The sequence below is a fragment of the Paenibacillus tritici genome, from assembly GCF_018207515.1.
In the GTDB taxonomy this organism is placed as follows: domain Bacteria; phylum Bacillota; class Bacilli; order Paenibacillales; family Paenibacillaceae; genus Paenibacillus_AQ; species Paenibacillus_AQ tritici.
Map to the genome: position 1 here is coordinate 5,876,626 of NZ_CP073365.1, position 115,343 is coordinate 5,991,968.

General features: G+C 53.1%; 89 protein-coding genes (1 of these 89 running past the window's edge). 17 read left to right on the plus strand and 72 right to left on the minus strand.

What is annotated here, in order from left to right:
• The 12 genes from KDC22_RS25260 to KDC22_RS25315 all read right to left on the minus strand — a co-directional run.
• Positions 1-1,590, minus strand: the 5' portion of a protein-coding gene (locus KDC22_RS25260) for a hypothetical protein (protein ID WP_246552969.1). 618 nt of this gene lie to the left of the window's left edge; the window shows 1,590 of its 2,208 coding nt (coding positions 1-1,590); it begins with the start codon at positions 1,588-1,590; its stop codon lies beyond the left edge, outside the window.
• Positions 1,591-1,875: 285 nt separating this feature from the next.
• Positions 1,876-3,228: a tRNA (N(6)-L-threonylcarbamoyladenosine(37)-C(2))-methylthiotransferase MtaB gene (mtaB, locus tag KDC22_RS25265; RefSeq protein ID WP_211720769.1), complete on the minus strand. Its 1,353-nt coding sequence runs from the start codon at positions 3,226-3,228 to the stop codon at positions 1,876-1,878.
• 3 nt (positions 3,229-3,231) lie between these two features.
• Positions 3,232-3,996, minus strand: coding sequence for an RsmE family RNA methyltransferase (locus KDC22_RS25270; protein WP_211720770.1), 765 nt, complete (start codon positions 3,994-3,996; stop codon positions 3,232-3,234).
• A 165-nt stretch (positions 3,997-4,161) separates the two neighbouring features.
• Complete coding sequence (locus tag KDC22_RS25275) at positions 4,162-4,845, minus strand: site-2 protease family protein (protein ID WP_173128403.1); 684 nt, start codon at positions 4,843-4,845, stop codon at positions 4,162-4,164.
• 2 nt (positions 4,846-4,847) lie between these two features.
• The gene (gene prmA, locus KDC22_RS25280; RefSeq protein ID WP_211720771.1) at positions 4,848-5,903 is read right to left on the minus strand and encodes a 50S ribosomal protein L11 methyltransferase; all 1,056 of its coding nucleotides are present in this window, start codon (positions 5,901-5,903) and stop codon (positions 4,848-4,850) included.
• An 89-nt stretch (positions 5,904-5,992) separates the two neighbouring features.
• Positions 5,993-6,574, minus strand: a complete 582-nt coding sequence (locus tag KDC22_RS25285; protein ID WP_211720772.1) for a DNA-3-methyladenine glycosylase I — start codon at positions 6,572-6,574, stop codon at positions 5,993-5,995.
• 109 nt (positions 6,575-6,683) lie between these two features.
• Positions 6,684-8,345, minus strand: coding sequence for a DUF4179 domain-containing protein (locus KDC22_RS25290; RefSeq protein ID WP_211720773.1), 1,662 nt, complete (start codon positions 8,343-8,345; stop codon positions 6,684-6,686).
• Complete coding sequence (locus KDC22_RS25295) at positions 8,305-8,862, minus strand: RNA polymerase sigma factor (RefSeq protein ID WP_343221793.1); 558 nt, start codon at positions 8,860-8,862, stop codon at positions 8,305-8,307. The genes KDC22_RS25290 and KDC22_RS25295 overlap by 41 nt, the downstream gene beginning before the upstream one ends.
• A 148-nt stretch (positions 8,863-9,010) precedes the next feature.
• Positions 9,011-9,922 carry a methyl-accepting chemotaxis protein gene (locus KDC22_RS25300; protein ID WP_211720775.1) on the minus strand — a complete coding sequence of 304 codons (912 nt, stop codon included), beginning with the start codon at positions 9,920-9,922 and terminating at the stop codon, positions 9,011-9,013.
• A gap of 129 nt (positions 9,923-10,051) precedes the next feature.
• The gene (locus KDC22_RS25305; protein ID WP_211720776.1) at positions 10,052-10,426 is read right to left on the minus strand and encodes a hypothetical protein; all 375 of its coding nucleotides are present in this window, start codon (positions 10,424-10,426) and stop codon (positions 10,052-10,054) included.
• Positions 10,427-10,551: 125 nt separating this feature from the next.
• The gene (locus KDC22_RS25310) at positions 10,552-10,740 is read right to left on the minus strand and encodes a YfhD family protein (RefSeq protein ID WP_425516969.1); all 189 of its coding nucleotides are present in this window, start codon (positions 10,738-10,740) and stop codon (positions 10,552-10,554) included.
• A 26-nt stretch (positions 10,741-10,766) separates the two neighbouring features.
• Positions 10,767-11,126: a hypothetical protein gene (locus KDC22_RS25315; RefSeq protein ID WP_211720777.1), complete on the minus strand. Its 360-nt coding sequence runs from the start codon at positions 11,124-11,126 to the stop codon at positions 10,767-10,769.
• Between the two features lie 472 nt (positions 11,127-11,598).
• Between KDC22_RS25315 and KDC22_RS33820 the strand changes: the two genes are divergently transcribed.
• Positions 11,599-15,735 (plus strand): S8 family serine peptidase, encoded by a 4,137-nt coding sequence (locus tag KDC22_RS33820; protein ID WP_281424936.1) that lies wholly within the window; start codon positions 11,599-11,601, stop codon positions 15,733-15,735.
• Between the two features lie 99 nt (positions 15,736-15,834).
• Here the strand turns inward: KDC22_RS33820 and KDC22_RS25325 are convergent, their stop codons facing one another.
• The 5 genes from KDC22_RS25325 to hrcA all read right to left on the minus strand — a co-directional run bounded on the left by KDC22_RS25325 (position 15,835) and on the right by hrcA (position 21,212).
• A complete protein-coding gene (locus KDC22_RS25325) occupies positions 15,835-16,296 on the minus strand; it encodes a hypothetical protein (RefSeq protein WP_211720779.1) in 462 nt (153 codons plus the stop codon).
• Positions 16,297-16,342: 46 nt separating this feature from the next.
• A complete protein-coding gene (gene dnaJ / locus KDC22_RS25330; RefSeq protein ID WP_211720780.1) occupies positions 16,343-17,467 on the minus strand; it encodes a molecular chaperone DnaJ in 1,125 nt (374 codons plus the stop codon).
• Between the two features lie 119 nt (positions 17,468-17,586).
• On the minus strand, positions 17,587-19,434 hold the full coding sequence (dnaK, locus tag KDC22_RS25335) for a molecular chaperone DnaK (protein ID WP_173128436.1): 1,848 nt from the start codon (positions 19,432-19,434) through the stop codon (positions 17,587-17,589).
• Positions 19,435-19,543: 109 nt separating this feature from the next.
• On the minus strand, positions 19,544-20,131 hold the full coding sequence (grpE, locus tag KDC22_RS25340; RefSeq protein WP_246552972.1) for a nucleotide exchange factor GrpE: 588 nt from the start codon (positions 20,129-20,131) through the stop codon (positions 19,544-19,546).
• Between the two features lie 49 nt (positions 20,132-20,180).
• Complete coding sequence (gene hrcA / locus KDC22_RS25345; RefSeq protein WP_173128439.1) at positions 20,181-21,212, minus strand: heat-inducible transcriptional repressor HrcA; 1,032 nt, start codon at positions 21,210-21,212, stop codon at positions 20,181-20,183.
• Positions 21,213-21,473: 261 nt separating this feature from the next.
• Between hrcA and KDC22_RS25350 the strand changes: the two genes are divergently transcribed.
• Entirely contained in the window at positions 21,474-22,139 is a 666-nt protein-coding gene (locus KDC22_RS25350) for a hypothetical protein (RefSeq protein WP_211720781.1), read from the plus strand.
• A 100-nt stretch (positions 22,140-22,239) separates the two neighbouring features.
• Here the strand turns inward: KDC22_RS25350 and KDC22_RS25355 are convergent, their stop codons facing one another.
• The 6 genes from KDC22_RS25355 to gpr all read right to left on the minus strand — a co-directional run bounded on the left by KDC22_RS25355 (position 22,240) and on the right by gpr (position 29,203).
• Positions 22,240-22,749, minus strand: a complete 510-nt coding sequence (locus KDC22_RS25355) for an N-acetyltransferase (protein ID WP_173128446.1) — start codon at positions 22,747-22,749, stop codon at positions 22,240-22,242.
• Positions 22,750-22,823: 74 nt separating this feature from the next.
• A complete protein-coding gene (hemW, locus tag KDC22_RS25360; RefSeq protein WP_211720782.1) occupies positions 22,824-23,996 on the minus strand; it encodes a radical SAM family heme chaperone HemW in 1,173 nt (390 codons plus the stop codon).
• A 172-nt stretch (positions 23,997-24,168) separates the two neighbouring features.
• Positions 24,169-25,980, minus strand: a complete 1,812-nt coding sequence (gene lepA / locus KDC22_RS25365) for a translation elongation factor 4 (protein WP_173128452.1) — start codon at positions 25,978-25,980, stop codon at positions 24,169-24,171.
• A 128-nt stretch (positions 25,981-26,108) separates the two neighbouring features.
• A complete protein-coding gene (locus KDC22_RS25370; protein WP_211720783.1) occupies positions 26,109-26,621 on the minus strand; it encodes a hypothetical protein in 513 nt (170 codons plus the stop codon).
• Positions 26,622-26,655: 34 nt separating this feature from the next.
• Entirely contained in the window at positions 26,656-28,023 is a 1,368-nt protein-coding gene (locus KDC22_RS25375) for a stage II sporulation protein P (protein ID WP_211720784.1), read from the minus strand.
• A 169-nt stretch (positions 28,024-28,192) separates the two neighbouring features.
• Positions 28,193-29,203, minus strand: a complete 1,011-nt coding sequence (gene gpr, locus KDC22_RS25380) for a GPR endopeptidase (protein ID WP_173128461.1) — start codon at positions 29,201-29,203, stop codon at positions 28,193-28,195.
• A 180-nt stretch (positions 29,204-29,383) separates the two neighbouring features.
• Here gpr and rpsT point away from each other — a divergent pair, with 180 nt between their 5' ends.
• Positions 29,384-29,656 (plus strand): 30S ribosomal protein S20, encoded by a 273-nt coding sequence (rpsT, locus tag KDC22_RS25385; RefSeq protein WP_039309591.1) that lies wholly within the window; start codon positions 29,384-29,386, stop codon positions 29,654-29,656.
• 181 nt (positions 29,657-29,837) lie between these two features.
• Here rpsT and holA read toward each other — a convergent pair whose 3' ends face one another.
• The 5 genes from holA to KDC22_RS25410 form a co-directional block, all read right to left on the minus strand.
• On the minus strand, positions 29,838-30,857 hold the full coding sequence (gene holA, locus KDC22_RS25390; protein WP_173128464.1) for a DNA polymerase III subunit delta: 1,020 nt from the start codon (positions 30,855-30,857) through the stop codon (positions 29,838-29,840).
• 286 nt (positions 30,858-31,143) lie between these two features.
• On the minus strand, positions 31,144-32,394 hold the full coding sequence (locus tag KDC22_RS25395; RefSeq protein WP_211720785.1) for an anti-sigma factor family protein: 1,251 nt from the start codon (positions 32,392-32,394) through the stop codon (positions 31,144-31,146).
• Positions 32,391-32,942 (minus strand): RNA polymerase sigma factor, encoded by a 552-nt coding sequence (locus KDC22_RS25400; protein WP_068724820.1) that lies wholly within the window; start codon positions 32,940-32,942, stop codon positions 32,391-32,393. Before KDC22_RS25400 ends, KDC22_RS25395 begins: the two co-directional genes overlap by 4 nt.
• A 191-nt stretch (positions 32,943-33,133) precedes the next feature.
• Positions 33,134-33,394, minus strand: a complete 261-nt coding sequence (locus KDC22_RS25405) for a hypothetical protein (protein WP_211720786.1) — start codon at positions 33,392-33,394, stop codon at positions 33,134-33,136.
• Between the two features lie 548 nt (positions 33,395-33,942).
• Positions 33,943-34,584 carry a bifunctional 2-keto-4-hydroxyglutarate aldolase/2-keto-3-deoxy-6-phosphogluconate aldolase gene (locus tag KDC22_RS25410; RefSeq protein WP_173128473.1) on the minus strand — a complete coding sequence of 214 codons (642 nt, stop codon included), beginning with the start codon at positions 34,582-34,584 and terminating at the stop codon, positions 33,943-33,945.
• Between the two features lie 341 nt (positions 34,585-34,925).
• Between KDC22_RS25410 and KDC22_RS25415 the strand changes: the two genes are divergently transcribed.
• Complete coding sequence (locus KDC22_RS25415) at positions 34,926-35,879, plus strand: sugar kinase (protein ID WP_211720787.1); 954 nt, start codon at positions 34,926-34,928, stop codon at positions 35,877-35,879.
• Between the two features lie 159 nt (positions 35,880-36,038).
• Here the strand turns inward: KDC22_RS25415 and KDC22_RS25420 are convergent, their stop codons facing one another.
• The 3 genes from KDC22_RS25420 to KDC22_RS25430 all read right to left on the minus strand — a co-directional run bounded on the left by KDC22_RS25420 (position 36,039) and on the right by KDC22_RS25430 (position 38,938).
• Positions 36,039-37,064 carry a LacI family DNA-binding transcriptional regulator gene (locus KDC22_RS25420; RefSeq protein WP_211720788.1) on the minus strand — a complete coding sequence of 342 codons (1,026 nt, stop codon included), beginning with the start codon at positions 37,062-37,064 and terminating at the stop codon, positions 36,039-36,041.
• Positions 37,065-37,256: 192 nt separating this feature from the next.
• Entirely contained in the window at positions 37,257-38,402 is a 1,146-nt protein-coding gene (locus KDC22_RS25425; RefSeq protein ID WP_211720789.1) for a hypothetical protein, read from the minus strand.
• A complete protein-coding gene (locus KDC22_RS25430; RefSeq protein ID WP_211720790.1) occupies positions 38,399-38,938 on the minus strand; it encodes an RNA polymerase sigma factor in 540 nt (179 codons plus the stop codon). The genes KDC22_RS25425 and KDC22_RS25430 overlap by 4 nt, the downstream gene beginning before the upstream one ends.
• Before the next feature lie 593 nt (positions 38,939-39,531).
• On the opposite strand from KDC22_RS25430, the gene nrdI reads away from it, so the two are divergent.
• The 4 genes from nrdI to KDC22_RS25450 all read left to right on the plus strand — a co-directional run bounded on the left by nrdI (position 39,532) and on the right by KDC22_RS25450 (position 44,211).
• Positions 39,532-39,891, plus strand: coding sequence for a class Ib ribonucleoside-diphosphate reductase assembly flavoprotein NrdI (nrdI, locus tag KDC22_RS25435; protein ID WP_039309577.1), 360 nt, complete (start codon positions 39,532-39,534; stop codon positions 39,889-39,891).
• Positions 39,878-41,962: a class 1b ribonucleoside-diphosphate reductase subunit alpha gene (gene nrdE, locus KDC22_RS25440; protein ID WP_173128488.1), complete on the plus strand. Its 2,085-nt coding sequence runs from the start codon at positions 39,878-39,880 to the stop codon at positions 41,960-41,962. Before nrdI ends, nrdE begins: the two co-directional genes overlap by 14 nt.
• Positions 41,963-41,999: 37 nt before the next feature.
• Positions 42,000-42,959, plus strand: a complete 960-nt coding sequence (gene nrdF, locus KDC22_RS25445; RefSeq protein WP_173128491.1) for a class 1b ribonucleoside-diphosphate reductase subunit beta — start codon at positions 42,000-42,002, stop codon at positions 42,957-42,959.
• 451 nt (positions 42,960-43,410) lie between these two features.
• The gene (locus KDC22_RS25450) at positions 43,411-44,211 is read left to right on the plus strand and encodes an alpha/beta fold hydrolase (protein WP_173128494.1); all 801 of its coding nucleotides are present in this window, start codon (positions 43,411-43,413) and stop codon (positions 44,209-44,211) included.
• A gap of 3 nt (positions 44,212-44,214) precedes the next feature.
• Here KDC22_RS25450 and KDC22_RS25455 read toward each other — a convergent pair whose 3' ends face one another.
• The 7 genes from KDC22_RS25455 to KDC22_RS25485 form a co-directional block, all read right to left on the minus strand.
• On the minus strand, positions 44,215-44,985 hold the full coding sequence (locus KDC22_RS25455; RefSeq protein ID WP_211720791.1) for an ABC transporter permease: 771 nt from the start codon (positions 44,983-44,985) through the stop codon (positions 44,215-44,217).
• Complete coding sequence (locus KDC22_RS25460) at positions 44,969-45,895, minus strand: ABC transporter ATP-binding protein (protein WP_173128500.1); 927 nt, start codon at positions 45,893-45,895, stop codon at positions 44,969-44,971. Before KDC22_RS25460 ends, KDC22_RS25455 begins: the two co-directional genes overlap by 17 nt.
• A gap of 82 nt (positions 45,896-45,977) precedes the next feature.
• Positions 45,978-46,691, minus strand: coding sequence for a response regulator transcription factor (locus KDC22_RS25465; protein WP_173128503.1), 714 nt, complete (start codon positions 46,689-46,691; stop codon positions 45,978-45,980).
• Complete coding sequence (locus tag KDC22_RS25470) at positions 46,681-47,574, minus strand: sensor histidine kinase (protein ID WP_173128506.1); 894 nt, start codon at positions 47,572-47,574, stop codon at positions 46,681-46,683. Before KDC22_RS25470 ends, KDC22_RS25465 begins: the two co-directional genes overlap by 11 nt.
• Positions 47,575-47,641: 67 nt before the next feature.
• Positions 47,642-50,533, minus strand: coding sequence for a ComEC/Rec2 family competence protein (locus tag KDC22_RS25475; RefSeq protein WP_246552976.1), 2,892 nt, complete (start codon positions 50,531-50,533; stop codon positions 47,642-47,644).
• 210 nt (positions 50,534-50,743) lie between these two features.
• On the minus strand, positions 50,744-51,262 hold the full coding sequence (locus KDC22_RS25480) for a deoxycytidylate deaminase (protein ID WP_173128512.1): 519 nt from the start codon (positions 51,260-51,262) through the stop codon (positions 50,744-50,746).
• Positions 51,263-51,965: 703 nt separating this feature from the next.
• A complete protein-coding gene (locus KDC22_RS25485) occupies positions 51,966-52,667 on the minus strand; it encodes a ComEA family DNA-binding protein (RefSeq protein WP_246552978.1) in 702 nt (233 codons plus the stop codon).
• Between the two features lie 146 nt (positions 52,668-52,813).
• On the opposite strand from KDC22_RS25485, the gene comER reads away from it, so the two are divergent.
• Positions 52,814-53,665 (plus strand): late competence protein ComER, encoded by an 852-nt coding sequence (gene comER, locus KDC22_RS25490; protein ID WP_211720792.1) that lies wholly within the window; start codon positions 52,814-52,816, stop codon positions 53,663-53,665.
• 225 nt (positions 53,666-53,890) lie between these two features.
• Here the strand turns inward: comER and leuS are convergent, their stop codons facing one another.
• From leuS to KDC22_RS25505, 3 genes are all read right to left on the minus strand, one after another.
• Complete coding sequence (gene leuS / locus KDC22_RS25495; RefSeq protein ID WP_211720793.1) at positions 53,891-56,323, minus strand: leucine--tRNA ligase; 2,433 nt, start codon at positions 56,321-56,323, stop codon at positions 53,891-53,893.
• A gap of 139 nt (positions 56,324-56,462) precedes the next feature.
• Positions 56,463-56,735, minus strand: a complete 273-nt coding sequence (locus KDC22_RS25500) for a hypothetical protein (RefSeq protein WP_211720794.1) — start codon at positions 56,733-56,735, stop codon at positions 56,463-56,465.
• A 464-nt stretch (positions 56,736-57,199) separates the two neighbouring features.
• Positions 57,200-58,267, minus strand: coding sequence for an AI-2E family transporter (locus KDC22_RS25505; RefSeq protein ID WP_211720795.1), 1,068 nt, complete (start codon positions 58,265-58,267; stop codon positions 57,200-57,202).
• 229 nt (positions 58,268-58,496) lie between these two features.
• On the opposite strand from KDC22_RS25505, the gene bglS reads away from it, so the two are divergent.
• Positions 58,497-59,186: a beta-glucanase gene (gene bglS / locus KDC22_RS25510; protein WP_425517075.1), complete on the plus strand. Its 690-nt coding sequence runs from the start codon at positions 58,497-58,499 to the stop codon at positions 59,184-59,186.
• A gap of 275 nt (positions 59,187-59,461) precedes the next feature.
• Here bglS and KDC22_RS25515 read toward each other — a convergent pair whose 3' ends face one another.
• Positions 59,462-61,042, minus strand: coding sequence for an extracellular solute-binding protein (locus KDC22_RS25515; protein WP_211720796.1), 1,581 nt, complete (start codon positions 61,040-61,042; stop codon positions 59,462-59,464).
• Between the two features lie 117 nt (positions 61,043-61,159).
• Here KDC22_RS25515 and KDC22_RS25520 point away from each other — a divergent pair, with 117 nt between their 5' ends.
• The gene (locus KDC22_RS25520) at positions 61,160-62,908 is read left to right on the plus strand and encodes a sensor histidine kinase (RefSeq protein ID WP_173128535.1); all 1,749 of its coding nucleotides are present in this window, start codon (positions 61,160-61,162) and stop codon (positions 62,906-62,908) included.
• Positions 62,886-64,502 carry a response regulator gene (locus KDC22_RS25525; RefSeq protein WP_211720797.1) on the plus strand — a complete coding sequence of 539 codons (1,617 nt, stop codon included), beginning with the start codon at positions 62,886-62,888 and terminating at the stop codon, positions 64,500-64,502. Before KDC22_RS25520 ends, KDC22_RS25525 begins: the two co-directional genes overlap by 23 nt.
• On the opposite strand, the gene KDC22_RS25530 is transcribed toward KDC22_RS25525, so the two are convergent.
• The 7 genes from KDC22_RS25530 to KDC22_RS25555 all read right to left on the minus strand — a co-directional run bounded on the left by KDC22_RS25530 (position 64,499) and on the right by KDC22_RS25555 (position 75,529).
• Positions 64,499-67,474, minus strand: coding sequence for a GH36-type glycosyl hydrolase domain-containing protein (locus KDC22_RS25530; protein ID WP_211720798.1), 2,976 nt, complete (start codon positions 67,472-67,474; stop codon positions 64,499-64,501). The two genes, KDC22_RS25525 and KDC22_RS25530, sit on opposite strands and share 4 nt — an antisense overlap.
• Positions 67,428-67,559 (minus strand): hypothetical protein, encoded by a 132-nt coding sequence (locus tag KDC22_RS33825; protein ID WP_281424937.1) that lies wholly within the window; start codon positions 67,557-67,559, stop codon positions 67,428-67,430. Before KDC22_RS33825 ends, KDC22_RS25530 begins: the two co-directional genes overlap by 47 nt.
• A gap of 192 nt (positions 67,560-67,751) precedes the next feature.
• Positions 67,752-72,296, minus strand: coding sequence for a carbohydrate binding domain-containing protein (locus tag KDC22_RS25535; protein WP_211720799.1), 4,545 nt, complete (start codon positions 72,294-72,296; stop codon positions 67,752-67,754).
• A gap of 651 nt (positions 72,297-72,947) precedes the next feature.
• Positions 72,948-73,157, minus strand: coding sequence for a hypothetical protein (locus KDC22_RS25540; RefSeq protein ID WP_036690502.1), 210 nt, complete (start codon positions 73,155-73,157; stop codon positions 72,948-72,950).
• A 14-nt stretch (positions 73,158-73,171) separates the two neighbouring features.
• Positions 73,172-73,693, minus strand: coding sequence for a PRC-barrel domain-containing protein (locus KDC22_RS25545; protein WP_173128544.1), 522 nt, complete (start codon positions 73,691-73,693; stop codon positions 73,172-73,174).
• 89 nt (positions 73,694-73,782) lie between these two features.
• Complete coding sequence (locus KDC22_RS25550) at positions 73,783-74,934, minus strand: cysteine desulfurase family protein (protein ID WP_211724192.1); 1,152 nt, start codon at positions 74,932-74,934, stop codon at positions 73,783-73,785.
• 124 nt (positions 74,935-75,058) lie between these two features.
• Positions 75,059-75,529 (minus strand): 2-thiouracil desulfurase family protein, encoded by a 471-nt coding sequence (locus KDC22_RS25555; protein WP_211720800.1) that lies wholly within the window; start codon positions 75,527-75,529, stop codon positions 75,059-75,061.
• A gap of 101 nt (positions 75,530-75,630) precedes the next feature.
• Between KDC22_RS25555 and KDC22_RS25560 the strand changes: the two genes are divergently transcribed.
• Positions 75,631-76,329: an SOS response-associated peptidase gene (locus tag KDC22_RS25560; RefSeq protein ID WP_211720801.1), complete on the plus strand. Its 699-nt coding sequence runs from the start codon at positions 75,631-75,633 to the stop codon at positions 76,327-76,329.
• Between the two features lie 123 nt (positions 76,330-76,452).
• Positions 76,453-78,252 carry an alpha-glycosidase gene (locus tag KDC22_RS25565; RefSeq protein WP_246552981.1) on the plus strand — a complete coding sequence of 600 codons (1,800 nt, stop codon included), beginning with the start codon at positions 76,453-76,455 and terminating at the stop codon, positions 78,250-78,252.
• Positions 78,253-78,354: 102 nt separating this feature from the next.
• Here KDC22_RS25565 and KDC22_RS25570 read toward each other — a convergent pair whose 3' ends face one another.
• The 16 genes from KDC22_RS25570 to KDC22_RS25645 all read right to left on the minus strand — a co-directional run bounded on the left by KDC22_RS25570 (position 78,355) and on the right by KDC22_RS25645 (position 95,995).
• Entirely contained in the window at positions 78,355-78,534 is a 180-nt protein-coding gene (locus KDC22_RS25570; protein WP_173128556.1) for a hypothetical protein, read from the minus strand.
• Between the two features lie 100 nt (positions 78,535-78,634).
• Complete coding sequence (locus tag KDC22_RS25575; protein WP_211720802.1) at positions 78,635-79,474, minus strand: carbohydrate ABC transporter permease; 840 nt, start codon at positions 79,472-79,474, stop codon at positions 78,635-78,637.
• 23 nt (positions 79,475-79,497) lie between these two features.
• Positions 79,498-80,433 carry a carbohydrate ABC transporter permease gene (locus KDC22_RS25580; RefSeq protein ID WP_211720803.1) on the minus strand — a complete coding sequence of 312 codons (936 nt, stop codon included), beginning with the start codon at positions 80,431-80,433 and terminating at the stop codon, positions 79,498-79,500.
• 17 nt (positions 80,434-80,450) lie between these two features.
• Positions 80,451-82,361, minus strand: coding sequence for a GH32 C-terminal domain-containing protein (locus tag KDC22_RS25585; protein ID WP_246552984.1), 1,911 nt, complete (start codon positions 82,359-82,361; stop codon positions 80,451-80,453).
• A 95-nt stretch (positions 82,362-82,456) separates the two neighbouring features.
• On the minus strand, positions 82,457-84,076 hold the full coding sequence (locus tag KDC22_RS25590) for a response regulator transcription factor (RefSeq protein ID WP_211720804.1): 1,620 nt from the start codon (positions 84,074-84,076) through the stop codon (positions 82,457-82,459).
• A gap of 5 nt (positions 84,077-84,081) precedes the next feature.
• Positions 84,082-85,863, minus strand: coding sequence for a sensor histidine kinase (locus KDC22_RS25595; RefSeq protein WP_211720805.1), 1,782 nt, complete (start codon positions 85,861-85,863; stop codon positions 84,082-84,084).
• 90 nt (positions 85,864-85,953) lie between these two features.
• Positions 85,954-87,282, minus strand: a complete 1,329-nt coding sequence (locus KDC22_RS25600) for an ABC transporter substrate-binding protein (RefSeq protein ID WP_211720806.1) — start codon at positions 87,280-87,282, stop codon at positions 85,954-85,956.
• Between the two features lie 128 nt (positions 87,283-87,410).
• Positions 87,411-87,887, minus strand: a complete 477-nt coding sequence (locus tag KDC22_RS25605) for a YhjD family protein (protein WP_173128591.1) — start codon at positions 87,885-87,887, stop codon at positions 87,411-87,413.
• Complete coding sequence (locus KDC22_RS25610; RefSeq protein WP_211720807.1) at positions 87,884-89,149, minus strand: DNA polymerase IV; 1,266 nt, start codon at positions 89,147-89,149, stop codon at positions 87,884-87,886. The genes KDC22_RS25605 and KDC22_RS25610 overlap by 4 nt, the downstream gene beginning before the upstream one ends.
• Entirely contained in the window at positions 89,142-89,339 is a 198-nt protein-coding gene (locus KDC22_RS25615; protein ID WP_173128597.1) for a hypothetical protein, read from the minus strand. The genes KDC22_RS25610 and KDC22_RS25615 overlap by 8 nt, the downstream gene beginning before the upstream one ends.
• Positions 89,340-89,558: 219 nt before the next feature.
• Positions 89,559-90,047: a DUF4358 domain-containing protein gene (locus KDC22_RS25620; protein ID WP_246552988.1), complete on the minus strand. Its 489-nt coding sequence runs from the start codon at positions 90,045-90,047 to the stop codon at positions 89,559-89,561.
• Positions 90,048-90,069: 22 nt separating this feature from the next.
• Positions 90,070-91,218, minus strand: coding sequence for a DHHW family protein (locus KDC22_RS25625; RefSeq protein ID WP_246552991.1), 1,149 nt, complete (start codon positions 91,216-91,218; stop codon positions 90,070-90,072).
• Positions 91,219-91,233: 15 nt separating this feature from the next.
• Positions 91,234-92,640 (minus strand): MBOAT family O-acyltransferase, encoded by a 1,407-nt coding sequence (locus tag KDC22_RS25630; protein ID WP_211720808.1) that lies wholly within the window; start codon positions 92,638-92,640, stop codon positions 91,234-91,236.
• 35 nt (positions 92,641-92,675) lie between these two features.
• Entirely contained in the window at positions 92,676-93,368 is a 693-nt protein-coding gene (locus tag KDC22_RS25635) for a GDSL-type esterase/lipase family protein (protein WP_246552993.1), read from the minus strand.
• 135 nt (positions 93,369-93,503) lie between these two features.
• Positions 93,504-95,321: a sensor histidine kinase gene (locus tag KDC22_RS25640; protein WP_211720810.1), complete on the minus strand. Its 1,818-nt coding sequence runs from the start codon at positions 95,319-95,321 to the stop codon at positions 93,504-93,506.
• On the minus strand, positions 95,318-95,995 hold the full coding sequence (locus KDC22_RS25645) for a response regulator transcription factor (protein ID WP_211720811.1): 678 nt from the start codon (positions 95,993-95,995) through the stop codon (positions 95,318-95,320). Before KDC22_RS25645 ends, KDC22_RS25640 begins: the two co-directional genes overlap by 4 nt.
• Positions 95,996-96,285: 290 nt before the next feature.
• Between KDC22_RS25645 and KDC22_RS25650 the strand changes: the two genes are divergently transcribed.
• Positions 96,286-97,287 carry a VanZ family protein gene (locus KDC22_RS25650; protein ID WP_211720812.1) on the plus strand — a complete coding sequence of 334 codons (1,002 nt, stop codon included), beginning with the start codon at positions 96,286-96,288 and terminating at the stop codon, positions 97,285-97,287.
• Between the two features lie 131 nt (positions 97,288-97,418).
• Here the strand turns inward: KDC22_RS25650 and cymR are convergent, their stop codons facing one another.
• The gene (gene cymR, locus KDC22_RS25655) at positions 97,419-97,838 is read right to left on the minus strand and encodes a cysteine metabolism transcriptional regulator CymR (protein WP_173128615.1); all 420 of its coding nucleotides are present in this window, start codon (positions 97,836-97,838) and stop codon (positions 97,419-97,421) included.
• A 318-nt stretch (positions 97,839-98,156) separates the two neighbouring features.
• On the opposite strand from cymR, the gene mnmA reads away from it, so the two are divergent.
• Complete coding sequence (gene mnmA / locus KDC22_RS25660) at positions 98,157-99,278, plus strand: tRNA 2-thiouridine(34) synthase MnmA (RefSeq protein WP_211720813.1); 1,122 nt, start codon at positions 98,157-98,159, stop codon at positions 99,276-99,278.
• Positions 99,279-99,486: 208 nt separating this feature from the next.
• On the opposite strand, the gene KDC22_RS25665 is transcribed toward mnmA, so the two are convergent.
• The 4 genes from KDC22_RS25665 to KDC22_RS25680 all read right to left on the minus strand — a co-directional run bounded on the left by KDC22_RS25665 (position 99,487) and on the right by KDC22_RS25680 (position 107,686).
• Positions 99,487-102,375 carry a glycoside hydrolase family 48 protein gene (locus KDC22_RS25665; RefSeq protein WP_211724197.1) on the minus strand — a complete coding sequence of 963 codons (2,889 nt, stop codon included), beginning with the start codon at positions 102,373-102,375 and terminating at the stop codon, positions 99,487-99,489.
• Between the two features lie 30 nt (positions 102,376-102,405).
• Complete coding sequence (locus KDC22_RS25670) at positions 102,406-105,144, minus strand: glycoside hydrolase family 9 protein (RefSeq protein ID WP_211720814.1); 2,739 nt, start codon at positions 105,142-105,144, stop codon at positions 102,406-102,408.
• Positions 105,145-105,914: 770 nt separating this feature from the next.
• Entirely contained in the window at positions 105,915-107,225 is a 1,311-nt protein-coding gene (locus KDC22_RS25675; RefSeq protein ID WP_173128624.1) for a replication-associated recombination protein A, read from the minus strand.
• A 179-nt stretch (positions 107,226-107,404) separates the two neighbouring features.
• Positions 107,405-107,686 (minus strand): CD3324 family protein, encoded by a 282-nt coding sequence (locus tag KDC22_RS25680; protein WP_211720815.1) that lies wholly within the window; start codon positions 107,684-107,686, stop codon positions 107,405-107,407.
• A gap of 599 nt (positions 107,687-108,285) precedes the next feature.
• On the opposite strand from KDC22_RS25680, the gene KDC22_RS25685 reads away from it, so the two are divergent.
• Positions 108,286-110,301, plus strand: coding sequence for a methyl-accepting chemotaxis protein (locus KDC22_RS25685; protein ID WP_211720816.1), 2,016 nt, complete (start codon positions 108,286-108,288; stop codon positions 110,299-110,301).
• 1,239 nt (positions 110,302-111,540) lie between these two features.
• On the opposite strand, the gene KDC22_RS25690 is transcribed toward KDC22_RS25685, so the two are convergent.
• A complete protein-coding gene (locus KDC22_RS25690) occupies positions 111,541-113,745 on the minus strand; it encodes a HelD family protein (RefSeq protein WP_211720817.1) in 2,205 nt (734 codons plus the stop codon).
• A 202-nt stretch (positions 113,746-113,947) separates the two neighbouring features.
• Entirely contained in the window at positions 113,948-115,249 is a 1,302-nt protein-coding gene (locus KDC22_RS25695; protein WP_173128640.1) for an NCS2 family permease, read from the minus strand.
• Positions 115,250-115,343: the final 94 nt, after the last annotated feature.

Genomic DNA, 115,343 nt, shown 5'->3' on the forward strand with positions numbered 1-115,343 from the left:
AACCGCATTGCTGCCGCTCAGCTCCCATTTGATGCTTCCCGATACATCCAGCTCGTCGCCATTCTCCAGCACAGCCTGGACAGCAGGCAGCGGCAATTCTTCACCGATTACTACTCCCAGAGCAGCATCGGGTCCAATCAGGACAAGCACTTTATTCTGAACCGTTACAGTAAACTGAACGCTCTTGGAGCGGATGGCTGCAGCGGAGGCAGAATTCACTTCGCCAGCCTTGAGCTTCCCGGTCAGGATAGCTGTGCCTGCCTTGCCGCCGACCAGCTTCCCGTCCTTGATGGAGACAATCTCTTCATTTGCAGAGGTCCACTCCATCTCATCGCTGATATCCAGCTTGCTTCCATCATACTTGGTTCCGTTCACCTTCGGCAGGCTTACAGCATCCGCCGTGTATATTTCCTGTTCCGTCTTCTCCAGACTGAGCTCCGTCAGGGTTGGAAGGACGGTGATTTTGAAGGTTTTGCTGATGCCCAGATAACTCGCCTTAATGATCGAGGTCCCTACCGCTTTACCTGTAACCGTGGCAAAAGCGTTGGCCGCATCCGCCGTATTGGCAGTCACCGTAGCGTTCATCAGGTTGTCAGAGGTCCAGACTGCGGATGCCGTTTCGTTCGAGGTCGAATTGACCGCATTGCGCATCATTGCCGTTACATTCAGACTCTCTCCCAGGAAAAGCGACTGGTCGCCGGAAGGCTTCAGCACAAGCGCTTCATAAGGTGCACGCACATAGACATCCACCGACTGGGTGACACCCAGATAGCTTGCGGTAATGACAGTCTTGCCCACGCCGAGAATGGTAATCTCGCCGTCTTTTACTGTTGCTACACTTTCGCTGGAGCTGCTCCACTCTGCCTCTTTGTCGATCGTGAGCTCTGGACTCACCGCTGTGGCTTTGGTCACCGCAGTCACATGCACCGGATTATCCCCGACCAGCATTTCGAGTTCTTTGACAACAGTGCCGCTCTTGTCTTTGAGCATAATGGCGGCATAAGGAAGCTCCACCACCGCTTTGATCGTCTCGGTTAATCCTTTGTACTTGGCGGTAATCGTAGCCTTACCTTCACCTACCAGCGTAATTTTACCTGCTGCAATGGTCAGCACGCCAGTATTCGAGCTGCTCCATTCAACGTCCTTCGTTACATCCTTCTGCGCCGTGGCTGAAGTTCCGCCGATGGCGGTTGCCGTAACGGACAGCAATTCCTCTTTGTCGCCTAATTTATAGCTGCCCTCTGTACTGCGGGTCAATTTCAGTTCCTTGAAGGAATGGGAGACCGACACCTCTACCGAAGCTATCGCATTATTGTAGGTTGCTGTAATCATTGCCGTTCCGGCATCCACCGGCTTAAGCTGGCCGTTCAGTACCGTTACGACTTCCTGCTTCGAGGAGGTCCATGTGGCGGCTGCCGTTACATCCCGTTTGGAAGCGGAGCCCTCTACATTGGCATATACCTTAAGCTGCTTCGGCGACTGGCCAACGGTAAGCTCTACCTTGGCGGAGCTGTCGAATTCAATAGAGATAGTGTCTCCAGCAGCGGCAAAGACGGTTACCGGAAAAGCTGCAGCAACGAGCAATATCATAATGAGGAGCGTTTTTGTCATTTTCCTGTACACGGTCATCTGTTCTCTCCTTAGACGGTCTTATTATCGGTGGACTTTTACCACACTCTTCCACTATATCGACAAATAAGGCCCAAGTCTTTACCCTATTTTCAGTTTTTTTCAAATCCCGGGCAAATTCAGGTCTTTGTAACTATATAGCTCCTACAGTTCCGAAATTCCCTTCCGCCCTTACCAGCTAACAAAAAAGGATGTCTAGTCGCCATCAGGGCTAAATAGACATCCTTTCATTGGTAAGTCTCTGTCCTAACGGACACTTCCGCCCAGCCCGGCTGCTGCCGGCTGGCTCACACTGACAAGCTCGCCCCGGCATTCATTCACGCCGGCTTCCGTTACCTTCACCTGGCACAGCTCACCCTGCAGCGAATCATCGCCCGGGAACAGAATCTGGAGATAATTGTCGCTGAAGCCATGCTGTATGCTGCGTCCTGCCGAGCCTTTGGCAGCACGCTCCGGGATAACGGACAACGTCTTGCCGACGAAGCTCCGGGCATAGGCCAGCTGCATCTCTTCGGAGAGATCAATCAATTCCTGCACACGCGCATTTTTGATCTCTTCATCGACCTGATTCAGCATCCGTGCCGCCGGAGTTCCGGTCCGTTTGGAATACGGGAATACATGCATCTCGGAATAGTTGACCGCCTTCATGAAGTCATAGCCAGCCCGGAACATCTCGTCCGTCTCGCCCGGGAAGCCGACGATGACATCGGTTGTAATCCCCACATCCGGCATGGCCTGGCGGATCAGCTGCATTTTGGCAAAATACTCTTCCGTAGTATACTTCCGGCGCATCGCCTTCAGTACCTCGTTATGGCCCGCTTGGAGCGGAATATGCAGATGACGGCACATCTTCGTGCTGCGGTTCAGTACCTCCAGCAGCTTCTCGTCAATCTGGCTCGCCTCAATGGAGCTGATCCGCACCCGCTCCAGCCCGTCCACCTTATCCAGCTCCCAGAGCAGATCCGCGAGACGGTAGTTATCCAGATCATCGCCGTACCCTCCGGTATGAATGCCCGTCAGCACGAACTCCTTGTAACCGGCCTCCACCAGCTGGTGCGCCTGGGCCACAATGGATTTCGGATCACGGCTGCGCGACAGGCCGCGCGACCAGGGAATGATACAGAACGTGCAGAAGTTGTTGCAGCCATCCTGAATCTTCATGAACGCCCGCGTCCGGTCGGCGAATCCGGGCACATCCATCTCCTCGAATTCCCGTGTCTTCATAATATTGCGGACCGCATTCACCGGCTGGCGTGATTCCTGAATATTCTTCACATGGGTCATAATCTGTTCACGGTCCTGGTTGCCGATGACCAGATCGACTCCGGGGATGTCCAGAATCTCTCCGGGCGAGGTCTGCGCATAGCAGCCGGTTACCGCTACAATAGCGTCCGGGTTGCGGCGCACGGCCCGGCGGATCATCTGCCGGCTTTTTTTGTCGCCCGTATTGGTTACCGTACAGGTGTTAATCAGATAGACATCGGCGGTACCCTCGAAATCTACCTGCTCGTATCCATCATTCTTAAATAGCTGCCAGATGGCCTCAGTATCATAGAAATTGACTTTGCATCCCAACGTATAAAAAGCTACGGATGGCATTGTTTAAGCTCCCCCCATTTCTCCGGATTCATATAAAATGCAGGCGGCGGCAACCATACCTGCGGTTTCACAGCGCAGAATACGCGGACCCAGGCCGACAGAGACGGCTCCGGCTTCTTCCGCCTGGCGGCACTCCTCCGGGCTGAAGCCGCCCTCCGGCCCAACCACAATCATCACCTTGGCGGCAGCATCCTGCGGAAGCGATGCCAGCCACGGCGCGGCTGCGCTGCGGAGCTGCAGCCCCTCTTCCTTCTCATAACAGAAGTACACGGCATCATACCCGCTGAAGCTGCTCAGCAGCAGCTTCCAGCTGAGCGGCGAACGCACTTCCGGGACGATGTTGCGGTGGGCCTGCTCAGCGGCCTCCTTGCAGATTTTGCGCCAGCGTTCTACCCGCTTGCTCTCCTTGCGCTCATCGTATTGCACAATGGTCCGCTCCGAGAGAAAAGGCGTGAAGGCCACCGCACCAATCTCGGTGCATTTCTGGATAACCGTCTCCAGCTTGTCCCCTTTGGGCAGGCTCTGGGCAACGGTAATCTGGATACGCGCCTCATGAGTCATGGCCAGAGGCTCCAGTATACTCACGGTAACCAGGCCAATCTCTATTTCAGCGATCTCGGCCAGTGCCTCGCGGGACACACCGTCGCTGACGATCAGCTTGTCCCCGGCCTTGCCGCGCATCACCTTGGCAATATGGCGGGCGTCTTCGCCGTCAATGCTAACCCTGTCTTGTCCGAACTGTGCCGGAGTTACGAAATAACGCTGCATCTCTCATCCTCATCCTGTCCGTTATTCAGCGTAAAAGCGGCGTAGTCCCCGTCATCACAGGTTCCGGCCGCCGCTTCACACACATCATTAATACTCGTAAAATAATCACATTATATTCTACAACGTTTGTCCTGGACTGAACAGCCCCTGTCCGTACTGCCGTACTCAGACCCCGAACATCTTTAGGAACAGCCGGAGGAAATCATTGCCGGTCTGGGTCGCCCAATAACTAAGCGGTTCTATCGTGTACGCACGCAGACCCGGAATGAAGATAATCAGCAGGAAAATAAAGACCGTCCACTGCTCATACTGCTGCAGTCTTCCCCGGATCGGACGCGGTGCGATATCCTCCACGATCCGGTAACCGTCCAGCGGCGGCAGCGGAATCAGGTTGAACACGAAGAGGAAGAAGTTGAAGTGGATGAACATCCCGAAGAACCAGATCAGCGCGCGGAGCACCTGCTCGTTCTTGATCGAATCCATCGTGCCGGTTCCCAGCAGGATCGCATAGATCAGCGCCCCCAGAATACCGAGCAGCAAATTGCTGATGGGTCCGGCAGCAGATACAATCACGCCCATCAGACGGGGACGGCGGAAATTATCCCGGTTCACCGGAACCGGACGCGCCCAGCCGAAGCCGGCGATCAGCAGCAGAATAATTCCGAAGAGATCAAAATGCACCGCCGGGTTCAGGGTCATGCGGCCCAGCAGGCGTGCTGTCGGGTCGCCGAATTTATTGGCAAAATAGGCGTGTGCGAATTCATGTACCGTAAAAGCAATCACAATCGTAATCAGAAAAAACGGAAGCTGCTGCAAGGGATATACTAAAAATTGATCCAGGGAACCCATCTCTACCTCTTTCCGGCTGTAAACGCCACCCAGTCTTCTTCGCGGGTTACTTCTATAATCTCGAAACCGGAAGACTTCAGCGCCTGCGCCACAAGCTCTTCCTTATCCTTATAAATACCGGAGGTGATATAGATACCATCCGGCTGGAGCGCGCGGTACACATCATCCGTGAACAATACAATAATCTCGGCCAGAATATTGGCTACTACCACCCGTACCGGCAGGGTAACGCCCAGTCCGCCTTTAGCCGGAGCAGCAGGCATGGCATCCGGCTCAATGGAATGGCCGGGTCTGGCTGACGGCCACATGCCGCCTGCTGCGGTATCCGACGCTCCCTCACCGCCAAGCAGCGAGAGCAGGTCGCTCTCCTTCACTGTGACAGCCGCCTCCAGCCGGTTCAGCTCCACGTTCTCGCGGGCGCTGACCACCGCCACCGGGTCCAGATCCAGCGCCAGAACCGATGAAGCCCCCAGCAGCACTGCCCCCACGGCCAGAATACCGGAGCCTGTGCCGACATCAATCACTTCATCACCGCTGACAATGTGCTTCTCCAGAGCGCGGAGGCAGAGTGCCGTCGTCGGATGAGTCCCGGTTCCGAAGGCCATGCCGGGATCAATTTCAATAATTTTCTCAGCCGCAGAGGCCGGGGTGTACTCTTCCCATGTTGGCTTAATAGTCAGCCGTTCCGAGACGCGCAGCGGCTTGAAGTACTGCTTCCAGGCATGGGCCCATTCCTCTTCATCCACCGTCTTCCAGGAGATCTGCGCCAGGCCCGGATCAATGCCGAACGCTCTAAGCTCCTCCACCCTTGGAGTCAGCTCAGCCACAATCTCATCCATAGCTTCGGATTCAGCATAATAGCCTTTAATGACCGCCTCCCCTTCAGGGATATCATTCAGCGGTTCATCGTATAATTCACCATAACGTGTATCCCGTATTTTATTCAGTGTCCCGGATTCTTCAATGGAAACTCCGCCCGCTCCGGCCTCGACCAGCAGATTGGATATCATCTCCTGGGCTTCCTCCGTGGTATGTACCGTCAGTTCGTGCCATAGCATGTTAATAAATCCTCCTAAAAGTTTTGCGAGCATTACTGCTTATCTACGATAGTATAGCATTTCTTACCCGTGCAGTGCCAAACTGCGGGTTAACCCTCGGCTTGAGCCTTGTTGCTACGGCAAAAACAATCCATCATGTGGTCATCCACCATACCCGAAGCTTGCATAAAGGCATAACAAATCGTTGACCCGACAAATTTCATCCCTTTGCGCTTCAGCGCCTTACTCATCTGATCGGACTGGGGAGTGGTCGCGGGGACCTCGGCTCTAGTATTCCAGTGATTCACCACCGGCGCCCCGCCGACGAAGCTCCACAGATAACCGGCAAAGCCTCCCTCTTCCTCGCGGCAGATCTGCAAATATATCTCCGCATTGGTGATTATAGACTTAATCTTCAGGCGGTTGCGGATAATCCCCTCATTGTTCATCAGCTCAGCAATTTTGTCCTCCCCGTACAGTACAATTTTCTGCGGATCAAATCCGTCAAAGGCAACGCGGAAGCTCTCCCGCTTCTTCAGTACGGTATACCAGCTCAGTCCGGCCTGCATGCCCTCCAGCATCAGCAGCTCGAACAGCTTCAGGTCGTCAACCAGCGGCTTGCCCCATTCCTCATCATGATAAGCTATATATACCGGGTCCGCATTCACCCAGTCACAGCGCGTCAGTTCCATACGTCCTCTCCCTTTTCCCTGTGTTCCTACAGCTTTTCATAGCCGTATCTTCTAACTGTATACGAAAAAAAGAGAAGAACACAAGGTTCTTCCCGTTAAAATAATGTCACTATTGTCCCTGCAGCTGCACCCGCGTCTCCTTGTCAGGCTCGTTGGTGGTGTAGAAGAACATGTATATAGAAGCTTCTGTTCCCTTGAAGTTCTCATATACATCAATGCTCCGGTTATTTCCGTCTCCGCGGAATTTCGTTGAAACGATCTTACTTACGATCCGGTCCTTACCGGTACCGATATGAGTCTGGTTCACGCCGCCAAACTTCGGATCATCGCTCCTCGTCTCCACATAGAGATCCGCACCCTGCATATAGTAGGTCCACTGTACCGGATAACCGCCGGTCTCCCGGATCACCGTCTGCTTCTCGCTGGAGATGTTAGTTAATTGAAGCGGCTTCTTGTCACCCCTATGCCGGGTAACCTTATAATTACCTACAAGCGTCATTGGCGTGTCTTTGGTAATCTCCAGGTCCGACGGCCGCTCGAAGCGCACTGCAATCAGCTCTTTGTCCTCAGACATGGAATACCATAATCCGCCTTCCAGCGTCCGGCCGCCCACCTCGAGAGAATAATTGACATACGGCAATTCAGAGAACGGCTTAGCTGTGCTGCGAACCGACACACGGACCTGCGTAGGTGTCACAACCATCTGCTCAATACGATTATCTGTATTTCCTGCTTCCAGGGGCAGATCCAGCGCAGTTTTGATTGTCGCGCCCGCCATCTTCTTCTTGCTCAGTTCAAAATCAAACGCCCAAGGACCGTCGATGTTCCGTTCAAGCTTCGTGTAATCCAGCTTATAGACAGTTTCATCCTTCGGCACATCGGCAGGTTTGTAATACTGAACCGAGGTGTATTCTCCGTTATCTCCCGGCTTGCCCATTGCTCCTGCCCGGGAGTTCTTTACAAGCTGCCCTCCCCGGTAAGCAGTGATTTGCGGAAAGGCCCAGTTCTTGGCTTCCGGATCATCGAAGATGGCGGCAGTGGAGAGCATCAGATGGTCAGTACCTTCCTTAAAGGGCTGTACGCTGAAGGATTCCAGTCCATCCCGGTTCACAGGAAAGCTCTGCCGCTCCGGCGAGTCCGTATCCAGCTTCAAGTCTACCTCCTGCTGCGAGTATAATTGAATCCGATCAGCCGTCAGACTTACCTTGGCCGTCTCTTGATCCGGCGTCCAGTCCGTCTCGAAATAACCGTTGTACCGCTTGTTCTTCTCGTCCCACTGCTGATTGTTGAATTCCTGGTTTCTGCGTCCCGAGCCATCCTTGAGGGCCATTCCATTGATGCTCCACAGCTTGCCGTCGCCCCCGTCCGGACCCACATCCAGGCTGTACAGAATCACCGTCCGGTTCTCGTCGGTGAGCGCTGTATGTAGCGTCAGGGTTACTCCATCCCTAGTAATCGTCTGGCCAAGCGGCTGGCCCATATTCTGCGCCAATGCGGTCTGTACACCCCCCTTATCCTTAAGCAGGCTGCCCCAGTCATATTGGACAGCGGCATATACAGGGACTGCCATCAAAAGTGCACTGAGAGAAGCAGCGACGGTGATCTTGCGCCAGTTGCGGTGGCGGCTTGGAGCCGCAGCTTCTGCACGGCTTCTGCCTTGAGAGGAAGCATATCCGGCCTGATCCATCCGTTCCCACATCTGATCAAAGTCAGGATAAGTTACCTCCTCCTCATTTAGTCGACGCTTTAGCTGTGTTTCTGTTCTGTCCATAGGGTTCTTCCTCCTTAGATAAGGTCTGTACTCCTGCATCTTCAAGAATCTTCTTCATCAGGCGCAGCCCTTTGTGCTGCCTGGACTTGACCGTTCCCAGCGGAATATCCAGCATATTGCGGATTTCTTCCAGACTGAAATCATGCATATAACGCAGAGTCAGCACTGCTCTGAACTTCGCCGGGAGACGGGACATATAGGTTGCCCACTCCAGCTTCGTTTCCTTTTGCTCAACCAGCCTGTCCACCGGGGGTTCCGGATTCTCCCTCAATATATGGAGGCTTGCCGTCAGCTTCTGCTGCAGACTGCTTCTGCGTTTCAAATGATTCAGGCAGGTGTTGACGGTAACCTTCATAATCCAGGCCTTCAGATATTCAATGCTCTGCCATTCGCTGCGGAAGAGGGTGATGAACACCTCCTGGCACAGATCCTCGGCATCGGCAGCATCGTGCACCATATAGTAGCAGGTCCGGTATACCTCCTTGCTGTAGGTCTGGAACAATTCCTTGTTGCCCACTTGAGTATGTCCTCCTTTCTTGTTTGAACTACCTCTTATAACAATCCCCGGCTGCAAAAGGTTCATTTTCTCTACTCACTCTTGAAATTAAAAAAAGCATGTCCTCCCGCAATGAACGGGATACATGCTGTATATGGAAATATAAGTCTCAGATAATGTTCATGACCTCGCGCGCCTGATTATCCAGCTCCTGGGCAGAGGTGGCGATCAGCGTGAATTCATTCAGCGCCACTTGAATCTGCTGCTGGCTTAGCTCCACATTATCCTGCACCAGATTTAATCCGGTCGATATTCTGCCTACCTCTTCGGTAATGGCCTGAACACTGTCCCGTACCTCGGTGATCTGATCCTGAACCATGGCGGAGAGCTTCCTTACTTCCTTGGCTACCACATCGAATCCCCGGCCGAACTCTCCGGCATGGGCTGCCTCAATGGCCGCGTTCAGCGCAAGCAGATGAGTCTGGGAGGCAATATCACGGATCGTCTGCACCACACCGCGGATCGCAGCCGCCTGCTTCTGGAGACTCAGCAGCGTTTCGGTATTCTCACTCGACACCTCTGCAATCTTATCAATGCTCAGCAGCAGCTCCTGACTCCGCTCAATCCCTTTGTCGGCACGCTGATTCAGACTGTCCGCCATTCCCTGCATCAGCTCCACTACATGGCTCATGTTATTCTGTCTGTCCGTAATGTTGGTGGCTACCTTCGATACGCCAATGACATGGGTACCCGTCTCATCGAACACCGGCATATAGGTGGCCTCCAGCCAGACCGAATTCCCCTCTGCGTCCATCCGTTCAATCTTGTCCTGAAAGCTCCGGCCCGCAAACAGATTCTGCCAGAACAACTCATATTCAGGGCTGTTTACGAACGAAGGGAAGCAGAGCTGCTTGTGCTGCATACCGTACATATCCTCTACCCTGTATTTTACCGATTGGGCAAAGATCTCATTCACATAGGCGACACGGCGGTCAAGATCGAACCGGATCATGGCGAGATTCTTTTCCAAGGCTTTGACAACCAATTCGTCTGTAACTACCGGGTCTGCTGGATTTTCCATGTTGACTACTCCCTATATAACTCAATTTTTATCAAGATTCCGGACGGGTACCCTCATGATTCCTATATTCATATTAACGGATGCCCGAAGCATTTGGATGATATTAATCTCACAAAAAAGTGTGCCGAACTACTTCCTGGGGCCGTAATCCCCCATTTTAATTCCCCACACACTATCCTTCTGATAAGCGGCTGCTTCCTGAAGGCCCGGGAGCCTGGAATCCTGCGGATGATGCCGCTCCAGATACTGGACGAAGGCCCGGCGCAGACCGATCTCCTGCTCCAGCTTGTTGAACTCATTGGGATGCTTCTCCATCTCGGCAAGCGAACTTTCCCAGCGTTCCAGATCAGCCGCCTCCGACTGTTCGGCACGGACTTTCACCGTAAGCTCCCGAAGCTCGCGGTAGGCTTTTTTGACTCTGGAAGAGTAGACTTGCTTCTGGTTCAGGAAGGTTAACAGCGCCACAAGCAGCGCCAGTCCAGCCCACATTATAACAGTACTCACTTAAGCAACCTCCCGGTTCAACATATCGTTCCATTATACACCGCCACGCACAAAAATACCCCACTCGCGCGGGGTATCCGTTGCACAATTCGTTTGCTCATTTCTTCTTGACTTCGCCTGTAATCTCAGTCCTTCTTTATAATCTCTTCCAGCTGCCGTTTATCGGCCTCCCGTGAGCGATCCATCGCCTCTATATCATCGTGATCCGCTTCGGCCGCCGAGAATTCAACATCCTCCGCCTTTGCCTCATAGAGCATTTTCATCTTTTCCGTTTTGGAGAATATTTTCGAGTTTTCTCTATCCATTCCTGCCATCAGCTCCCTCGTAAGTAGTCAGATCTTCAAATCATTCCGCCGGCTTCTTCAATAAGCGACAAAGCCTGATCGTGGATGGCTGCGTCCACAATGACTGTCAGCAGGATATCTCTGCCAGTCGGTCCGCCGTCCCCGCCGTGGCTCATCCCGCTGCCGCTCGTATGTGCCGCCGCTAAGATGCCCGCATGGTCACTGACCGCGGTCATGGAATCCATGCTCGCCAAATTGCCGGTAACCGGATTCACTCCCGACTGCTGCCCGGCTCCACCGAATCTGCTGAACCGGTCAATGGAGATCTCCTCAGCACGCAATGCCTGCAGTTTGCGGGAGACGCCTTCCGCTTCTTCCGGGGTTTTGAAGTACGCCAGTATACTTTTTTCAGACATGGGAATTCCCCGCCTTCTACAATGGAATACATTCACCAAAGGTTACAGTCTATTTTGGATTTCAGGACAGGAATTTATACGCTTGTTCAAGAAGCGGCTCCTTCAATTGGAGACAAATACGACCGGGACTTGCAAATCAAGTCCTAGTTCTCATATACCAATCATGTGAGTATTTATGACAAAATACGATTTTTATATAATTTTATTTTGTATATTCCTGTCTTTTATAGTCCTTTTTTATATTTAATAGCCGAAATATGTCATATTACATTTCATTGAAAAGAATTCGTTTTCAAAACTTTATAAATTTAGTGTGGATTTTACAAATAACCAGTGGTAAAATCTTCTTAATATTTTTCCTAGTAATCTTGACGGAATAAAACCGGATTAATAGAAAAGGAGAATCCGCCTACTGTCTGAAGCAGGAGAGATGTGAGCCAGAACCAACATCATATTGTGGAGGGGATTACATTTGGAGTGGACAAAACTACCTCGTAAGCTATCATTACTAACATTATCATTAGGCGTAACTGCAAGTCTAGTTCCGGGCGCAGCATTCGCCGCCAGCAGCCTGCAGACGCCGGTATCCAGCACTCATCTTCCAGCCTTGATTCAGAAGAATCAGCCTTTCATTTCTCCACAGATTAACACCAAATCCTCTAATCAGGTCCGGGTTATCGTTCAACTCAGCGGTCAGCCTGCCGCAGTCGGCAAATATGCCGCCAAGCAAGGAATCACTTCTCTCGCCAATACGGCCACTGAAGCTGCGGCGAAGAGTCAACAGGAGAAGGTGCTTGACCAGGCCGAAGCCAAAGGCATTGACCTGACCGTCAATTACAAGTATGACACTATCCTGAACGGCTTTGAAGTCACTGTTCCGGCGGACAAGATCCCGGAGCTGGCCAAGCTCTCAGGTGTTACCTCCATCTATCCGAACAGCACCTGGTACGCTCTCCCTGATCAGACGGTTAGCGAAGTAACATACAGAAACGACAATGCCCCCCTGAAGCAGATTCATGCTGATTGGGCAGCAGACCAAGGTCTCGACGGTGAAGGACTGAAAGTCGGTGTGATCGACACCGGTGTTGACTATACGCACCCGGATATTGCCCCGGCTTATAAGGGCGGTTATGACTCCTTCTATCAGGACAATGATCCTTATGAAGAAGTTCCGTTGACTCCGGAAGAAGATATCGAATATGGTGTAGGCTATGCGGGAACTTACCACGGTACGCATGTAGCCGGCACTATCATCGGTCAGTATGCAGCCACAGGGGATGTTGCGCAAAAGGGCGTAGCTCCGGGAGCGGAACTTCACGTCTACAAAGTATTGGGCCGCAATCTTGAGAAGCCGAATACTTCCTCCGGATCTTCCGCTCAAGTCATTGACGGAATTGAACGTGCGGTGAAGGATGGCATGGATGTCATCAATCTGTCGCTCGGCTCCGATTCCGAGAAGGACGTGAATTCCCCGGACTCCATTGCGATTAATAATGCGGTACTCTCTGGAGTGACTGCTGTAATTGCTAATGGGAACAACGGGGAAGCGGGTTATTTCTCCATGGGCTCCCCGGCAGCCTCCCAATTGGGCATTTCAGTAGGTTCAGTGACCAGCCCTATTGACGCTTACTCCGGCGAATTCAAGGCAGAAATTGCAAACTCGGTAACTTCTGTTACTTACGATACCTATTTCCCATTCCATATGATGGCGTATGAGCTGGCAAACGATGATTTCGCAACTCTCATTGGCACAAAGCCTGTCCGAGTTGTATATGCTGACCTTGGGGCAGAAGAAGATTACCCTGCAGAAGACATTAGCGGTTCCATCGTTTTGGTATCACGTGGTGAACTGGGTTTTGCAGACAAAATTGCGATTGCAAAAGCCCATAATGCTAAAGCTATCGTAATTTTCAACGGCAACGCCCAGAAGGTAGACGGTAAGAGTGAAGCTATTCTAGACGAAGACTACAAAGACCGTAGTGACTTCATCGGTGTGAATTTAGGCAATGGATATCAGAACATTCCTACGTTTGACATCGAAGGCTCCAAAGGACGCAAGTTAGCCAGAGCAATTCTGGCAAATGGTGATAATCCAACATATTTCACCTTTGGTTCAGAATATAACCATGAAATGACAACTGGTGATACAATGAGTAATTTCTCTTCATTAGGACCGAACTTTGACGGCAATCTGAGCATCAAACCGGACATCGTTGCTCCTGGTGATGGAGTATTGTCTACATGGCCGGCTTATGGCAAAGGTCATCCAGAAACAGATTATTCCAAAGCATACAATCGCATTAGCGGCACCAGCATGGCTACACCTCATGTGGCAGGTTTGTCCTTGCTGATCAAGCAGGCACACCCGGAATACACTCCACTTGATATTCGCGCGGCGCTTGCCAATACAGCAGAACGGTTAATGTATCAAGACAGTCCGGAAGACCTTTATCTTCAAGGTCCAGGACGCGCCAATGTAGAAGAAGCAATCAAGACTCCGGCCCTGTTACAGGCCATAGAGCCAATCTCTATTCTGGACAAGAATTTTGTCCCTCAGAACGTGATCAACTACAACCCATCCACAAGCTTCGGCATTCTGCTGCCTGGCTCTGAGGCTACTAAAGTGTTGCAGTTGAAGAATACTAGCAACAGTGATCTCACTTATTCCGCCTCCGTGGAATGGAACTATGGAGATCCCGAGCATGTATCCGCAACACTGGACAAATCATCGGTAACAGCCTCCGCGAAAGGTGCATCCACTTTCAACTTGAAGGTTAATGTTGCAGCCGATACTACGCCGCAGATGCTGCAAGGCAACATCGTTCTGCAAGCAAATGGACAGCCAACGCTTCACTTGCCGTTTGCAATCAGTGTGAATAAGACGACAGAACAACCTAGCTGGGGCACAGGCATCCAAGAAGCTGTACTGAGCCAGCCTATCGTCTACACCAATTCAAGTGCGGTTCTGAACTACAAGCTGAAGGCAGATGATATTAACTATTATGAAGTGAATCTGGTCGGCCTTGATGATATCAAGAAAGGCTCCTTCCAGGTATCCACTACTGGTTCACCGGATAAATTCTTTGAGCCGGGCAGCTACACCACAGTTATAGGTGCCACTTATCATCCGTATGATCACAATGGTGACCCTATTCTGGATACCAACGGTAACCCCGCAGTAGCAAGTATTACAGACGGGACTTACAAGCTTGAGATTCTTGGAATTACTGCTGAAGACAACACAAAGACTCCAATTAAGATTGACTTGAACAATGATGAATACTACAGCACCTACACTTCATTCCGCTTTGTAACAGTCTCCGACAGTGGCAGCGGTGGCGGCGGCGGCGGTGGAGGTGGCGGTACAGTGGTAACGCCGACTCCTGTTGTGGTTCCAGGCACGGTTAAGTCCCTAGTTGAAGAAGGGGTTCAGCAAGTAAGTGTAACGCCTGTAACTTCCTCGAAGGATGGCGTGACAACAGTAACGGTTAGTGACAGTGATCTGAAGGCTGCTCTGGCCAAAGCCACTGCCACCAAGACAGCCGTTGTGATATCAGTAAGCACTCTTACTGACAAAGCTGCTGAATTGAGCCTGACGGCAGATCAGTTGAAATTGCTGGCCGGCCTTCAAGCTGGCAGCTCGATCATTGTGAATATTGGCGGATCTGCTGTATCCTTGCCGGTATCCCTGCTCGCAGCTTCTCCTGCAGGCCAGAGCTTGAAGCTTGTAATCAAGCAAGAGCCGGATGCAGCAGGCAAGCTGATTGCAGGTACTCCGGGTGCCAAGGTCATCGGAACCCCGGTATCCTTTGAAGCTTCATGGACTACAGCGACAGGCAGCACTTACTTGAACGTTCCAACCAACGTATTCATCAAGCGCTCCTTCACTGTACCTGGTAAGATCGAACCGAAGACCGCAGGCGTACTCTTTGAAAAAGACGGACTGGTAACCCCGGTTGCTTCTGTCTTCTCACCTCAGGCAGATGGAACAACGATTGTTACGGTAAGCCGTCCGGGCTTCTCCGTGTATGGAGCAGTAAGCAAACCGGCAGCAGCTTTCACGGATATCGCTTCTTCTAAAGCGTCTGACGCTATTCAGACTCTGGCCGACAAGCTGATTATCCAAGGCACCTCGGCAACGACCTTCTCGCCGCTGAGCAATCTGACCCGTGCCGAGTTCACAGCACTGTTAACCCGTGCACTGGGTCTGCGTACCGATGCCAGCGTAACCTTCTCTGATGTGAAATCATCGGACTGGTATGCCAAGGATGTTGCGGCCGCTTCCAAAGCAGGTCTGATCCTGGGCATTGGCAACGGCAAGTTTGCTCCAACGCAAAAAGTAACCCGTCAGGAGCTCGCTGTCATTCTGGACAGAGCGCTGAAACTGACAGGAACTGAACTGAAGGCTGTCGCTAATCCTTCGTTCACTACGTACACTGACAGTGCCAACGTAGCCCCTTATGCCAAGGACAGTCTGCAAGCCCTGACCAAAGTCGGCATCTTCGCCAGCGAATCAGGCATTGCATTCAATCCCAAAGCTCCGGCAACCCGCGAGACAGCAGCCGCTGCACTCTACGCATTGCTGAGCAAGAGCGGATTGATCGAGTAAAACGCTCTGTGCAAAGACTCAGCAACACATTCAGCCCCTTCACTTCCTGGACAGGAAGTGAAGGGGCTTTACTATTGTATATGAAGATGGTAGGCAAAACTAATCGTATAATTTCTTAAATTCGTCCATTATTTCTTGTGGGTTAGAAATGTCCGAATTTTCCATAATATCTTTGACTGAGATTTCCTTCACATTTTGTTGTACCCTCTTGCCAAGGACTTCTCTCATCTTGCTTCTCATTTTAGTAAGATAAGCAGTGAATTCATTTTTAACTTCTTCCTCCTTAACATAACCAATCTGCATATCCAATTGGGTATATATGTGAAATAATATCTCCACTAAATCTTTCTGTATCCACTTTTCATGAGTAAGTAAATTCTCCAATTCACCCATTAATCCAAATAGCTCGCTGAATGCAGTTTTATTAACAACTTTTTTTCTAAGTGGCACTACTATTTCAATGCTGATAGCATCAAGTGAAGCAATGATTTCTTCCACTCTTTTATTCATGGCTCCCTCCTTATTCGTTATTAGCAAAAAGCCCCCAATCTCCTCTTCCAAGATTGGGGGCTTACTCTCGTTGTTACACTATAGAATCCGTTATCTTTCAGTCCCCGCGGAACGCCCGCTTCACGCGGTCGAAGAAGGACTGCTCCTGTTCATGCGTGTTCTCTCCATTGTAGGAGGCGAACTGGCGGAGCAGGTCCTTCTGCTCATCGCTGAGCTTGCTTGGCGTGACCACAATGACGCGGACATGCTGATCGCCGACGCCGTTGCCGCGCAGATGAGGAACGCCCTTGCCTTTAAGGCGGAAGAAGGTTCCGGTCTGGGTGCCCGCCGGAATCTTGAGCTTCACTTTTTCCGTCAGGGTAGGGATCTCAATCTCGTCACCGAGCGCCGCCTGAGCGAACGTTAAGGGAACCTCGCACATAATATCATCGTTCTCGCGTTCGAAGAAGTCATGGTTCTTCACGCGGATCACAATGTACAGATCTCCGGCCGGGCCGCCGCGTGTGCCGCCTTCGCCTTCACCGGTCATGCGCAGCTGTGCGCCGTCATCGACACCGGCAGGGATACGCACATGAATCTTGCGTTGCTTCTTAACCTTACCCTGACCTGCGCAGGTGGTGCATTTCTCTTTGATGATCTTGCCTGTGCCGCTGCAGTGTGAGCAGGGACGGCGGTTACGCATCTGTCCAAGCGGTGTATTCTGCACGAATTCCTGTTGTCCGCTGCCGTGGCATACCGAACAGGTCTCCGGCTTCGTGCCCGGCTTGGCACCGGAGCCGAAGCAGGTATCGCAGGTCTCCGTGCGCGGAATGGTAATATCGGTCTCTTTGCCGAACACCGCTTCCTTGAACTCAATGGTCATCGTATACTGCAAATCGCCGCCGCGCTGCGGTGCATTCGGATCACGCCGTCCGCCGCCGCCGAAGAACATATCGAAGATATCGCCAAGACCGCCGAAATCTCCGCCACCGCCGCCAAAGCCGCCGCCCATCCCCTGATTAGGGTCAATATGTCCATATTGGTCATAACGTGCCCGCTGCTGTCCATCGCTGAGGACGTCATAAGCTTCCTTCACTTCTTTGAACTTAGCCTCAGCATCGCTGGCCTTATTCACATCCGGGTGATACTGGCGCGCCAGCTTGCGGTACGCCTTCTTCACTTCATCCTCTGATGCATCTCTGCCGAGGCCCAGAATCTCATAATAATCACGTTTATCTGCCACTGCTTTCACCTCCGCACATCGTCAATTATCCCTATTTACAAGGTAAAAGGAAAGTCAAAACACGGGATGACCCGGTCTTGACCTTCCCTTCTGTCCAAAATAGAACTTATCGTTCAAGGTTACCCTTGATTCTTCTCATCGTCAACCACTTCGTAATCCGCATCTACCACGTTGTCTTTCTTGGCGTTGCCTTCAGAAGCTCCCTGGCCGCCTTCAGCGCCTTGCTCTGCCTGTGCAGCCTGCTCATACAGCTTCACGGACAATTGCTGTACGATCTCGTTCAACGCCTCTGTAGCGGCATTGATCTCTTCCAGGTTGTCAGTTTCAAGTGCAGCCTTCAGCTTATCCTTAGCTTCATTGGCCTTGTCAATCTCAGAAGCATCAACCTTGTCTCCAAGGTCTTTGATGACTTTGTCCGTGGAGTAGACGAGCTGGTCAGCGCCGTTCTTCGCTTCGACCAGTTCTTTACGCTTGCGGTCTTCCTCAGCGTGCAGCTCGGCATCCTTCATCATCTGTTCCACTTCGGCATCACTCAGGCCGCTGGAGGAAGTGATGGTGATCTTCTGGCTCTTGTTAGTGCCTTTGTCTGTAGCGGATACGTTAACGATACCGTTGGCGTCAATATCGAAGGTAACTTCGATCTGCGGTACGCCGCGCGGTGCCGGTGGAATCTCGTTCAGCATGAAGCGTCCCAGCGTCTTGTTGCCGTTCGCCATCTGGCGCTCACCCTGCAATACGTGGATTTCAACGCTTGGCTGGTTATCAGCGAAGGTCGAGAATACCTGCGATTTGCTTGTAGGGATGGTAGTGTTACGCTCAATCATCTTCGTGAATACGCCGCCTGCAGTTTCAATCCCCAGGGACAGCGGAGTTACGTCGAGGAGCACTACGTCTTTTACATCACCGGTCAGTACGCCAGCTTGAACAGCAGCACCAAGGGCTACAACTTCATCCGGGTTAACGCCTTTGTGCGGATCTTTGCCTGTAAGCTTCTTGATTGCATCCTGTACCGCAGGAATACGTGTGGAGCCGCCGACCAGTACGATTCTGTTCAGATCAGCAGGCGTCATACCGGCATCGCTCAGCGCTTGACGGGTAGGTCCCAGTGTACGCTCTACCAGGCTTGCTGTCAGCTCGTCGAATTTGGCACGGGTCAGGTTGATCTCCAAGTGCTGAGGAACTCCGTCTACCACCGTAATGAACGGAAGCGACACTGTAGTAGTCAGTACGCCGGACAGCTCTTTTTTAGCCTTTTCCGCAGCATCCTTCAGACGTTGTACCGCTGCTTTGTCCTTGCTCAGGTCAATGCCTTGCTCTTTCTTGAATTCAGACACCAGATAATCCATAACCAATTGGTCAAAATCATCACCGCCCAGACGGTTGTCACCGCTGGTAGCCTTAACTTCAAAGAAGCCGTCGCCCAGTTCAAGAATCGATACGTCGAACGTACCGCCGCCAAGGTCATAGACCAGGATCGTCTGGTCTTCGGATTTCTCCAGACCGTAAGCAAGTGCGGCTGCCGTTGGCTCGTTGACAATACGCAGCACTTCAAGGCCGGCAATTTTGCCCGCATCCTTGGTAGCTTGACGCTGACTGTCATTAAAATATGCAGGAACCGTAATAACGGCCTGGGTTACTGTCTGGCCCAGATAGGCTTCAGCATCGGATTTCAGCTTCTGGAGAATCATTGCCGAAATTTCCTGTGCAGAGTAGTCTTTGCCGTCAATGCTTTCTTTGTGGCCTGTACCCATGTGACGCTTGATGGAAGCGATGGTACGGTCAGGGTTCGTAATCGCCTGGCGTTTCGCTGTTTCACCGACGATGCGCTCGCCGTCTTTCTTGAAGCCTACAACAGATGGGGTTGTACGCGCACCTTCCGGATTCGGGATAACGACGGCTTCGCCGCCTTCCATAACGGCAACGCAAGAGTTCGTGGTTCCAAGGTCAATACCGATAACTTTACTCACTGTAATTTGCCTCCTCAGAAATAATGTGAAGCCCGGGGCTTCAGCCATTTATATTATAGTAGAATTGTGCTTCGCCATATCTTGCAGTCTTGCCTTATATAGAACAGAACTACATGCTGACTTTGACCATGGCCGGACGAAGAACTTTATCTTTCAGGAGATAGCCCTTCTGGACTTCTTCCGTCACGATACCTTCCCCGTACTCCTCGCTCTCCACCTGCATGATCGCCTGATGATATTCAGGGTTAAAAGGCTGTCCTACCACTTCCATGGCTTCCAGTCCTTCAGACTTCAGGACTCCCTCCAGCTGGCGGAAAATCATATTCACGCCTTTGATAAACGCCTCGGAATCGGCACCTGCCGCCGGAGTAGCCAATGCGCGTTCAAAATTATCCATGACCGGAAGTAATTCGGTTACGAGCTTCGAGGTCGCATATTGCGCCAGCTCTTCCTTTTCTTTCTGGGTCCGGCGGCGGAAGTTATCGAAATCAGCCTGCACACGCAAGGTACGCGCCTGATGTTCATCTGCAAGCTCCTGCAGCCTTCTGTATTCCTCATTGTCTGAAGCCGCCTCGCCGGCCTCTTCAGCCGTAAATGAGCCGCTGTCTGCTCCAGCTTCAGCCTCATCGGCCGCCTGGTTCTCATTCACCTTAGGATCATTCTTCTCATTCATTTCTTGAACCTCTTCCTCTTTCAAGTTGTCTTCACCTCCTTAGTATCATTCACGATGAACAATTACACTCTGTTCACTTATACCAGTGTGCCAGCATCGCTGTCAAATCCCGGGATAGAATCCCCAGAATACCCATGACACGCGCGTACTCCATTCGGGTCGGGCCCAGGATACCGATGCTTCCCAGCGGCTTGCCGTCGAGTGAATACGTTGCGGTGATCAGACTGCAGTTGGCGAAGGCCTCATGCTTATTCTCTGTACCAATGCGCACTTGCATTCCTGTTCCGCCGCTGGCCGGGGTAAGCATTTTGAGCAGGGTAGGTGTCTCTTCCAGCAGATCCAGAATAGTCTTCACCTTATCGACGTCCTTGAACTCCGGCTGGGTGAGCATATTCGTAGCTCCGCTTAGGTAGATACGCTGTTCATGGTCGCTCTCAAGTGCCGTATCCAGCACCTGCATTAATTCTTCATAGTGGGAGATGTGACGCTGCATTTCTTCACCCAGCTCGGAATAGAGCTGACTCTTCAGCTTGTAGAGCGGTACATTGACCAGCTTGCTGTTCAGCAGATTCACGACCTTCTCCATCTCGGATACTGATATCCCGGGAGGAAGGCTTACGGTCTTGTTCTCTACCTGCCCGGTGCTTGTAACGATAATCGCCACAGCGGTCTTGTCATCGAGCGGAAGCAGCTGGAAATGGCGCAATGAAGTATGAAAAACCTCCGGTCCAAGCAGGATGGAAGTATAATTCGTCATATTGGAAAGAATCATTGCCGCATGTTGGATGACCTGCTCCGTAGCATTCAGCTTCTCTGCGAAAAAAGCGCGGATCGTGCCCAGTTCGGCCGTTTCGGCGGAATTCCACGGTACCAGATGATCCACATAATAGCGGTAGCCCTTATGGGACGGGATTCTCCCTGCCGAAGTATGAGGTTGTTCCAGGTAACCCAGATCCTCCAGATCGGCCATTTCGTTGCGGATCGTGGCAGGACTGTAGCCCACATCCCCGCGTTTCGAGATACTGCGCGAGCCTACCGGCTCAGCAGAAGAAATATAATCATCGACAATTGCATTCAGTATCATTCTCTGGCGTTCAGTTAACATGTTATTCCCTCCTATCCGGCTGTGGCTCCGATTCGTTAGCACTCTAACGAGATGAGTGCTAACCACTAATACAAAAATACCAAACTGACCTCAGCATTGTCAAGTCATTCAGCGCCCTAACCTGCGCCTATTTCAGTCAAAACATTATTTCGCATAAATAACCGCAACCATTTCCTGGATGATGGCGTCCAATAATCAGGGAGTGATGAGATGCGTATAATGAAAACAGGGGGCTCGGCTATATCCGCAGTCCTTTTAACTATGCTAATCCTTACGGGCTGCACCCATAAGATATTACAGAGCAAGTGCATCGGTGTCGATGCGGATTATGTATCCATCCTGCAGTGGGACGGCATCCTGTATGCTGATCAGACCGGTCCCGATCCCAGCCCGCTTGCGAAAGGCAAGGCCATCGGCACAATCACCTATAGCAAATCCAAACATGAGTGTCCCCGGCCGGGGCTCCAGGATGGCGATGCTACCAATCTTGCGGTGGGGACGGAGCTGTATGAAGTGAAGGGTTATAAGACATCGGCGAGACTCTGGGCGGGGGACAGGCTATATGTAGCAAGCAACAATCCTGCTGCCAGAACCCTTAACGATCTGCTGGATGTCGCCGGCAAAATACAAACCGTCCGCTTCATCAGCGGCAATGACGGGTCTGACCTGATGGACTTCACCCCGGAGGCCAACGCCGTGTTCATCCGAGAGTTCCCCAAGCTGGAATACCTCCCGTTCGAGGAGCTGTCCAAGCAGACCAAGAGCTGGGTAGGCGACAAGTACTGGATGGAGATCGAAATGAAGGACGGGTCTGCCGTAAGAATTACCTATAATACAATGTTCCCATCCTTCCTGCCTTCCGCATATGCCACACCGGAGCTTGCCGAACTGGTAGAGCAGCAGCGCAAGCTTATCTATGCACAATAACCTATTCATCAAAAAACCACTGTTCCCCTTAAAGCATCCGCTCCCGGGAAAGACAGTGGTTTCTTATTATATAATTTACCGGGGGCGGGTGCCCGCCGGATTAGTCCAATCTCTTCAGCACCGCGATCTCATCGCAGGCATGCTGCTTCTTGCAGTTCACACAATCGGTCCAGACCTTCTCGGGGAAAATCTCCTTCTCTACCACATCGAAGCCGTTTCTGAGGAAAAAATCCACCGCATAGGTCAGCGCCATAATCTTCGGAATTTTCTGGCGTCTGGCTTCTTCCGTCAGCTTCTCCAGAATGATCGAGCCTACGCCCCTGCCCTTGCCTGCATCGTTCAGACCAATCGACCGTACCTCAACAAGGTCGCTTCCCAGCCGGAACAAGGAACCGCAGCCGACAAATTTGCCGCCGATTTCAGCAATGACGAACTGGTCGATCTGGCGGGTCAGTGCTTGCCTTGAACGGGGCAGCATAATCCCTTGCTTAGCATACTCCTCTATCATCAGATACAGCGGCTCAACATCCTCCACCGTAGCATTTCTGCATATCACCTGCTGCTCTCCCGCAGCAGATTCCTGGCGGAACCCATCTGTTTTGACAAGCACTTTGACTCACCCCTCATTGTTAATATGAATAAATATACAACAGAGTGAATTACAATTCAAGAGGTATTTCAAAATTAAACCTCTGTCAAAGCACCGACAAATTCGCCAAAAACATCGTTCCCGAACAGGATGCCCTGCTTGCTCAGACGATAGGTGTCCCCGGCCTGCTCCAGCAGCCCCGCCTTAAGCATTTTATGCAGCGGGCCGGCAAAAACTTCCTCCAGCGGCTTCCCGAATTGTGAGCGGAAGTCCGCATCCGATACCCCTTCGCGCATCCGCAGGCCAACCATCATGAAATCCTCCATTGCCTCCTGCTCGGAGATCTCAAAGCTGTCCAGACGCGGCAGCCCGCTGCGCGAAGCCTCAATATACGGATTCACACCCTTGATATTCATGTGCCGCTGCCGGCCCACATACCCGTGCGCTCCTGCGCCAAGGCCATAATAATCCTCATTGCGCCAGTACGTGATGTTGTGGCGGCTCTCCAGCCCCGGCTTGGCAAAATTACTGATCTCATATTGCGTATACCCCGCAGCCTCCATGGTAGACATAAGCAGCAGATACATCGCCAGCTCATCCTCTTCATTCGGCAGCGGAAGCTTGTTTTTGTTGAACAGGGTATGGAACAGCGTATTCTCCTCCACCTTCAGGCTGTAGATGGAATAATGGGGAAGATCCAGCTCCAGCGCCTTGGTGATGCTCTCTCTCAGCATATCCACTGTCTGGTTCGGCAAGCCGAACATCAGATCCAGAGACAGGTTATCAAGCCCGACCGCACGGGCATTCTCCAGACTGCGGTATACGTCATTCACATCATGAATCCGGCCGATTCCGCTCAGCAGCTCGTTCTGGAAGGCCTGCACCCCGAAGCTGACCCGGTTGACCCCGCCTTCCTTCATGACTCTTAGCTTATCAATATCGGTAGTGCCGGGGTTAGCTTCCATAGAGAACTCAATATTCTCGTCCCACTGCGGGAAATGCCTGCGGACCGACTGGAGGAAATACGCCATCTCATCCGGCTTCAGTACAGTAGGCGTACCCCCGCCGACAAATATAGTCTTGATCACCCCCGGAGGCGTGTGCTTCACGGTCATTTCCATCTCACGGTCGAGCGCATAGAGATAATCCATCACCGGCTGGTCCTTCAGCACATAAGAATTGAAATCACAGTAGAAGCACTTATTCGTGCAGAACGGGATATGAATATATACAGCCTCAGGGGGACGGCCATTGTTCGTTGTGTTCATAGCAGTCTCCTTTATTCCATTATTAATGTATAAGCTTGCCGCAGCCACTGCTGCTGAAAAGCAAGAAGAAACGGCTGCACCGCCCTGCTTAGGACGGCAACCGTTTCTGTGAGAAATAGAGCGATATATTGAACTATAATCTTAGCCATAAGCTAAGGGAGCTTATACCCGGCTATTCAATCTGAAGCACGGCCATGAACGCTTCCTGCGGCACCTCAACGCTGCCGACCTGCTTCATGCGCTTCTTGCCTTCCTTCTGCTTCTCCAGCAGCTTCCGCTTACGCGAGATATCGCCGCCGTAGCATTTGGCGAGCACGTTCTTGCGCATGGCCTTAACGGTCTCACGCGCTACAACCTTCGTGCCGACAGATGCCTGGATTGGCACCTCGAACATCTGGCGCGGGATAATGCCGCGCAGCTTCTCACAGATGACCCGTCCGCGGTTATACGCCCGGTCGCGGTGAACGATGAAGGACAACGCATCCACCTGCTCATTATTCAGCAGAATGTCCATCTTCACCAGGTTAGACTGGCGGTAGCCGGAGATTTCGTAATCGTAGGAAGCATAACCCTTAGTGCCGGATTTCAACTGATCGAAGAAGTCGTAGACGATTTCGGACAGCGGAATCTCATACGTAATCGTTACGCGGTTCGTATCAAGATATTCCATGTTAACGAATTCGCCGCGTTTGTTCTGGCAGAGCTCCATAACGGTACCCACGAAGTCGTTAGGTACAATGATACCCGCCTTCACATACGGTTCTTCAATGAAATCAATCGTCCCGATCTCCGGATAATGCGACGGATTGTCAATCTGAATCGTCTCTCCGTTGGTCAGCTTAATCCGGTAGATAACGCTCGGCGCTGTAGTGATCAGCGGCAGATTGAACTCGCGCTCAATCCGTTCCTGAATGATCTCCATATGCAGCAGTCCAAGGAAGCCGCAACGGAAGCCGAAGCCCAGGGCACTGGAGCTTTCCGGTTCGAAGCTCAGGGAAGCATCATTCAACTGCAGCTTCTCCAGCGCTTCACGAAGATCGTTATAATCGGAAGTCTCAATCGGATAGAGACCGCAGTAGACCATCGGATTAATTCTGCGGTAGCCCGGCAGCGGCTCAGCGGTCGGACGCTTGGCATCCGTCACCGTATCCCCGACACGGGTGTCGCCTACATGCTTGATCCCGGCCACAATGAAACCGACATCGCCGATATTCAGCTCATTAACAATGGTCATACGCGGCATGAAGGCCCCGACCTCTATTACCTCAAAGGTTTTGTCGGTGGCCATCATTCTGATCTTGGAACCGGCCCGGATACTGCCGTCGATTACGCGGACGTAGACAATAACGCCCTTGTACGGATCATAATGGGAGTCGAAGATCAGCGCCTTCAGCGGCTCTTCCGAGTTGCCTGTCGGCGCGGGAACCTGCTTCACGACCTGCTCAAGAATCTCCTTGATGCCGATGCCTGCTTTGGCCGAAGCCAGAACCGCATCACTCGCATCCAGCCCGATGACATCTTCAATCTCCTGCTTCACCCGGTCGGGATCGGCATTCGGGAGATCAATCTTGTTGAGTACCGGAAGAATCTCCAGATTGTTATCCAGAGCCAGATACACGTTAGCCAGAGTCTGGGCCTCAATCCCCTGCGCTGCATCCACAACCAGCAATGCGCCTTCGCAGGCCGCAAGACTGCGGGATACCTCATAGGTGAAATCGACATGCCCCGGTGTGTCAATCAAATTCAGATAATAATCCTGTCCGTCATCGGCACGATAAGTCAGGCGGACGGCCTGCAGCTTGATGGTGATGCCGCGCTCGCGCTCCAGATCCATTTGATCAAGTACCTGCTCCTGCATTTCACGCGAAGTGAGCGCACCCGTATACTCCAGAATGCGGTCAGCCAGTGTCGATTTGCCATGGTCTATATGTGCAATAATCGAGAAATTGCGGATTTGTTGTTGTCGTTTCTGAACGTCAGTCATTCCTTACCCCCACAGACAGCCTAATGTTAATCCACTTATTATAACAGTACGGGCTTCACCCATCAATCCCGCCGGCTCCTGGAAAAGAAAGAAACTGCCGGGACGGCCGGAAATTCCGCCGCCCCGGCTCACTCTTCCGATGAATCGAAGAGTGAGACCACCCAGCGGATGCCCTTCTGCGAGGCCTGCTGCAGCAGACCGGCTGTCTTATCCGCCAGCACATCCACCGTGGGCTTCTGCTCCTCCGGAAGCAGAATTTGTTCCGGACTAAGGGTAGAATAGTCCTTCACTTCCTGCTGTGGGAGACTGCCCGAACCGGCAGTCTTCCCCTGATCTGCTGCCGGCTGCTGTACCGGCAGTGCGGTATAAGCACCCGTTGCCGGATCAATGGCCACCGGCACGTATACATAAGCCTGTCCATTCGGAGCCGTACCGGCGGCCGGAACGGACGCAGCTCCAGCCGTGCCGTTCTGGCCCGCCGGAAGCTGCCTGACTGCTGCCGTATTCCCGGCCGGCTTGCTCCAGTCCGGCAGCATGCCGGAGATTCCCGAACCGCCGCTGCCGCCGAACTGCAAGCCGATCAGCAGCCCCACTCCCGCCCATATCCCGATCACTACCAGCTTTTTACCGAACCGCGTCATATGCCCCGCTCCTTTTCAATATAATGTTATCCGCTCAGGAAGCCCCGCCTGCAGGTGTCTTCGCATCAGTACCTTCCAGTTGAACCTGGCCCTGTTCAGGCGCTGCCGCCTTCTCCGCATCCCGGCTGTCCCAATACACATCAGCAATCGCATCCGCCAGAATATCCGCTGTCCGCTTCAGCTCATCGGCACTGTTGTCGATTCCGCCGACCTCAATCAGTACACTGTTCGGGGATAACGTCTGGTTATATTCCCCATTATTCCCGTTTCCGGAGGATTTCCCCCATATGCCACGGGAGATCCCAGGATAATTTTTCTCCAGCAGCTGATGGATCTTGTTGGCGAAGGCCTCGTTTTGTTTCCAGTTTTTATTCGCATGACCCAAAATGAAGTACACCTGGGCGTAATTTTTGCCGTTGATTTGTGCGGTTGTTTTGCCGTGCCGCTGTGAATCCCGGTGGATATCAATCAGCTCGCTCATGCTATCATGGGTTGCCATTGCCGATTTCACAGTCATCCGTGAATATTTATAGGAGAAGTTCCAGTTGTAGCCCGGTACCTCCGTGGCATAATCCTCCTGTGCATGAACCGTCCCGATCCCGCGTTCTTCCAGTCTCTTGGCAATATAGGACCCCACCAGCATTACATTCTTGGAAGGGACGGCAGAGCTGGGATTATCACTCTGTGCGCCAAGCAGCGGGTTATACGCCTCCCGGGGATGAGAATGATAGACAAGAATACGCTTAATAGAGGTATCTCCGGTCCGGTTCTCCGGATCACCGCTCCCGGAATAACCCTGGTCCACATCCTCTCCGGGTGAATCCGGGGCAGGCGAGGCCTCCGGCGGCGTAACCTCTCCACCTGGATGGCCTTCGCCGTTGCCCGTATCGGTTCCCGTCTCTGCCCCCGGATCGGCGCTTGTACCCGGCTCTTCCCCGGCCGCCAATTCATCTCCCCCGGGATGATAATCGGCAGGCGCCCCCGTGCTCCCTCCTGAGCCTTCCCGCAGCAGGAAGGGATCATCTGCAGCAAGTCCGGGCATTTCACGCGAGACCAGACTCTTCGGGTCACCCGGATCGACGCTGGTCAGCAGCCGGAATACGAAGGAGGTCACCTTGTCCCCCGAGAAGGCCGAAGGCTCCTTGCCCTGCGGCAGATGGGGAACCTCCATGCCCAGCAGTTCCATGAAGAACCCGCTGGAGAGCGAGGCGGCCAGCCCCTTCATAGACGGAATAGGTGAAGAGTTCAGCTTCTGCCCGGCTAACCCGCCGGCTCCAAGCAGCATGAAAAACACAAGTGAACCTCCGGCCAGCAGCAGCATCGTCCTTCCCAGCGACAGAATATCCATCAGCCGTCCGCGCAGCCGCCCAATATTCCATAGCTGAAACCATTTTCTGTTCATGATTGTTATGTCCTCCTCTAAGCCCTCTGTAATCTCTCATACTCCAAATCTATGAGCGGAAGAGTTATGCTAGAACTACAGAATGAGAGACAGTTTCGGCGAGAAGTAGAAATAGACCCGCAACCACTACTGCCTTGCGGCAGTCGGTGCGGGCCTGTTCTGAAGCCAATTAGTGAGTGTAGGCTCCGACATTGCCCGGATCTACAGCTTCATGCAGTGCAGCGTTGAGGCCGCTTGCCACAATATTGGCGATATCTTCAATAAATTCATCAATCTCCTTGGGGGTAACAATCAGGTCATGCCCCAGAGGTTCGAGCACTTCCTTCACCAGGGCCAGCCGCTCATGCTCGGAGATATCATCAAGCAGTCCCATAATCTCTTTGGTGTGGGCGCCTCCGTCAGCCATTTGTCCGAAATGTCTGCTCATCATCTCCAGTACGTTATTGACGATCGTGGAAGCATAGCAGACCGTGGGGACGCCAATCGCGATGCAGGGAACGCCCAGCACTTCCTTGGTCAGCCCCCTGCGCTTGTTCCCGATGCCTGAGCCGGGGTGAATGCCGATATCGGCAATTTGGATCGTTGTATTAATTCTTTCCAGCGAACGGGAAGCCAGCGCATCAATGGCAATAATGACATCCGGGCGGGTCCGGTCCACAATCCCCTGAACGACCTCACTCGATTCAACCCCTGTCAGCCCAAGCACTCCGGGAGCTATCGCACTCACATTCCGGTAACCGGGCGAGATCTGATCGGGCATCAGCTCATAGAACTGCCGGGTAATCAGCGCATTCTCCACGACCAGCGGCCCCAGCGAGTCTGGCGTCACATTCCAGTTGCCGAGGCCCACGATCAGCACCTTGGAATCACGGCCGATGCCGATTTTGACCAGGAACTGCTCGAATTCACGGGCAAACACAATGGAGACCTTCTGCTGCAGACCGGTGTCCCCTCCGCGCAGCGCAGGCACCTCAAGAGTCACGTAATTGCCGATAGCCCGTCCGATAGCCTGAGAACCGGCAGGGTCTGCTACAGAAAGTCTGGTAACCTTGATGCCATCGGCTTCTTCCACTTCTTCATTAACGCCAGGTATCGGCGCATTGGAGTGCCGCTCTGCCATTTCCTTCGCTTCCACCGCCAAATCCGTACGTACCGAATACAGCTGAAGATCCAGTTCCATTATTAGTCCAGCCTCCTTTTGCATATTGCTGATAGTGTGCGAGAGAAAGCCTCTGTTTATACAAACCGCTGCGAGGGAATTCCAATGCTTTTTCTGTTGCTTTTTGCTACTCTTCATGCTAAACTATTTTAAGTTGTGAATCATTTGTTGATTTCGAATGTCTTTCAGGAGGTGAATGCAATGCCAAATATCAAATCCGCGGTTAAACGCGTCAAGACGATCGAGAAACGCCGTGCTCTGAACGCTTCCCAGAAGTCCGCGCTTCGTACAGCTGTGAAAACTGCTGATGTAGCACTGACAGGTACGGAAGTTGAAACTGCTCACGCTGCTTTCCAAGCGGCTTCCAAAAAGCTGGACAAGGCTGTAACTAAAGGCCTGGTTCATAAAAATGCGGCTGCCCGCAAAAAATCCCGCTTGGCTAAGAAATTGAACGCTCTTAAGGCTCAAGCCTAAGCCAAGGGCGACAATCATAACGAGCAATTGAAGAACCTGACCGCTATGCTGCATACGGTTAGGTTTTTTTATGTTTGTTAACAGCATTATTTGAATTTAGGTGCAACTTTAAAAAGCCTGTCCACCCATATGTATCACGGGATGGACAGGCTCTTTGGCTAATCGTATAAACTGAGACAGCTCAGGCTCCAAGGCGCAGCATAAACAGCTCCAGCCCCAGCACCTTATCGACTGCTCCCGTCTTCATCTGATAATCCAGATCGGCCAGAATACTGAGAATCTGCCGCAGACGCTGGCTTCCGAACTTATGGGCCTGCTCCCCGGCAAGCTTAACCGCGTACGGATGCAGTCCGAGCTGGGAGGCAATCTGCCCCTGGGAGTAGCTGAGGGCAGACAAATCCTTGACCTGCAGAATAATTCTGAACTGCCGGGTAATCAGCGAGGCAATCTTGATCGGCTCCTCGCGCTGCTTCAGCAGCTCATAGAGCGTATTTAGCGCCTTATCGAGACGCAGATTCGCAATATCCTCGACCAGCGTAAAGATGTTCTGCTCCGTCCCCCGGTGGACCAGGCTCTCCACGGCTGCTGCATCCACCCGCCCGCCTGTACCGGCGAACAGGCATAGCTTATCCATCTCTGCCGACAAGCCCTGAAGCCCGGTCCCGCTGCTTGCGATCAGAGCCTCGGCTGTCCCGGGAGCAATCGAGCAGCCGCGTTCGCGGAAGCCCTTCTCCACCCAGCGCAGCAGCTCCTCCGCACCCAGGGGATTGAACGCCAGCACTGTACCGGCGGTTTTGATGCTTTTAACAATTTTCTTCCGCTCATCCAGCTTGTCGCCGTTCACCATAAATACAATCACACTGAATTCGGCAGGGTGCTGCATGTACTCACTCAGCATCTCTACATTATGTTCAAGCTTAACCTTCTCCTTGCCTGCCGTGAACAGGGCCGCATCCCGCACCAGCAGCAGCTTGCGCTCGACCATGAACGGAACCGTCTCCGCTTCTTCTATGACCGCCTGCACCGGAGTTTCGGAGAGATCGAAGGGGATCACCGCGAAATCGCGGTCTTCTTTGGCTATCAGGTGTTCCTCCAGCATGGCCGTGAATTCATTCATCCGGAATTTCTCACTGCCATACAGCAGGTACAGCGGAGAGACCTTCCCTTGTTTGATGTCTTTGGCCGCCGTTTTGGCATCCATCCCGCCACTTCCTTTTCTTGTTTCTTGCCTGGTCGGTATACAACACATACATTCGTACATTTTAACAAAAAAACATCTGAAAACATAGCACACAAAAACGGAGCAACCTCGGCAGCCAGGGCCAAAGTTGCTCCGTTTAAGCGGCGCATCTATATAAACGACGGAGGGAGAAGCTCTAGAAACTCTCCGTGCCGCCGGTCATACCGACGATACTCGCAGGATCCTGTAGTTCTTGTTCTCCTACCTTAGCATATTCACCAGGTCCATAAATAGTTCCGGTTATCGCCTATTTTGTGGATGTTGCCGCATCCGGCGTCACAGCCGGGCTGGAATCCGGGGAAGGGACGGCGGAAGCCTCCGGAGAAGTAGAAGGTACCGGTGTTGGTGTTGGTGTTGGTACCGGTGCGCTGAGCTCTGCCGGAACGGTGTACACCTTCGTTGCTTGCGTGCCATCCTGAAGCTGCGACACATAGGTGAACTGGCTGCCATCTCCCGACCACTCACCGGAGACCCAATCCCCCTCTACAGGAAGAGAGGTCAGCGCCACGCGTTCTCCTGTCCCCTCTGCGGGCGAGCTGTAGATTACCACCTGCTTGCCGGCCAGCTCTGCGGTGTAGCGCCCGTCCGGAGAAGGCCATGAAGTCTCGGCAGCCATCAGGTTAAACGCCTCCGGCTCTGCAGGGGTTGGAGTCGGCGCTATCCGGGCATCTGCAGCCGGCTTGTCATCCGAAGCAATCTCTTGCCCCGGTGTACTCAGAATCGTACTCTTGGGGCCTGCGGACTGAGTATTCGCCTGACCGCTGCTCCGGGGGCTGTCCGCCGGAGGCGAAGTAGCCGTACTTTTGTGTAGCGGAGGAGCTTCTGTTACAACAGGCTCCTTGCTCATGGCAGGACCGCTAACGGCTCCTGCCGCTGTGTCAGCATTCTCACTGGGGGCAGGCGGTGTATTCTTCAGATTAACGTCCGCAGAATCACTCGGCATTACCTGATCCATGGAGCTGACATCCCCGCTGCCGCCGCTGTCCGCCTGTCCGGCAGCCGGAGCTGAATTCTCTGCGCTCCCCGTTCTCAGGCTGGAGCTTGCCGCCTCATTGCTGTTTTTATCATAAGCCATGTTCATGTCCGCACCCGGTATACTCTCCGGCATTTTGAGTATGGCAAAGAGCAGAATCACCGCTGCCGCAGCAGCACCTATGCCTGTCCGCTTAGCCAGGGAACCGCCCTTGGGCGTCTTCTCGCGGGTGCTTGAACGTGTAAAGGGAATAACCTTGGGATCTTCCGGCTCCATCACAGCAGGCTCTTCCCGGACACCCCGGTCCAGCTGCTCCAGCTGAGGCAGGATAGAGTCGACCAGACTGAACGGCGGCTTCACCTCCGGAAGCTGTTCAAGCTGCTCGGAGAGCATCGTCAGCCGGTCCAAGACTTCCGCGCAGGAAGGACAATCGTCGATATGACGGAACATTTCAAGCATTTCTTCCTGACTGAGATCATGATCTAAATAGCGGTGCATCCATTCCATCACCTCCGCGCACTTCATCCTGACACACCACCTTTCTGATACTCCTGAAGTCTATTCTGCAGTTGCTGCCGCGCCCGGAACAGGTAGGATTTCACCGTGTTCAAAGGCAGATCCAGACAATCTGCGATCTCGTTGTAAGAAAAATCCTGCAAATAGCGAAGCACGATCACGGTCCTGTGATGCTCCGGAAGCTGGTCAATGGCCTCACGGATATCCTCCGCCAGATAACCCGACATCACTTCGCGCTCTACGTTATGTTTATTATCCTGGAACACCATTTCGTGTTCATCAATAGAAACTGTAGGCTTCGTTCTCCGGAATTTGTCAATACATATGTTTGTTACTATCCGCTGAACCCATGTTTTGAACTGAGCCTTCTCCTCATAGGAGCCGATCTTGGTGTACACCCGGATCAACGCTTCCTGGGAGGCATCCAGAGCATCCTGTTCATTATGCAGAATATAGAAGGCCGTCTTATATACATGCCCTTCAATTTCGCGCAATAGGGTGATTAGAGCGTCGCGATCGCCCGCTTGAGCGGCTCTGATGAGTCCCTGCTCCACCACGAAGGTTCCCCCTCTCTATGCAATCTTACTGACGCGCAAGACTGCGAATTTGTTGCAAGCTGTAATCATTTTTTTATAGTCCACAATCCCTACTAAGCATACAAGGGATGCTGCAATCATTCAAATACTCTTTTTATAGAAGTTAGTTACAGAAATGACATGACAAGCCGTCCGCTCCGTACCAGACCAGGCTACGAAGAAGACGGCTCCTTCAATGTATATAATGTTGTGGCACACAGCAGGAGCACCGCATAATTCTCTCTGGAATCATCATCAAGCACATATACTTCCCCCTGCTCAAAAAGTTGCGGATGATTATAGTTACGGTGCAGTTGATAAATCGCTCCTGCGCTCACCCTGCAGCCATGCACTGCAGTTCTGATTCCCACATAATCGGCTTCTTCCATTATCAGTGTCGGGTACAGCTTGCTGCGAAGCTCATCGCCGGTCATGGCATCACCTTTCAGGTCAACTTCTCAAATATCGGCAGGCGCTTATGCACCATCCCTATAGCTAAGTATTGCCCTGATCATCAGCATTTCCATCATTTACACCCGCTGACTATCTCCTCCGCCTGCAGGCTCGTCCAACGGTGAGAAACAGCAACCCGTGAGATACTGTAGGAGACACCGCCCACCGGCAACAAGCAAGTGGAGAAACGTATCTTAGTTTCCTGATTTCCGAGCATGATAGGCAAACAAGTGGAAAAAGAGCACCTACTGTTATTGATTTTGCCCCTTCAGCATAAATTATGAGAGATTAAGTGCCGTTTATCCAACTGCTGTCCCAACAGAGTTCTTCCATTCATCAGCAAGTGTAGAAAATCCAACTACTGCCCGCTCCCTTAGCTCTCACGAACAGGCAAGTAGAAACGGCTTTGCCGTCCTTTTAATGGATGGTACCGTTTCAACAAAAAATGCCCTGCCCATAAGGCAAGACATTCCTATTATAGAATGAATCTCCAGACCTGCGAACGAGTCCGGCTCAGTTCTAAGTTAAGTTACAGGCCTTTGATCTCCTTGAACTTCGCTACATACTGCGCAGCCAGCTCCGTGATCTGGTCATAACGGCCTTCCTTGGCCGGTGCGGTCAGGTTGCCGCCGATGCCGACAGCGATGCAGCCGTTATTGATCCATTTCTCCATATTGTTCAGATCCACGCCGCCGGTAGGCATAATGTTCACGTGCGGCATAGGGCCTTTGACAGCCTTGACATAATCCGGTCCGAACGCACTGCCAGGGAACAGCTTCAGCACATCCACGCCCAGCTTCAGAGCTTCCTTCATTTCATTCAGCGTCATGCAGCCTGGCATATACGGTATGCCGTACAGATTACACATCTTGGCCGTATCTTCTTCAAAAGACGGGCTGACCACAAATTCCGAGCCTGCCAGAATAGCGATTCTTGCCGTAAGCGGGTCAAGCACAGTACCGGCACCAATCACAGCGCGGCCCCCATATTCGGCAACGAGGCGCTTGATCGCTACTTCTGCACCCGGAGTCGTAAAGGTAACTTCTATATTGTTCAGTCCGCCCTCTATACAGGCTACCGACATTGCATAGGCATCATCCGCATTGTCCGCACGGATAACGGCTACTACGCCGACAGATGTGATATTCTGCAATACTTTAATTTTTTTCATGGTAGAAACTCCCTCTCTGGTTATATTTCAAGTAAGAATATTAATTTAGATAAACTAATTTATCTAATTTACTAACATCAGGCAGTATCCCTCTAAGAAAATAGTAATAATAATGTCGCCATCAGTCAATATATATTTATCCGCGCAGAAGCATTCTTCTTCAAAACTACGAAAAAAACACTTATGTATCAACGTTCTACGGACTTTCACGCTCATTTCCCGACCCAAATTATCCCGCTGGATGAGCAATGCTATATTGTACAAAACCGTTTTATGTGATAATTTCAACTTATATTCTATTCCACACCATAATAACGGTTTCATTTTAGGAGGAACTATTGATGAGCAAACAACTGGATGCAGTTACATTCGGAGAGCCGATGGCCATGTTCTACGCCAATGAAGCCGGCCCCTTACATGAGGTCACTTCTTTCTCCAAGGCGCTGGCAGGTGCAGAGAGCAATGTTGCGACCGGACTATCGCGCCTTAAGCATCTGACCGGTTATGTGACCAAGCTGGGCGAAGACAACTTCGGTCAATTCATCGTCTCGGCGCTGAACAAGGAGAAGATTGATACCGCCAGCATCACAACCACCCCGGAATTCCCCACAGGTATGCTGATCAAATCCAAGGTGCTGACCGGAGATCCCAAGGTTGAATATTTCCGCAAAAATTCCGCCGCCTCCAAGCTGAGCCTGGCCGACTTCAATGAGGAATACTTCGCTTCCGCAGGCCATTTGCATGTGACCAGCATCTCTGCTGCACTCTCGGTTTCCTGTCACGAGTTCTCACTTCATGCCATGGAATTCATGAAGCAGCGCGGCGCAACCGTGTCGTTTGACCCCAATCTTCGCCCGGTCCTCTGGCCGGACACCGAAACCATGATCAACACAATCAATGATCTGGCAACCCGCTGCGACTGGTTCCTGCCCGGACACAGCGAAGGCAAGATCCTCACCGGCCTTGAGACGCCGGAGGAGATTGCCGGGTTCTATCTGGAGCGCGGCGTATCGCTTGTAGTGATCAAGCTCGGTCCTGAGGGTGCATACTACAAAACCTCTGCTGGTGAAGAGGGTTATGTGGACGGCTTCAAGGTAGAGCAGGTTGTGGATACTGTTGGTGCCGGAGACGGCTTCGCGGTTGGCGTCATCAGCGCCATGCTGGAGAAGCTCAGCGTAGCCGAATCCGTCAAGCGCGGCAATGCGATTGGCGCACTCGCCGTAATGTCGCCTGGCGATATGGACGGACTTCCGACCCGCAGCGAGCTGGAAGCTTTCATGAACGCAGGCGTGTAATGTAAGGAGGCTTACGAGTGCTGCAAAGGAGCCTAGCTGCTATCCATCCTTAGCTTCTCAGCCCCCTTGGATAGCTTGTTCACAAATAAGGACCGCCACATGAAGCCTTACGGCTTGGAGAGCGGTCCTTTTGGTATGCAGATCGAATAACAAACCGTTCTATTTCGATTGAGCCGGTGATTGCACGGAGGCTCCCTGCTGCAAGGAAGGCGGAAATCTGTAAGTGATAGGGATTGCGCCGTCCGCATCGTTGATCAATGAGAGCATAATCTTCGCTGCCTGCATCCCCATCTCGTAAGCTGGCTGACGGATCGTAGTAATGTCAGGATTGTAGATTCGGGCGAATTCGGCATCGTCAATGCCGATAACCGACAACTGGCCGGGGATCGCAATGGCATGGCGGTTCGCATATTTAAGAATTTCGCCCAGCACCAGATCATTGGCGGCAAGCAGTGCTGTCGGCGGCTGGGGCAGCTGCAGCAACTCGTCCAATGCAGCAGCGATATCTTCGCGCGGCACACTGCGCATGTATGAGTCCAGCAGCGGCAGACCGGCCTCCTCCATCGCCTTCTTGTACCCGCTCATTCTCTCTTTGCGCGGGGTAATCGCATGGACTCCCAGCGGCAGCGAAAGAATAGCAATCGCTTCATGGCCGTAGTTGCTCAGCTCCCGGACGGCTGTCTTCACCGCCATCTCGTTATCCAGCAGCAGGCTCTGGGTAGTGATTCCGTCTACCAGCCGGTCCATGAAGACCAGCGGGTATTCCGCTTCAATTAATCGGGTGTAGGGTGCGGGCTGATCTCCAGCCGGGAAAATAATCAGCCCATCCACCTGCCGGGCGACCAGCGTCTCCACATAAGTATTCTCCTTATCGGCGTTCTCGTCCGAGTTGCAGATGATCACCTGAATCCCGTGGCGCTGCAGCTCATTCTCGATCGCCCGGATACACTGGATGGACAGCGAATAATCAATATTGGCTACAATAATGCCAACCATATGCGTGCGGTTCTGCTTCAGGCTGCGGGCCAGGCCGTTCGGCTGGTAGTTCAGCTCGTCAATAACCTCGGCGATGCGGTTTTTGGTCGCCTCACTCATATATTTGAACCGTTTATTCAAAAATTGCGAGACTGTGCTTTTCGATACGCCCGCCTTCTGGGCCACATCCTCAATGGTCAGCTTCTTCATTTACCCCGCTCCACTCTTCTATATATAGAAGTCCAATAATAAACACAGACAAAGTTTACTTGATGATATTATCAAAATTATAGCTTTATTTTAGTAAATTATCTACTTGAATCGGATTAAGCAGCAGACAGCAAAGAAGAACCCCGTAGTCTCACCAGGATTCCTCTATTCGATGCTACAAATACAGAACACTCACATCCCTGTCGGGACTGGTTCTATATGCTCTCCGAATTCATTATAGTACCAATCATAATACCACTGCTGGCCGAGCAGCAACGCCATGTCAGCTTCGCGCTTCTTTCCTTGTATCTCATAAACGGCTGTTTGCTTCTGTCCTTTAATATCGATCCCGATCTTGCTCTCAACGTTCTGTTTCTCACCTGTAGCTAAATCGTATAATACACCATGCATCTCATAAGCGTTCCGTCCATTCTTCGTATAATATACAACCAGCATACCTTCATTCACATGATCAAAAGCAATATACGATCTGTGAACAGAAAGATCGTAGCCTTCGCCGGCGTAGTCATACAGCTCACGTGGAACTGCCGTTTCTCCGGCCGCCGCTGCGGTTACATTCACTACAAAGAACTTATCCTGTGTTCTGCTATTTTTCTTACCCAAGGTAAAGGTAGCGCTACTCATGATAACATAATCGCCACCGGCATAGATTCCGGACAGTTCATAGTAGCTCTGTGAACCGCCCGCGTAGAGCGGCAAGGTGTATATCCGCTTGGCTGTAGCTTCCGACAGCTCAGGCTGCCCTTTGTGAGACAGATATAATGCATAAGGCTCAGTAGGATGTGTGTATCCAGGCTTGCTGTAATTCACCATCGGAGGCGGAGGCGACCAGACGATACCGGCATTAGTCTCCACGGCACGCGCACTTGCCCTGTCTCTGTTCATGGGCAGGGGCATATAGTACTTCATCCCGCCTAGCTCGAATTCCGCAGAGCCGAGCGGGGGCTGGTAAGCCCCCGGCGATGCCGAAGGGGTTGCTGAAGCAGACGGCGACGGTTGTACCACAGCCGCTCCCGAGCTAGGCTTGAATAGCGAGGCCAGCTTCGCTGCCGGGCCGGAATCGGCCCCCGGGCCAAATGGCCAGATCAGCACACTGATTAGCAGCACTGCTGCCAGTCCGCCCAGGCCCGCGGCCCGCCCGAACCGGCGGCGGTGTCCGCTTTTGCCCGGTGAGCCTTCTGCCGCAGCCTCTTCAATCCGCGCCATGAGCTGTGGCGTGAATCCCGGCTCTACAAGCGGGTTGCGCCCGGCTTGCTTGTACCAGTCCTTTTCCCCGCTCATCACCTTCACTTGCTCATTCTCTTGTCTTGTCTTCACAGGTCTTCCTCCTTCATCGCCGTTCTCACTTTCATTCTGGCCCGGCCAAGACGCGATTTGACCGTCCCCTGCGCGATCCCGAGCAGCGCTGACAGTTCAGCGACAGATAGATCCTGCTGAATATCCAGCACCAGCACCTCTCTGTACTTATCCGGCAGCTCCATGATGATCTCCCAGATGTGGTTCGCGTACTGATTGCCGATAGCCTCTTGTTCTGCGGACAAGGTGCCTCCCTGATCCTGATGGCTTCCCAGCGGAGTGAACCTCCGCCAGAAGCTGCTCTTCCGTAAGCTGAACGCGGTGTTGCGGGTGATGGTGAGCAGCCAGGTTTTCAAGGTGGCTTGGCCCCGGTACTTGCCGATACTCTTGTATGCCTTAAGGAATACCTCCTGGCTGATGTCACTGGCCTGCTCCCGGCTGCGGGTTAAGAAAAAAGCATAATTCCATACGTCCGAACCATAAGTCTCCATCATCTCACGAAGGGATATAGACGGAACGCAGGTCATGTTATAGGGTAATTCGTTACTACGATTCATACTTCTCTCCCCTCTCACCCAATAAGACTCACGCGGGCAGAAACGGTTCCCTTTATATGTGGACTGATTGCACTTCCTGCAATAGAACGGATGATATTCAACGTTAAAACCTATTCTATTGCATTTCCTACAGTAGAATTTGGAAAATCTGCTCCAATCCCCCTCATTTGCTGAAATCAAGTGTACAAAATGCAACAGATCCCATTTCCCCCGAGAATTCGAGTCCATCTAATGTATAAAATGCAATCACATCCGTATTCACCGGAGTCTGAATGCCTGATCAATCCGCAGACGATTCCCCTTCGCCAAACGCCCCATTCGGACCATTCCCCCGCGCAGCAAATTGCTTAAAAAAAATACTAATAAATTATAAGAGAATAGAATGCAGGCGGGGCGTGGGATTGGCCATTTCAACCCGCATTTTCCGGGCCTGGGAGGGGTTGTTCGTCACTTGACTTTTCAATATATGGTATATAAAATGATTAAGCATTACTAAATATAGTGTATATAATAGAAAAGCCAATAAATCTAGTGAAATGGCCCATCATCATTTGTCAAGTAGAAAGAGCTAATGTTATAGGAGGTTAGGGACCATGCTGATTGCTTACGATTCCAAGACTGGCAACGTTAGAAGGTTCATCAATAAACTGAAGCTTCCCGCTGTTCAAATCGAAGAGCATATGACGATCGACGAGCCTTACGTGCTTGTTACATACACCACCGGATTTGGACAGATTCCAGAGAAGGTATCCTCATTCTTAGAGAAGAACCATTCCAGGCTCAAAGGCATCGCCGCGAGCGGCAACAAAAACTGGGGTGAGCTATATGCGCACAGCGCAGATCTGATTGCACAGCGTTACAACGTACCGGTGGTCGGCAAGTTTGAATTGTCGGGAACATTTGGTGATGTACAGCGCATAAAACAGGAGGTGGACCGGGTTGCGGCATATTGAACTGAACAACATGTTGATGAAGAGAGACGAAAGCGGCTTTTTCCAATTGGATAAGGACCAGGAGGCGGTAGCCGAGTTCATGCGGGATGTGGAGCGGCGCAGCCTGACCTTCACAACTACCAAAGCGAAGATTGATTATATGATTGCCAATGATTACTACGAGGACCTGTATGACCGTTATTCTGCGGCTGAGATGGAGGATGTCTACCGGATTGCCCACGAATATAATTTCCAGTTCCCTTCCTATATGGCGGCTTCCAAGTTCTATACGGACTATGCTGTCAAAAGTAATGACCGCAAGCAGTACCTGGAGCATTATCCGGACCGTGTAGCTGTCGTAGCCTTGCATCTGGGACGCGGCAATGTGGAGACGGCCCGTACACTGGCCCGCTCGATGATGGAGCAGCGCCTGCAGCCTGCTACGCCAACCTTCCTCAATGCCGGCAAAAGCCGCCGCGGTGAGATGGTCTCCTGCTTCCTGCTGGAGATGGACGATTCGCTGAATTCGATCAACTATGTGCTGAACACCTGCATGCAGCTGTCGAAGATCGGCGGCGGTGTTGCCGTCAATCTGTCCAAGCTGCGATCGCGCGGCGAGACGATTAAGGGTGTCGAGGATGCGGCCAAAGGCATCATGCCTGTCCTGAAGCTCATGGAAGACGGCTTCTCCTACGCCGACCAGATGGGTCAGCGCAAGGGTTCGGGCGCGGCTTATTATAATATTTTTGGCTGGGATGTACTCGAATTCCTGGACAGCAAGAAGATCAACGCCGACGAACGGACACGCCTGAAGACGTTGTCTATCGGCCTGATCGTGCCTAACCGCTTCTACAAGCTCGCACAGGATAATCAGCCGCTGCATGTGTTCGCTCCTTATACAGTCTATCAGGCGTACGGTACGCATCTGGATGACATGGATCTGGACGTCATGTACGACACCCTGCTCGCCGATCCGCGGGTGAAGAAAAGAATCGCCATGAGCGCACGCGACATGCTGACCAAGATCGCCATGATCCAGCTTGAATCGGGCTACCCATATATTATGAACAAGAGCAACGCCAACGCTGCTCATGCCCTGCGGAATGTGGGCCAGATCAAGATGTCCAACCTGTGCACCGAGATTTTCCAGTTGCAGGAGACTTCGGAGATCAATGATTACGGGCAAGAGGATGCCATCCGCCGCGATATTAGCTGCAACCTGGCTTCACTGAATATCGTGAATGTGATGGAGCACGGCAAGATCCGTGAATCCGTACATGAAGGGATGCTGGCATTGACTGCGGTCAGTGATATGACTACGGTCTCCAACGCTCCGGGCGTAGCCAAAGCGAACAAGGAGATGCACTCCGTGGGTCTGGGCGTGATGAATCTGCATGGATACTTTGCCAAGAACAAGGTGGCTTATGAGAGTGAGCAGGCCCGTGATTTCGCCCGTACCTTCTTCATGACGATGAACTATCATTCGATTGAGAAAAGTATGGAGATCGCCGCCGAGACCGGTGAGACCTTCTATGGCTTCGAGCAGTCCGACTACGCCAGCGGCGTGTATTTCGACCGTTATCTGACTACAGACTACCGTCCGGTTACGGCAAAAGCGCAGGAGCTGTTCGAGGGGATCTACATTCCTACCACCGAGGATTGGAAAGAGCTGCGTGACAAGGTTATGCAGAACGGATTGTACCATGCCTACCGTCTGGCGATTGCGCCTACAGCGAGCATCTCGTACATCCAGAATGCCACCTCCAGCGTAATGCCGATTGTAGAGCAGATCGAGACCCGCACCTATGCCAACTCGACCACCTACTACCCGATGCCTTACCTGCGTCCGGACAATGTGTTCTATTATAAATCCGCCTACCAGATGGACCAGTTTAAGGTGATTGATCTGATTGCGGAAATTCAGCCCCATATCGACCAGGGCATCTCGACGGTCCTGCATGTGAACAGTGATGTAACGACACGTGAGCTGGCACGCTCTTACCTGTATGCGGCGCACAAGGGACTGAAATCCCTGTACTACACCCGGACCAATAAACTGTCTGTCGAGGAATGCCTGTCCTGCTCTATCTAAGAGCGGGCACGGGTACAGAAAGGGAGAATATACGATTATGAGCGCAATCCAAGCCGTGAACTGGAACCGTCCCGACGACGATTTCTCGCTGATGTTCTGGAATCAGAATATTATGCAGTTCTGGACCGACGACGAAATTCCATTATCCGATGACAAAATGTCCTGGCTCACGCTGAGTGAGATCGAAAAGGACTCCTATATGAAGGTGCTGGGCGGATTGACCCTGCTGGATACGATTCAGGGCGGCGTGGGTATGCCGCAGATTATGGAGCATGTGGACGGCTTGCAGCGCAAGGCGGTTCTCGGCTTCATGGGGATGATGGAGCAGATTCATGCGAAATCCTACAGCAGTATTTTCACCACACTGGCTTCCACCGAGCAGATTGACGGGATCTTCCGCTGGGTGGAGGACAACACGTTCCTGCAGTTCAAGGCAGCGACGATCTCTGAATATTATTCTAAGATTGAAACGAAGAAAGACCTCTATCTGGCGATGTCCGCATCGGTTCTGCTGGAGAGCTACCTGTTCTATAGCGGCTTCTTCTACCCGCTCTATCTGGCCGGACAAGGCAAAATGACCTGCAGCGGCGAGATCATCGACCTGATCCTGCGCGATGAGAGCATCCACGGCGTCTATGTCGGCGTGCTTGCCCAGGAGATTTTCGAAGAGCTGTCCGAAGAGGACCAGAGCGATGTCTACCAGACCCTGGTGGGTCTGCTGCGCCTGCTGCATGCAAATGAGGAGCAATACACCGAGCAGATCTACGCGCCGATTGGTCTGGTGGAGGAAGTGAAGACGTTCCTGCGCTACAATGCCAACAAGGCGATGATGAACCTCGGCCATGATCCGCTGTTCGATGAAGAAGAGATCAACCCGATCGTGCAGAACGGGATCAGCACCCACACCAAGCAGCATGACTTCTTCTCGAAGAAGGGCAACGGGTATGTGCGGGCTATGAATGTGGAGCCTTTGCGGGATGAGGATTTTAAGTTTTAAGTGGGTAGATTGAACTTGTAAATACCGATTCCGGGATAATCGTGGCTCCAGAGAAGTTTTGGACTTCCGGCCGCTGTTGTATACAGATTTCCTTGATTAGACCGCTGTTCGCGGTAGAAATCCGTATACAAAGGCGGACGCTAACGCTCCTACAGTTCCAAAATTCCCTTCCGCCACTTACCCTTTATTTGTAATTAACAAGTTCAATCTATAGGATAGTATGTATAAAAAGCCCCCGTCAGCTTGGACAAGCTGACGGGGGCTTTTTTTGTGAGACACAGTTCTAGGCCCTGCGAAGGTCCTGAGTAAACATCGAAACCCAAGCTCCACTTTTCACTGAAACGGTACCGTCCCCAAAAGGAAGGCAAAGCCGAATCTATATATGAGACCATACGGGTGTTGAGACGTAGGAGTAGGGATGGGTATTTTTACAAGAATGAGGTGTGGTGGTATGGCCTTACATATTCAAGAATACGGGGATCGGAGCGCGGATTGTCTGATGATCTTCCTGCATGGCGGCGGCGTGAGCGGCTGGATGTGGGAGAAGCAGGTTAAGGCTTTTGCCCGCTACCACTGTGCGGTACCCGATCTGCCCGGACACGGGCTAAGTTCAGATGCACCTGAATTCTCTATCCGCAGCAGTGCAGCAGAACTGCTCCAATGGATTGAAGACCACGCTGGCGGCAAGAAAGTCGTCGTTATAGGCTTTTCGCTGGGCGCACAAGTGTTGACTCAAATGCTGGGCATGCAGCCTGCGCTCATTGATTATGCCATCATTAACAGTGCTCTGGTCAGACCGGTCTCCTATGCTGCAAGATGGATCAGACCGGCTGCCAGATTATCCTTCCCCCTGATCCAATACAGATGGTTCTCCAGGCTTCAGGCCAAGACACTATATCTGGGCGATGAATACCTGGAGCGGTATTATGAAGAGAGCTGCCGGATGCAGCCTGAGACCCTGATCACCGTGCTGGAAGAGAATATGTCATTCTCCATCCCCCCCGGGTTCAGCGAGGCCGCAGGCAAGATATTAGTAACCGTCGGCGAGCAAGAAAAAGCTGTGATGAAGCAATCCGCCCAAGACCTTGTTGACGCGAGCTCCCACTGTATCGGCGTGATGATCCCCGGGGTTGGACACGGAGTCTCTCTGGCGAGGCCAGAGCTTTTCAACGGGCTGGTGGATGCCTGGATACACGACAGGGATCTGCCCGGGGGATATATAAGAATGGCAGCCGATCGCCCCCGGAAGTAATCTCTAGTTCAGATCCTCCCTCAGCTTATACCTGACGGCAAGGAAGCCAAATAATAGAATGGCTGCGGCCGCAACGCCAAACGTATGCACTATGTCAGCTGTACTATTGAAATCCTTGACCCGCACAAGCGTATTGATCAGCAGATATTTGCTCAGATGAATGCCGGTAAGCTGAGCCTCCAGGGCCGCCAACACCATGCCGATCACATTCAGTGCCAGAATAAATCCCGCGCTCAGGCTGATGAGCAGGTTTTTGGCGATCATGGCAATACAGAGAATAAGGATCGAGAACGCCCAGTGCAGCAGGAATTGGCCGATTAGCAGCGGAATGAACACGGCAAGGTCACCGAGATCAGACCGGTCAAAAAACAGCCTTCTCCCGGCCCCGTCAGCAATCAGCATCGTCAGAAACATCATCGCCACAAAAATGGCGAGAATGATCAATTTTGAGCATACGGAGTGGAGTCTTGCGTTACGCATGGAAATGTAATTTTTGTGGAAGCCGGAATTAAATTCGCTCATATAAAAATAGATCGTGAACACCGCAATATAGATCAGCATCCATGAAGGCGGCTGCGAGATGTTATACTGGATGAATTCGCTCTCCGTTAAGCGGCTGACTGGAATAGCACCCTCCACCGGCTGCTCGTATTTCTTCATCATGAAGATGCCGAAGATTTGAAAAGCGCAGAACAACAGCAGCAGCAGATACATCATTCTATTTCTCCCGAACCGGTGCAGGTCCATCTTAAGCAGATTAATCATGCCGTTCACCTGCACTTTCCGTGCGTTCCAGAAAATATTGCTCCAGGCTCTGCTTGTGCTTTGCTATGGAATCTATCATTATCCCCTGCTCCGACAGCACCTTGACGATCTGCCGGATGTGGATATTCTCGTCATATACATACACCGTCCGGCTGTCCACCACCTTATATTTCGTGATATTCAGCTCGCGCTCCAGCACCGGAAGAGCTGCCCGGGCTTCCTCCACTCCAAGCTCAATCCGTTCCTCGCAGCGCTGCTGCAATTCTTCCCGCGAGAGAACCTCGATGAACTCTCCCTGATGAATAATGACGTATTTGGTGGCGATCTTCGATAGCTCCTCCAGGATATGGCTGGAGATCAGAATCGTTAAGCCCGCTGTGTTCAGCTCCAGAATCAACTGCCGTATCTCCACAATGCCCTGCGGGTCCAGCCCGTTAATCGGCTCATCCAGAATCAGCACATCGGGACTGCCGAGCAATGCCACCGCTATCCCCAGCCGCTGCCTCATACCCATGGAATAGCTTTTAACTTTGGCAGTATTCTTGCTATCGAGTCCTACCAGCTGCAGCAATTTCTCTATCGCCGCGTTCCTGTCCCCCAGACCATACGCCATGGCGAGCAGATTCAAATTCTCGTAAGCTGAAACATTCGGGTATAACCCGGGATTCTCAATCAGTACACCCATCCGCTCGAAAAAAGACTGCTCCCCGGCCGCAGCACGGTTGAAGAAATGCAGCTCTCCCGAGGTCGGATACACGAGTCCGCCGATCATCTTCAGCAGGGTGGATTTACCCGCCCCGTTCCTCCCGATGATCCCGACAATCTCCCCTCTGTAAATCTTGAGATCGGCATTTCGTACCGCCGTTTTCGATTTGTACATCTTGGTAAGTCCGCATATTTCAATCATGCAATCTGTCATGGCTGCCACCTCCTTACCCTAAGTTAACAGGATGAAGACTAAGATATCGCCAATAAAAGGTTAAGAAAGTTCAAAGCTGTGCTCATCTGCTCAGCCTGAAGCCGATGCCCCAGATCGTATCAATATAGGCTTCACTGTCATGCGGTTTGATTTTGTTGCGGATATTGCTGATATGTACGGTTATGGTTTTGTCCTCCCCCAGATAGACCTCGTTCCAGGCGAGCTCATAGAGATCCTGCTTGGTGAACACGCGGGTAGGATTCTTAAGCAGCAGTTCTACAATTCTGTATTCCTGCCGGGTCAGATTAAGCGCTGTTCCGTGAATTCGCACACTGTAATCCACACTATCCAGCACCAGATTCTTATGTCTGAATTCATTCACCGGCTCCTCCCCAGTTGTTCGCTGGATATGGACATGGATGCGGGCAATCAGCTCCTCCAGCTCAAAGGGCTTGGTCACATAATCATCCGCGCCCAGCGTGAACAGATTCAGCTTATGATCGAGCTGGTCCTTGGCCGAGAGGATAATTACCGGAGTCCCGGAATTCCGCTCCTTGCGCAGGCTGTGCATGAACGCCTCCCCGGACAACCCCGGCAGCATCAGATCCAGCACGATCAGGTGATACTCCCGCTCCGCCAGGTTCAGCAGCCCTTCACTGCCCGAATAAGCGCGGGTGCACAGAAATCCTGCGGCGGTAAGCCCGTCATGGATAATCCCGTTAATATGCTCGTCATCCTCAACGATGAGAATTCGCCTGCGGTTCCCGTCCCTGCTGCCGTTAACATTAGTGTACATGGGCATACTCCTTTCCCGTTGTCTTGAAGGCTATGCTAATCCTGAAGGTATCCGCTGTACATTCGGCCTCTGCGTATCCGTTCATTTTCTCGATCAGCGCCTTCACAATCGAAAGTCCAAGACCGGAGGAATGGAGGGTACGCGACGGATCTTCTTTGTAAAAGCGGGTAAATATCTTCTCCGTATCCACTGTACTGCCCGCCTTCAGCCGGTTAGTGAAGCGTATACACAGCGTATCCTGCCTATCCTGGACTTCGACCGAAAGCGGGCCTGCCCCGTGGATGAAATAGTTGCCGATAATATTGGAGAATATTCGCTCTATAGCATTCGTATCCCCCATGACCAGCGCGGACCGCTCCGGCAGCCGGAGTTCAGGCTCCTCCCCGGAACGGGTGAAGTCATCAAGGAAGGTGAACAGATTCCGCTTCAGCACCTCCATAACCTCAACCGGCTGCAGCTCAAACACATATTCAGGATTCTGCAGCTTCGTATACAGAAACAGCTCATCCACCAGCTTGATGATCTGCTGTATTCTCGACTGGGCAAGCCTTACATACTGGCTCTTCTCCTGCTCCGCCCCCGCCCGCAGCGCCAATTGAAGATAACCGTCCAGGGAAGTGAGCGGCGTCCGTATATCATGGGACAGACTAATAATCGTAGAGTTCATCTCCTGATTCTTGCGGCTGAACTGCTCATCCATAGCTCTCTGGCGGCTCAGCAGCATATTGCACTCCCGGACCAGCCTGTCGATCTCCCTCGGCTTCAATTGCGTAGCTACAAACTTACGGGATTGATGCTCCATAATAAAAGACAATTGGCTGCTGATCTGCTTAATCTGGCTTTTGTAGTTCAGCAGGTAGAGCGTCTGGAATATCAGCAGCATTAAGAGTCCTGCCAGGACAATAAGGATACGATCACTTCCTTTCTTATGAATCTTATTATATACGATTTCAATAGAGGGATTCAGGCGTTCCGCTCGCGGCCGGATTAAGCTTGTGGCGAATGATGGTGGCTTCCTTGCTCACTCTCAGCTGAATCTCCCCCTGCTGGTCAGTCCGGTAGATCTCTGTATTTGCGTCTGCCAACCGGTCAAGCACACCGCTATTCGGATGTCCGTACAGGTTATTCACACCGGCTGAGATTACAGCGGCCCCGGGCTTCCAGAAGGCGAGCCAGTCTGCGCTGGTGGCGGTTTTGCTGCCATGGTGGGCGACCTTGAGGACGTCGATGGGCCTGCCTGGGCTGAATCCGGCCTGTTGCGCAGATTGCAATATCGCTTCCTCGGCTGCCATGTCCATATCGCCTGTGAAAAGAAACCCCCGGCCGTTCATCTCCAGCCGGAACACCACCGATTCGTGATTCTGATCCTCCACTACATCGGGAAGGGCCTGCCCGTCCGCAGGCGGCTCCGGCCAGAGGAAATTCAGCCGCGTGGCTTCGTCGGGGGCCAGAACCATGCCCTGCTGCACCGGATACAGCCGGATACCCGCAGCCAGCGCCGTAGTCATCAGCTTGGTGTATGGCTCCTTACCGGTGAGCGTCCCGTTGAACAGCAGTGCTGATACGGGTATTCCCTCCAGCACTGCCTGTAGCCCTCCGGCATGGTCCTGATCGCCGTGCGTCAGGATAACCGCGTCCAGCCGGTGGATACCCCGCTGCTTCAGCAGCGGCAGCAGTGTCTTGGCCCCCACCTCAAACGGGCTGCGGCGGAGCCGCCACTCCTCCCTGCTGCCGAAGCTCACAGTCCCGCCGCCGTCAACGAGGATGTGGGCTCCGCCAGGTGTAGTAATCAGGATGCTGTCACCCTGCCCCACATCGAGGTAGCTGATCGCTCCTGCGCCATTCAGATTCTCCGCATTGTAGCCTCTGTACAGGAGTAGCACTATGCTGGCAGTGCACAGCATAGCCGCGAGGCTGCTCCAGCGTGTTGCTCCAGTCGGCGGATAAGCCTGGAAAGCTAAGGCTGCTCTTCCGTTGTTCGCAGCGGCTGCCGAATCCAGCGAATAATTGCGGCTGGTGTTATTGCTGTTGTTGCTGTTGTTGCTGTTACTTCTATTGTTGCTGTTAATGCCGGACTTCCCATGTCTGTTGCCCGGAGCTTCCGTTTGCTCTAGCTCCGACAGCGGCCGGGTCTCATCGTCCATGAACTGGGGAACAAGCCTAATCTCTGTCCGCCGCTTCAAGGCATATAGCAAACCATATAACAGGCCGTAGTAGAGACAGATCCACAGGAAGGAAGGCGAAGCCCAGATCAGCACGCCAGCCGTGAATCCGTTCACCCACTCTACCGCCGCAAACGTAACGTTATTCAAGAACTCTGCACACTGCGCAGTCAAGAGAGCCGCAGCATTCCAGACCCGACCCAGCAGCAGGGCCAGTGTACCGAGCGGCAGCACCAGGAACGTGATGAAGGGAACCAACAGCAGATTGGCGGCAACCGACAACAGGGAGAATTGGTTGAAGTAATAGATCGTCAGCGGAAAAGAAACCAGTTGGGCAATAAGTGTCACCGAGAGGGCGCTGCCCAGCCAGCCCGGTAAGCCCCTGAACAATGGCGCAGCCAGCGGGGTATACACCATAAGGCCCGCCGTCACCAGAAAGGACAGCTGAAAGCTGACGCTAAGCAGCAGGTACGGGTTCCAGAGCAGCATCATCAGGGCAGACGCCGCCAAAATATTCATTCCATCCTTAAGCATACCAAGCCTTGCCGCGAGCAGTGCAATCATGCTCATTAACCCGGCGCGAATCACTGACGGGCCGGCCCCGGACAGCAGCACATAGACCGGAACCAGCAGCAGGGTCACCGTCAATGCGGTTTCTCTGGTGAAGCGGCAGCGGCGCAGGAGAAACAGGATCACCCCGACGTACACCGCCACATGCATTCCCGAGATGGCCAGAATATGCGTCAGCCCAAGCTGCGAGAATTGCTTGAAGGTCTCCGGGTTCAGCTCCTCCTGGATTCCGATGACGAGGCCTTTCATATAACCGGCATGTGGCTCCTGAAATAAGCGGCTCATCTCTGCGCCAAGCACAGAACGGGCCCGGTCATTCCAGCGCAGCAGAATGGATGGCTCCCAGGATGCCGGAGGTGCAGCCGTTACACTGGCTGTCCCGGAGCCTTTCAGCAGCCAGTGAATCCTGTTGGTGAGCAGATAATTACGATAGTCGAATCCGCCGAAGTTACGCGCGGTCTGTGGCTGCTTCAACTCCCCTTCAATAACGACCCGGTCTCCCCGCTGCCATTGAGCAGCCACAGCAATTTCATTCTCCTCCTGGAGTTTGATCTGTACGGCAGCCAGCTCTCCTGCAGCTTCTACTTCTCCTTCTGCCAAGACCCTTTTATCTGCTTCTGTAGCTGATTCTGCATCTACTCCAGTTTCTGAACCTGTATCTACAGTTTCTGGCCCTGTTATTGCTCCCTTTCCCGTACCTTCTACTACCACTCCTGCCGCGTAACTTCCTGATTGACTCAATCCAATCCTTGACAGCTTCACCTTAAAATCAACCCGGTCCCCATCCAGCTCCACCGGAGACGCAATAACGCCTGCGGCTGTTACATAGGCCTCATTAAGTTCGCTTGCACTTTGCCCAAGTGCCTCAGGCAGCAGACTCATATTGCGGGCCTCGTTCCATTCCCAGTATAGCGCTGCCGCAATCAATGCCATTATTAGCACCGCAGCCATCCTCCAGCGTATGCTTCCGCTGACCGCCCAAATGGCAGGCAGTAACAGCATCCCCGCGAGGCAGAACAGCAGACTGCGTCCTGAGAACATACAGCTTGCTGCACTTCCGGCAACCCAACATATCGTGAAGCTTAAGAGCGGCCTCCGGTTCATCATCATCTCTCCTTCAAGATAGATACACTCTCTTTTCCTGCCTGCATGGACCTGCTCTCTTCCGCCGCTGCCGCAGCAACGGCAAAGAACCCCTGCAAACGCAAACATATGCGTGAGCAGAGGTTCTTCCCCTGAAGGCAGCCCATATTCTATTCCTGTCTATATTCCGTCCATTCCGTCAAGTCTTACATGTCCCGCCAGGAATCGATAGGCCAGTTATTCTGATACCGAAATCATCGTTTCCTTGGGCGGCTCATAGTTCTCTAACTGGCGGAACACAATTCCTTTGGAGGAGAGCATGGCCTGCACCTTCTCCATATCCTTACGGTAAGGGCGCAGGTAGACGATCTCCACAATTCCGCTGTTAGCCAGCATATTGGCACAGGTCCAGCACGGTTCATCCGTAACGTATACCGTACTGCCTTCCCGGTCGCTCCGGTCCGTGAACAGCAGCAGATTCTGCTCGGCATGGATCGTACGGATACAGCGCTGCTTCTTCACCATAGTCTCCTCACCGTTCACCAGCTCACGCTCATATTGTTCAGAGACCATACAACCCGCTTCCGAGCAGTCGGGTACCCCCATCGGCGCCCCGTTGTAGGCCGTACCCAACAGCTTCTTACCCTGCACCAGCACAGCGCCGACATGGCGGCGGGGACAACGCGAACGGGTAGAGACCATGCAGGCAATATCCATGAAGTATGTATCCCAGTTCTTACGGTAAGCCACAGTCATCAGCAATCTCCACTTTCTTTTATAAATAGTTGTTCATTATTGTATCATAATGTCCTGCTTTTTCACTAGAACATCGGTTGGAAGCAACTGTTCTCTAACCTGCCCTTCTGTTTATATGTAGTTATAACACTGGCAAGAATATTTCAGGTCTGATTGCATTTCCTACAATAGAAATAGCCATATCGGGGACAAAATTACGTTCTGTTGTACTTCGTACAATTGATTTTATAATCTAGCCGCAAAACCCCCGGTTTCACAGAATTCTACTGCACAATGTGCAACAGATTCATTGATTAGTCAGATTTTGAAGCAAACTAATGTACTAAGTGCAATTGCAGGCAGTTCTGGCGGATGGGAACGACATTAAATTCGGATAACATCCTGTTGCTATTTAGATTTCTGTTCCTGACCAACTATCCTTATCTTGCTGTACCTGTGCTGAGAAAGTTACTAATTGGAAAAACTCCATCTAGTTCGGGCGAAATACTTGAAAACAGCGAAGCAGTTGTATAAACAACACTTATTCGAGCGATGCTTGGAGCTTTAGAGCAAACGAGCCAAATTAGATAACATTAATCCACTTGTTCTTGCTGAATTAAGACTGGCGGATGATTTAAGTGTACAAAATCCAACTGCTGCCCGGGGGCCGATTCTTCGCAGACTTATGGTTATCTGCCAGCCAAGACCCCGAAGGACATCGGTCTCAAAATGCCACCAGCGGCTTCAGCTTCTCCAGCAGCTTGGGGCCGATTCCTTTCACCTTCCCCAAGTCGCTTAGGCTGCGGAAGGCCCCCTTACTGCTGCGGTAATCAATGATCACCTGCGCCTTCTTCTCCCCGATGCCCGGCAGGTCCATCAGCAGCTTGAGGTCAGCTGTGTTTATATTGATCCGGCCATCGGCCACCGCACCCGCTACTCCAGCCGTCCCGCTCCCCACAGCGTCTTTCCCGGTTGCCCCGGCACTCGCAGCTTCGCCACCTGCTGCCTGTCCGCCTGCGCTCCCTGCCCCACCACCTGAGACTCCGTTCCCCGCTGTTACAGTGCCGCTTCCTGTCCCGCCTCCCGCTGCTCCAGCCGTCCCGCTCCCCGCAGCGACTATCCCGGTTGCCCGGGCATTCGCAGCTCCGCTCCCAGCTGTTAGGCTGCTCTCCTTCCCGCCGCCAACCGTTACGCCGCTCTCCTTGCCGCCCCCAGCCACCTTACCACCCGCCTCGCTCCCGCCATCAACCCCAGCGGCCGCACTGCCGGCTTCCCCTTCAGCAGCGACACCCAGCGCCTGCGCCATCCCCGCGTTCAGCGTCTTCCATCCGGCAATGCCGTCCTCTCCTCTGTGGTCAGCGGCCCACACCAGACTGCCGCCCAGCAGTGCGGCGGTGATGGCGCAGATGATCATTCTTTTATCCATCAGGTTGTCCTCCCTCATCGAACTGGAATTTTATTCAAAAATCCGATTAAAACCTGTCATTTGTCCAAGACTGCCCTGCATACATTTAACGAGAGTATTCCTGTAAGCCCAGAACCCAGCAACATTAGAAAGGAGGTAACCACAGGATGAAAGTGGGATTTATCGGAACCGGCAGCATGGGCGGTCTGCTCATTGACACCTTTCTTCGTTCGGGAGCCCTTGATCCATGTGATGTGCTGGCCAGTAACCGCAGCCCCGGCAGGCTGCTGGAGCTGAAGAAGCTTCATCCCGGAATCACCCTATGCTCCGGCAATATCGAAGCCGCGACGGAGAGCGATATTGTGTTTCTGTGTGTCAAACCGTTGCAGTTCAAGAGGTTAACCGATGAAATTGCGCCTTATCTGCGCAGCGAGCAGATTGTGGTATCCATTACCAGCCCTGTCCAGCTCTATCATCTGGAAGCTGTCCTGCCCTCCAAAATCGCCAAAATCATTCCCAGCATCACCCATTCCGTCAGAGGCGGGAGTTCACTGTGCATCTTTGGAAGCCGGTTAAATAAAAAAGACAGGCTGATGCTGCTCCGGTTATTCTCATGTATTGGTGTTCCCGAGGAAATTCCGGAGAGTCATACGCGAATTGCCTCGGATTTCTCCAGCTGCGGTCCGGCTTTTCTCAGCTATTTCCTGGAGCGGTGGATTGAAGCGGCTGTAGAAGCGACAGGTATTGACGAAGCACTGGTCACCCGGCTTGCCGGTGAGATGCTGCTGGGGACAGGCAAGCTGCTGACCGAAGGCTCATTCACCCCCCAGGGGCTGCAGGAACGGGTTGCCGTCCGTGGCGGCATTACAGCACAGGCTCTGAATCATCTGCAGACCAGTCTGGAAGGGGTGTTTGAACGGCTGATTACCACTACCCACGACAAGTACGATGAGGATGTAGAAAAGCTCGACGAGCTGTTCGGGCTGGGCAGCATAGCCCAGAGCCGCTTAGACCGTTAAGCCATCCTGCCCCTGCCTTGGCCTTGTCCCTTCCCATGCTGGCAGTCGTCACGCTTCCCGGCCTTGGTCTCTCTACCTTCCTTACCTCGCCGCTCTGCACCCTGGTTGTGCTGTCCTTGGCGCCTTCCACGATACTTGGTCCTCTTACCCGCCCAGGCCGCGCCAAACCAAGAAAGCCCGCAGCACGGAAACCTCCGTTGCTGCGGGCAAAATTGCGTTCTTCGCTTAACCCACTACTATATTTACCAGCTTGCCGGGAACGGCAATGATTTTACGTACGGTTTTGCCTTCAACAGCCGCTTTCACATTCGGCAGGGCCAGTGCATGGTCCTGCATGTCCTGCTGGCCCATATCCGCCGGAATCAGTGCGCGCTGGACGATTTTACCGTTCACCTGCACGACGATCTCCACTTCCGCGTCTACGGTCCAGGCATCGTCATAGGCCGGCCAAGCGACATAGCTGATGCTTCCTTCATGACCCAGCAGCTGCCACAGCTCTTCGGCAATATGCGGTGCCAGCGGCGACAGCATCTGCACGAACTGTTCCGCCGCTTCGGTGGACAGGCTCTCCTGCTTGTAAGCATCATTGATGAAGATCATCAGCTGGCTGATCGCCGTATTGAAGCGCAGATGCTCGAAGTCCTCAGTAACCTTCTTCAGCGTCTTATGCCAGGTGCGCTTGAATTCGTCACTGCCGCCGTCCGCTGTAATCTTCGCGCTGAGGCTGCCGTCTTCATTCACGAACAGGCGCCATACGCGGGAGAGGAAGCGGTGAATGCCTTCGACGCCTTTTTCGTTCCAAGGCTTCGTTGCTTCCAGAGGACCCATGAACATCTCATAGACACGCAGGGTATCCGCGCCGTAGGCCTCCACGATCTCATCCGGGTTAATCACGTTGCCGCGCGACTTACTCATCTTCTCGTTATTGTTCCCCAGGATCATTCCCTGGTTCACCAGCTTGTGGAACGGCTCCTTGGTATCGACTACGCCGATATCATAGAGTACCTTGTGCCAGAAGCGGGCATACAGCAGGTGAAGCACCGCATGCTCGGCTCCGCCGATATACAGGTCAACCGGCAGCCATTCCTTCTGCTTCTCCGGTGAACACAGCTCCTGGTCATTGTGCGGATCAATATAACGCAGGTAGTACCAGCAGCTGCCGGCCCATTGCGGCATGGTATTCGTCTCGCGGCGGGCTTTCATGCCGGTCTCGGGATCAACCGTCTCAACCCACTCTGTTACATTCGCCAGCGGGGATTCACCGGTGCCCGAAGGCTTGATGGCATCCACATCCGGCAGAACCAGCGGCAGCTGATCGACAGGAACGGTCTTCATCGTGCCGTCTTCCAGGTGCAGGATCGGAATCGGCTCTCCCCAGTAACGCTGACGGCTGAACAGCCAGTCGCGCAGGCGGTAGGTGACTTTGCCCTTGCCGCTGCCCTTCTCTTCGAGCCAGGCGATCATTTTGGCAATCGCATCGGTATTGGACAGGCCGTCGAGGAAGCCGGAATTCACATGCGGACCGTCGCCGGAGTAAGCTTCTTCTTCAATGTTGCCGCCCTGTACAACCTCCAGGATGTTCAGGCCGAACTGCTTGGCGAACTCCCAGTCACGGGCATCATGGCCCGGAACGGCCATAATCGCTCCGGTTCCGTATCCTGCCAGCACGTAATCTGCAATCCAGATGGGCACCTGCGCGCCGTTCACCGGGTTGATCGCATAGGCACCAGTGAATACACCGCTTTTCTCCTTAGCCAGATCCGTACGTTCCAGATCGCTCTTGCGGGAAGCCTTGTCGCGGTAGTCCGCAACTACTGCCTTCTGTTCCTCTGTTGTAATGGCATCCACCAGCTTATGCTCAGGGGCCAGTACGCAATAGCTTGCTCCGAACAGCGTATCGGGACGGGTCGTGAACACTTCAAGCACGGCCTCATGCCCTTCAATCGCAAAGGTTACCTCAGCGCCGGTCGATTTGCCGATCCAGTTGCGCTGCATATCCTTAATGCTCTCTTCCCAGTCCAGCTCCTCCAGATCCTCCAGCAGACGGTCAGCATATTCAGTAATCTTCAGAATCCACTGGCGCATCGGTCTGCGGACTACCGGATGGCCGCCGCGCTCGCTTTTGCCGTCGATAACTTCTTCATTCGCCAGAACCGTACCCAGCGCCTCACACCAGTTCACAGATACCTCAGCTACATAAGCCAGACCGCGGTTGTACAGCTGGATGAAAATCCACTGCGTCCACTTGTAGTAACCCGGGTCCGTTGTGCTGATCTCGCGGTCCCAGTCGTAGGAGAAGCCCAGCGACTTGATCTGGCGGCGGAAATTGTCGATATTCTTGAAGGTAATGTCACGCGGATGTTGTCCGGTATCCATCGCATACTGCTCAGCAGGAAGTCCGAAGGCATCCCAGCCCATCGGGTGCAGCACGTTGTAGCCGCGCATCCGTTTATAACGCGAGACGATGTCCGTAGCGGTATATCCTTCCGGGTGGCCTACGTGCAGTCCTGCACCGGAAGGATACGGGAACATATCCAGGGCGTAGAACTTCGGTTTGCCTGCTTCTTCACTCGTCTTAAAGGTCTTGTTCTCGTCCCAGAATTTCTGCCATTTCGGCTCGATGGTCTGGGCGCGGTAACCCGTATGATTGTCGCTCATCTTGTGCTCCTCCTTGGAGTGTTGCTGTATTAGTTATAACTTCTGCCTGCCGAAAAGAGCAGGAAGTATTCGTCACTCGCAGAAAGTTTTGGGCTTCCGATCGCTGTTATTCTCCGATTTCTTTGATTTGAACCGCTTCTCAGCGGTAGAAATCCGAGAATAAAGGCGAATACTTCGTTGCTCCAGCTCCAAAATTTCCCTCCGTTCCGTTCTCTGTAACTTTTGTAAATTCCATCTGTTCACCTGGCGGAATAGCAAAGCCTAAGAACCCGCAATGATTCGCTGGGCCGATAGAGCTTGAAAAGCCATATCCGCCATTGATTTGCCGGGTATGTAGGAACCCGCCCATGCTTCGCCGGGCCGGCAGACCCGCTTCCGCTTCGCCGCTCCCCCGGGCAATCCATTGATGCACCTGCCTAATCCCTGTACGGGCCGCTGCCTTCCAACCGCAAAAAAACCTCCCATCCCTAGCGTATTATCGCTAGGGACGAGAGGTATGAATTCCCGTGGTACCACCCTAGTTAGCGGCGGACATTCTTTGTCCGGCACTCACTTTGACACCCTGTAACGGGGGTGAGACGACGACGGTTCACACGCCGGAATCCTTAGTATGAAGATAAGGAACCTGCGGCTTGCGCCATTACTCCGAGGTGAGTTCACTGCGGTCCGTTAACCGGCTCGCACCTGGGGTGCCGGCTCTCTGCAATAACGGTCTCACGAATTAATACTCCTCTTCATCGCACTGCTATGACAACTGCTTCTTATTCGTAATATTCACCACATTATAACCAAAAGATACATGTACCGTCAATCCTTTCACACGAAGTAGCTACAATTCCCCGATTCCTGGTGTAGCGGGAGGAAGAACTGCCGTCTTTACGCCGGTTTTCTGCGGATATAATAGCCGATGATATGCTGAATAACGACCTTGGCGGCGGCGAAGAACGGCACGGCCAGAATGAGTCCAATCATGCCCGCGATCTCCCCTCCGACCAGCAGTGCAAAGATAATCAGCAGCGGATGCAGATGAAGCTTCCGTCCCACCACCTGCGGAGAAATCACGTTGCTCTCCAGCATCTGGCAGAGTGTATTCACCACCGCCACCAGCAGGACGAGGCGCCACGACAGGGTTGAAGCCATCACAATGGCCGGAGCCGCCCCCAGAAACGGGCCCATATAAGGCACAATGTTGAACACCGCAACGACACAGGCGAACAGCAGTGCATAAGGCATGCCGATAATGGCATAACCGATATAAGCCAGCACACCGATGATGATGCAGACGAGAAACTGGCCGCGGATATAATTGCCGAGCGCCTCGTCAATGTCTTTGAGCAGCGTAACAATCGACTTGCGGCGGGAACGGGGAAGGCAGGAGACCACCGCCCGTTCGAACACCTCGAAGTCTTTGAGGATATAGAACACCAGAAAAGGCACGATAAATGCGTTGAACAGAAGGCCGATCGTCGAAGCTATATTATTAAGGAAGTGGGAGATCCCTTCGGCCAGGCGGTTCTCCAGCTGATAGAACCAGTTATTCATCCCTGTCTCCACCCCGGGAGGAATCAGCCTGGAGTTCATGCCCTTCATCAGCCCCTGCGCATGCAGGGTCATCTCCGGCAAATGCTCGTTAAGCTCCTCCAGCTGTTCGATGAACATTGGGATCAGGTTGATGAGAATCACCGCAAGCGAGGTGAGGAATACCGCATAGATCAGCAGGACGGCCACACTACGCGGCATTTTTCTTCTGGAGAGCATGGTGACCACCGGATTGAGCACATATGAGATAATCATGGCGGCCAGGAATGGGGCCAGGATCGCTTTTAGAAACAGAAATACCCCATTCAGCATCGGACGGAGCAGCCAGACGAAATATAGAATAATCAATGAGAGCAGCACGCCGATCATCCAGCGGAGCCATTTACTGCGGGACCACTCCTCCATAATACCCCTCCTGAACGTGTACAGCCCTTAACCGTCATGCCATATTAGTATGTGTGGGAGGGGGGTGAAATACTCTGCTCTGCAAAAAATTGGTTTTTTGTTATTTCAATTCGCAGGTTGGTATAGTGGCTGGAACCAAGGTTCGCTACAATCATATTGTAAAAGCGCTTTCATTATGAGGAGGGTATCGTATATGAGGAGAAAGCTACACAAGTTATTCGGTGCAGGAATGACCCTGCTGCTGGCCGGTCTGCTGACAGGAGCTCCGTCCGCTTCGGCGGCCACCGTCTTTAATGAACCTCTGACTTACTTCAATCCCGCAACCTGGCAAAAAGCCGACGGCTATTCGAATGGCTCCATGTTCAACTGTACCTGGCGTGCGAATAACATCTCTTTCACCAGTGGCGGACAGCTTCGTCTGGCCCTGACCAGTCCCAGCAATAATAAATTTGACGGCGCGGAGTACCGCTCTGTGAACAAGTACAGCTACGGCAAATACGAGGTCAGTATGAAGCCGGCCAAGAACAGCGGGATCGTCTCCTCCTTCTTCACCTATACCGGTCCTTCAGACGGCACGCCCTGGGATGAGATTGATATTGAGTTCCTCGGCAAGGATACCACCAAGGTCCAGTTCAACTATTACACGAACGGCGTAGGCGGCCATGAGAAAATCGTCAACCTTGGCTTCGATGCATCCCAGAGTTATCATACGTACGCCTTCGACTGGCAGCCGGGCTACATCAAGTGGTATGTCGACGGTGTATTGAAGCATACGGCAACCAGCAATATCCCCTCCCGGCCCGGCAAAATTATGATGAACCTCTGGAACGGAACCGGTGTGGATTCCTGGCTCGGTTCTTATAACGGTGCGAACCCGCTCTACGCGTATTACGATTGGCTGAAGTACACAAGCAACTAGACTTGCAGGCAGGTGTCAGGCCCCGGCGATGCGCAAGCGGCATCGGCCGGGGTCTTTTCGCTGAAACGGATGCACATCTTCAAAATTTGTTATTCCAATCGGCACATTGGTATGGCAGCAGCCACTATCATTCAGTACGATAATAGGAAGAGCCATACTCCAGATCCATCTCAGCGAGAAATAGAAGGATGAGTTATCGTGTGCAACATATAAATCCTTATATTTCAAGAAAGAAACCGCCTTATACCCGAGGCGGTTTCTTGTCCCTGTCGCATTCACCGGTGGCTGCTGTCCCAGGCATTGACCTCAGCGGTTTCGGTCAATCCTCCGTAGGCATTCCACTTGGCTACGAATTCGTCGAACTCTTCGACTCCGCTGTCTGCGAAGATGATTTTCTGGAAGCTTTTCTGCTCCAGCTTCTTCAGCAGCTCGCCGTCGCGCTTCATCGTCGCCGTTGGGGGTCCCGTGAATTGCTCCTTGCGCGAAGCCTCCTTCTGGGACAGCAGCACGGGAACAATGTCCTTCGGAATCTCCCGGATCACCTCAGAGGGTATCCTTGCCCCGTCGAAGGTCAGTGTGTAGGAGGCCACCCGGATGCCGCCCAGCGGCAGCGCCGAAGACTGGTCCGTCGGCTCGCCGCCCGTCATTGCCCAATCGTAGCCTTCGGCGAGCCCATGGGTGAATTCGCCGGTCGAAGTGGCGTAGGAATCGAACAAATAATTCTGATAAGTAAAGAAGATTTCAGGATGCTTCATCTTTTTGTTGATCAGGATAGCGCCGTTGACAGGCAACGTGCCTCTTCTCATGATCAGGCCGCCCGGTCCCGCAGGGATGGCGACAGCCCTGACACGCGCCTGCGGGTCCGACTGGGTCAAGCTGGACAGCGGCCAGCCGCGCATCCAGTAAGGACCGGCAATAATGCCAGCCTTGCCGGTGATGAACTGATTGGCTGCCCCCTCTTCATCCAGCCAAGCGCTGTCAGCGGTCAGGTATCCATGCTGCACCCATTGCTTCATGAGCTGCACGGCCTTCCGGGCCCCCGGCTGGACAGAGCCGTATTCCAAAGTGCCGTCACTCCGGCGGTTCCACTGCTCGGGAACCGTGCCGAACGCACCGAATATCCAGCTGCTGTCCCCCATCCAGGTACTGGGACCGTTGCGGAAACCGACCGAAAGGCCATAGGTATCCTTAAGTCCGTTGCCGTCCGGGTCCCGGTTGACAAAGGCATCCATGACCTGCTCCAGCTCATCCAGGGTCTGCGGGGCTTCCAGCTTCAGCTTGTCCAGCCAATCCTGGCGGACCCAGAGCAGCGGATCGGAATTATATTCATAATCCATGATGGGAATAGCATACTTGTGACCACTGCGAACGAAGGGATTCCATGCCGAAGCATCCTCGGCAACAGCCCTCTTCCATACCTCGGAAGCATGCTGTTCAAACAGGTCACCGACTTCCATGAACTGCCCGGAGTCAATCAGTTCCTGGATGACAGCGGCATCTCTTGTCGTTACGATATCGGGCAGGTTGCCTTTGGCCAGCTCAAGCCGCAGCTTGTTGGCATAGGTTTCTGATGTACCGGAGATGGTCCAGAGATAGCGGATACGGATGCCAAGCCGGTTCTCGGCCCAGACCGTATGTACGTTATGCTCCAGGCTCTCCCCTTGGATGAAGTTCAGGTTGGGGTTCACGGAGCCGACCGTATACAGGTCTACCGGAGGATCATATTTGCCTTCCTTAACATCGAAGTGAGGAGCTGTGGTCTGCGGAGCAACCGGCGGCTGGCTTATGCCGGTGCTGTGCCACGTGCAGCCTGACAATATTAAGAGCAGTATAGACAGCGGTAAACGGACTTTCATGAAACCACCTGCTTTTCGTAGAGTTCTGTGTGACGGACAGATTGTATTGTAATCGACCTCATGATCTTATGATACACTTCTTCATATTACAGCAAATGTCTTGAAAAGGATGATCTTATGGTGGCTTGGCGTCCCAATCTATTTATCAAAATGGTCGCAATCCTTCTCTCCCTGATTGCAGCCACGCTTTTGTTCTACGGATTGTCTTACCGTAAGGATGTCGGAGTTATTACAAGTCAGATCAAAACAACCGACCTGAATCATCTGCAATTCCTGACCCAGCAGATGGACAATAATATCAACCAGCTCGCAGGCAGCATGTATGCCCTTCAGAGAGACCCGACCATCCGCGATTATGAGCAGATCACGCAACTCGGCCATCTCATTGATCCCGCCCAGACGATTATGACGGTGCTGGAGAAGCTCTCCCTTCAGACCAGCTCCAGTACGTGGGAGAACCGGATTGTCCTGTACAAGCCCTTCAGCGGTGAGACCCTGGGGTCGGATTCCTCGCTCTCCTTCGATGTCTCCGTGCTGGAGAAGCCGCTCCCGGCGGGCTGGGAGTATATTTCTGAGGCCAGGACCGGTACGGAGGCGGGCTTCCGGCTGCTGCTGTCAGACCCTGCCCAGGAGACAAGCACCCCGGGTGAGGCGAAGCTGCTGATGTCGATGTATTTCCCGGTATCGAACATTGAACGGATGTTCGAGGCCTTCCAGTCACAGAACAAGGGGGATACCTTCCTGTTCCATCCGTCCCTCGGGGTCATCCTCTCCCGGAAGACGGACCGGGACATGGCGGAGCGGATCACCGGGGCGCTGAAGTTCGCGGCCGGACAGAGCTCCTCGGATATTTTCAATCTGGAGGAGGGAAGCTTTCTGGTCAGCTCGGTGCCTTCCTCGGCCATTAACTGGAAGGTCGTGCATTATTCGCCGCTGAAGCAGATTCTGCAGCCGATCCGCAGCAGCCGCTATTTCTTCCTGACAGGGTCCGCCGTCCTGCTGGTGATGAGCCTAATCTTCTCCTTGCAGCTCTACCGTCAGGTGCAGCGTCCGGTCAGCCTTCTGCTGCGCTCGCTCAACCGGATGAAGGAAGGACGCTGGTCTACCCGTATCTATACCAAGACCAATCCTGAGTTCACGATGCTGAACAGGGAATTCAATGACATGGCGGAGAAGATCCAATTGCTGATCGAGCAGGTCTATCTGGAGCAGCTCCGGGCCAAGGACGCCCACCTGAAGCAGCTTCAGTCGCAGATCAACCCGCATTTCCTGTACAATTGCCTGTTCTTCATCAAGAGCAAGGCCGCCATCGGCGATACGGATTCCGTGGAGGCCATGGCCCTGAATCTGGGCGAGTATTACCGCTATATCACGAGGGTAGACCATTCCCTCACCACCCTTCAGGATGAGCTGAAGCTGCTGGAGAACTACCTGAAGATTCAGAACCTGCGGAAGCAGCGTATCCGCTACGACATGGATATTCAGGGCGAGCTGCTTGACCTGCAAATTCCGCGGCTGCTCATCCAGCCCCTGGTTGAGAACAGTATCATTCATGGCATTGAGCGGAAAATCGGCCAAGGCTTCATTCGGATCACCGCCCGCCGAATCCGGGAGGTCATTCAGATTACCGTCGAAGACAATGGTGCCGGTATGACTGCTGAAGCCATCGCTGCTCTTCAGGAGCGTATCTCCGAAACCGCACGCGAGGACGGAGGCTGCGGGCTGTGGAATATCCAGCAGCGCCTCAAATCTTATTATGGCGAGGCCTCCGGCCTGCAGATTGCCCCTTCACCTGAAGGCGGCCTAACCACGACTCTCCGCATGGAGAAGAAAGAGGAACCTTATGCACCAAATTCTGCTGGTTGACGACGAACCTTATGTTGTCGATGATCTGTCCATTTCGATTCCCTGGGCGGACATGGGCTTCGGCCAGGTCCACAAAGCCTATTCCGGGTATGAGGCACTGGAGCTGCTTCAGCGCCACCCCATTGACATTGTAGTTACAGATATCAATATGCCGGAGCTGTCGGGCACCGAGCTGATTGCCGCGATCCGCCGCCGCTGGAAGCATATCCGGGTGGTGATGCTGACCGGCTATGCCGAGTTTGATTATGCCCGCAAGGCCATTGAAGAGCAGGCCAGCGCCTACCTGCTCAAGCCGATTGCGAGTGACCAGCTGATCGCTGTCATCGGCAAGCTACAGGAGAAGCTGCGCAGTGACTGGGAGGCCTGGTCCTCCCATCAGCGGACGATGCAGACCTTCCGCGAGCATCTTCCGATCCTGCGGGACCGCCTGCTCGGGGAGCTGCTGCAGGGACGCAAGCTGCCCAGGCAGCAGCTGCAGGAGCGGCTGTCCCAGTTCGATCTGCCGTTGTCCACCGATCTGCTGGTATGTCTTGCGGTGGTCCGCCCCGAGGAGTTCTTCCGCCGCCAGGATATGCACAGCATGCTGCTGTTTGAATATGCGATTATTAATATCGCACAAGAGCTGTTCCAGGACCGGTTCCTGATCTGGTCCTGCAAGGATGTGCATGATTATCTCGTATTCCTGCTTCAGCCTAAGAAGGATCTTGAACCCGGCAGCCATCCGGGAAATGAGGTTGCCCAGGCGGCCTACCAGCTGCAGAATCATGTCAGCACCCTGATGGGCGGCGGCCTGTCCGTAGTAACCACAGGCTGGGGAGACTTCCCTGACCAGGTCTATACGCTTTATCAATCCGCCATTTCAGCCATCCGCCAGCATATCGGCAGCGAAACCGGCATTTATCTTGACACCACTGACAACAACGGCTCCCAGCCGGTGGAGATTCTTCAGCCCCTCTATGAGCCTCCGCTGTTCTTTCACCTGTTCGAAGCGAACAACTGGCAGGGCATTGAAGATAAGCTGAATGCTATCGTATCGGAGCTGGTCCATAGTCCCGAGCGTTCACTGGAGCATATCCACGAAGCCCGTTTACATCTGGAGACCGCATTCTATTACTTCGCCCACAAGAATAACAAGATGCTGAGCGAGATTGTCGGCAATCCGCTGCTGGAGCAGACCTCCTTCCAGACGCCGGACAAGCTGCGGGAATGGGCCATGGAGGTTATCCTTCTGCTGCGGGAGTATTTCGATTCCGAGCGGCGGAGCAGCCGGACCGAACTGATCCGGAATGTACATGAATATATCAACCGTAACCTGCACTATGTCTCCCTTCAGGCCATTGCCGATCATGTCCAGATGCACCCGGTCTATCTCTCCAAAATGTACAAGCTGGAGACAGGCAAACGGATCAGCGACTATATCAGTCAGGTTAAGATGGAAAAAGCGGCGTATCTGCTAATCCATACGCCGCTGAAAATTTATGAAGTTTCCTCGGAGCTCGGGTACTCCAACGCCCATTATTTCATCAAGCTCTTCAAGGAATACGCCGGGATGACCCCGCATGAATTCCGCGACCGCCGCTGTAAAACCCTTTAGCCGGCAAAGGTCAGCTCTACCTCATGGGAGAAGCCGTCATCTGCCGCCGGTACCATCCCATCCTCCAGCACCCGGCCGTCCAGCGTCAGGCGGGCTGTTCCATCCAGCATGCGGTGGAAGCCCTCCGGCTTGCGGACCCGAATCCGGTAGGAGGAGCTGCCAAGCTTCAAGGTATAGGTCAATTCCGTCTGCTCTTCCCGCAGAATCGGACTCAGCGCTATGCCCTGCTCCGTATATTCTATGCCCAGCGCTTCCATCAGCGAGAGGGTGAGCCAGGTCGAGGTGCCGCTTAGCATCGGACCGATGTTCTCACCGGTCTCGCTGTTGTTGTATTGGGTACAGAACCGCGGATTCCCGCAGATGGCAAACGGATCTTCCATCGACTTGAACGGCATGATCCGGTCCAGCAGCCAATAGCCAAGGCGGCTGAGTTCGGCAGCAAGTGCAGAGTCCGATACTTGTTTCGCTCCCTTGAACATGGCAGCGGCTGCCATCATACAGGCATGCTTGAACACGCCGCCGTTCTCACGGTCGCCCGGGAAATACTCATCGGATGCCGTGTGGGTGGATACGCGGCCCAAGGCAACCGGCGAGACCAGCTTCAGCCCGTAAGGCGTCATCAGATGCGACTTCATGGTATCCAGCATCACAGCGATCTGCTCTTCATCCGCACAACCTGCCAGAATACTCCAGCTGAACGAATTCAGGAAGTATGAACCATCTGACGCGGGATCTGCAGACATCCCGTCTCCTGCTGCCCCCAGATACGTGTATTCGCCGTCCGGGTAGCGGTTGAACAGCACACGGGCGAAGAAATTGCCCTTCCAGGCATGCTCTTGAATGCGTTCGCGCAGCTTCACTCCGAAGCGCTTCAGATCATCGGCATCCTCCTGCTCTCCCTTACGGACGGCCAGAGCAGACAATTCATCGACCGCCACCTTCAGCAGGAAGGCGTTCATGACGCTCTCGGAATAATCGCTATCCAGCGAATCCCCGAAGACCCCGCCTGTCTGCTGCAACTGCTCCCGGTAGAGCGCCTCCTTGGCCGGGCCGTTCAGATACGTGTCATCCAGCTTCAGGCAGTCGTTCCAGTCTGCGAAATCCAGCAAGGGCAGGCCATGGCGGCCGATCGAAATCTGCCCAGAATAGACAATGATCGCCTTCAGTGTCCCGAAGACCGGCCGGGTAGCCTCTTGTCCCGCCACCCCGCAAGGCTCATCCAGGAACTCCACATCTCCGGTCAGCATGACATAGCGGTAGACGGCTTGAACAAGCCATAAGGCATCGTCAGACCATTTACCCGGCTCTTTGCCGGCCCAGAAGAAATTGTGATACGCATACCCCAGCTCGAACACCATGCCGGTCCATTCTTTTAACAGACTCTTGACCAGGCCGCTGCGGCCCATACCGACGAAATAATACATGGAAGCATATAGATCCTGAATCTCACGGAAGCCGATCTCCCTGTATCCCTTCTGGGTCTGGCAGAAGGAACGGGAGACAAAGCTCTGGTAGAGCACCTGGAAGGGCAGGTTGCGGTTGACGAACAGATCGAAGCTGTCGTCGCCTGAGGACACCTGCAGGAACTTGGCATAATCCCGCACGAATCCCAGGGACTCAGCCAATACCGCTTCTGCCGAGCTGCGGCTTGCGAAGCGTGCGATCAGGGCACCTACCTCATCCTCCAGCACGGTCTCGTTCCAGGCCGCGCCGCTCTTGTCGGAGACCAGACCCGTCAGCTGGTCAACCGCCGCCGAAGCTCCGGCACGAACATGAAGCTCCCCGGCGACAGCGAAGAATCCCGGCCCTTTGCGGTGCAGAATGCTGCTGAGCTTAAGCGCACCGTTCGGACGGTGCAGTGAGCCTGTGCCGACGAATTCGTTGTAGCTGACACAGTATTCGCGCGGAAGCACCGGTCCGTCTTCACCATGTACAATCATCGTGTGGAAGCGCAGATCGTGGCGCCCGCCCTCCGGATAATAGTCGGGGCTGACCGCAGCCACAGCGCCGGTGGAATCCTGCAATACCCCGCCTTGCATGATGACATTGCTGTACAGCACATCCTCGAACAGCGCCCCCGGAGCCGCTGAGCCGAACATTCCGGTGTATACCAGACGGAGGCGGCGGTCGCCTTCTCCATGGTTCACAATCTCAATCCGCTGCATTTCGGTAGCCAGCGGCAGACCCTCGGAATGCGGCACAATGAAGATGGTGCGTGTAATCTCAAGTCCGCCGGACAACCGGTATGTGATGACCGTTGCATTCTGCGAATGGCGGCAGACCGCCGATTCAATGCCCTCTGCGCCCGGCTCTGCCGAATAGAAGATCTGCTTCCCGTCCTCGAACAGATAGAATTGACGGTTGGCCGGGAAGCCGTTCTCCTCCTGGCGCATATCCCAGCGGGTCGCCAGCACCTGAGTAGCGGCATGTGAGCGGAAGCTGCCGCCGCCCATCCGGTCTACGACGCTCTTCGGGGTAGTCTGGAGCGGATGAGGGAACTCCAGACGGTTGCCCAGCAGCAGATTGACCGCGAAATGCGGACCCGGCACGGGGGAGCGCAGATCAATCACATGCTCGCCCTTCGCGTTAAGCGCGCCCGCCCAGCCCGGTGCAGCCTGCAGCAGCTCCAGCGCTTCGCGCGCAGTGGCCTCCGGCAGGACTACGGTCTGCTCCTGTCTTCCCGCATGGCGGATATACAGCGCCAATTCCGTGCCTGCGCCGTTCACGGCGAACAGCGCGGATGCTCCGGCTTCCGCCGGTAGCAGCGCTGCCACGGCCGGGAGCTTCAGCAGCTCCTGAATGGCAGGCAGCCGAAGCGGCAGACCGGCTATGCCGACAGCCCCGCAGCGCTGGGAGTCGGTAAAGACGGCGCTAAGCGGCCTGCCCGCCTCAATCCGGTCCGCGAACGCTTGTCTCAGAATATCCTCAGCGGAAGCTGTGGCTTGTCTTGCCGTATTGAATTTCAACATCATGATGGTTCTCCTCTTTTCTGGTATCCTGCGGCTTAGCCTTGGCAGCTTCCGCAGTCATACCGCTGATACAGTATTTTGGCGTCATGAAGATATGATCTGATCGGGGTATAGAATGCCGTTTAGACGTGAATTATTCCCCAGTATGTATGGATTCTTGGCAACCCGAATGTAAAAGCATGGAGAACGGCTGCCCGTCCTCCATGTACTGATTATAAAAGGGTTTCTTGCCGGTCTAAATACCAAATCGCAAGCCTGGATAACAAAATCTAAAGCTTATTCAAGGCGCCGGTACGGTTCCGTTATTCATGAGCACAATATCATCAATATCCACCGCAAGCTGACCCGTGCCGCCGTCCTTAATGTTGCCCAGCTCGAATGAAATGCGGCCGATAGAAGTGCTGTCCCCGGCAACATCGAATTCCAGGGTATATTCGGTGTATTCCGTATCCAAATCAACAATCTTGCTTGTGTACCCGTGCCAGGTGTAATTATTCGCTACATCCAGCCAGCCGATGCTGATATTCATTTTGCGCTTAAGATCCGCCTTGGCCTTGAAGGTAAGTGTATAATGATTGCCTTCGTTGTAAGCGACTCCCTCATAAAAGACCTGCCGGTCCCAGGTGTTCGTTCCTGTGGAGCCCACCTTGATCTTCAGCGCCCCGTTCACATTGTCAATGGATAACTCGCCGCTGTCGGAGGAGAAGCTGCTCCAGCCCTTAAGCGAAGCGGAGGAGAAATCTCCGTTCGGAATCAGATTCTCCCCATATGCCTCACCGGCCATCACTGGACTCACCTGAAGCAGAGAGATATTGCTCAGCCTGACCGTATGCTCTCCCAGCAGCTCGGTAACCTTGCCCAGACTGAATTGCAGTACGGCAGCAGAATCACTTGCCGGAGCGGTAAACAGATATTCATAATGTCCGCCCGCTTCACTCAGGCTGACTTTCTCATTCGTATATGGGGTCCAATTCCCGTCCAGGGAACCGTCACGCTGAACCAGCACCCGGATCTCCCGGCTGATGGAGGCATCCGCATCGAAGCGCAGCAGGTACTTCTTGCCCTGTTCTACCGGTATTCCCCCTTGCTTCACCTGTACGTTCCAGTCGTCATCACCAGTGCCGCCAAGGTCAACCCGCAGCGCACCATACACAGCGTTCATGACGGTATTCTTCACCGGATTACTGTCCCAATCCCGCTTGTACAGCGTCCAGTCTTCGGTAGAATCGCCCTTGAAGCTGCCGTTCAGCACCAGCTCGCGGGTCAGATCCAGCCAGGCCAGATTGTAGCCGCTGCCGCCAAGACGGATATAATAACTTCCCGCAGGCAGCTCCAGCGGCTGACTGACGATAGCGCGGTAGGCCTGAAGACCTCCGGTATCTCCAATTGCCGTGCTATAGACTGAGGCTGTTACCACACTCTGCTTGCCTGCATCCAGCACCGACAGCGTAAGCTCCGAATCCGTATGCACACTGGATACCCGGGTTACCGGAACAATGCGGGCAGCCTGGGGCAGCACCACTTTGTATTCCACATAGTCGCCCTCGTCCATATCCGTGATGTCCTTGCCGCCTTCACCGCTCGGAATCAGGCCGGTACCCGATGATCTCCAGTACTGGTCTCCCCGCAGATGCAGGTAGTTCGTGAATACAGGCGGATCAATCATCCGTATCAGACGCACATTGTCAATCCCGGTCTGCCCCGGAGCCCCGCCCAGAAGGAACGATAATACGGCTTCCGTACCGGACCCGCCGGACAGTGCAATCTCTGCTGTATAGCTCTTCCACTCCGGTGTCAGGCTGAAGGTTGCCCCGTCGGGATAGACCGTCTGTCCACCGCTATTCTCCAGCTTGATGCCAAGCGGCTGCGCCTGATCCGATCTCGCGTCGAAGGCAAGCTGATAGACGCCTGCTGCGGACACTGGGATTCCGGTCTGCGTAAGCATCACATCCTCCGGCGACCCTCCGGCCTTCTGTACGTCTGCCTGGAACTCACGCTTCATCATCGGCAGCGCAAGCGTATTGGTTACACTGGCCTTCGCCGCTGCTTCCGTGCCCTCTTTAACGGCAAAGTTCCAATAACCCAGCCGCCCTTCTCCCAGCTCGAAGCCTCCATTATAGATCAGGTTGCCATCGGCAAGCGGTGTGCGCACCACCGGCGGCGCCTCTGTCTCTACCACCCGGACATTGGCGAAATAGGCGGCAATGTCGTTCAGGCCGAGGTTGAACTCGAAACGGACATTATTGTCGGAGGCCTTCGGCATCGTGAAGCTGTATTCATACGACTTCCAGTCCGGCGTAAGCTGGAAATTGCGTTCCCCGGAATACGCCGTCCATCCCCCGCCGAATTCTGTCAGCTTGCTCATCAGCGGACGGGCTGCGTCCGCTTTGGCATCGAACGTTACCTTATAGGCTTTGTCCTTCTCCAGCAGCAGCGGCTTCTGCGTAAGCTGAATGGAATAATTCTGGGTTCCCGGCTTACCGATGGCAACCTTCACGGCCTTGCCCTTCTCCTGATCTTGTGTGACAGAGACGGTTCCGCTGCCCCCGTCATTCTCAATCCATTCCCAATATTCCGGCAGACCTTCGGCCGCTGTGGCACCCGTGAAGTCTCCGTTATAAATCTGGTTCCCGTCTGGCAAGGCAGGACGCTGCGGGGTCGAGAGCCCCGGGTTCGTCGGCCGCTGTCCGGTTACATCCGGCCATTGATCCAGATTCGTATACTTGTAGACCCGGACATAATCCACATACATCTCATCCGATTTGAAGTCCGCTGCCGGATCGCCCGGCCAGTCGCCGCCCACCGCCAGATTGAGGATCATATGGAACGGCCGGTCAAACGGTGCAGGGTACGTGTAGTAGTCCGGCTGACCGTTTGCCTTTGTTCCCCAATCCCTGGTTTCAAAATACATTTTATCGTCCACAAAATACCGGATCAGGCCCGGAAGCCATTCCATCGTGAACTCGTGATAATCATCAGCGAAGGTCTGGCCTTCGGGCAGAACATAGGTTTTGGTCTGGGACAAATGAGGGATATCATAGTGAATCGAGCCATGAACGGTTCTTGGATACAGGTCTGCCTCCTTTTTACCAGCCACCGGTCCCGTCAGCTCCATAATGTCCATCTCGCCGCTTCCCGGCCAAGGTCCATATTGCTTCTCATCATCGGTCGGCATCATCCAGATGGCCGGCCACATCCCCTGCTGAACCGGCAGCTTGGCCCGCACGGTGAATTTGCCGTATGTCCAGTCGCCCTTCATTTTGGAGGTCAGCTTGGCTGACGTATAGTTCTTGCCGCCGTAAGCTTCCTTCCGGGCTTCCAGTGCCAGCACACTCTGCCCGCTCTCTGTTGTAAGCGAAGCGTTGTCCGGATGATAATATTCCAATTCGTTATTGTATACCGTTCCGGTATCCTGCACATTCCATTTGCTCTCATCAATAGCCTGGCCGTCGAATTCGTCATTCCAGACCAGCTCCCATGGATTCTCCTGAGTTGGCGGAGTAACCACCGGCGTCGCAGCCGGAGTTGCTGTCGGTGTAGCCACCGACGTTGCTGTGGGCACCAGTGTGGCAGGTGCCTGCGTTGGCGTGTCCCCGCCTGCACTCCCGCCGCCCGCAATTGCCGGGGCTGGAGTAGCGGTAGCACCCGCCTGCGGCGTGGCTCCGTTGCCGGACAAGCCGCGAAGCGTCTCGCCAGCCTTAAGCGCCAGGCTGTTGAGAAGCACACGTTCCGCCTGGTTCTCAAGCAGGCGGATCTGCCCCCGGTTTACGATCTCTGAACCGGCAGCACCGGCACCGATGACCACGGCCTCAGCCCGTGAACCAGTCCCAATCTCAACCTTGGACGGCTCTAGCAATTCGATACGTGCGGCTGTGCTCCCGTCCTCCAGGACAAGGCGTACAGGGACCTTGGGATTGTTCAGCTTGACCTCTCCCAGCGCAGCTTTGCGGAAGACCACCGAATGCCCGCCGCCTCCAACGATATGGGTGGTTCCCTGCACCTTGATGCCCGAGAACGATACGTCCCCTTCTCCTGCTCCGGCAGTCACATACAGATTCCCGCTAACGGCTCCTCCTTCAAGCTGCACGTTCGCGCGGTTGACAATTACATTGCCGGACACCCCGCCAATGGAGTGGCTTCCTTCGGCTGAACTGATCCAGCCGACCATCCGGCCCAGCAGCTCAGCCAGCTCGGCCCGGGTCATCTGCGCCTGCGGGTTCAGCTTGCCGTCCGGATTGCCGCGAATATATCCGGCGCCCAGCATGGCACTCACTGCTTCCCGGGCATAGCCGCTGACCGCTGCTGCGTCGGACTGCGCTGTAAGTGTAGAGCCCGCATTAAGCGTGAATGCCCGGCTCAGCATCGTCATCACTTCCTGACGGGTTACTGCCGCTCCCGGCTGGAACCGGCCGTCCGCATAACCTTGGATAACGCCTGCTGCACTAACCCCGCTGACATCTTGGCCATACCAGGAAGAAGCGCTTACATCACTGAAAATAGTATGGCCTGCATCCGTGTAACGGAACATCCGGTTGATCACCACGGCTATCTCTGCACGCGTGACAGCCCGGCCCGGTCTGAATTGTCCTTCCCTGTCCCCCTGCAGAATTCCCGCGGCTGACAGTCTGTTCACTGCTGCAGAAGCCCAGTGCTGCTTCATGTCGGCATATCCTGCCGTTTGGACTGCGTCTGTGCTGCCTGCACTTGCAGATAGGTTAGCCAGGCCCTTGCTGTCTGCCTGGGCGATTCCCGTAGTTCCCGGAAGCTGAATTCCTGACAGCAGCAGACCGGCAATCAGAAGCTTGGATATTCCTTTGTGGTACATCTGAACATTCCCCCTTGTATAGAACCCTGTTGAATCCTGGCCATTCCGCCAGTCGATTTCAGTATAGAGTCCGTATCCCGGAGGTAACATACCAATTCCTTAGCCGGTATAACAAAGATACAACTTTCGTATTGGAGCGGGTATCCGGGGGTGAGGGGAACGGGGATAGCATGATTTTCACAGCTTGGTGAGTATCGGAGGAGCGTAATAGTACAGCTTTATCCGTTTGGATGATTGGGGGAACAGGAAATAGTTGGATTTTCTACACTTGCTTATGGATGAATGGACGCTGCGATAACAACAGGTGGATTAACAACACTTAAATTTGCACCATTAAGCCAAAGTACCGCAAACTAACATGAATAGTTGCTGTTTTTCCACTTGCTACCCAGCATCTCGCAGAAATCGAGGAATTAAGATACGTTTGTCCACTTGCTCAGAGCAGGCGGTCGCCCGGCGTGGGGAAGTAGCTGGTAGGTCGTAGCTTATATTGTAACTTGTAGCCGAAGTGGCCCGGGCAGGAGTAGGCTGAACAACCGGGGTGTACCTTCAATTCAAAAATGCCCAAATACCGGGCGGCCTCAAGAGCCGCCCGGTATTTGGGCACGGCGAATCTATGTAACTGTTGACCGGTTATGAATCAGGCAGTGCTCAAGAGGATGCGTGGATCTGCGGGAAATCCTGTGCAACTTCTTCACCCGAGAACAGATCGTCAAGTGAGCTGAGTGTGCCATCTTCTTCAACCTGATAAACCGACATTTTCTCGCCGTTAACCGTAAGTTCGATGAAGCAGCCCCAGCAATAGAACTGGTGGGAACCGATCTTGCCGATATCCTTGGAGTTGCAGTTTGGACACTTCATACAATACATTCCACCTATCCGTTAACAATATTAATGGCTTTTTGAAGCCGTTCTTCACTCATCGCGGGAACCAGTACAGATTCCTCTCCGATAGACATTCCTTCAGAACAAGGCAGCCATTTGCGGCCTTCGATCAAATCAGTTACAAGCCCGTCACTGATTTCCAGCGCTACTATTGTATTTCCCAACTTATGGTCAAAATAAACATCCGATATTCGCCCAAGCACCGTTCCCGATGCTGTAAGCACCTGCCTGTCCTTCAAATTGTTCTTTCCAAGGAGGAACGTGTAGGATATATGGTCAGCATCGACCTTAATAATCGACTCTTTATTGCGGATCATGACAGCATCCTCGCCATAAGCGACAATATTATCCCATGCCACAACTTTCACATGACTGGAGAAAAAAGATTTGCTTTCCAGTTCAATACCCGTAATATTCCAGTTTGAATCCAGTCCGATGTCGATGATTTCACCGACTTCAGTACCTTCTTCAACTTCGTATACAGTGAGGCCAATCATATCTTGAAGTTTCATGGTATCCAAAGTCCCCTCACCTTAAGTATTGCTTACGGATTCCCATGGGCCAAGGGACCTCTTAAACGGCTGTCAGGTTACAAGGACGCCTAGTCTCTATTACGCAGCCGGTTCAAAACGGTTCCAACTTTCTGGGCGACAACCTGCATTTCTTCAATAGTATTACCCAAACCTGTACTAAAGCGAATCGCAGAGTTCAAAAGTTCTTCCGGAAGCTTCATCGCCCGGAGGACATGCGAGATTTCCAGCGATCCTGAGGTGCAGGCTGAGCCGCTGGCCGCCGCAATCCGCTCCATGTCCAGGTTCATCAGCAGCACATCTGTCCTGGCTCCTGGGAAGCTGACATTCAGAATGCCCGGCACCAAATGCTGTTCATTTCCGTTGATGACATATCCGCCTGCTCCAGCGTGCTTGTCCAGTCCCTCCAGCAATGCTGCGCGCAATTCGAGAGCCTGCTCCTGATGCTCCGGCAGCCCTTGTACAGCCATCTCTACGGCTCTTGCGAACCCGGCCGTATGTGCCAGGCTCTCCGTGCCCGCCCGCCGGCCCCGCTCCTGAAGCCCGCCATGCTGTCTTGGCATAAGCGGCGCTCCCCGCCGGACGTACAACCCTCCAATCCCCTGAGGACCTCCGATCTTGTGGGCTGAGAAGCTCATATAGTCTACCGGCAGCTCGCGCAGCACCAGAGGCAGCGTTCCCAGAGCTTGTACAGCATCTACATGCACAAGCACACCCCGTTCGGCTGCTAATCTGCCAATCTCTTCTATAGGCTGTACAGTTCCCACTTCATTATTCACATACATTATGCTGATCAGTACTGTATCCTCACGCAGGGCAGACTCTACATCCTTCAGAGAGACAAGGCCGGTAGCATCGACAGGAAGATAGGTGACCTCGAAGCCCTGTCCCGCAAGCTCTGCGCAGGTGTGCAGCACTGCATGATGCTCCACCGCTGTAGTAATGATATGTTTACCCTTGGGAGCGGAAGCATAGGCTGCGCCGAACAGGGCGAGATTGTCGCTCTCGGTACCGCCGCTTGTGAATATCCACTCCTCAGGGGAACAGCCCAAAGAGCCCGCGATTCTGTCGCGCGCTCCATTTACGATTCTCTTGGCAGACCGTCCGAACTGGTGCACACTGGACGCATTGCCGTACTCGTTCAATAGCATATTATACATAACCGTTGCCACCTCCGGATGAACCGGTGTTGAGGCGGCGTGGTCCAAATAGATGGGTTTCATCACGAAATTCTCCGCTTCCTGGAATTCAGAATTTTCTTAAAATGATTATACTGCTGAATAGCCTGTTTTACCACCTGTTAATAAACACAATATTGTAACATTTGTCCATGCTCAGCTCCCCGGATTAGCCTTCTAATTCCGGCAACCGCGCAGCAAGCTGCTGCTCGGAGATCACTTCAATCCCATGTTGCCGCAAAAGCGCTGTGGTTACGCCTTCTCCGGGTATTCTCACGCCCGCAAATTCTCCGTTATAGATCATGGAGCTCCCGCAGGAAGGGCTGTTCTCCTTAAGAACTACCAGGGTTGCAGCCAGGCTGCGGACCTGCTCCACCGCGGCATACGCGCCCTCTATGTACATTGCCGTCACATCGCTCCCTGTCCGGTCAACCACCCGGGCCTTGCCTTCCAGTACATCCCTGCCGGTGCCGCCTATAATCTCAGCCGGTTCTCTCGGGGTAGAGAAGCCGCCCATCAGCTCCGGGCACACGGCAACCGCCTGCCGGCTGTCCAGCAGCTGCCGGATGCCCTGCTCCAGACAATCCGTGCCGTTATATCTGACCTTCATCCCGGCCAGGCAGGAGCTTACGATAATCATGCCGCCATCTCTCCCTTTCGCAATCTTCAGGTTCATCTTATATAATGCTAAGGCAAGCTGTTCTGTCTGTAAACCATTAACCACTCAGGGAGGCACGGACAATGTGCGGAAGATATACGATTACCGTAACACTGGAAGAGCTGATAGCCAAATATTACATCCGTGAGCATCCGCTCATTCAATATGCCCCAAGATTCAACGTTGCTCCGATGCAGCCGGTTCCGGCGGTCATTCATGATGGCGAACAGAACAGGCTGGGGGAACTCCGCTGGGGGCTGCTGCCCTCCTGGTCCAAAGAGGACAAGAACGCGGCCAAGCTAATCAACGCCCGCAGTGAATCGCTGCTGGAGAAGGCTTCCTTCAAAGGGCTGATTGCTTCCCGCCGCTGTGTGATTCCCGCAGACGGCTTCTATGACTGGAAGGTCTATGACGGCGGCAAGCAGCCGATGAGAATTACCCTGCGGGACGGGCAGCTGTTCTCCCTGGCCGGCCTGTATGATATTTGGTCAGGTCCTGACGGCACAAGAATCTCCACCTGCACTATCATTACCACGGCCCCGAACCGTCTCATGGCAGACATCCATGACCGGATGCCGGTCATTCTTGATCCTGATGGAGAGACGCAGTGGCTGGAGCGCAGCAACCGGGATATTCCTGCACTGATGAAGCTGCTGCAGCCATACGATGCGGAGCAGATGCTGGCTTATCCCGTCTCTGCGGCCGTGGGCAATGTTCGTAATGACTACCGGGAGCTGATCCATAGAGCCGGGACAGAGAGGGGACCGGACACCCTGTTTTGACCAAAATTCCGCCCATAATATAGAAGTGAAACCAGCTGTTTAGAACGTTCAGCGCCAGGGTATTAATTAAAGCTATTTCACTTCAAAATATACACTCACAACACGTACCCAGGAGGAATTCTTATGGCTCTTAGCAGACAAGCAGTGACATCAACATCACCCGGCTCCTCCATCGAGCTTGAATGTCTCCATCATTCTTCGCATGGGAGATGGGCGTATGCGTATAACAAGGACACCTTCCACTTAAGAATCCGCAGCAAAAAGAATAATGTAGACCGGGTATTCGCGCTGACAGGCGACAAATACGACTGGGAGCATCATCATCAGGAGCTGAACATGCTCAAGGTAGCTACCGATGCCTATTTTGATTACTGGGAAGCTGAGATCACCCCCGAATTCAAACGTTTCTCCTACGGCTTCCGGCTGGAAACGGATACGCAAACCGTATGGATGCTCGAATCGGGCTTCTATACAGAAGGGCTGCCTGCGCCTGCCGGAGGCTACTATGAAATGCCTTATCTCCATGAGGTGGATCTGCTGCAGGTTCCCGAATGGGCGAAATCTGCGGTATTCTATCAGATCATGCCGGACCGGTTCGCTAACGGAGATCCGGCGAATGATCCCGAAGGTACGCTCGAATGGGGTGAGCCCCCGGCCTATGACAGCTTTTTCGGCGGAGACCTGCAGGGAATGATTGACCATCTGGATTATATTGCAGAGCTGGGCGTAACGGCCCTGTATCTGACCCCTATCTTCCAGTCTCCCAGCAATCATAAATATGACACCGTTGATTACGGAACCATCGACGCAAACTTCGGGGATCTGGACAAGCTTAAGCAACTCGTCGGGCTGGCCCACTCCAAAGGGCTTAAGGTCGTTCTGGATGCTGTCTTCAATCATACAAGCTCCGAATTTGCCCCGTTCAAGGATGTTCTGGAGCACGGGGAGGATTCCAGGTACGCGGGCTGGTTCCATATCCATGATTATCCCGTTCAGGTGGTGGACGGTAAGGCCAACTACGATACCTTCGGCTTCTTCAGCGGCATGCCCAAGCTGAACACGGCCCACCCGGAAGTCCGGGATTATCTTCTCGATATCACCAAATACTGGCTTAAGGAAGTACATATCGACGGCTGGCGGCTGGATGTGGCCAATGAGGTGGATCATAGGTTCTGGAGGGACTTCCGCCTCGCGGTCAAGGAAATCAACCCGGAGGCGTTCATCATCGGCGAGGTTTGGAGCGATTCCCTTAGCTGGCTGCAGGGCGATCAGTTCGATTCTGTGATGAACTATCCTTTCTCTGACAGACTGCTGAAGTTCTTCGGAACCGATGAGGAGGTTGATCCCGGGACCTTCGCTGCTCAAATCTACGGGCTGCTCATGCGTTATCCCCGGCAGGCGAATGAAGTCCTGTTCAATCTTCTGGCGAGCCATGATACCCCAAGAGTGCTTAACCGGCTTGGCGGGGACAAGCAACGGCTGAAGCTGGCGGTCACCTTCCTCTTCACCTTCACCGGTACGCCTTGCATCTTCTACGGAGACGAGATCGGACTTACCGGCGGAGACGACCCGGACTGCCGTAAATGCATGATCTGGGAAGAGGAGGGGCAGGACCGGGAGCTGCTGCGTTTCTATCAGGATATCATTGCCCTGCGCAAAGAGCATGAAGTACTGCGCACCGGCCAGTTCCGCTTCCTGCAGAGTGATCCGGACAGCCGGGGTCTCGTATATGAACGCTGGAATGACAACAGCCGTATTACTGTCTGGATGAACAACTCCAGCAGTCCGGTCACTCTCCAGTATTCATTCAGAGACCAGCACCGTTGGCAGGACGCCTTCAGCGGTGAACCGGTGGAGATGGACGGGGAGCAGATCAGCCTTACGCTGGCGCCGCTCGAATACCGCATTTTACACAGCCAATAAGCTGCAAGAAACCCGGGGAATTCTGCTGACAATTCGGCAGGTCCTCCGGGTTTTTTTAGGTTCAATTGCTTCTTATAGACGGACCCCGGATCTGCTTCCGGGCTATGCGCTCTGAGTGGGTTTCTTGCGTATAGTTGTGAGTTCAAAAGCCTCTTTTGGAATCCCCAATTCTTGAGCCTTCTTCTTTTTAATTACCATGGCTTGTTGTAAGCTGGTGGCTTGAAATTCAATGGTGGTGCCAAGCGGCTCCTCAAATGCATAGTAGCTTTTTTTATTGGACATTAACTTAGGGCCTCCTCCTCTTATTCACAAATAGTGTGCGTTCCCTCTTAGAGAACTATTCGCGAAGACAGCCTTTAAACAAGCTGTCCCATAAGTGGCATTACCCTTTCACCCCGGACATGGTAATGCCCTGAATGTAATAGCGCTGCAGGAACAGAAACAGGATCAGGATCGGAACCGTGGAAATGGTGCTTGCGGCTAGAATCTTAGACCAATCGGTTCCTTCAACCGAGGAGAAAGCGGCAATGGCTACCTGGATCATCTGTTTCTTTTCGTCATTGATAACGATTAGAGGCCACAGATAGGAATCCCAGTTGCCAAGAAAGGTCATCAGCGCAAGGGTGATCATCGGCGGGACCGCCGCAGGCAAGACAATACTGGAAAAGGTTCTGGACATCGAGGCTCCGTCGATTTTGGCCGCCTCCAGAATCTCATCGGGAATTTCCGCGAAGAACTGCCGCAGCAGAAAGATTCCGAACACAGACAGCATCGAAGGAATCACCAGCGCCTTATAGGAGTTCAGCCAGCCGAAATAATTCATCAGCAGATAGTTCGGGACCAGCGTTACTTCACCGGGAATAATCATCGCCGACATGAACAGGGCGAAGACAATCGCTTTGCCACGGAAACGCAGCTTGGCAAAAGCAAACGCCGACATCGAATTCACCAGCAGCACCAGCAGGGTTACAATCCCTGCAACAAACAGTGTATTCGCGATATAGCGGAGAAACGGGTTGCCTTCACTGAAGATAACCTCTTTGAAGTTAGCCAGCGTTGGCTGGACAGGAACGAACAAATGAATATTCAGACTGGAGGAGTACTTGAACAATTCCTCATATGGGCGTAGTGAACCCGAGATCATCCAGAGGATTGGAATAATTGAAATAACAGCCAGAACGGTCATCACCGTATACTTGGCAATGCTTGCAAAGCGGTTCATGTGGATACCTCCTAGTAGTCTCATTAATGCTCCGCATTCCGGAACAGTCTCATTTGCACGAGCGAGATGGCGAGAACAATCGCGAACAGAATAAAGGCGGCAGCGGTGCCGTAGCCCATCTGCATCTGCTGGAAGGCCATTTTATAGATATAATAGACTGCGGTTTCGGTAGCCCCGTTGGGTCCTCCACTGGTCAATACAAACACAAGGCCGGACAGCTTAATGGCATCAATGGTCGTCATAATCACCACGAAGGCCGTGGTACGGTTCAGCAAAGGAAGCGTAATGCGGAAGAACTGCTGTATTTTGGTAGCACCGTCTACCCGGGCCGCCTCGTATAAGTCTTGCGGAATGTTGTTCAGTCCGGCCAGGAAGATAATCATGAAAAAGCCTACGCCTTTCCATATTCCCAGCATGATCACACCGTTCATCGCCGTATCCGGGTTGGACAGGAAATTGGTAGTGGGCAGATGAAGTGTCTTCAGCACATTGTTCAGAATCCCGAATTCCTTGTTGTAGATCAGTTTGAACACCGTTGCGGCCACTGCCGTAGAGATGACAACCGGAATGAAATAGAGTGTGCGGAAAAAACCGGTGAGCTTGAACTTTTTCTGGATTAACAGTGCCAGGCCCAGTGAAATCGCGGTCTGAATCGGAATCACTACGATGGCAAAATGAAACGAATGCCTGAGACTGGCCAGGAAATCCCTGTCCGTCACCAGAGACTTGTAATTGTCGAGCCCGATGAAGCTGCGGGTCGATCCTACCAGGTTATAATTCTGAAAGCTGATCACAAAGGCTTGCAGCATCGGATAGAACACAAAGATGAGCAGCAAAGCAAAGGAAGGCAGCACGAACCACCAGGCGGTTGTTTCTTCTCCCCGCAGAAACCGGCGGGGCTTTTTGCTGGATGGGGCAGTTTTGGAGGCAGACTCAGCTGCCGCTGTAACGCTTGTCATGATCTTTTCACTCCATTTCAATCCGGTTTATAGACGTACACGTTCATTACGGCATAGATTTGCCCGCCCGGGGCAAGGGCTTTAATCTCCGTCTGGCCTTCCTTCAGCCCCTTTACGACAGCCGATATTCCGGCACGGCTCTCCACCTGGGCAACGGCCTCATCACTCGACACCCAAGTAAGATCCTGGGGAGCTGTTAGCGGTACGACCGCCGCTGCCGCTTCCACAGTGCCGCCAAGCGGAACATCCACACTCGATTGGCTAAGCAGGACGCGAAGCGGGTCGGGGCCGTCAGGCTCCTCATTCCGCCATACACTGGCCATCGGATACATGACGGCCTGGTCCAGCATCACGTCCCCTTTTTTCACATACAGCTCCAATCCATTGCTGGTAGCCTCCGGGAAAAGAATACTGGAAATCACAGTCTCGCCGTCTGCGCCGAACACCTCCAGCGTCGATTCATCCACATAGATATGCAGCCTGACTTTACCATTCACCGCTCTTAAGGGCGCCTGGACCGTTTCGGCAAACCCGGCTTCAAATGAACTGTCGCCTGATTGGGTTCGGTCCACCGTTATCGTTGAATTCGCGTTGTTATACGATATATTGGTCTCCTGATCTGCACCTTTTCTCAGTTTGATTCCGAATTCCGCCTCCCCCTTCACGGTGAACTCGGTATCGAGTTCATAGGAGGTCCCGTGCAGACCGGCCAGTGGATTGCTGCCTGGCTCTAGCCGCTGGGGTTCCAGCTTGACCGCTTGGCCACGCAAGGCTTCCAGCTCTTGCACCGGCTGCTGGACGAGGCGCAATCCCTCACCGGGAATGTCGCGCAGCTTCAGCTCCCGTGGCAGCGACAAATTCCCTTTCCACGGAGCGCTTGGCATCGAGAACGGATAGCGCCAATTGGACATCCAGCCGGCATAGATCCGGCGGCCGTCACTCTGCGGAATATCCGAGTAGGACACTGCGGCGTAGAAGTCTTTTCCGTAATCGGTCCACAGCACTTTGGAGGGCTCATTCCCGTTCTTGAATGTCTGTCCGTCAAAGCTGCCGATGAAATATTGCGCCGCCGAGCCACGGGTTGAGCTGTTATTGCCAATGCTGAGCGCCAGCACCCACCGGGTCTCCTTGCTGCCTTCCACGGGAAGCTCAAACAGATCCGGACATTCCCAGACGGCGGCATGTGAGCCCTGATCGGCGCCGAATTCGCTCGTCATCTGCCAGGTCTTCAGGTCTGGAGAGGTATAGAATCTCACCCGGTTGTCTACTGAGACAACCATCACCCAAGCTTGCGAAGGCTCATGCCAGAACACCTTGGGATCTCTGAAATCCTTGAGTCCCGGATTCGGAATCACGGGATTGCCCTCATATTTGATCCAGGTGCGTCCTTTATCAGAACTGTACGCCAGGCTCTGCGACTGCATTCCACCTTTGAAATGGGTGAAGATCGCAACCAGTCCCGCTTTCCCGCCAAAAAAACCGCTCGTATCCTTCCAGTCCACCACGGCGCTGCCTGACCAGATCTCCCCGAGTGAATCGCGCAGGAGCGCTACCGGCAGATGCTGCCAGTGGATCAGATCCGTGCTGACGGCGTGACCCCACTGGCCGCTGTTCTGGTAGAACTGGTGATATTCACCTTCGAAATAAACCATTCCATTCGGATCGCTCATATTCCCGCTTTCCGGCGACAGATGATACTGCGGGCGGTACAGCTCCGTATAGTAATTGGGATCATCAGAAAACGGAAAGGCCGCAGGTTCAGTAGAGATCGCATTGGACGGAGTTTTAGAATCAGAAGTATTGCTGCTATGATTGCCGTTGCCGCCAATAGTGCACCCTGCGATAACCAGCATTACTGCAGCCGCACATGCCAGTTTGCTTACAGTTTTGCTCTCTTTATGCGCTTGCTTCTCCCCCGAAACATTCATGCTGCATACTCCTATTCCTTGTTTGGTTGACACTATTGTAGCTGAACGGCCAGAGAAATTATTTCAATATGATCGGCTCAGAAGTTGTGATGTTCTCAGGGGTGATTCTTCAAATACCATTCACGGTATTCTTTGGGGCTTTTGCCGCTGTTTTTCTTGAAGGAGGTGCTGAAATAGCTGGAACTGGAGTAGCCGACAAGCATGGCGATATCGGTCAGCTTCAATTCGTTCTCTTGCAAAAGCTGCTCTGCCTTGGTCATTCTCAGCCGGGTGACATAGTCGCTGAACGTAATGCCCACATGCTGCTTGAACAGCCCGGATAAATAGGTCTCATTCAGATGAAACATTTCGGCGAGGGAAGAAAGCGCCAGCTCGTAAGAGAAATTCTCCTCCACATATTTCCTGACCGCTTCGACCATATGCTGTCCGCTGGAGAAGCGGAGCTTCTTCACTTCGTCCATGACAAGCTGCGCCAGCTCATCAATCTGCCCCCGCACGCCTTCACGCGACTGGTAATCGGCAATGGTCCGCTGACAGTTCCACAAATACTTCTGCAGGGCGGAGCCGCCGAGCTCGAACTTTTTGGCGATGGAGCTGAACATCAGCAGCATCCGCAGGGCCAGAAAGGTGAACGCAAACATCGGCGTATCTCTTTCGCTGTTGAAAATAGTGTCAAGCTGCTGGCGGAAGGTGCTTATGTCCAAATTTTCAATCGCCTGCACCAGCTTCCGCTCCACCTCTGGGGTAAAAGCCTGCATAAGCTCCATCACTTGGCTCCGTTCGCCCGTTCCATCTTTATACACGGTGTTTTGGCTCCAGGACAGCATGCACGAAGCATAACCGTTCTTCAGCCGCTTGAGTCCATTCACTTCCTCGCCAATCCCCGTCACACATTCCAGCTTCAGATAACTGGCGATGTTTCGCTTCAGCTCTTCTACGAACCTGTCCGTCCGATCGGCATACTCCGGCTCCGGCTTCATAATAATCAGCAAATACATCATCGCGGAATTGGCAACATCGCTGAATGGATAGATTCCTTTCCGCTTGGCAGCCGTCTCCCGGCATAACATCTGAAAAGCCAAATTGAGCAGATCCCGGCGCTCCTGCCGGTCCGCCATCCGCCCCGCCGGCACTCTCATCTCCACAGCGACAAACTGCAGCTTCAGATCATCCGCTGTCAGCGGGGTCAGCTGGAGCTGCTGCAGCCGTTCCTTGATCGCCGCCAGGCTGTACCACTCGTCCTTGACCATTTGCAGCAAAAAATTCTCCTGCAGCAGCCGCAGCTGCTCATTTTTCTGCAGCAGAGCCTGCCGTGAGGCCTGCAGTTTTTGTTGCTCCTGTCTAATTTCTTCACCCAGCTTGCCAAGCAGCTCATTCAGTTCTGCGCGGGCCACCGGCTTCAGCAAATAATCCTTCACTCCAAGCTGTATGGCCGATTTCAGGTAATCAAAGTCAGAGTATCCCGACAGCACAACCGTCCTCAGCAGCGGATACTTCGTTTTGCAGATGCGGATAAATTCAATGCCGTCCATCTGCGGCATACGGATATCGGAGATGACGAGCTGCGGCAGCGGTCCCTGCTCCAGTAGCTGCAGCGCTTCATTGGCGCTTGAGGCCTCCGAGACCACCCGGAAGCCGGCGGCTTCCCAGTCGATTTTGGCTTTGATACTGTTGCGGACCCCCTTCTCATCATCCACCAGCATAATGTCATACATAATAATCACCTCTCTATCAGCGGCAGCTTCAGTGTAATGGTTGTTCCTGTATTTAGCTTCGAATCAAGGACGGCTTCAAACTGTCCGCCGTAATACAGACGGCAGCGGGAGAGTACATTGCGTAGTCCGATGCTGTCCCCTTTATGATTTAAGATTCCCACACTGTCCCTAAGCTCCGTGTCGGCAAGAATGCTGGCGATCAGTTCCGGTGTCATTCCTGAACCGTTATCCTGAATCTGCAGGTGCAGGCGCTCTCCGCACACGCTGGAGGTAATCGCCACCTCGGCGATCCCCCCTTTCTCCAGGCTGTACTTCACCGCATTCTCTACCAGCGGCTGCAGAATGAACTTGGCGATGAGCAGCTGATCCGCGGCGGAATCCTCCCGGACCTCCACCATCAGATGATCCTCATGCCGCAGCTTTAGGAGGAACAGGTAGTCACGGATATAGCCAAGCTCCTCGCTGACTTGTACCAGATCCGTATCGAGACTCAGCGAATACCGCATCATTTTACCCAGTGCTTCCGTGGCGTCCATGACCAGATCCTCCCGTTTCATCGCCGCTAGACCGCTGATGATCTCCAGTGTATTGTTGTAAAAATGCGGATTGATCTGCAGCAGGAGCGCTTTATATTCGGCATTTTTCCGGCGCAGGTTGGTCTCGAATTCCGTCTCGATCAGATACTTCAGCTGACGGGTCATCTGCTCAAATACACCGGCCGCATAGTCCACTTCGCTCTGCCGCGATCTAACCTTGGGCATATCCTTCATCGCCAGCTCGAACTGCCCGTTTCTCACATGCCGCATGGCCCGGGCCATGGCACTTAATGGCTTCGTTATACCGGTAGAGAGCCACAGCGCCACAATAATGACAAGGATCAGCAGCACAAAGCTGGCAAGGAGCAGCGTTTCTTTGAGCCTGGTGATGGTCGCATACAGCTCCGCCTCCGGCACCTCGCCGACGATCAGCCAGTTCTGTGCAGGCAGCCTGCGGTAAAAGAACAGATAGTCGGTCCCCCCCTGGTGAAGCGGGAAAATGCCGCTGGTCTGTCCACCACTCTGTTTCTGCACAGTAGCAAGCCCGTCTCTAAGCAGCCCCTCAGCTCCTGTCAGATCCTGATTAAGTACACTGAGGCCTTCAGCCGTCAGCAGGAAGGCTTTGCCGCTTTTGCCGAAGCTGATTTTATCCAGATCCTGGCGCAGCAGCACCGTAGGATAATTGAGTTTGATTACTCCAACATCCTTAAAGGACTGGAGCTGCACCAAAGGGAGCACAAGGCTATTGACATCGCGCGAACGTATGCTGTCGTCGGCCTGATCCCTGTCCTTGTGAGCCTGCGTCCAGCGCACATCCTGCTCCTTAAACCGGCTGTACCAGCTGCTCTTCAGGTAGCTCAGGTCCTGTGTCCACAACCCGCCCTTTCCCTCCGCAAAGGTAGAAATGGAAATCACATTCGAATTATTGATCGCATAGGAGGATAACAGCTCACGCAGCTTTTGCTTGGCCAGATACTGCTCCCCCTTAGTGCTCTCATCGTTCAGGTCGGCGGTTATCCATTCCTGTGTGATGTCGCTGCTCAGCACCTGGTTGCCCATATCCTCAATCTGCGTCAGCAGTGTGCTGACATGGGAGGCAAATTGGTCTATGGTTTGCAGTGTGGAGGTCTGGGTAGATTTACGGATCTGCTCCGACGATTCCTTGCTGAGGATGAAGACAACCGCCGTAATCGGAAGGATCAGCAGGATCGAAAAAGCCCACATCAATCTGCTGCGTAACGAGTAGAACATGACAACCGCACCCCTTACTACAAGTGGAAACGGCTTAGCCGCCCTTTGGTTAAAGGGCGGCTGCCGTTTCTGTAATGTTTGGAAATTGTATTATTTTTGCGGCAGATCTGCATATGCCTTGTCAATTTTTTTGATGGCGTCGGCAATGGCTGCATCCGCGTTGCGTCCGGCGATGGTCACTTCCTCAATCATCTTGTTTACCGCTTCAGACATTTGCGGGAAGACCGGTGTAATCGGACGCGGTCTGCCGTATTTCTGATTCTGTACGACAAAGATATTCTTCGGATATTGACCCAGCTCAGGGAACTCTTTGGCTACTGAATAGCGGGCCGGAATATCTTTTGTGATCGAGCAGTAGGTCTTAGCCCCTTCAGAGCCCGTCACCCAGTTTACAAACTGCCAGGCCGCATCAGCATTCTTACTCTTCGAGGAAATGGCCAGCGACCAGCTTCCGTTCGCAACAGCCTGCTGGGTTTCCTTCGGAAGCGGGGCGATATCATAATCTTCGCCTAATTTGAAATTAGGGAACTTGTCGGCATAATTGCCCAGTGACCAGGAGCCGTCCACCGTCATCGCCAGCTGGTTGTTCGGGAACGGGTCTGGCGGGTATTCCAGGGAGGACACTTTATCTTTATTATACAGGTCGGAGAAGAATTGCAACGCCTTTTTGGTCTCCGGCTTATCCAGGTAGCCTTTGGAGGTTGTTCCATCCGGGCTCATGATCTCGCCGCCAAACTGCCAAATAATCGGATATTTAAAGTATGCCGCTGTTCCTGCGTTACCGAAGCCCTGCGCCGGATCAATGCCGTACACGCCTTTGGCCGGATCGTTAAGCTTTTTAGCTGCATCCAGCACCTGATCCCAGGTCCAAGGCTCTTCCGGGTTCTTGGAGGGAAGAGGGATTCCCTTCGCTTCAAACATTTTTTTGTTATAAAAAAGAGCAATGGAGGATTCGGTGAGCGGAGCCATGTAAATTTCATTATTATAGGTGTATGTGGCAATAGTCGGTTTCGGAATATCCTCCAGGTTACCATCCTTCTTGAAATAGGCGGTCAGCGGCTGTAAAGCACCCGCCTGGGCGTAGGAAGCCATATTCGGGCCGTCGACGGCCATAATATCAGGGGGATTGCCCGAAGCAATGGATGTTCTCAGCTTGGTGTCGTAATCGGCATAGGGAATCGGGCTCATCTCAACCTTGATATTAGGATGCGCTTCATTAAACGAGGCCACCAGCTTGTCATAGGCTGAATTCTCGGCGTCATTGCCCGAATTTCTCCAGAACGTGAGCGACACCTTCTCTTCTTTGGGTGCCGACGAAGCTCCCGCCTCCGGCTGCGCGTTATCCCCTTTGCTTCCACATCCGGCGAGCAGTCCGCATGCCAGCATTGCGCTTAGTACCACTTTACTCTTACTGTTCAATAATGCCCTCCCCTTTCATCTACTGTCTACGTTTACAACTGAATATTATCAAACCTGCCCGGTGATAAAATTCATTATCCTCTGCACTGAACTTTTAAAATGTTCGGTATTTACCGGCTACGCTGGTGTTATGACTTCAGATACTCCTTCAATACGGCTCCAAGCTCCGCTGTATACTTGGTCAGCCGCAGGCTGATCTCGGTGCGCATCACATCCCGGGTGAGCCCGAAGCGTTCCTGATATCCCCGGCAAAAGATTTTGTAATACACCAGGAACTCCTCCTGCTCATCTGCCAGCACCCGGATATTATGCTGCTTCAGCTCCTTCTGCAGCCGGTAGGTATCCTGCATAATACGCTCCTGAATCGCCTGGCCGGCAATGCCGAAAGCGCGCTTAAGGATACTGCCGGAGAACTCAATCTCCTTCAGGCTCTTGCTGACCATGGTCTCCATATATGGAAGCAGGATCAGGTCACGCACCATCGTCCGCTCCTCCACCGTGATCATTTTCCTAACCTCTTCCCCCTGCTTCTGCTCATAGTGCTGGACATGCTCTGTCATTAGCATTTTGGATTTCCACCGCTCGTTTCCATCTAATTTACTCATTTATAATGCCCCCCAATCTGCTGCGCCCGTTCCAGAGCAACCCCGGATTCCAGTAAAGAAGACGCGCGGATCAGTGCCTGACTGCCGTATCTGGCTTTGATCTGGTCAATGGCCCGTTCTCTGCCCAAGACCCGGATACGGTCGTCAAATAGGGTTAGCTGCATCACGCTGTCCTCTGTCAACTGGGATATAGATATGGCCAATCGGCTTATCGGCAAGCCGCTCCAATGATCTACAAATAAACGATAGGCTGCCGCTGCAACCTCATGGGTTAAAGACGAGGGTTCGGGCAGTGTCGCTTGCCGGCTGTAAGAATTGGAGGTGTTGCCGTCCGTCTCTACCACCGCAACAGACACCACCGATCCCATATACCGGTATTTCCGCGCCCGCTGGCAGACCTCAATCACCAGCTCCAGCAATACAACCTCAATCTCTGGAAGCCGCGTATAGAGATTCCAGCGCAGCGCCTTCCCGTGGCCGACAGACTTCATCTGCTGGCGTATCCCGGTAACAACCGGACTGGGATCAATCCCCCGCGCTGTCTGCCAATAATATTCCGCCTGGATATCGCTCTGTTTGCCCATCGTTGTGCGCATTCTCCGCTTCAGCTCGCCCAGCTCCATACGGGCAATATCTCCAATGGTAGTAATCCCCATCCGGTAAAAGTTCTTGGTCATCCGGCCTGCCACCATGAACATTTCATGCACCGGAAGCGGCCATAGCTCTGTCTCCAGATTATCGTAATCCAGCCTGAACGTTCCGCCGGTCTTCTTCTTGGCGAAGTTATTGGCCATCTTGGCAAGGATTTTGGACGGGCCGATTCCCACCCGGGTCCAGACCCCTGTGGATAACAGGACATGCTGCTGTATCGAGTGAATCATCTCCTCCAGATCTCCCCCGAATGCACGCAAGGAGCCGGTCACATCCAGGAACTGCTCGTCGATGCTGAAGGCCTCCACCAGATCGGTATACCCCTGGTATATCTCCGATATCAGCAGCGAGACCTGAATATATATACTCATCCGCGGCCGGATGACCACCAGGTCCCGGCATTTCGTCAGGGCCTCCCCCACGCGTGAGGCTGTGGTTACCCCATGAGATTTGGCAATGGGGCAGGCAGCCAGGACAATCCCGTTCATCCGCGCAGGATCGCCGACGGCGACAGGCTTATCTTTATACTCGGGATGAGCAGCTTTTTCGACACTGGCATAAAAGGATTGGCAATCTGAGAGCAGAATAATCCGGTCTTTAGGCTTAAGCATACCTCCGCCCCTGTACCGGATGCCACGACAGGATACTGGCGGTCAGGAAGACACGGGGCAGGCCGGTGCTCAGACAGGTAGCCCGTATGCGGCCATCACGGATACCATGCACTTCAATTTTCCGCTGCGTAATCTTGCCCGCTTTGTCCAGATATATCATTTCTATGGTTTGGCCGATGCTCATCTTCATGATTGATCGCCTCCGGAATTCAGTGAGAACATTTGTTTGTATTATAACCAGGATTAAGTTTTTTAAGCAATGGTAAAATAGAACAGGTGTTCTTGTTAAAATAAGGTATGCGGATGAGGGGGATTGTTAGAACTGGAGATTGAATCTTCGGCCCATGCCAAAGACCCGTCAGGCACAAGCCCGGCGGGTTATTATATCAGCGCACTACGTCATCTCCTGTTATTTAAGAGCTTCGCTAAACGCACTTTCGATTTGTCCGGCATCCTTGGAGACCGTAAACAAAATATATCGGCCCTTAACCTTTAATACATGCTTTTGGACGAGGTAAAATTGCTCGGGACGGTAGTCCTTCAGCTTGACCTCTTGAGCCCTGATTCTTTTCATGATTTTTTCCTTAACGCTGTCCACTTGATGCTCTTGTTTCACTTGGATCACAGCCAGTTCCTCCGCTTCCACGTTCGATTCTGCCGTATACAGCACAAAATCCTGAACCTCATCTGCATCGAGATGGTATAGCTTCTTAAGCCTGTTCCTATCCCCTTTTTCCATATTTTCCATAGAAGCCGCTTGCTTGATGTGCTCCTCAATGGTATGGACGGGAACGTCTTTGGCGCCTTCCTTCTTACTGGAGCATCCGATCAGAATGCCACATAAGATCATGACGGCAGACAGGACAACCAGGTACTTCATTTTCTGTCCAGCAAGCATCGTTACTGACCTCCTATTTGCATTATTCTACAGAATCCGCTATTGATTTAATGGATGGATATTCAAAAAATGTGGTGATATTATACAAAATCAGCATGTCGCGGATTTGCCGTTCTTCCATAAGCTTCAGTACATCCCCCTCATAATATCTGAGATCTATCACATCAATTTCGCTAAAATGCGTGGTTAAAAAAGGGATCAGGCTGTTTGCATACGAATCCTTAACAATAAGCAGCCTTCTTCCATCTGGATTGCCGGTTGTTATGCGGATCAAGCCATGGTTCCCATTAAAAAATACAGTGTATTTATCCTTTTTGGTGAGATTTTCCATGACGTACATCGAATCCGCACTTTGCTGTTCGTCGACATAATCCACGGAAATGCTCCCCGGTGTTTTTGGATCATACAGCTCAATGGAATCCGGCTGTAAGTGCCGAAACCCGCTTTTCGAATACAAAGATCCATAGAACTGGCTGGTGACTTGACGAATGTTGAAATCAGCTTCGTGCTTGGGTGTAAAACCCATTGGCGCGCCCAGCTCCCGGTAGGCAAGGAAAGCCCCTTGGGTCGTCCAGTGATGGTCTGTTTTGTAATAGACCGGTTGCTCCTTGTTCGCCTCCAGCGCCGAGGAAACATCAATCCATCGAATATTCCCGAGATCAGAATCCTTTATCTTGTCCCAATAGACCCTCTCATCCCCACCGGAAGCATAGGGCGGCAATTTATCCTCAAGCACGGAAGCGGCTGTCGGCACGAGCATCATATATTTGCGCAGACCAGGCGTAGCCTGATCAAATGCTTGAACGGCTTTCACCTTATCTTCCAAATCTCCTTTTTCGGGAGGAGTGAATTTTTGAATCAGGTACCCGTCCTTGCCGAGGTATACCCCGTTGCTCTCTTTTTTGCCCAATCGCTGGTCCGCATCGGATTTGAGTCCAATCCAAATGTCCCTCTCCATAAACTGATCCGCTAGATACGCTTCAAATTCTGAAGTAAACTTGCCTGATCCTAAGGTTTGAAGCGAGAATTTCGGGAGCTGCTGCAGCATCCGGTTCTCTGATTCGGACAATACTTTACCCGGGGTCAGACAGTTGATAACCAATACCGCTCCGGTAAACATCAGCAGTAGAATGGCGAGTGCGCGATAATAGACCTGATCGTACTGCTTCAAATAAAATCACCTCTATTAAAAACGAAAGTATAAGAATGGATTGTACGTTGCATTGACCAGATAGGCTGTTGAGGCCACTATGAAGAGGAAGTAGACGGCGAAAGCGGCAAGCGTGCCGGATCGGGCAAACCTGGTTCTGATGTATGTCAGTGCTTGACGGGGATACGGCGTGGCACAAACCGCCAAGAGCAGCAGAAGCAGGGCGTTCGTCGACAGATCATACAGCGACCGGTTGTCCACGAACCCATGTGCTCCAGCGCCAAACATCGTTCCGATGAATCTCATGGCTGCAGGCAAATGTTCAAATTCGAAAAATACCCAGCCGATGATCACGATCATCAGGGTGTAGACATGGCTTACAAAGGCTGGAAAGCGCTGAAGCTGTTTCAAGAGAAACCACTTTTCGATGGTGACAAAAAGACCGAAATATAAGCCCCAAATGATAAAATTCCAGCTCGCTCCATGCCACAATCCGGTTATAAACCATACAACCGCCAAGTTTCTCAGCTGCTTCAGCATCCCCACCCGGTTGCCGCCGAGCGGGATGTAGATATACTCACGGAACCAGGCACCGAGCGAAATATGCCATCTCCGCCAAAATTCTGTAATGCTCCTGGAAATATAAGGATAGTCAAAATTCTTCATAAATTCGAACCCGAACATTCTGCCCAGACCACGTGCCATATCCGAATACCCGCTAAAATCGAAATAGATTTGAAACGTGAAGGCGATTATGCCGAGCCATGCAGAAAGTACCGATAGTTCTCCCCCAGGCACCCCTTTAACACTTGTCCACAGCAGACCGATATTGTTGGCAAGCAATACTTTTTTAGCAAGTCCTCTGATAAACAGTTCCGCCCCTTCGCCAAAACGGTCCAACGTTACTTGGCGGTTAACCAGTTGCCCCGCAATATCTTCGTATTTCACGATCGGTCCCGCTACAAGCTGCGGGAACATCGTCACGTAGGCGCCGAAGGAGATCAGGTTCTTCTGAACACTCACTTTCCCCCGATAAACGTCAATTACGTAAGACATCGTCTGGAACGTGTAGAAGGATATTCCCACCGGAAGCGGAAGATCTGCTGCCTGCAAGTGCAGGTTGAACAACGAATGGATATTGTCGTAGACGAATCCCGCGTATTTAAAAAAACCAAGAATCCCCAGGCTCCCCATCATGGACAGGATCAATACTCCCTGTGCAATCCCCTTACGGTGCCTGTATCTTTCGATCAGGATCCCGTTCACATAGTCGAATACCGTCGAGAAGATCATGAGGACAATGTAGACGGGCTCGCCCCATGCATAGAAGATCAGACTTGCGGCGAGCAGAATAGCATTTCTAATCCTCATGGGCGAGATATAGTAGATCAGCATGGTGACCGGCAGAAAGAGGAATAGAAAGATAAGGCTGCTAAAGACCAATCCCCGTCACCTCCCGATCTTCACCTGGCTGCATGTTATTTCACCCGGTCTTTCAGCAAATCGAGCATACGTGTATAGAATTCCGGTTTAAAATGAATACCGTCCGAACTATACAAATGAGGGCTGTCCGCAAATATGGAGGATAAATCGGCAAATCCGACCTGCTTCTTGTCCGCCAGCTCTTTTAATCCTTGGTTGTAATCGTTGATATTTTTGTAGCGTGGTTCCACCTGTTCAGCTTCCGGCGTAACCGGAGTAACCGGTAAAACCGTTATGAATGCCTTCGGAAGCTTCTCCTTGATGCTGTCGATCAATTGGGCGTAGAAGTCCAGTGAATACTGCTTGGGGTTATCGGTAATTTGCGGCGGCAATAGAATATCATCGGACCCCAGCATGATCAATACATACTGCGGATTCCGCTCTGCCAGCTTATCGACATCTCCACTCATCAGAGATAGCTCGGTAGTCTTTCCGGCACCTGCCACTACATTGAACTCGTCCAAAATATCATGGTAAGATAGTGCCTCTGTTATCGAATCTCCCAGAAATACGCTGTTCTTAAATATCGTTTTATAGGAATTTTGGTTTGACTTCTCCAAGGGAGCTGCTTCATTAGCTTGTGGCTGAGACGTCGCGTTTTGCGGATGTTGCCCATTCCCGCACGCAGCTAAGGTAAGTGCGGTGCTGCCTATAACTAGCGTTGATATGATTTTTTTAAACATGAACATCGTCCTCTCTTCATCTAAAATTAAGTAAAGAATAACAGGGAGAGATGCAGAACAAGTGCAGAGGAAATCAACGTCAGATCAAAAAAGAAATAAAGAAAAAGCGCAGAACCAAGGTCTGCACTTTCTTCCGTATTTCTACGCTTTTTTATTCAATTGAAAATAAAACATCACTCCATCGGAGGTATTGTTCACGCCGTAAGCCGCGCCGTGCATCTCCAAAATTTTTTGGGAGATGGCAAGACCAAGACCCGTCCCGCCGGTCGACCGGTGGCGGGAGGTTTCACCGCGGTAGAAACGGTCCCAAATTCTCCCCAGCTGCTCGTCCGGGATATGGGCACCTTTATTTTCGATACAAATGCGAATGGTGTCCTTCTCTTCCGAAGTGGTTACGAGTATAGATTCTTGCTCCGGCGTATAGAAAATCGCGTTGGTAAGGAAATTGACGATGACCTGCTCTATACGACGCTCGTTCCCCTCGACTAGGGCAGGTATAAGCGAAGTGCTGAGAAGCAGCCGCTTGGCTTCAAAGTCCGGCGTTAATTTAGTGCATACCCGCTCGATGACCGTATCAATATAGAATGAACCGACGTCCATTTTATACGTACCGGATTCATATTTTGCCAATTCCAGCATATCCCCGATCAGCACATTCATCCGGCTGACTTCGTCTTCCATCGCCGCAAAATAATGATCCCGCTTATGGCTTGCCACCCCGTCCTTCAAAATGGCAAGGCAGCTCTGAATGACGCTTAACGGAGTCTTCAGCTCATGGGATACGCCGGATATAAATTCTTTTCGCGTATGCTCCAGCTGCTTTTCCTTCTCGATATCCTGCTCAAGCTGGAGGATATGGGAATGCAGGCGCTCGGAGAGCTCGTTAATATTGCCCGACAAGTCTCCGATTTCATCCTTCGTTGTGATGGGGATTTTCTCCGAGAAATCGAGGTTTGCCATTTGCCGGGTGGTACGGTTCATACGCAGCAACGGCCGGGCGATCTGACGGGAGTAGTAAAACGATGCTAGTAACGCGAGCAGCAAGGTCGCAATAATGATATACACATAATAGTCTTTAATGATTCCTACGGCTTCATTAACAGGCTGCAGCGACGTCATCGCGAACAGGTAGGTGGGATTTCCGTCGCGATCTTGGGTGCGGTCCACGAAAATTTTGTAGTTCACGTGATTTTCTTCAACATCTACGATCTGCTTTGCGTTCGTGACATCCTTAAAGTCGCCGTACAATAGATCCGCCTGGAAAGCTTTGATACGGTCCAGAAACAAGTGATTGGTGTACCGCGAGACTCCCGCCCCTTCCGGTACCCGAACTTTCGTAATGGTTCCTTTGACCAGAAAGGAGGAATATTGCTCACGATATTGGACCGCGCTCAATCGGCCCAGCACCTCGTACTCCTTGCTCACCATCTGATGATTCTCCAGCCGGCTCTCATCTCTCAGATTGGAACTGTTCCTTCCCATCCGCTGGATCACTGGCTGGTTGTTCATGATCAAGCCTTCCATGGCGATCCTCCCCCCTTCTTCAATCCAGGGAGTGAGGAACGTTTGATTGCTGCTGAAGTCCTCTACGTTGATGAAACTGTATAGAGGTACGGTTATCGTTGGGTCAGAAAGCGCAGATTCTTCCGAACGGTCCAGCTTAATTTCCATGAAGAAATCGCCTGCATACTTTAAATTTCCGCGGGTGTCCAGAGCTGTGATCCAGGTGTTATGCTTTTGAAAAAAGTCTTGCTCCAGCTTGGCCATCTCCTGCGTGTCCGAGGCCTGATTCAGGTAGTCTTGTTCATAAGCCTGAAGCGCCGCGTTAACGTCCTCCACTTTTTGATGAACATAAAACTGTTTGAAAAATACGGTTTGCAAGGTGAAAATAACGGCGATCAGGAACAGGCACAACCCCGCTGTCAACAGGAACAGCTTCAGAACAATCCCCTTTTTCATAGCTCGTCCTCGAATTTATAGCCTGAACGCACAACCGTAACAATCTGTTTGGCATGCTTCCCCAGCTTGGAACGCAAATTGCGGATATGGCTGTTGACCGTACGATCATCGCCCGTGAAATCATATCCCCAAATTTTCGTAATCAGTTGCTCTCTGCTGATGATGATCCCTTTGTTTTGCAACAGATAGGCCAATATTTCGAATTCCGTATGCGTTAGACCGGAGCTTGTACCGTCAATCGAAACGGTTCGGGATGGAAAATGGACCGAAATGCCTCCGCTGGACAAGGTGTCGCTCTCATGCTCGCGGGTATGCCTGCTCTCCAGCAGCCGCTTTGCCCGTGCCAACAGGATTGGAGGGCTGTATGGCTTGGTTACGTAATCGTCAGCGCCAAGCTCGAACCCCAGCAACGTATCGTCCTCATCAGAACGGGCCGTCAATAGGATGATCGGCACATTCGACGTCTTGCGGATGCGCCTGCACACGGACCATCCATCCAATTCAGGCAGCATGATGTCCAGTAAAATCAAGTCCACCTCATGTTCTTGAAATAACGAGACCGCTTGTTTCCCATCGGCAGCTTCAATCACACGATACCCCTCTTCAAGCAGATAATCTTTCATGATTTCGCGTAAAATATTTTCATCTTCTACAATCAGTATTGTTTTTGACATGTGACAACCTCACCTTTTTTTGTAGAACCACTTCAAAGCTTACCCTATACAGATAAAGATCATGTGCAGATGAACTGAAATAGGGTACATTTTTGGTCGTAACCGTGAGAACTAAAAGGATACCATACTCTCGTTGGATTGGGTTATTTATCTATGTTACATTGTTCCGTTAACTGGCTGCTGTACGGCCGCCGCCTGTCTTGCTGGACCGCCGGGGATGACTTATACTCGACCCATACGGCTTGTTCCGGCGACTGACACTAAACTGAGCGATAGAGAGGGAATACATCATGTTTCAAGGGAAAATGAGGACCGTCGCATGGGTAGGCTTCTGGCTGTACACAGCCCTCACCCTATTTTTCTTGTTCGTCAGCTTCAACCGCTCATCGGCTCTGCCGGAGACGGGCTTGCGGTATCATTTAGCATTTGACGGAATTCCCCTGCGGTTTCCGGACAGCGGTTATTCGAATCTCTGGATCTTCAACCTGGGTAACTACCTGGCATTCGTACCGTTCGGGCTAGTGATCCCGCTGCTGATCCGCTGCCGGTTCCTGCCGTTTCTTTTGGTCTTCTTAGCAGCCATTACCGGGATTGAGCTGATCCAGATGGTGACGCATTTGGGCGCGTTCGATGTCAACGATATCGTCATTAATACGCTGGGTGCGACTGTCGGCTATGGCAGCCAGCGGCTGATCCGCCGCGATCGTACGACGCCGGGAGGCTTACTCAAGCTCCTGTTCTCCGGAGCGATCCTGACGTTGACCGTCTACTCCGCCATGAGCGGTCTCAATCATTATCTGGATCATGGACACGGCGAGATCAAGGCGCTGGACCGGCTGCCCCTTGAACATGGCAAGGTGCAGTGGGAGGCACAGCTCAACGGCTTCACAGCAGCGCAGGAGCAGATCAAACCGGCGATCAATCTGTACAGCCGCGATAATCCAAGAAGTCACGAGTTCTCTCTGCGCCTTGATGGACAGTATAAGGAGATTACCGGGAATTTCGCCGTACCCGACGATGCCATACCTGCAGCGGACAGCGGCAGCAGCCGCGTCATTATCAGGGCCGACGGAGAAGAGCTTTACTCCCTGAATGTGAATATCGTACCGGGTGAGAATCAGCCGCTATCCTTCCGGGTTCCGCTTGGAGGAAAGCAGGAGCTGACGCTTGCCGTCTTCAACGATGCTGCCGACCCTCGAACCCATGCGGTAATGTGGGATCTCACGCTCATAGAAGCCAATGCCGGCCAAAAGCTGGCGGCGCGAATTCATCAGTTGCTGGGAGGAGGGTAGCCCATCCGGCAAGTCAAAGCACTCCCAGGCAGGCCTGTCCCCTTTTTTGTATCCATAAAAGGAAAGAGCCGCCCAGTCTATTGACCGTGGCGGCTCTTTCTCATATATTTACGTTCAATCGCAAATTACCATTAAATGTAAAACATATAATTATCCGCCTGGCTCTCTTCCTTGAAGTTGATCAGATCGGATAACGTGGTGGAGTCGAGGACATCGGCGATGCTGTCGCGGATGCGCAGCCAGAGGTCGCGCTTCGCCGGGTCATCTTCTTCTGTGAAGTCTACAGGAGAGATCGGGCCTTCCAGCACGCGGATGATATCTCCGGCGGTGATGGTGCTGGTCTCGCGGGAGAGAATATAACCGCCGTAGGCTCCGCGGATGCTCTTCACGAGTCCCGCATTACGCAGCGGGGCGATGAGCTGCTCCAGATAATGCTCGGAGAGTCCGTTTTTCTCGGCAATGCTCTTAAGGGATGTAGGTCCTTCGCCAAATTTCAGGGCAAGCTCCATCATAATGGTTAATCCGTAACGTCCTTTGGTTGATATTTTCAAAGGGGCACCTCTTTCGGTTTAGTTGCTGGTTTGTTGTAAATATTCGCTGGCTAGACATGAGATCTGTCATATCACCGTATTCCGATGTTTGCTCTCAGCTTATGTTATCATATCTCTGGACACATTTGGAACAGCAAACGGCAATAATTCGCGATTTTGTTCACCAGTGGTGGACAAATTGTCAATAACGGACCGTTTTTCGCTATAATTTGTAGCAGCCGTGTCCTCGTTTGGGGTAGACAGGTATGTTATAATACACAATGAGCCGGGTGTTCAGTGAGAATGCCGGTATTTTGTGCACAGAAAATGGTGATCACGATGACAAAAGCTAATCAGGATATCCGAGTCGTCGTCGGTATGTCGGGTGGGGTCGATTCCTCTGTTACAGCACTGCTGCTGAAGCAGCAGGGGTATGACGTCATCGGCATCTTCATGAAGAATTGGGATGATACCGACGAGTTCGGCGTATGTACGGCGGAGACCGATGCCGAGGATGTACGCCGCGTCTGCGAGCAGATTGACATTCCTTACTATACCGTTAATTTCGAGAAGGAATACTTTGATAAAGTCTTTTCCTATTTCCTCGAAGAATATAAGGCCGGCCGGACACCGAACCCGGATGTGATGTGTAACCGCGAGATCAAGTTCGGAGAATTCCTGAACAAGGCGCTGCAGCTTGGCGCAGATTACGTCGCTACCGGGCATTACGCCCGGGTTGTGGAAGAAGACGGCCTGTTCAAGCTGCTGCGCGGCGTGGACAACAACAAGGACCAGACGTATTTCCTCAATGCGCTGAACCAGTATCAGCTCTCCAAGGCCATGTTCCCGATCGGGCATCTGCCGAAGCCGGAGGTACGGAGAATTGCCGAGGAAGCCGGACTCTATACCGCGAAGAAAAAAGACAGCACCGGCGTATGCTTCATCGGAGAACGCAATTTCCGTGAATTCTTAAGCCAATACCTGCCTGCACAGTCAGGCAATATGGTCGATATCGCCACGGGCGAAGTGAAGGGCCGGCATGACGGCCTCATGTACTACACGCTGGGCCAGCGCCAGGGCCTGGGCATCGGCGGCTCCGGCACCGGCGAACCGTGGTTCGTGGCCGAGAAGGATCTGGCCAGCAATACCCTGTATGTGGTACAGGGCGAGAAGCATGTCAGCTTGTACTCGACCAGCCTTATAGCCTCAGGGGTGAACTGGATCGATCCGGATACACTTGGCGATACACCGCTGAAGTGTACCGCCAAGTTCCGCTACCGCCAGCCGGATCAGGGGGTTACGCTGACGAAGCAGGAGGACGGAACCGTACATGTTGCTTTTGATGTGCAGCAGAAGGCTATTACGCCTGGACAAGCCGTGGTCTTCTATCTGGGCGATACCTGTCTTGGCGGCGGGACGATCGAGACTGCTGAGAAGGTTGTGCCACAGGCGCAGGTCTGATTGCACCCCAGCTAGGGAGCTACCGATATAAAGGAAACCCTGGCAAGTGAAGAGTGCTGGTGCCTCCCCTATTGTGTTCGGTTTTTCGCATACATGCTTCTTAGTACATTCAAAAAAGAACCTTCAAAACCACTATCTGTGGAGTTGAAGGTTCTTTCGCTTTTCAGGATACGAATTTACGCCGGGGCTGGCTTACCGGACGGCAGCCTTACTGCGGCTGAATGCCCCATGACTGGACGCCGTTCAAATACAGCGTTACCCGGTTCCAATCGGTGAAGGCTGTTTTGGTTGGATCGTAGGAGTAATCATCAGCCTCATTGTAATTGCTCCAATCGGATTTGTTGATGCGCAGCTGAATCTCACCGGTGTTCGCACCGGGTGCCAGACTGCCTGCGCCGGCGCTGAAGGCAATCTCCACGTAATAGTCTGCTCCTGTAGCCGCAGGAGCGAGCTTCACGAAGCTGCCAAGCACATTGCTGCCGCCGACTGTTGCATAATCCACATTAAATTGCTGGGCCTTCTCTCCGTCGATCGTGTAGTAATAGCGGAGCTTGACCTTGCTAAGATCTACAGCCGTGGTTCCGTTGTTGACAACACGCAGCTGCGGACGGAACTGTGCATCTGTGGCGTTCGTATCTGTGGTGCGGTATTGAACCACCAGATTCCCTACGGCAGGCGTAGGTGTTGGTGCGACTGTCGGTGTAGCTGTTGGTGTAGTCGTCGCTGTGGCAGTAGGTGTGGTCGTCGCTGTAGCGGTAGGTGTGGCCGTCGGCGCTACTGTCGGTGTAACCGAAGGTGTAGGGGTTGGTGAGGCCGTCGGCGTAGCTGTTGGTGAAGCCGTTGGTGTAGTCGTCGGCGTAGGCGTCGGGCCGGTACCGTTATTAATCAGCCGGTCATATTCCGCGTAGGCTGTAGCGATGTCCACTTGTGACCAGAAGCGGTGGTAGGTGAACTCCGGTGCACCATTCTCCCAAGTCTTGGTTGTTTTGTTGTACGAGCTATTGTACTTGTCTTCCAGGTAACTCCACTTGGGATCATTTTTGATATCCGGGAGAATATCGGTGTAGCTCGCATACACTCCATTACCGCCCTTAGCCGGGTCAGATGGAACTGTCGCGTTCCCCGGAATAGTATTGCCCTGGCCGAAGGTACCGCTCCAGCCTGCAGGGAAATAGACCTCTTTGGTGAAGAACCGGAAATAATCCGCGCGCTTCTCAAGTGTCGTAATGCCCACTCCGTCATTGTAGCCCCAGGCCGTATCCAGCAAGGATTTGGCTAATTGGGAAGCGGTTCCGCCGAGCGCAGTATTGCTGCCATGCTCCGCTTTATTCCCTGCGGCAAAGAAGGTAAGCGCTTTAATGTAACTGCCCAGCACGCCGCTGTCCTGTCCAGGATCTTTGGTCACTGCGTTCAGACCGCTGTTGCCGTTAAAAGTGCTGAACCCGCTCCAGGTATCCGGCTGTCCGTGCCACTCCACATTGCCCGGAATCCAGAACTCGCCGGGTGCGGATACAGTGGCCACCTGCGGATCATCTCCGCCCAGAATCCTGTTCCCTTGCTGATCCAGATAATAGCCGGCGGCATCGGATACCGGACGGCTGCCCGCAAAGGCATAATCTGTAGACCAGTCTATCCAGTTCTCAATGGCCCGTTTGGCCATTTTGAAATTAGCCGAGGTAGTGTCCCCGCTGGAAGCCAGGATGTAATACAGCTCTGCTACCCGTTCCATGCTCCAGGACTGCATCCCGAACCAGTTGTTGGATGGCGGGTCATGATAGACAGGAGCCTCGTCGTAGGCCATGCCGTAGAAGGTGCTTGTGCCTGCCGGATAAGCGCTGTAGGAGCCGTTATAGCTGTTGGTTGCACCGCCCGCAATCGCCCCTTCAGAGGATTGCAGCCAGTTGTAGAATTCCAGCTGGCGGGTCAGCGATTTGCCCCAGTCCGTTCCGGCTGTTGCCGAGGACGGAATCAGTCCTCCGGCTGCGGTCGACAGCGCATAGGCTGCAACCACATTCTGATACCCCTGATGCGCATGGCTGGCGCCGATTCTCCAGGCCCAGTCTCCGCCGGTTCCCAGACCGCCGCCCCAGGCTGTATACCAGGCCAGCAGATACTGGCTGGAATCCTTGCCGGTTCCCGCTTCAGGCGTACCGTCAGCGGCACTGCCGATCTTCTGGAAGTACTTATCGTACATGCCGTAACGCAGGAAGTCGCCCATTTTTTTGGCTTTGTTCAGATAGACTGTATTCGTATAGCCAAGGTCCTTGGCCCAGTACATGGCCTGCACAGCCCGCGCATCCGCATCCGTGGCATTCGTATACCGCCATTGTGCGGAAGGTGCGCTATTTTCCTTGGTGAACAAGGACATGAAGCCTTCATTGGCTTTGCCGAACGTCTTGTTATCCTGTGAAGGGTGGCCTACTGCCTCCCAGACCGATTCCTGCACTCCGCGCTGGAAGGTGTTCACATAACTCGCGGTATGGCTAGGGTTCAGCAGATTGCCGAAGCCGTACCAGTTGTCCACATCCACCAGCCAGTGCATCAGATAGGTCTGGTTATTGCCGTAGGTGGACTTCAGCTCCGCATCCAGCGGGTCCTTGCCCGGAGTGTACTTGCCGTTCAGCGCACTTGGATACAGATCCGGCTGGGCATGCTCCGAGGCGTAGGTTGCCGGACTGTTCGGGTTATAGCTGCTCATGGTCGGCTGCTCCTGCACACCGTCGCCTTCATTGATCGGAATAATGTATTTCTCCATGTTGTCCCAGGCCGCTTCGAGCTTGCTCCAGTCCCCGGTGTTATGGCCGTACAGCACTTCAAGCCACATCCAGTAGCTGTAGGCCTCTGAGGTAGTCATATGCCCATAGTTGGGCGCCTCGCTCAGCAGGGTCTCCACCGAGTGATACGGGATACCTTCAGCCGAGAAATAGCCGCTTGCCGGGTTTTTCAACTGGTCATATAATTGCAGGAATCTTGTCTTCTCCACCGATGCCGCCTTGGCTGTTCCCGGATTGAAATTGAAGATCCCGCTGGTGAGGGATAGCGTCAGAACGGCAGTCATGACTATGGAGGCCGGTTTCTTGAATGAACTTAGCTTCATCATTTCGGCATACTTCCTCTCTGGAATAATTTAGGGTTCCAAGCCCCATACGAGTGTTCCTGCACGGTACAGGGTGACTTTGTTCCAATCCGCGAAGGTCTGCTGGGTTCCGCCATAGGAATAGTCGTTGTTCTCATTGTAGGCAGTCCAATCCGCCTTGTTGAAGCGCACCTGAATCTCCCCGCTATCCGCTCCCGGGGCCAGGCTTCCTGCTCCTGCGGCAAAAGAAATCTCTACATAGGAATCGGCCAGCGCCACAGGCGCACTCAGCTTCCCGAAGGTTCCGCTCAGGTTCCCGCTGCCGACAGCAGCATAGTCACAGTGGAATTCCTGCGGCTTGTCCCCGTCCACGGTGTAGTAATAACGCAGCTTCAAGCCGCTGAGCGCAATGCTCTCTGTTCCTGTATTGACAATCCGGAACTGGCTGCGGACCTGCGAATCGCCAGGACTCGGGTCATTGGTGCGGTACTGCACACGTAAGGCTCCTGTCGTCGGTGTGGTGGTCTCGCGCGGCCGGGCCGTAGCCTGTACAGACGCCAGACTCTCCCCCACACTGTTCGATGCCGTCACCACATAATAATAGTCCACCCCGTTCGTCAGCCCGCTGTCGGTGTAGACAGCTCCGGTTGCGGTAGCAACCGCCGTATAAGGCCCGCCGCTCACCAGAGAGCGCTTGACCGTATACTTGGAAGCTCCGCTGACTGCATTCCAGCTCAGGGCCACGCTGGCATTGCCGGGCTCGGCCTGGAGGCCGGACGGACGGCCCGGAACCTGGGGTTCACCTGGCGTTCCGCCGCCGGAAGGCAGCTCCCCGTAGACTTTGACCCCTGCGTCAAAGACTGGAATATACGGATTCTTCGTCCCGGAGGAAGCATTAGGCGACACTCCCTTGAAGGAGAAGTCATTGCTGTTGTCCCAGAACGTGGTGTTCAGCGGACCGGCAATCCGGAACTGAACCTCCTTGCGGTAAGCGGATTGTCCGCCCGGATAGATCGGTGTGCCGGCGAAATCTACTTTGGTGTAGTAGATATGGTTCGCTTCATCGTAAGGCAGCAGCTGCGAGACCGTTGCGCCCTGATTGTAGCCTCCCGCCTTGACGGTGATATCTCCAGGCCCATACCCTGCAGCTACAGCCTCACTTATGTCCAGATAATAGTTGAAGGACATTTGACTGCTGGAGCGGGCAGGCCACCCCGAGCGGTTATTGATCACTGCACGGATCTCCACAAAATTGCTGCCGCTGGCATTCACGGAGGTCTCAGTGAACATCTCATCCTCACGCGTTTCGGCAGACGGGAAATTCGCCAGCGGCGTCTGACCCTGCCCGTGAAGCAGCATCATTCTGGCCAAAGCGCCGGTAAAGGCTGAATTGTAATCGGTTGCAACTTCGTTGGAGACATAATCGCTGATGGTGTCAGTGTAGCCGTCTGTCTTGGAGGGTCCTCCGACCAGTGCGCCGTACAGCACATGCCGGTGGTTCGCAGGCGTAGTCTGGCTGTCGCTCCAGGAGCCGTGTGAGGTGCGGTGATGAGGATGCTGGGGTGCATTCGCGCCGAAGCCGATTACATAGCTGCTATTGCGCGGATTATCGCCCAGCATGTAGTTAATTTGCCGCTCTGCAAAGGTCTGGGCGGTATTTTTTTTCACCGGATCTGTAACCCAGTCTGCATAGACAAAAGCCATAAAGGCCTGATTAGCCGCATACCGCAGCGCCCCCCATTGGTCCAGATGGGCCAGTCCTCCGGGAGTATAAGCTACCCTGTCAGAGGTACCGTTCACCCCGGTAGTCCAGAACTGCATGTTGCGTTCCGTCGACTGAATGAACTTGGGATCATCGGTGATGCGGGACAGCAGGAGCTGCGCACCGTAATGCTTGTCATCCCAGGATTGGGTCCATTGATACCCCCAGTCTCCGGCCTGGTTGGTCCCCCACAGATCACTGGCGGCAATCGCCTTGTCCAGATAGGTCTGCTCACCGGTAGCTAAATACAGCCAGGCGCCGCCCCAGCTTAATTCATCAGCGTAGCCGCTCCACGAATTGTAATACTGCTTGGCGTCGGTGATGGTATCGGAGTAAGCCCCCCGGTACGTATCGGCAAAATTGTATAATTGCTTCGCATGCAGCAGCAGCTTGTCCGCGTAGGCGGCATCCGAATCCCTGAAAATAATAGAAGCTGAGGCAAGGGCGGCGGCAGTCTCCGCAGCCAGATCGGAGCCGGGATGGGCAGCATCAATCTTGTAGGCAGGACGCGCCATTGGCATGACCTCCGCCGGTCCCCACCAGTTATGGTCCGCCGTACCGTTGCCAACCTGTCCCCACAGCTCATTCGGAGCTGTATGCGCTTTCACAAAATAGTCTGTTGCCCAGCGGATATTGTCCAGAATCTCATCCAGCTGCCCGGATTGCACGTAACCATCCTTGTATTCATAGACAGACCATGCCAGCATCGTGGAGGTGTACGCCATAGGAAATCCGAATTTAACATGATCCCCTGCGTCATACCAGCCTCCCGTCAGATCATGGCCGACATCCGCACCGTCCTGCAGCCCCGAGTCGCCTCTCCACTCCACACGGTTGTTCGCCGGCAGCTCACCCGAACGCTGGGTCTCATAGAAATAGATTGATTTCTGCAGCGCCTCTGCATAATTAACTCCGGCGGCTGCGGCTTCGCTGACAGACGGGTGAATAGCCGTTCCTGATACAATGGTGCAGGCTAACATCAGACTTAGTGATGCCATACAGCCGGTCTTCCGTTTGCTTCGACTCATCCTTACTCATCTCCCTTCGATTTCTTACTTTGGATTCCACTTGAACTCCGGTGATCCCACTTCGACTCCGGCACGCGCCCAATACCTCCCCATTGACAACATTAGACATAGTAATTAGGATTGTTCCATTTACCACCTCTATATTACAAATTAAGGAAGAATAATCCCTATCTAACATATACCACATATAGTAAATTAATTCTATATATTTACAATCTATTTTTCTAAAAATATATCTTTTTTGTCAAAATATTTCTATTCTCGTCCTAATCACCGCTAAAAGTCAAAGATTATATTCGCCAGTAGCACCAAAAACAAAAGAGGGAACTGAGGTGAAGACAGAGTCTATACTACCCCTGTAACAAGTAAGGGTTAACAAGCAAGTCGAAAAACGTATCTTAATTCCTCATTTTCTGATGAATAGACGGAAACAAGTGGATAAACAACATCTGCTACTGGTGTGTTTGTTACTAGGCGGTCAAACAGCAGAATTTAAGTGCTGTTTATCCAACTCCTGTTTCGACAGCGTTCAATCGCTCATCAGTAAGTGCTGTTTATCCACCTGCTGTTCCCGCTTCCCTGATAATCCGCTTATCCGGATCGTTTTCCGGCTGCTCCTGGTCAACTAGGGCCGTCAACTTTTGCCGCCCTAGCCCTCCACACAATAATAGACCACCGCAATGATGCGGTGGCCTCTCTCTGCTTCCCCGAAGGCTGGCAGCTTCTTATATTGTGTACCTTCATTCGCTCTACTTCGCAGAAGCCGAGCGCTATTGCCCATGCCGCAGCTGCTGGTTATGGCGGATCTTCGCCTCATTACCCTGCTCGGTTGCCTGATAGAACACCCTCCGGGAGATCGCCTTCGGAAGATAGTCCTGCTTCACATAATGGCCGGGGAAATTATGGGGATACTGGTATCCCTCATGCCCCAGCTGGGATGCCCCTTTATAATGCGTATCCCGCAGATGCAGCGGCACCTCAGCCGACTTCAGATCCTCCAGGCTGTCCATAACGTTCGCAATGGCCGTTATCACGCCGTTTGATTTCGGACTCTCCACTGCGAAGAGAATCGCCTGCGCGATATTAAGCTTCGCTTCCGGCCAGCCGTTATTGCGGTAGGCATCCAGGGCACTGACCGCCTGAACCATCGCCTGCGGATTAGCCAGGCCGATATCCTCGCTGCTGGCGGCGATCAGGCGGCGGATGAAGGTCATCGGGTCCATCCCGAGCTTCTCCACCGCATAGAGGAACCAGAACAGGGCAGCGTCGCTGGAGCCGCGGATACTTTTGTGAAAAGCGGACAGCACATCGTACTGTGTAGACTCGTCCGCTTTGACAATCGGCCGGCGGATCGACTCCTCCGCCACCTCCAGAGTAATGTGCACGCTCCCGTCACTGTCCGGTGCCGTAGTCATCGCCGCCAGCTCCAGGGCATTCAAGGCGCGGCGGATATCACCGTTAGCCATCGTGGCGATATGCTGCAGCGCGTCTTCGTCTGCCTTCAGGTCCATGAATCCGAGTCCCCGCTGATCGTCGGCAAGCGCCCGCTTCATCGCCACCAGGCTATGCTCACTCGTCAGGGACTCCAATTGGAACAGGGTCGAGCGGCTCATCAAGGCCCCATTCACATAATGGAACGGATTCTCTGTGGTTGCGCCGATGAAGGTAATCGTTCCCTTCTCCACTGCGGGCAGCAGCGCATCCTGGCGGGAGCTGTTGAAGCGGTGTACCTCGTCCAGGAACAGAATCGTCTTCGAGCCATACAGCGCCTTATTGCTCTGGGCACGTTCAATGACCTCCCGCACATCCTTCACCGAGGCCTCCACCGCATTCAGACGCACAAATTCACCTTGGGTATGATGCGATATGATGTGAGCCAGGGTAGTTTTGCCGCAGCCCGGTGGTCCGTACAGCAAGATGGAAGAGACCTGGTCCGCTTCAATCGCCCTGCGCAGCAGCTTGCCCTTGCCTACAATATGCTCCTGTCCGATATATTCATCGAGAGTTCCGGGCCGCATCCGGTCCGCAAGCAGCCGCCCATTTCTGTTCCCGTTATCTTCATCAAGCGAGAATAAATCCATAACTCCACTTCCTTGCTGTAATCTGATATCATCTCAAAAGAATAACTATACTGCTTCTATCATACCATACCCGGCAGCATTCATTAAAAAGAGCATGACCTCGCCATCACCGGCGGAGCCATGCTCTTTGTTCTATTCTTAGAACTTGTATATTACGGGACGGTGTCCAAATTATCTGGCTAGCTCTTAAGGGCCAGCCGCATTTTTGAAATGATTTTGCGGATACTTTCTTCGGATAAATGATATCTCTTCTGCAGCTCGTTCACCGAGCAGCCGCTGCTGTGACTGCAGAAGATCTCTTCATTGCGGGTGGCAATCTCTTGCCGGGAGCCGCTGTTCTCGCCCCATTTCACCCGTTCTTCCGCTTTCTTGGGGATGTATAACAGCTCACCCTGTATGTAGCCCTGCAGCTCTTCGAGCAGTCCCGGGGGGAGCACATCCTTTCCATTGACGTAACTCACGTTCAATTTCCTCCTTCAACAGGTGTATTCCGTTAAGTCCGATCACTGTGCTGTTCAGAATAATCATTCCACCTGCCTCCTTTCTTCTCCTCAAATTTGGTAAATCACCTAAATTCATTATATTAAACCCTACGGTTATCGTCTACAATCATTGTTCATCAGGGATCTGTCAGTGGTTGGTCAGTGTAATTCTATATATTGGAGTAACACGGAAATACATCGCCGCTTATACATAAGGAGGCCTCGCGGCCTCCCGTTTAACAGGTCTCCGTCTTAGACGGAAACCACCTCGTATTCTGAAAACATATCTTCAGCCTCCTTCCAGAAGTAATCTTGCCCGGCCGGACACTTATTATTAAGCCACAGGCAGCCCCTGGTTACAAGTTCAAGAATAATTATAATCGTTCTCCACCTGAAGGCTAACGTGATCACGACTTTCAGGAGGAAGGAACAGGGAGAATTCAAATTGAAATTTTTTTTGACGAAAAACTAAATTTTTAGTCGATTCATGTCGAAATACATATTAAATTATCTAGTTACTTCGAGATATGGAAATAAATTTTAATCCTTATCCATTCAGAAATTCAGGAGGAACTTCCATGACAACACCACAAAAACCACGAAACCGCCTATTCCGGATCACGAAGCTACGAACAGAACTGATGCTGCTGATTATTACAGCTATTGTGCTGCCCTCATTGGCATTGGTTGCCATATCCACGCAAACCTCAGAATCCGCCCTGCGCTCCAAAATGGAAGATACCACCCGCTCCAGCATCCATCTCCTGGATAAAACCCTGTCACAATTGATTCTGCTGGAGAGCGCAGGGGTGAATGAGCTGGCCTATCAGATGAGCAGTGCCGGGCTTACGAACCAGTCTGCACAGCTGCGGAAGCTGATCGACAACTTCAAGCTGGAGCATCCTGAAGTAGATATCGTGGCTCTGGGTAACGACGAAGGGAAATACATGTTCGCGCCGGATTCTAAGCCGGAGAATTATGATCCCCGCATACGCGACTGGTACATAGATGCACTGAAGGCCCCGGAGAGCACATCGGTAATTGATCCTATTTTCTCCAAAGTAACGAACAGCTATATCCTGCCGGTGTCCAAGGCTTTTCCGGACGGCAAGGGGGCAGTTACGATCAGCATCAGCATGAACCAGCTTATGGAGCTGGCCAAGAATGTCAGTCTGGGGGACAGCGGCTACGTCTTCATCCTGGACGGTAACCACAAGGTGATCTATCACCCTGCGATGGAGATTGCTGCAGAAGCCACAGGCGCGATGGTCGCTGGCATTAACAAAGGCCCGGCAGGCAAAATCTCCTACAAAGATGCCGCAGCCGGTACGCAAATGGACGGGTTCTACATCACCAATGAGCAGACCGGATTCACCTTGGCCGGAGTGCTTCCTGAGAATGAATACACGAGGGCGGTCTACCCCATTATGTACAAATCTGCCATCGTTCTCGTCGTTGCTCTGCTGGTTGCTGTAGTCATTACCTTCCTGATTATCCGCCGGATCACCAGGCCGGTAGAACGCCTGAACCGTTCCGCCAAAAGGGTAAGCGAAGGATATCTGGATGAATCTGTTCAGACCAGCCGCAAGGATGAGATCGGTGAACTGGCCGGCAATTATAATGAAATGGTCGCTTCTCTGCGCCGGATGGTACAGGAGGTTGCCGAGACCTCCGGCCAGCTCGCCGCGGCCAGCGAACAGCTCACCGCCAGCACCGCTGAGAATAGCAAGGCGGTCGAGTATGTGACAGAGCTGGTTGAGGAATCTACCCGGGGAGTGGAAATCCAGGCCTACGCATCTGCCGAAGTCGCTACAACCATGGAGGAGATGTCCACCGGTATCCAGAAGATCGCATCCGCCTCAGAGGCGATTGTGGGCGCCGCGATACTGACGGAAAAGGATGTCTCCACCGGCAGTTCCAGAATGCAGGAGGTCGGGGAACAAATGAAGACCATCCGCGATTCCGTGCAGCAGTCCGGCACCCTGATCGCTGAGCTTAACGGGTTAAGCACCAAGGTGGCAGAGACCAGTACTGCGATCTCCGCCATTGCCAAGCAGACCAATCTCCTGTCGCTGAATGCCGGTATCGAAGCGGCCCGGGCCGGAGAACATGGCAGAGGCTTCGCTGTCGTTGCCGGTGAAGTACGCAAGCTGTCGGAAGCCACGAACAGCAGCGCCGGGCAAATCCAGGAGACCATCTCCGAGATGGTGCGCCTGATCGCCAGTGCCTATGATGTGATGAAGCATAAGGTAGCCGGGGATGTGGAGCAAGGCTTGGCGCTCACGCTGGAGGCCAATGAAGCCTTCATGCAGATTGAAGAGTCCACCCGGCAGGTCGGTGAGCAGATCCATGAGGTCTCGGCCATTACGGAGCAAATGTCGGCGAGCAGCTCAGAAGTAGCCGCCTCCGTCCAGGAGATGGCCAAGATTGCCCGGGCGGCGCTCGACTCCTTCCAGAGCGTCACAGCAGCTACCGAGGAGCAGCTTGCCTCGATGGAGGAGATCACCTCCTCCTCCGCAGCGCTCTCCGGCATGGCCTCCGATATGCAGGGGCAGGTGGAACGGTTCCACTTCGAGCCGAAAGGCAAGGCTTAAGCGCAGACGGAGGATATCTGGTAGATGGTATCCGGCTGATGCTTCGGAGGACGCTTCGATGGCTTAGGGAGGCGGCTTGGGGACGGACGATTAGATAACTTAGAGAGGCGGCTTGGGGACGCACGATTGGTTAGCTTAGGGAGACAGGTTGGGGACGGACGATTGGTTAGCTCAGGGAGGCCGCTTGGGGACGGACCATTGGTTAGCTTAGAGAGACGGCTTGGGTAGGCGCTTTGGGGACACTGGGATAGGCGCTTGGGGGACACTCCGCTGTTTAAGCGGGAGAATCCACTCAATCTTAATCCATGATGGAAAGAACTTATGCGACCCGTGAATCCTTTAAGCAACCTCCCCATTCGTCATTCGCCATTCGCCTACCTTTGTCGGCATTTAGCTTAACAAGGTGCACTAATGCTCCTTATTGGCTCATTTAGCCTGCGTCAAGTAAATTCAAGTGCACTAGTGCTCTTCATTTCCTCATCTGGCCCGCGTCCGCTGAATTCAGGTGCACTAGTGCTCCTTATTTACTCATTTGGCCCGCGCTCGGTGAATTCAGGTGCACAAATGCTCCTTATTTGCCCATTTGGCCTGCGTCCGCTGAACTCAGGTGCACTAATGCTCCTTATTTACTCATTTGGCCCGCGTCCGCTAAATTCAGGTGCACTAATGCTCCTTATTTGCCCATTTAGCCTGCTTCCAGTAAATTCAAGTGCACTAATCCCTTTGATCTCACCAGCTAGCCTGATCTCGACAGAATAAAGAGGGATTTATCCCCTTGATCTCACCAGCTCCTGATCTCGGCTGAATCAGAAGGATTTATCCCCTTGATCTCTCCAGCTAGCCTGATCTCGGCTGAATCAGAGGGATTTATCCCTTTGATCTCTCCGTCTGGCCTGATCTCGGCTGAATCAGAGGGATTTATCCCTTTGATCTCACCGTCTAGCCTGATCTCGGCTGAATCAGAGGGATTTATCCCTTGGATTTCACCAGCTAGCCTGATCTCGGCAAAATCAGAGGGATTTATCCCTCCGATCTCACCAGCAAGCCTGGTTTCACCATGTAGTCTAGTTCACCATCTAGCCTACTCTCACCCTGTAGACCATGCAGTCTACTTCCGGTGCACAAAAAAACCTCTCCTGTGAAATGGCAGATCCCATTTCGCCAAAGAGAGGTTTCTTTTTTTCTTTTTTTCTTTTTTTCTTTTTTTCTTTTTTCCGTTTTTTAAGATTGCACTAAGCCTTAATTTCCTTCAGGCCCCGGCCAGCCGGAGACGGCTTCCTCCCCCTGAAGCTGAATGTAAGGCGGAAGTTCGCCGCCCCGCAGCAGCCACAGCTCATGCAGTGCACGTGTACAGCCCACGTACATCAGCTTGGCATCCCAGGCTGCCGCTCCGTAATGGTCGCTGTCCGCGTCCGCCAGAATGACGGCATCGAACTCCAGCCCCTTGGATAAGTAAACGGGTAGTACGGATAAACCGCCGCGGTATTCCGTGATGCTGCCGTCAATCAGATGAATATCCTCATAATGCCCGGCAAGCTCAGCGTACAGCAGAGAGGCTTCCCGCAGGCTGCGGGTCAATACTGCCACAGTACGGTATTCGCGCCCTGAGAGCATCGTCAGCGCGCTCTTGACCGCGCTGAGCCGCTTGTCCGTGCCCGCAGCAGCCGCTTCCGGCTGGACATCCTCGTAGGCAATCAGCCGCACAGGATTCCCGCTGCGGAAGACCGGAACGGCCAGCAGCTCACTGCCGACGCCCGCAGACAGGATGCCGTTGGCAAACTCAATGATCTCCATCGTTGAACGGTAGCTTCGGGTAAGGGCGTGATACGCTGTGTATTCTGCGGCAAACAGCGTCTGCATCTCCGTCCACTCATGTACCCCTTTATAGGCGTGGATTCCTTGCGACAAGTCGCCCAGAATGGTAAAGGAATGCCCCTTCACATACAGATCGAGTACGGCAATCTGGAACGGGGAGAAATCCTGGGCTTCATCAATGACGATATGATCGAAGCGTTCGGTCCCCTCATTGCCGTTCAGAAGATAGTGAATGTAGAGCAGCGGAGGTAGATCCTCTTCGCGCAGAATTCCCTTCTTCAGCTCTTTGACAGTCTCCTTCAGCACCGCTGGCGGAATTTCGTCCGGCGCTGCTGCCGGCCAGTCCTCCGGTGTCTTGGCCGCGCGGAAGATTTGCTTATATATGGCAAGCGGCTCGTATTTGGGCCACTTGGCGCTGTAAGCCTTCTCGCGGGCTGCACCTTTTTTCTTGCGGTCCTTCAGCGCTGCCGCCGAAGGGCTCTTCTTCAGTTCCATCTCGATCCAGCGGTGGAGCCGCGCCATCACGCGCTCCTTGCGCTTCGCCGGCGGATAAGGCGCATATTCCTCGTTGTGCCAGCGCAGAATCATCTCGCGGGGCAGGACAGCCCCTTCCCACGGGCTGAAATCCCCCTCCGGCACAGCGCTGGTCTCAAGCAGCTTCACGCTGGATTCAATGACGCTCATCAGCACCGTGGAGCCTTTGAAGCGTCCGGGCGTCTCCTCTGTAATGACAGGCATCGCTCCCGCCGCCTCGAACCAGCGGCTCATGACCTCAGAAGCATCCTGCTCCGGCAATGTTACGCCCAGCACCTCCGCCGCCCAGTCCGGGAAGGTGCTCTGGGCAATATTGCCGACCCCCAGCTCCGGCAGCACATCCGAAATATAGTCCAGGAACATCCGGTTCGGGGCGAAAATAATCATTTTCTCCGCCGAGACCTGCTCCTTGTATTGATACAATAAGAACGCCAGACGGTGCAGCGCCACGGTGGTTTTACCGCTGCCGGCCACGCCTTGAATAATCAGTGCCGTGTTCTTGGCCGCCCGGATAATCTTGTCCTGCTCCTCCTGGATCGTGGAGACGATATCCCGCAGCCGGTTATCCTTGTTCTCCCCCAGCCGATACACCAGGAATTCATCCGATACCGCCGGTGCGTCGCTGTCACGGTTATACGTGTCTGCCACCCGCTCCAGGATCTGCTTGCGGATCACCACGTTGCGCTTGAGATAGACAAGCCCTTCGATCAGCCCCTCCGGTGCTTCATAAGAGGCGGCTTCCGTTCCTCCGGTAAAAGAATAAAACAGGCTTGCCACCGGTGCCCGCCAGTCAATTACAAGCGGACGGTCGCTTACCTGCTCGCGGTCTACGCCGATTTTGCCGATATACAGCGCCTTGCGGTCTTCCTCGTCATTGCCCTGAAAATCAAGCCGTCCGAAATAAGGCTCCTGCCTAAGCTTGGCAAGATCTTTGCGCCTCTGCTCCCTCGAGTCCTCCAGCACCTGCTCCGTATAATCATGTCCTGTGTACACCGGAGTGCTGCGCAAACGCTCAAGGGTAGAGTCAATCTCTGTCAGCGCGCGGTTCAGCCTGTCTTCTTCCTCTTGATAGGCACTTTGAAAGTTGTCCTCCAATTTCAGTTACCTCCTAAAAGTTATGCGGGCATTCGCTTCCTGAATCTCTCCGAGCAAAACTCGCTCCGGAAGCATGCACCTTAAGTGATGTGAGCAGTACATCATATCACAACAGGAGCAGTAAAGCCATATATTTCAAACTGCTGCCCGCGCTGCGGATAAGCGGAAGCAGAAGGGGAAGCAGCACTTCCCCCCTCTGCTGTTATCCCATAAGCGCATGAAGCACAAAGTTCGCAATGAACAGCCCGGCAATACCGTACAGCGCCGGAGGGACATCCCTGCCCTTGCCTGTAGCCAGCTTCATTACCGGATAAGTGATGAAGCCAAACGCCATCCCGTCCACAATGCTATAAGTGAAGGGAATCATCACCATGACCAGGAACGCCGGGAACAGCTCAGTCATGTCGCTGAGATCCATCTCGCGGACACTCTGCACCATCAGGCCGCCGATGACAATCAGAATCGGCGCAATGGCGCTGTCCGGCACGTAGGCCAGCAGCGGAATGAACAGGAACGTCGCACCGAACAGCAGGCCAGTGACGAGCGAGGTTAAGCCGGAGCGTCCGCCTGCCGCAATCCCGGCTGTGGATTCTGCAGCGGCCACCACCGGGCTGCTGCCGAACAGACCGGCCGCGATGTTGGCGATGGAGAGCGCCCGCAGACTGCTTTTGAAGCGTTCCGGGCGTCCAGCCATCAGAGTCTGTGAAGAGATCAGGCCGATGTTCTCGAAGACTACAATCAGCAGCAGCAGGAAGACCGCAATCCAGAAGACCAGGCTGAGGACTCCGCTCCATTCCATACCGGCGAACACACTGCCATATCCGCTGAACACATGCCCCGGCTCGGTGTTCTTCGGAGCATGAGCCGCTCCCAGCAGATAGGCCAGCCCTGTGCCTACGATCATGCTGATCAGCAGGCCGCCGCGCGTGCCGCGGATGAACAGTACCAGCGCCAGCAGCAGGGTCACCACCGAGGTAATGACGGCCGGATCACTGAAATGCCCGATGGCGACAAAGGTTGTGGCGTGGGCAATGACAATCCCGCTTTTTTGCAGGCCGATGAACGTCAGGAACAGCCCGATGCCAACCGTTATCGCATGCTGCAGATTATGGGGAATCGCGTCGCTTAGGATACGGTAGAGAGAGGTGAAGGCCACAATGGCAAACAGCACACCCGTCACCACCACAACGGCAAGCGCCTCACGCCAGTCCAGCTTCATGGAATGCACAAGCGTATAGGTGAAAAAAGCGTTGATCCCCATGCCCGGAACGACGATAATCGGCGTTTTGCCGCCAAAAGCCATCAGCAGGCAGCCAGTGATCGCCGTCAGCAGCGTAGCCACCATTCCGGCGCGCAGCGGCATACCTGCATCATGCAGAATTGCTGCGTTAACCATAACAATATATACCGAGGCGAAATACGATAGGATGCCGGCTGCCCACTCCCGTTTCCAGTTGTCGCCGGGCTCCAGTCCCACGCTATTCCGCCACACATTCGATTTCATGTAAAAACCTCCACTGAATTATCAAGTTCCGCCGGCTCGCCGGTATAGCTATTATGCCTGTTTATTGCCGCTTCAAGCCGCAAAAGGGCATACA

What these genes read in the sequence shown, in the direction of transcription:
- mtaB (WP_211720769.1), bottom strand. Translation starts at nt 3,228, where the DNA reads ATGCCATCCGTAGCTTTTTATACGTTGGGATGCAAAGTCAATTTCTAT.
- KDC22_RS25270 (WP_211720770.1), bottom strand. Translation starts at nt 3,996, where the DNA reads ATGCAGCGTTATTTCGTAACTCCGGCACAGTTCGGACAAGACAGGGTT.
- KDC22_RS25275 (WP_173128403.1), bottom strand. Translation starts at nt 4,845, where the DNA reads ATGGGTTCCCTGGATCAATTTTTAGTATATCCCTTGCAGCAGCTTCCG.
- prmA (WP_211720771.1), bottom strand. Translation starts at nt 5,903, where the DNA reads ATGCTATGGCACGAACTGACGGTACATACCACGGAGGAAGCCCAGGAG.
- KDC22_RS25285 (WP_211720772.1), bottom strand. Translation starts at nt 6,574, where the DNA reads ATGGAACTGACGCGCTGTGACTGGGTGAATGCGGACCCGGTATATATA.
- KDC22_RS25290 (WP_211720773.1), bottom strand. Translation starts at nt 8,345, where the DNA reads ATGGACAGAACAGAAACACAGCTAAAGCGTCGACTAAATGAGGAGGAG.
- KDC22_RS25300 (WP_211720775.1), bottom strand. Translation starts at nt 9,922, where the DNA reads ATGGAAAATCCAGCAGACCCGGTAGTTACAGACGAATTGGTTGTCAAA.
- KDC22_RS25310 (WP_425516969.1), bottom strand. Translation starts at nt 10,740, where the DNA reads ATGGCAGGAATGGATAGAGAAAACTCGAAAATATTCTCCAAAACGGAA.
- KDC22_RS25315 (WP_211720777.1), bottom strand. Translation starts at nt 11,126, where the DNA reads ATGTCTGAAAAAAGTATACTGGCGTACTTCAAAACCCCGGAAGAAGCG.
- hrcA (WP_173128439.1), bottom strand. Translation starts at nt 21,212, where the DNA reads ATGTTAACTGAACGCCAGAGAATGATACTGAATGCAATTGTCGATGAT.
- KDC22_RS25350 (WP_211720781.1), top strand. Translation starts at nt 21,474, where the DNA reads ATGCTAATCCTTACGGGCTGCACCCATAAGATATTACAGAGCAAGTGC.
- hemW (WP_211720782.1), bottom strand. Translation starts at nt 23,996, where the DNA reads ATGAACACAACGAACAATGGCCGTCCCCCTGAGGCTGTATATATTCAT.
- lepA (WP_173128452.1), bottom strand. Translation starts at nt 25,980, where the DNA reads ATGACTGACGTTCAGAAACGACAACAACAAATCCGCAATTTCTCGATT.
- KDC22_RS25370 (WP_211720783.1), bottom strand. Translation starts at nt 26,621, where the DNA reads ATGACGCGGTTCGGTAAAAAGCTGGTAGTGATCGGGATATGGGCGGGA.
- KDC22_RS25375 (WP_211720784.1), bottom strand. Translation starts at nt 28,023, where the DNA reads ATGAACAGAAAATGGTTTCAGCTATGGAATATTGGGCGGCTGCGCGGA.
- gpr (WP_173128461.1), bottom strand. Translation starts at nt 29,203, where the DNA reads ATGGAACTGGATCTTCAGCTGTATTCGGTACGTACGGATTTGGCGGTG.
- rpsT (WP_039309591.1), top strand. Translation starts at nt 29,384, where the DNA reads ATGCCAAATATCAAATCCGCGGTTAAACGCGTCAAGACGATCGAGAAA.
- holA (WP_173128464.1), bottom strand. Translation starts at nt 30,857, where the DNA reads ATGGATGCCAAAACGGCGGCCAAAGACATCAAACAAGGGAAGGTCTCT.
- KDC22_RS25395 (WP_211720785.1), bottom strand. Translation starts at nt 32,394, where the DNA reads ATGAAGTGCGCGGAGGTGATGGAATGGATGCACCGCTATTTAGATCAT.
- KDC22_RS25405 (WP_211720786.1), bottom strand. Translation starts at nt 33,394, where the DNA reads ATGACCGGCGATGAGCTTCGCAGCAAGCTGTACCCGACACTGATAATG.
- KDC22_RS25410 (WP_173128473.1), bottom strand. Translation starts at nt 34,584, where the DNA reads ATGAAAAAAATTAAAGTATTGCAGAATATCACATCTGTCGGCGTAGTA.
- KDC22_RS25415 (WP_211720787.1), top strand. Translation starts at nt 34,926, where the DNA reads ATGAGCAAACAACTGGATGCAGTTACATTCGGAGAGCCGATGGCCATG.
- KDC22_RS25420 (WP_211720788.1), bottom strand. Translation starts at nt 37,064, where the DNA reads ATGAAGAAGCTGACCATTGAGGATGTGGCCCAGAAGGCGGGCGTATCG.
- KDC22_RS25430 (WP_211720790.1), bottom strand. Translation starts at nt 38,938, where the DNA reads ATGAATCGTAGTAACGAATTACCCTATAACATGACCTGCGTTCCGTCT.
- nrdI (WP_039309577.1), top strand. Translation starts at nt 39,532, where the DNA reads ATGCTGATTGCTTACGATTCCAAGACTGGCAACGTTAGAAGGTTCATC.
- nrdF (WP_173128491.1), top strand. Translation starts at nt 42,000, where the DNA reads ATGAGCGCAATCCAAGCCGTGAACTGGAACCGTCCCGACGACGATTTC.
- KDC22_RS25450 (WP_173128494.1), top strand. Translation starts at nt 43,411, where the DNA reads ATGGCCTTACATATTCAAGAATACGGGGATCGGAGCGCGGATTGTCTG.
- KDC22_RS25460 (WP_173128500.1), bottom strand. Translation starts at nt 45,895, where the DNA reads ATGACAGATTGCATGATTGAAATATGCGGACTTACCAAGATGTACAAA.
- KDC22_RS25465 (WP_173128503.1), bottom strand. Translation starts at nt 46,691, where the DNA reads ATGTACACTAATGTTAACGGCAGCAGGGACGGGAACCGCAGGCGAATT.
- KDC22_RS25470 (WP_173128506.1), bottom strand. Translation starts at nt 47,574, where the DNA reads ATGCTGCTGATATTCCAGACGCTCTACCTGCTGAACTACAAAAGCCAG.
- KDC22_RS25475 (WP_246552976.1), bottom strand. Translation starts at nt 50,533, where the DNA reads ATGATGATGAACCGGAGGCCGCTCTTAAGCTTCACGATATGTTGGGTT.
- KDC22_RS25480 (WP_173128512.1), bottom strand. Translation starts at nt 51,262, where the DNA reads ATGACTGTGGCTTACCGTAAGAACTGGGATACATACTTCATGGATATT.
- KDC22_RS25485 (WP_246552978.1), bottom strand. Translation starts at nt 52,667, where the DNA reads ATGGATAAAAGAATGATCATCTGCGCCATCACCGCCGCACTGCTGGGC.
- comER (WP_211720792.1), top strand. Translation starts at nt 52,814, where the DNA reads ATGAAAGTGGGATTTATCGGAACCGGCAGCATGGGCGGTCTGCTCATT.
- leuS (WP_211720793.1), bottom strand. Translation starts at nt 56,323, where the DNA reads ATGAGCGACAATCATACGGGTTACCGCGCCCAGACCATCGAGCCGAAA.
- KDC22_RS25505 (WP_211720795.1), bottom strand. Translation starts at nt 58,267, where the DNA reads ATGGAGGAGTGGTCCCGCAGTAAATGGCTCCGCTGGATGATCGGCGTG.
- bglS (WP_425517075.1), top strand. Translation starts at nt 58,497, where the DNA reads ATGACCCTGCTGCTGGCCGGTCTGCTGACAGGAGCTCCGTCCGCTTCG.
- KDC22_RS25515 (WP_211720796.1), bottom strand. Translation starts at nt 61,042, where the DNA reads ATGAAAGTCCGTTTACCGCTGTCTATACTGCTCTTAATATTGTCAGGC.
- KDC22_RS25520 (WP_173128535.1), top strand. Translation starts at nt 61,160, where the DNA reads ATGGTGGCTTGGCGTCCCAATCTATTTATCAAAATGGTCGCAATCCTT.
- KDC22_RS25525 (WP_211720797.1), top strand. Translation starts at nt 62,886, where the DNA reads ATGCACCAAATTCTGCTGGTTGACGACGAACCTTATGTTGTCGATGAT.
- KDC22_RS25530 (WP_211720798.1), bottom strand. Translation starts at nt 67,474, where the DNA reads ATGATGTTGAAATTCAATACGGCAAGACAAGCCACAGCTTCCGCTGAG.
- KDC22_RS33825 (WP_281424937.1), bottom strand. Translation starts at nt 67,559, where the DNA reads ATGACGCCAAAATACTGTATCAGCGGTATGACTGCGGAAGCTGCCAAG.
- KDC22_RS25535 (WP_211720799.1), bottom strand. Translation starts at nt 72,296, where the DNA reads ATGTACCACAAAGGAATATCCAAGCTTCTGATTGCCGGTCTGCTGCTG.
- KDC22_RS25540 (WP_036690502.1), bottom strand. Translation starts at nt 73,157, where the DNA reads ATGAAGTGTCCAAACTGCAACTCCAAGGATATCGGCAAGATCGGTTCC.
- KDC22_RS25545 (WP_173128544.1), bottom strand. Translation starts at nt 73,693, where the DNA reads ATGAAACTTCAAGATATGATTGGCCTCACTGTATACGAAGTTGAAGAA.
- KDC22_RS25550 (WP_211724192.1), bottom strand. Translation starts at nt 74,934, where the DNA reads ATGAAACCCATCTATTTGGACCACGCCGCCTCAACACCGGTTCATCCG.
- KDC22_RS25555 (WP_211720800.1), bottom strand. Translation starts at nt 75,529, where the DNA reads ATGATTATCGTAAGCTCCTGCCTGGCCGGGATGAAGGTCAGATATAAC.
- KDC22_RS25560 (WP_211720801.1), top strand. Translation starts at nt 75,631, where the DNA reads ATGTGCGGAAGATATACGATTACCGTAACACTGGAAGAGCTGATAGCC.
- KDC22_RS25565 (WP_246552981.1), top strand. Translation starts at nt 76,453, where the DNA reads ATGGCTCTTAGCAGACAAGCAGTGACATCAACATCACCCGGCTCCTCC.
- KDC22_RS25570 (WP_173128556.1), bottom strand. Translation starts at nt 78,534, where the DNA reads ATGTCCAATAAAAAAAGCTACTATGCATTTGAGGAGCCGCTTGGCACC.
- KDC22_RS25575 (WP_211720802.1), bottom strand. Translation starts at nt 79,474, where the DNA reads ATGAACCGCTTTGCAAGCATTGCCAAGTATACGGTGATGACCGTTCTG.
- KDC22_RS25580 (WP_211720803.1), bottom strand. Translation starts at nt 80,433, where the DNA reads ATGACAAGCGTTACAGCGGCAGCTGAGTCTGCCTCCAAAACTGCCCCA.
- KDC22_RS25585 (WP_246552984.1), bottom strand. Translation starts at nt 82,361, where the DNA reads ATGAATGTTTCGGGGGAGAAGCAAGCGCATAAAGAGAGCAAAACTGTA.
- KDC22_RS25590 (WP_211720804.1), bottom strand. Translation starts at nt 84,076, where the DNA reads ATGTATGACATTATGCTGGTGGATGATGAGAAGGGGGTCCGCAACAGT.
- KDC22_RS25595 (WP_211720805.1), bottom strand. Translation starts at nt 85,863, where the DNA reads ATGTTCTACTCGTTACGCAGCAGATTGATGTGGGCTTTTTCGATCCTG.
- KDC22_RS25605 (WP_173128591.1), bottom strand. Translation starts at nt 87,887, where the DNA reads ATGAGTAAATTAGATGGAAACGAGCGGTGGAAATCCAAAATGCTAATG.
- KDC22_RS25610 (WP_211720807.1), bottom strand. Translation starts at nt 89,149, where the DNA reads ATGCTTAAGCCTAAAGACCGGATTATTCTGCTCTCAGATTGCCAATCC.
- KDC22_RS25615 (WP_173128597.1), bottom strand. Translation starts at nt 89,339, where the DNA reads ATGAAGATGAGCATCGGCCAAACCATAGAAATGATATATCTGGACAAA.
- KDC22_RS25620 (WP_246552988.1), bottom strand. Translation starts at nt 90,047, where the DNA reads ATGCTTGCTGGACAGAAAATGAAGTACCTGGTTGTCCTGTCTGCCGTC.
- KDC22_RS25635 (WP_246552993.1), bottom strand. Translation starts at nt 93,368, where the DNA reads ATGTTCATGTTTAAAAAAATCATATCAACGCTAGTTATAGGCAGCACC.
- KDC22_RS25640 (WP_211720810.1), bottom strand. Translation starts at nt 95,321, where the DNA reads ATGAAAAAGGGGATTGTTCTGAAGCTGTTCCTGTTGACAGCGGGGTTG.
- KDC22_RS25645 (WP_211720811.1), bottom strand. Translation starts at nt 95,995, where the DNA reads ATGTCAAAAACAATACTGATTGTAGAAGATGAAAATATTTTACGCGAA.
- KDC22_RS25650 (WP_211720812.1), top strand. Translation starts at nt 96,286, where the DNA reads ATGTTTCAAGGGAAAATGAGGACCGTCGCATGGGTAGGCTTCTGGCTG.
- mnmA (WP_211720813.1), top strand. Translation starts at nt 98,157, where the DNA reads ATGACAAAAGCTAATCAGGATATCCGAGTCGTCGTCGGTATGTCGGGT.
- KDC22_RS25665 (WP_211724197.1), bottom strand. Translation starts at nt 102,375, where the DNA reads ATGAAGCTAAGTTCATTCAAGAAACCGGCCTCCATAGTCATGACTGCC.
- KDC22_RS25670 (WP_211720814.1), bottom strand. Translation starts at nt 105,144, where the DNA reads ATGAGTCGAAGCAAACGGAAGACCGGCTGTATGGCATCACTAAGTCTG.
- KDC22_RS25675 (WP_173128624.1), bottom strand. Translation starts at nt 107,225, where the DNA reads ATGGATTTATTCTCGCTTGATGAAGATAACGGGAACAGAAATGGGCGG.
- KDC22_RS25685 (WP_211720816.1), top strand. Translation starts at nt 108,286, where the DNA reads ATGACAACACCACAAAAACCACGAAACCGCCTATTCCGGATCACGAAG.
- KDC22_RS25695 (WP_173128640.1), bottom strand. Translation starts at nt 115,249, where the DNA reads ATGAAATCGAATGTGTGGCGGAATAGCGTGGGACTGGAGCCCGGCGAC.